Below are 115,343 nucleotides of genomic sequence, written 5' to 3'. Positions count from 1 at the left end.
CTGTCGCGACGTCTGCGCCGCACCGGGCAAAGCGTCCCGCGTATTGGTTCGTCCGTACCGGACTGTTCACTGCCTCGCCTCAATGAAGATCAGACCCTGCAGCAGAGCAGAGTGTGTGTTCGCGCCGCTCGACACAGGTGCTTCAATCATCGGCTGCGGCAAGGAGTTGTGCCGCCCGTTCGGTGGAAATGTCCCATTGCAGGGCGACCGTGATCAGGAATTCCAACTCCTGGTAGTCATCGGCTGGTTGGCCGGTGACACCTTCAGCAAGCGCGACAGCAAGATTGGGGACTCCCAGGTCTCGGATCGCCACATCTTCGTCGATTTCGCTCTGCACCCGGCGAGCCAGGGAGCCGAGGAAGTCCACGATCGTACTGATGACGGGGTCTCCGGGACGGAATTCCGCGATGATGCGGTGTGCCTCATGGAATCGCGTCGCAGCTTCGTCGGCGACGCTCTGGTGCAGAGGAGTGGTATTCCGCAAAGTTGCCAGGTACACCAGGCCGGAGAGGCATTGAAGAGCCTGGTGGGCGTCGATGACCGCGTTGGTGAGCGGGGTCGGGTGTGCCTCGGGAAAGGCCGTAATCCAAGTGTCGAAGAGGTCGACTCCCGGCCACAACGTGGTGGTCTGGAGCTGCCGAGCCAGGAGGCGGACCGGTCTGCCTTCGACGAGTGGCACGAGAAGGACGGGTCCTCGGTAGCCCTGCGATACATGATCGTGGTGCATCAAGGCGCTCAGTTCTTTCACCGCCGCCGACCATCCGATGACGTCGTCGAGGTACACGCCCACCGCCGACTCAACGGCCGGCCATTCCGTCGCGTCGGGGTCGGCGAGAGGGCGGGCGTAGAGCTCAACGGAGAGTCCTGCGGTCTCGGCGTCGACCTGGAGTTGCTGCTGTACGACGGACGCTCGGGCGCTGGCGGCGGCGCGGGCAAGGTCCGCCGCCCGGGCGAGAGCGAAAGCAGATGGTCCCGATCGTGCCGCGGTTCTGATGGCCTTTAGGCCGACGGTGCCCCAGGCAAGCTCCGCGAGAACGGCGTGAAGGTCGGTGAGAGCTTTCGTCATCTGGTCTAGGACAGCTGGTGGTTCCTGGTCGATGAGGTGCCATTGTTCCGCGTCCCGTACGCCCAACGCGCTTTTCCTCAGCGAGTCTCGGGCGTACCCGGCGAGTGATCGGTACTGCTCGGGATCCGCGATCCTTCGTGTCAGATTGTCTGCGATCCCGTGTGCAAGCAGTTGCAAGTGGTCCGCTCCGTCACCCGGGACCGCATCGTCGGCAGGCAGTGAGGACAGGTGGGTACCGTCCATGGGCAGTGTCAGCGAGGTGGCCTGCTTGTACAGGTCAGCCTGCATCGTCTGAAGCATGGCGATGTCCCGGGGCTGACTGCGGCCGGTGAGCCAGACTCGGGTCAAATCAGTCAAGTATTTGTACAGCTTAGGGAGCAGGGCGTTTGCGGCAGCGGCTCTGCTGGTCCGGTCGGTGGTGCCGGCCAGGGTGGTGGCGATCAGGCTCTGCGCGCGAATCCACGCCACCTGGGTCGGCGAGCGATCGTACTGACGCTCCAGACGGCTGATCCCAGCTGTGAAGTCACCGAAGGCCCGGGGAATGCCACCAGGCAGCAGGCTCTGAACGTCCACGCTTTCGCAGTGCGGGAGGCAGCGCAGCAGGATCCGCCCGAAGGCCCGGACCGCTTGTTCCGCCTCCGGCTGAGCCCGATCGGACACGTGCAGGAGACGGGCGTACGCGATCTGTCGTCCTTCCCGCTCTACGACGGCTACCTCGTACAACCACGGAAAGTGGGCTCTCAGTCTCGTCAGGACAGTCTCTTCTCCGCCCACGAGTTCCAGCAGGCCGTTCGCCAGATCCAACGACACAGCTCGCGCCGCTGTGAGAAGGTCCCCCAGCGACTCGATCGATGAACCGGTGAGAAGTCGGCCGAACGCTGAGTCCGCGAGTGTCGGAGGCCAGTTCGTGAGATCCAGATCTGATCCGGTCAGGACGGCCAGGACCCTCTGCGCCTCGGCCGGTTCCGCGCACCGTGCAAGACGGTGGGCCAACTGGGCAGTTCCGAGCCGTTCCACCAGGGTGTCGCGCAGCGGTGAGCGCAGCGGACGGTACGCCCGGATCTCGGCCGTGGCCGCGGCGATCTCGGGTTGCAGGTCGGGCAGTGGATCCCCGTCGAGCAGCGCGAACTGCAGAAGGGTTCGACGGTGTGCGAGCGATACTTGATGCCGGTCGAGGATCCGCTTCCAGTCAGTGGCGTAACGGGTGAAATCGACCAGCCGGAGGGCCTGGAGGACGCCGGTGACCGCGGCTGTTCCGTGCCTTTGCCCGAGTTCGACGACTATCTGGTCCAGTACGACGGAATCGAGGTCGGGGCACTCCGTGAGGACGCCGGCCACGAACGGCTGAAGCTGTTCGTCTGCCAGCATCCGCATGACCGCGATCACGGTCTCGTCCAGTACAGGCGGCGGCACTGCGTGTACGGCATCCGCCAATCTGCCTGAGCGCAGCTGGTGGAGCCCGGACAGATGACCCAACCGCTCCTGGACGAGGTGCTCGTGGAGCAGACGCGAGAGCGCGGCGCGGAGTTCCGCGTCCTGGACTCCGAGTTGCTGCTGGAGCACCCGGACCGGCAGATCAGTGCCCCATCGATGGGCCACCGAAATCCTGGCCAGAATGTCGAGCTCTGTCTGTCGTCCTTCGACCACTCGCCGGTCGACCTGCTCTGAGAGAACATCCGAGAGCCGCCGTCCTTTGGTGAGAAGGTGGGTGAACTCCAGAGTCAGACCGTCGGCTGCCTCGTATGCCTCCCGCCAGTGCGGTGTTGTCGTGGCAGCGGACGCGGTCAGCCCGGTGTGGATCTCCTTCGCGACGTCCTCGTCGAGTGTCACTGTGATCTGCGTACACCTGGTCCGGCTCCGCAGCGGCAACAAGTCCTCACTGCGTACAGAACCCAACAGCAGGACGCCGGGAATCGGGGCGAGTTCATGCTGAAGCGCGTCCCAAGCCTCGGCCGAGCCGATCCCGATACCGTCCACCACGAATCCGACCGGCGAGCGCGTCGAGGGCTTCAACGCTCTTGCCAGCCGTACCAACGAGGCGGTGTCCCCGTCTCGGAGGCGCCTGATCCGATACCAGAGCACATGCCTGGTCACGTAGGCGGCCGTCCACATGACCGTCGACTTGCCCACTCCTGACGGGCCGATGATGAGGATGCTCTCCTCGCGGTCGATCGCCGTTACCACCTGGCCGGTTAGAGCCTGCCTGGGTGCGGGCAGGCCGGCCGCGATATGGCCGGGCTGCACGTCGATGCCTTCGTAGAAGCCGGTCGGTAGAAGCGGTCGGTCGAAGTCCACCGGCTCGCAGGCACCTGACGACAGGGCTTCTTCCAGCGACTCGCGATCGATGGTTTCCACGACCTCCTGGGCGATGCGCTCGATGCCTGTTCGGGTGAGCTCGGCCGCCTCACGCAGACTTGCCTCTGCGTTGACATCGGCGTGGCCTGCCACCTCATCGCGTAGGGCCAGCACAATAGGATCGGCAGCCGCAGGAAGCAGCCCGAAGCGGTGTACCACCGCGGTCCGGGTTTCCTCTGCAGCGGCACCCCATGGCAGTACGTAGAGGCTGACAACCTTGCGCCAGGCGTCGATCTCATCCCTGTTCAGACCGGCTTTTGCAGCCTTCGTGTCGAATTCCCACAGTACAGGATGGTCTGTTGGGAGAGCACTCAACGGACGATCCCAGTCGGTGAACAGTTCTCCTGCCACTGGCCGTTCGAGAATGAGGATCGCACGGTCGGTCACTCCCGCTGCTTTCCGCTTGGCATGCGCCTTGGCCATGGAGACGAGATGCCCGGCCACCTCGGCAGCAGTGAAATCGCCGACCCGTTCCTGACGGGATTTTACCTGGATATGCCAGGATGTAGGGCCCGCGCAAGAGAGGTCCTCAAAACCTTCGGGGATGATGCGATCGACGACGAGTCGGCCGGATAGGACCCGGCCGCACAGCCATGCTCCGACGGCATCCTGGTAGTGAAATCCGCGACCGGCCCGCGCCCCAGAGCGTGTCTTCGTCCACAGGGATTCCGCGGGTTCCCTATTCGGATCGCCTTGTCGCACTGGTGCGACGGGTCGCTCTCGGCGCCCCCTATTCTTACTGGCCATCCTGGAAGCATGGCAGTTTGGTCGGACAGCCGAGGCGACTTGTCCAGACATGCTCATGGTCACCCGCAAGGGGGGCCGCCATTGCAAGCTGCCGCCGGACCGTCAATGACATGCGAGGCAGTCTGCTGGTCACGCCTCGTGTGGCGGCTGGGGCTGCGCTCCGTTCGGAGTGATGAACACCGCGAGGCAGCGGAACTCGCTATTTGGGCCCTCCAGCTGGGTGTATGGACGCCAGGTGAGCATGTAGGCGCCCCGCAGCACTCGGTTGTTGTCCGGGAAGGAACCGCCGGCCCACAGCAAGGTGCCGCTCAGTTCGCGGCCGTGGTGGATCCGGAACTCCTCGTCCCTGGTGGGCATCCTGCGTTGCCTGGGGCGCCACAAGCCGGCCTCGTTTGTGATGAGCAGGGCGAGCCCGTTCTGGTCCTCGCGGTCGCAGAAGCGTTCCAGCCTTCCGTGGTTCGGCGAAACGCGGCGGACGCCGTACGGCGAGCGCTGAGCAGCGGGCCGCAGGCCGCCTCCGTTCGCGACGTCGTGCAGGACTGGTGGCGCGATCAGGCCCCGGCCACCGGTGTCACGGTCCGCGACGACATGCGTCAGGAGGTCTTCCGTCCGCTCCCCATCCACCTCGGCGCGCTGGACGAGACCCTGAAGTGGGGCGGCGAAGCCGCCGAGGCGGCCGATACCCGCATCGATGTCGAGCTGACGGTTCAGGACGGCACGCTGCACGTCTGGCTCGGCCTCGACAGGGTGGACGTCCGGGCGGCTTGCGACGATTTCGCCCGCCTGCTGTCGCACACCCTTCCGTACACCGACTGCCTGGTCGGTGACGACCATGTACTGCTGCGCCTGCACGACGATCTCGAGACAGATCCCCTTCATCCCTTGGCCGCCGTAGGCATGGATGCCTACGACTCCGGGCCGAAGGACCGGCGACGGCTCATTGAGCAAGTCGCCGACGGGCCTGCGGAAGCACCGGACAAGCAGCCGTATTCGTGAGCCCGTAACGCGAGCCGGGCCACGTTCTTCGCTCCGCTTCAGCGTGGCAAGGGCGTGACAGGAATGGCGCTGCAGAGCCCCCGCTGGCTCTGGAAGGAAACGGCTGCCCCTGGGCGCTCACCGAAGGCCCGGCCGACGCCGGGACGGCGAAAACTTGGTATGCGGAGCCGACGGGACCAGGTAACGTCTTGCTCATGTTCTTCCAGACGCCGATTTACGAGTGAGAGCGTGATGGGCCCCTGCTGACGTCCTTCGACGTCGCCGTGCCCGTCCCCCTCCGATGAATCCGTAGATCACTTCATAACATTCCGGGAGAACCCGTGAGCAAGAACATCAACAACCCCGTTGGCATGGGCGGCGGCCAGCGCAAGAAGCTGTCCCGCGCCGAACGGCAGAACAACGGTCCGCACCGCAACCTCGACCGCCAGGGTGCCGCCGACCAGAAGGCGGAGCTGGTGCGCAAGATGCGCGAGAAGGCAGGCACTGCCGAGGGCGCCGGGCAGACGGGCGACAACACCGCACAGAGCTGACGCACCGCCACCGCAGGGCGGCACCGCACGGGGCAGGGCCCGGACCGCGACACGTGGTCCGGGCCCTGCTGCCGTACCGGGCGCGGCCTGCCCCGCTCAGCTCTCGGCCGAGCGCCCGCGTCTCAGCCGACAAACCGGGGCAGCCGCAGATTCAGCGGCCCCGTCACCGCCACCACCCCGAGCTGCACCAGCAGCGTCATCAACCGCGCGTTCCCCGTGCCCAGCCCGGGCGACACCGCCTCGCTGAGTTGGCCAGCGTCGACGCGCGCCAGCGGGCCTCTTCGAGTCTGAGTCGGGTGCAGTAAGAACTCCTAACGAAATGATCTTCGCGGTGGTTGGATCACCCCGGGAACGTTGATCCGGGGGTGTGGGGTGGCTCGGTCGAAGCCGTGGGAAGTCGATGACGAGTTGTGGGCGGTGATCGAGCCGCTGTTGCCCAGGGTTGAGCGTCGGTCCCGCTGGTGTTCCAGGGCATCCTGTTCGTACTGCACACCGGGATCGCCTGGGAACACCTGCCGCAGGAACTCGGCTTCGGCTCGGGTATGACCTGCTGGCGCCGCCTGGCCGAGTGGACCGAGGTCGGCGTGTGGTCCCGGCTGCCCGAGATCCTCCTCGCCGAACTCCGTGCTGCGAACGCCTTGGACTTCTCTCAGGCGGCGGTCGACGGCTCCCACATCCGGGCGTTAAAGGGGGAGTCAAGACCGGACGCAGCCCTGTCGACCGGGGCAGGACGGGCAGCAAACACCACCTGATCACCGACGCCACCGGCATCCCGCTCGCCGTCACCCTGACCGGCGGCAACCGCAACGACGTCACCCAGCTGATTCCACTACTCCAGGCCGTGCCGCCAGTGCGGGGCAAACGTGGTCGGCCCCGACGCCGACCGGACGCGGTACTCGGTGACCGCGGCTACGATCACGACAAGTACCGCCGACTCGTTTGGGGCCTCGGCGTGAAACCGCTGATCGCCCGCCGGGGCACCGAACACGGCTCCGGACTCGGCGCCCAACGCTGGGTCGTAGAGCGCGCGTTCGCTCACCTGCACTGGTTCCGCCGTCTGCGGATCCGCTGGGAGATCCGCGACGACATCCACGAAGCGTTCCTCACCCTGGGATGCGCACTCATCTGCTGGCGACGCCTGCGTGCCTTGAAAAGTGGGCATGAAATTCAGTTGGGTCCTACGTCATGGGCCACTACGTCAAGACGTTCCATGCCATTGAGATTGGTGACGGCGCAGACGGTCGGTGTGCTGCGCATGTCCGTTCAGCCATGGCGAAGCCGGAGGACTGGCTGACCGATGAGGGCCGGACCCCCGAGGGGGCAGCGCAGGCCCGACAACTCTTCGAAACGCACATGCCCGAGCTGGTCCCCGTGCTCGACCGACTCGCGGAACAACTGAAATCTCCTCAGGCCAAGACGCTTCTCACCATGGCGACCGTGCGGCCGTTCTTTTCTGGCTGTACCCAGATCGGCCACGAGGGCACGCTGCTCAGAAACTACGACTTCGCTCCCGACCACTGCGAAGGCATCATCGTCTCCTCCCGCTTCCTGCGCCCCGTGGTCGGCATGCAGGAGGCGGGGTGGGGCCTGCTGGACGGCATGAATGACGCCGGCCTCGCGGTGTCGCTCACCTTCGGCGGACGGTTCGTCCACGGACCGGGATTCGCCATGCCCCTCGTGCTGCGCTACCTCTTGGAGACCTGCCGGACCGTCGACGAGGCGGTCGGCGGATTACGCACCCTGCCCGTCGCGATCCCGCAGAACGTCACTCTCGTCGACCCGGACCGGAGCGTGACGGTTCACGTGGGCCCCGACATTCCGATGACCGAGGCACCGGACTCCTGCGCCGCCAACCACCAGCACCTGCCGGTGCCGGACGAGCAGGAACGAACCACCCGGACAGGCCCGGCTGGCCGCCGTACGGGCGGCGGGAATCGATGTCTCGGCGATGCTGCGACCACCGTTGTACCAGCGCGCGTACGACCACTGGCTGGGCACCGTGTACACGGCCCACTACCGCCCTGCCGAAGGCCGGTGACGTACCACTGGCCCGGCGAGCACTGGGAACACACCATCGCCGGATTCACGCCGGGAGCACGCACCGTCGCCCTGGGGCTGTCCGGCGACAACAACGATCACTGACGCACAACCGACCGTCGCCCCGCACTCATTTCGTTAGGAGTTTGCAGCACGCAAGCCGGGCCCGGTCGAGAACGGGTTGCACGAAGGGCGCCTGACGGGTGAAAACCCAGGTCAGGCGCCTTTTCGCATGCCTCTAGAAGAAGCCCAGCTTCTTCGGCGAGTAGCTCACCAGCAGGTTCTTCGTCTGCTGGTAGTGCTCCAGCATCATCTTGTGCGTCTCGCGGCCGATGCCCGACTGCTTGTAGCCGCCGAAGGCGGCGTGTGCCGGGTACGCGTGGTAACAGTTCGTCCAGACGCGACCCGCCTGGATGGACCGGCCCGCGCGGTACGCCGTGTTGATGTCCCGCGTCCACACGCCGGCCCCGAGGCCGTACGACGTGTCGTTGGCGATCTTGATGGCGTCGTCGAAGTCGTCGAACGAGGCCACCGAGACGACCGGACCGAAGATCTCCTCCTGGAAGATCCGCATACGGTTGTCACCCTCGAAGATCGTCGGCTGGACGTAGTAGCCGCCCTTCAACTCGCCGTCATACTGGGCGCGTTCGCCGCCGGTGAGGATCTTCGCGCCCTCCTTCCGGCCGATGTCGATGTAGGAGAGGATCTTCGCGAGCTGGTCGCCGGACGCCTGCGCGCCGATCATCGTGTCCGTGTCGAGGGGGTGGCCGGGCTTGATGAGCTCGGTGCGGGCGACGGCCGCCTGAAGGAAGTCGCCGTAGTTGCCGCGCTGGATCAGCCCGCGCGACGGACAGGTGCAGACCTCGCCCTGGTTCAGCGCGAACATGGTGAAGCCTTCGAGGGCCTTGTCGCGGAGGTCGTCGTCCTTCTCCCACACGTCGTCGAAGAAGATGTTCGGCGACTTGCCGCCGAGCTCCAGGGTGACGGGCTTGAGGTTCTGTGAGGCGTACTGCATGATCAGCCGCCCCGTTGACGTCTCGCCCGTGAAGGCGATCTTCGCCACCCGAGGGCTGGACGCGAGCGGCTTGCCAGCCTCCTCGCCGAAGCCGTTGACGATGTTCACCACGCCCGGCGGGAGCAGATCCGCGACCAGACTCATCCAGTAGTGCAGCGAGGCCGGGGTCTGTTCGGCGGGCTTGATGACCACCGTGTTGCCCGCGGCGAGTGCCGGCGCGAGCTTCCAGGTGGCCATCAGGATCGGGAAGTTCCACGGGATGATCTGCGCGACGACGCCCAGCGGCTCGTGGAAGTGGTACGCCACCGTGTCGTCGTCGACCTCGCTGAGCGAACCCTCCTGGGCCCGCACCGCGCCGGCGAAGTAGCGGAAGTGGTCGATGGCAAGCGGGATGTCCGCCGCCAGCGTCTCGCGGACGGGTTTGCCGTTCTCCCAGCTCTCCGCGACCGCCAGGGGCTCCAGATGCGCCTCCATCCGGTCGGCGATCTTCAGCAGGATGTCGGAGCGCTCGGTCGCCGAGGTGCGGCCCCACCCCGGCGCGGCCGCGTGCGCCGCGTCGAGTGCCCGCTCCACGTCCTCCTCCGTGCCGCGCGCCACCTCGGTGAACGTCTCGCCGTTCACCGGAGACGGGTTGTCGAAGTACTGCCCCCGCGCCGGGGGCACGTATTCGCCGCCGATGAAGTGGTCGTAACGCGTCTGGTAGGAGACGATCGCGCCCTCGGTGCCGGGCGCCGCGTAACGGGTCATCCTGCTCTGCCTCCCTCAGCAGCGCTGCCCGCCGTTGGGCAGCTCTCCGCGGGAGGCTAGGCAGGCGGACGTTGCATCCACGTTGCGGTGCCCGCCGGCACACCTCGCCTGCCGCACCTCGCGTGCCGACGCCTCGACTACTGAGAGCCGCACCCGGCACCCCTGGGTGAGCCAACCCTACGAATGGCTCGCTCGTCCCGTACAACAACGTAGGGACTACTGACGGCTCGACTGCGGACGCCTGGCCCGGCCTACGGGTGCGGCCGGCCGGACGGTGCCGTCAGCTCCGACTCGAGGGACGCGAGGCGAGCCCGTATCGCGGCCGTCGGGCGGGCCGCCGCGAGCGCCCGCCACACGTCCAGGTCGTCCTCGCCCCATGGCGCGTGCGCCCAGTCCGCCAGCAGATCGGGGTCGCCGCGGGCGATCAGCGCGGCGCGCAGACCCTCGGCGAGGCGGCGTCTGAGCCGTGACACCGCCGGAGCCTGCGAGGACGGCAGCGGCGGCCCGGCGTAGGCCGTCGCGGCCGCCGTGACCGCACCGGCCGCCAGCCTTCGTTCGACGACGGCGACGTCCGACTCGCACGCGACGGTGAGCCGGTAGGGGCGCGAGGCCAGCAGCCCGGGGCCGAGCACCCCGCGCAGCCGGGCGAGTTCGGCCCGCAGCGTCACCGGGGGGACCGACTCGTCCTCGTACAGCGCGCACAGCAGCTCGTCGCCCGTCAGGCCCTCGGGACGGCGGGCCAGCAGCACCAGGATCTCGCTGTGCCGACGGCTCAGCCTGAGGTCACGGCCGCCGGTGACCAGACGCGCCTCGTCCCGGCCGAGCACGGTCAGCCGTGGTGCGTCGCTTGCGGGCCGCTCCGGGGCGAGCAGCGCCAGGTGGGCCTCCGCGGCCCGCGCGACCGCCTGCACGAAGCCGAGGCTGTGCGGATGCGCCAGGCCGTCCCCGCCCGTGATGTCCACGGCGCCCAGCACCCGCCCGGTCCGCGGATCGTGCACCGGCGCGGCGGCGCACGTCCATGGCTGCACCCGCCGGATGAAGTGCTCGGCCGCGAACACCTGCACCGGCCGGTCCAGGGCGACCGCGGTGCCCGGCGCGTTCGTCCCGACCGCGCTCTCCGCCCATCGCGCACCCGGCACGAAGTTCATCCGCCCCGCCTGCCGCCGGGTCGCCGCGTGCCCCTCGACCCACAGCAGCCTGCCGTGTGCGTCGCACACCGCCAGCAGATGCTCGCCGTCGGCCGCGAACGTGCCCATCAGCTCACGGAACAGCGGCATCACCCGCGCCAGCGGATGCTCGGACCGGTAGGTGCCGAGATCGCCGTCGGTCAGCTCGACGCTCGCCGTGCCGTCGGGACCGACGCCGGCCCGCGCGGAGCGCCGCCAGGAGTCGGCCACGACGGAGCGCACCGGCCGCGGCACGGTGCCCGCCTCGGTGAACGTCTCGTGCGCCCGGCGCAGGACCCGCACCCGTTCGGCGGGGTCGGCGCCCGATTCGAGGGCCACCCAGGGATCGGTCAACTCGTCCTCCCGGAAGGCGATAGGGCTGGGGACATCGTCACGCCGGGTACGCGGACCGACAACCGTTTGGACGACGTCACTCCGAAGAAGACGATCCGCTCGCGATCCGGTCTGAGGTCCGGTCTGCGGTTCGGCTTGTGGTCCGGTTCGGGTCAGGCGCGGCCGACGAGTCCGAGGTAGCGGCCCCAGTCCCAGTTCGGACCGGGATCGGTGTGATCGGTGCCCGGCACCTCGTAGTGGCCGATGATGTGCGCGCGGTCCTTCGGGATGCCGTACCGGTCGCAGACCGACGCCGTCAGCCGGGCGGACCCCTCGTAGAGGGCGTCGGTGAAGTAGGCGGGTCTGTCGACCCACCCTTCGTGCTCGATACCGATGCTGCGGGTGTTGTAGCCCCAGTTCCCCGCGTGCCAGGCGATGTCCGACTCGCTCACGCACTGCGCCACACGACCGTCCACGGAGCGCACGACGTAGTGGGCGGACACCTTCTTGCGCGGGTTCTGAAAGACGGTCAGGGTTTTGGCGTAGACGGTCTGCGTGACATGGATGACGACGCGGTCGACGGAATGGGTGAGGGGGCGGTTCGCCGCCGTCCGGTTGGCGTCGCTCGCGGGCTGCCACTCGGCGGACGGGTAGTCGACGGTCCGAGGCCGGGCGCCCGCCCGTGCGTCGGGCAGCAGAACGTACGCAACGGCGGCGAGGGCGGCGCCCTTCAGGATCCGTCGTCGTCCGGGGAGGGATTTCGCTCGTTCCACAGAGGTGTCGCCTTTCTGGTTCTCGGACGTCCGGCGGGCGGCACCGGAGCGCGTACGGGGTGCGGTCGATCCGGTACGCGTCCCACTCGCCGAACCCGTGATCCCGTACCGGCCGGACACTGCCGTCACCACTCGGCGGCCGTGTCCCGCACGAATTACGCTACGGCGCAGGCGGGCGGGGCAGGAGGACACGCCGGGGTTCGGTGGACGAGCGCGCGCCTGTGGACAACTCGCTCACCCGAACGGGAAGTTCCGGGCCCGATCCGATCGGCGCCCTGGCCGCTGTGAGCGCGGATGCCGGCCTGTGACGCGACCGGCGAGCCCGGCGGCGGTGCCGGATCCGAGGCCTGCGAGGCTCACGCCTCCCGGTCCCGGGTCGGCGGCCAGGCCCACGACTGGTCAGCTCAGGCCCGCTCCGCCACCGCCGCGGGGTCGTCCAGCACGGCCCGCACGACCGAGTGCGCGGCCCCCAGCAACGGGCCCTCGGGACCCAGCCGGGAGACGGATACCGGACGGGCGGGGCCCGCCGTACGCCGGGAGAGCTCGGCCTCGAGCGACGGCAGCAGCCACGGCGCGAGCCCGGCCAGGGCGCCACCGAGCACGACACCCTCCGGGTCCAGGAGATTGAGCGCCCCGGTGAGCGCGATGCCGAGGGCCGTTCCCGCCTCGCGCAGCGCCCGCCGGACGTCCGGGTCGCCGTCCGCGGCGCGTCCCGCGAGGAGTCCGACGCGGTCCTCGCCCGGTTCCAGCCCGGCCGCCCGCAGCACCGCCTCCTCGCCGGCGTACTGCTCCAGACAGCCGCGCCCGCCGCACCCGCACTCCGGTCCGTCGGGGTGCACCGGCACATGGCCCAGCTCGCCGGCGAAGCCGCGGGTGCCGCGCAGCAGGCTGCCGTCCACGACCAGCGCGGCGCCGATGCCGATCTCCGCCGACACGTGCAGGAAGTTTCCCGGAGTGTCCGCGCCGAGCCAGAGTTCGGCCAGACCGCCGAAGTTTGCCTCGTTGTCCACGGTCAGCGCGAACTCCCCGGGCAGCAACGCGCCGAGGTCGACGTCCTGCCAGTCGAGGTTGGGCGCGCGGACGACCGTACGGGCATCGCGGGCGACCAGGCCGGGGACGGCCACGGCGAGTCCGGCCGGCCACAGTCCCGCGCGTTCGGCCTCGGCGACCACCCGGCGCACGAGGCCGGTCAGTTCCGCGACCACCGGCTCGGGGGAGCGGCCCCGGTTCGTGCCGTGCCGCACGGCGCGTGCCCGCACCTCGCCGCGCAGGTCGACGGCGCAGGCCGCGAGGTGGTCGACGCCGATCTCGGCGCCTATGCCCGCCGGACCGTGCCCGCTGACCGCCAGCGCCGAACCGGGGCGGCCCACCCGGCCCGGCCGCTCGGGGCCCAGCTCCTCGAGCAGTCCGGTGCGTATGAGTTCGTCGACGAGGGTCGAGACCGCTGCCCGGGTCAGGCCGATGCGTGAGGCGACCGCAGCGCGCGAGAGCGGTCCCTCGGCGCTGACGGCGTGCATCACCCGGGCCAGGTTGCGGCGACGCATGCCCTGCTGGGTGTCGGGCAGTGCGCGCCCCGGGCCGGTCGGCCGGGCCTCGTGCAGCGGTGCGGTCATGCCTCCGTCGATTCGTCGATGCTCAGTGGGCGTCCGTGCTCCGGTCCAGCAGCGGGGCCGCGTCGGAGAGTACCCCGGCGATCCTGGCGAGCGTCGTCTCGTCCCGCTCGACGGCCTCGAGCACCGGACCCCGGGTGGTGTTCCAGCGGCGGGCGACGGCGGCCGGGTCCTCGCCGGTCAGCAGGCCCGCCGCCTGGGCCGCGGCTCCCAGCGCGACGAGTTCCTTGGCCTCGGGCACCTGGACCGGCCGCCCGGACAGCCGGCGCACGGTCTCCTGCCAGGCCGTGCCCCGGGCGCCGCCGCCGATCAGCAGCAGGGGAGCCGAGCGGTCCGCGTCCTCGTCGAGGACCAGGTCGAGCGCGCCGAGCAGGGAGTGCACGGCGCCGTCGTAGGCGGCCTGGAGCAGCTGGCCCGCGGTCGTGTCGTGGCGCAGGCCGTGCAGGAGGCCCGAGGCGTTCGGCAGGTTCGGGGTGCGTTCGCCGTCCAGGTAGGGCAGCAGCGTGAGGTCCGCGGCGGGCTCCACGGCCTCGCGGTCCAGGCCCAGCAGGGCGGCGACGCGGTCGACGGCGAGGGTGCAGTTCAGGGTGCAGGCCAGGGGCAGCCAGTCGCCGTGCGCGTCGGCGAAACCGGCCACGGTGCCGGTGGGGTCGGCGGGGCGGCGCTTGGCCACCGCGTACACCGTGCCCGAGGTGCCGAGGCTCAGCACGGGAGTGCCGGGGAGCAGCCCGAGGCCCAGCGCCGCCGCGGCGTTGTCGCCGGTGCCCGGGGCGACCAGGGTTCCCTTGGCGAAGGGCAGGTCGTGACTGTCGCGTACGGTTCCCGCCACTTCCCCGGGCCGCACCACGCGGGGCAGCAGCGCCGGGTCGAGTCCCACGTGGGCGAGGATCTCCGCGTCGTACGACTCGGTCGCGGAGGCCCACCAGCCGGTGCCGGAGGCGTCACCGCGGTCCGTGGTGCCCTCACCCGTGAGGCGCTCGGTGAGGTAGTCGTGCGGCAGGCGTACGGCCTTCGTGGCGCGCAGGGCCTGCGGCTCGTGCTCGGCAAGCCAGGCCCACTTCGTGACCGTGAAGGACGCGGCCGGGACGGACCCGGTGCGTTCCGCCCAGAACTTCGCTCCGCCCAGTTCCTCGGTCAGCCGACGGGCCTGCGGGGCCGAGCGGACGTCGTTCCACAGCAGCGCCGGACGCACCGGCTCACCGCGCTCGTCCAGCGTGACGAGCCCGTGCTGCTGCCCGCCGACCGACACCGCGGCGGCCTCGCGGGCCGCGTCACCGCACTGGTGCAGGGCCTCGCGCAGGGCGTCCCACCACTGACGGGGGTCGCTCTCGCGGCCGGCGCCGGAGGTCACCGTGTGCGGCGCCTGGCCGCTCGCGACGACCTGGCCGGTCGCCGCGTCGACGACCAGCGCCTTGGTGGACTGGGTGGACGTGTCCACGCCGACGACGAGCGGACCCTCGGCTGCTGACATCGGGTTCTCCCTCAAGTTTTTCCGCGGCTCTGCGGGATCTGTCTTCCCAGAGATGCGTCCGCATACTAATTTGTAAACTGCCATGACGAAATAGGCAGCGACACAGTCTTCAAGCAAGGAGCCGCAGCATGAGCTACCAGCCCACCCCCGATGACAGGTTCACCTTCGGCCTGTGGACCGTCGGCTGGCAGGGAAGGGACCCGTTCGGTGACGCCACGCGGCGTGCCCTGGACCCGGTCGAGTCGGTGCAGCGCCTGGCCGAGCTGGGCGCCTACGGCGTCACCTTCCACGACGACGACCTGATCCCCTTCGGGTCCTCCGAGAGCGAGCGCGAGGAGCACATCAAGCGCTTCCGCCAGGCCCTGGACACCACCGGCATGACCGTGCCGATGGCCACCACCAACCTCTTCACGCACCCCGTCTTCAAGGACGGCGCGTTCACGGCGAACGACCGTGACGTGCGTCGCTACGCCCTGCGCAAGACGATCCGCAACATCGACCTGGCCGTAGAGCTCGGCGCGAAGATCTACGTCGCCTGGGGCGGCCGTGAGGGCGCGGAGTCCGGTGCCGCCAAGGACGTACGGGTGGCCCTCGACCGCATGAAGGAGGCGTTCGACCTCCTCGGCGAGTACGTGACCTCCCAGGGCTACGACCTGAAGTTCGCCATCGAGCCCAAGCCGAACGAGCCGCGCGGCGACATCCTGCTCCCGACCGTCGGCCACGCCCTGGCCTTCATCGAGCGCCTGGAGCGCCCGGAGCTGTACGGCGTGAACCCCGAGGTCGGCCACGAGCAGATGGCCGGACTGAACTTCCCGCACGGCATCGCCCAGGCGCTGTGGGCGGACAAGCTCTTCCACATCGACCTCAACGGCCAGTCCGGCATCAAGTACGACCAGGACCTGCGCTTCGGCGCCGGCGATCTGCGCTCCGCGTTCTGGCTGGTCGACCTGCTGGAGAGCGCCGGTTACGCGGGCCCGAAGCACTTCGACTTCAAGCCGCCGCGCACCGAGGACCTCGACGGTGTGTGGGCCTCGGCCGCGGGCTGCATGCGCAACTACCTGATCCTCAAGGAGCGTGCGGCCGCGTTCCGCAGCGACCCGGAGGTCCAGGAGGCCCTGCGCGCCTCCCGCCTGGACGAGCTCGCCCAGGCCACCGCCGCCGACGGCCTGGAGAGCCTGCTCGCCGACCGCACCGCCTTCGAGGACTTCGACGCCGAGACGGCCGCCGCCCGCGGCATGGCCTTCGAGCACCTCGACCAGCTCGCCATGGACCACCTTCTGGGTGCCCGCGGCTGAATCGGCACGCACGCGTGTGTGCAGCCGGTGAGCGTGCACACACGCGTGCCGTCGAACGATCGGATTTCGCTCGGTCCGCTCGGTCCGCTCGGTCGCTCGGTCTTCCTTCGTGCGGCTTCGAGCGGTCTCCGCGCGGAGTACGCCGGAATCATGCGGTCCATGGCATGAGTCGGTATCAACTTCCGTGCGGGGCTCGCGCCGCGAGCGGTTCCCCGCGACGCTGGACGGTATGGCCATGCCGCCCGTACCGCCTCGACCGCCCGGACCGCCGGGCGACATGCCGCCTCCGGGCGGCTTCGGACCGCCCCGCTCCGGCTACGGACCCGACGACGGGACCGGCGGGGGCGGCTGGTCGCCGCCACCATCGGGTCCGCCGGGCGGGTCCGGAAGGCGGCGGAACCCCCTCTTCGTCGTCCTCGCGCTGCTCGTCACCGCCGGGGCCGTGATCGCCGTCGTGCTGATGAGAGGCGACGATTCGCCGGCCGAAGAGCCGAACGTCGGCAACAGCACCGGCAGCGGCCCCACTCCCGCCCCGTCCTTCAGTCTTCCGGTCGAGCTGCCCAGCGGCTTGCCGACCGAACTGCCGTCGCAGCTCCCCACCCGACTGCCGAGCCAACTGCCGACCGCGTTGCCGAGCGATCTGCCGAGCGATCTCGAGTCTCTGCTGCCGTCCCTGGAGGAGCTCCTGCCCTAGCGGTCACGCGCGCGGGGCAGCCGCACAGCGCCACGCGCGCGGGCCGAGGCGCCGTCGCTCACACGCCGCGCGGCAGCCGCACGTAGGTGACCGTCGTCTCGATGCCGCTGTCGACGAGCCTGCCCTGCGCGTCGAACGCGCCGGCGCCGTCCGTCATCCCGAAGTCGTTGTCGTTGATGAGGGCCAGCGTGGAGTGGTCCACCAGCGCGACGCCCTCGATCTTCCCGGGCACCCCGGCGACCGTGCCGAGATCGACGGCCAGCCGCTTCGCCAGCACCGGGACTCCCGAGGCCGCGGGGTCGTCCAGCTGCTCCAGCGAGGGGGACGTCGTGTCGTCGTCCCAGTGGTCGCCCAGGATGTTCGCCGCCCGGCTCAGTCGTACCAGGTGCAGCCGCGCGGCCTTGTCGGTGCGCTCCTCCACGAGCAGCCGGTCGCCGCCCACGGCGACCAGCGAGGAGATCTTGAGCTCGGAGGTGTCGTCCTCGCTCGGGTCGACCACCTCGACCGGGTCGAAGCGGTACGCGTACTCGGCGGTGACGGCCTTCTTCTTCGGTGAGAAACGCAGCAGACGCGTGGTCCGCGATCCTTCTCCCGCGTCCGTGTCCGGAAGCGAGAGCGGGCTCTGCACCGCCAGGACGAGGTCACCGCCCGGGAGTCGGGCCAGCCCCTCGAAGCCACGGTTGATCTTCCGGTGCAGCAGGACGGCCGGCAGCGCCTCCACCACCGGGTAGTCCTTGCCCGTGAGCTTCAGCCCCTGTGGCACGTAACGCGTCAGCACCTTCCCGCGCGCGGAGACGTGCACCAGCGAGGGTCCGTACTCGTCGACGAGCCAGAAACTCCCGTCCGCCGCGCGCACGATGCCCTCGGTGTCCAGACCGTCCGGGTTGTACGACACAGGCGTTCGGGCGTCGTAGGAGTACGGCGCCTCGTCGCGCCCGGCCTGGTTCGGCAGGCCCGTCACGGGCTTCCCCGACTGCGTGGTGACCGGGATCGCCTGGAGCACCTTCACCGTGTCCCCGGACACCCGGATCCGCACGATCGCCGGGTCGAACCCGGGCACGGGGAATGTCCGCCGCTTGGTGCCGCCGACCTTGATCTGTCCGTTGGGCCCCCGGTCGGTGACCGTCCAGAACTCGCCCTTGCGGCCCGCAGGAAAGATGTCGCTGCCCATGCCGCCGAGGTTAACGCCCCGGTCGTCGGTCACCGTGCCGGGCAGCAGCGCGTTGCTGAACGTCCCGAGCGGGATGTCGCCGAGCGTCGCGGTCCGCGTGACGTGTGCCTCCTGGGCCGGAGTGCCCGCGGCGGCCGGTCCGGCGGTGGCGAGCGCGGCCAGCACGGCGAGCGGTACGCCTGCCGCGACGCAACGATGGACGCGGCGCCGACCGGTGGCATGCGGGGACATCAGGCCTCCTGAGGAGAAGATGCGACAAGTTCGCTGACAGCGGCCAGGTTTGGGGCACGCGCCGAACGCCGTACGACCTCCGGATGAACAGGGGGCGTCGGCCGCCCGTCGGACCGACGCCCCGCGTGTCGTCGTAGGGAGCCCGGCCTAGGAAAGCGCTTCCTCGCTGCCGGGGCGGGCCACGGCCAGAGCCGTCGCCGGGTCGTGGGCCGCGTCCCCGGCCGGCATCCAGCGGCCGTCCTCCTCGCGGTACGGCCACCATCTGCCGTCCCGCCCCAGCCGCAGTTGGCAGGTCGTCCCGACGACCGTCCACCGGTTGCCCTGGGCCCGCAGCACCGGCCGCTCGTCGTCCTCCCAGGCCGAGTCCAGCGCGGCACGCGCGCGTGCGAACGCCTCGCTTTCCACGACCCACTCCTCCTCGAGCACGGACAGGGCGGCCGCCCCGCCGTGTCGCCAGGCCAGGACGGCTGCGGCCAGTTCCGCCCGGTCCCGCCCCGACCCGGAGGCGAGACGGCCCAGAAGGGCCTCGTCGGGTCGATCCACCGTCCCGGATACGTCGAGGACGCCCTCCGCCAGCCGTACGGCGTCCTGGCCCACGGTCAACCGGGCCGTCGGCGCACGCCGTTGCGCTCCCTCGCGGAGTGCCTCCGCGAGCAGCAGGTGTGCCGCGGCGGCCGTCCGGACGGCCAGGATCTCCAGCGCCGCCGGTTCGACCCCGGCCGGGGGCGGGGCATCCGTGTCCCAGGAGGGCGGCACACCCGGCTCCGGCGGGAGCAGGGGCACAGCGGGCAGCGGGGGCAGGATGTTCCCGGCCGCGTACGCCTCCGCCGCGTCCACGCCTTCGGCCCGCAGCGGCTCGGCGTCGGGCCGAGTGGCCGAGCCACGCGCCTGGAGGTCGTCCAGAAGGCTCTGTTCCGCACGTCCCCGAAGCAGCAGGAGGACGAAGGGATCCTGGTCGAGCAGCCTCGCCACCTGGTAGCAGACGGCCGCCGTGTGGCCGCAGTGGTCCCAGGCGCCGCAGTCGCACTGCGCCTCGAGGTCGCCCAGCCCAGGAAGCAGGTCGACGCCGGCCGACTCGGCGTCCTCGACCAGATCGGGGGGCATCTCCCGGTCGAGCAGCGCGGCGACGTGCCCCGCGCGCCCCACCGCCAGATCCAGCAGGCGGTCCCAGTGGTCGTCCGGGAGCCGGTCGAGCAGCACGTCGGCCCTGTACCGCGTGTGATCGCGGTCCTGGACGACGGCCGTGATCCGCCCCGGTCGCACCGACACCGCGCCCACGGCGCCCGCGCGCGCGAGCCGACGGCCCGTCCTCACCTGCTCCCGGTCCAGCGCGCCGTCCTCGAGCGCGGTCAGCCACGCGCGTCCCCACCACGTCTGGGCGAAGCCCCTCCCGTGTGCGGGAGGCAATGCGGCGAAGATCCGTTCCTCGACGCTGTCGTGCCGGTTCATCGCGCATCCCTTCGCAGTTTCACCAGATCGGCCAGCTCGGCGTCCGTCAGTTCCGTGAGCGCCGCCTCGCCGGACCCGAGAACGGCGTCCGCGAGATCCTGCTTACGGCGCAGCATGGCGGCGATGCGGTCCTCGATCGTGCCTTCGGCGATCAGCCGGTGCACCTGGACGGGCCGGGTCTGGCCGATGCGGTACGCCCGGTCCGTGGCCTGTGCCTCGACGGCCGGGTTCCACCAGCGGTCGTAGTGCACGACGTGCTCCGCGCGCGTGAGGTTGAGGCCCGTGCCCGCGGCCCTGAGCGACAACAGGAACACGGGGGCCTCACCGTCCTGGAAACGCCGGACCATGTGCTCGCGCTCGGTGACGGGGGTACCGCCGTGCAGGAACTGCGTGGGTACGCCCCGCGCCGCCAAGTGCTGTTCGAGGAGCCGCGCCAGCCGCACGTACTGCGTGAAGACCAGCACGCTCGCCCCCTCGGCGAGGAGGGTGTCGAGCAGCTCGTCCAGGAGCTCGAGTTTCCCGGAGCGTCCGGCTGTCCTCGGCCGTTCCTCCTTGAGGTACTGCGCCGGGTGGTTGCAGATCTGCTTGAGACCGGTCAGGAGCTTCACGATCAGCCCCCGGCGCGCCATGTCGTCCGCTTCGGCGATCGCGGCGAGCGTCTCGCGCACCACGGCCTCGTACAGGCCGGTCTGCTCCGGTGTGAGGGCCACGGGCCGATCGGTCTCCGTCTTGGGCGGCAGCTCGGGGGCGATCCCCGGGTCCGACTTGCGGCGGCGCAGCAGGAACGGTCCCACGAGCCGGCCGAGCCGCTCCGCCGCGGCCGGGTCCCCTCCGCTCTCCACGGCTCGCGCGTATCGCGTACGGAAGGCGCCGAGCCGGCCCAGCAGGCCGGGTGTCGTCCAGTCCAGGATGGCCCACAGCTCCGACAGGTTGTTCTCCACCGGTGTGCCCGTGAGCGCCACCCGCGCGCGTGCGTCGATGGTGCGCAGCGCCCGCGCGGTCGCCGAGTACGGGTTCTTCACGTGCTGGGCCTCGTCGGCCACGACCAGGCCCCACGGCACCTCGCCGAGCCGTCCCGCGTCCAGGCGCAGCGTGCCGTAGGTGGTCAGGACGAACTCCCCGTCGGCCAGGGACGCCAGATCACGCTGCGGACCGTGGAAGCGGCGCACCGGCGTGCCCGGCGCGAATTTCTCGATCTCCCGCTGCCAGTTGCCCATCAGGGACGTCGGACAGACCACGAGGGTGGGACCCGCCGCCGAGGCGTCACTCCGGCGGTGCAGGTGCAGGGCGATCAGCGTGACGGTCTTGCCGAGCCCCATGTCGTCCGCCAGACAGCACCCCAGTCCCAGCGCCGTGGTCCGGGCCAGCCATTCCAGGCCGCGCCGCTGGTAGTCGCGCAGCGTGGCGTCCAGGGCCGCGGGCTGTGCCACGGGCTCCTGCGCCTCGGGCTGCGTCAGCCGCTCTCGCAGGGCCGCCAGCCACCCGGTGGGCCGCACGTCGACCCGGCGGCCGTCCACCTCCGTCGAGCCCGTCAGAGCCGCGCCCAGCGCATCCACGGGCGTCATCCTGCGGTCCTCTTGCGCGCGGGCCCGGCGCAGTTCCCGTGGGTCGATCAGGACCCATTGGTCGCGCAGTCGCACCAGAGGCCGATCGGCCTCGGCCAGCCGGTCCAGCTCCTCGCGGGTCAGCTGCTGGCCGCCCAGTCCGAACCACCAGGTGAACGTCAGGAGCGAGTCCGCCGACAGGAAGGACGGTGTGTCCGCGCCGAGCCGGTCGCGCCCTGCTTCCTGCTCGGGCGGCCCCACGACCGCTCGGGCGGTGAGGGTGCGGGCGAACTCCCTCGGCCAGTGCACTTCGATCCCCGCGCCCGCCAGTGCCCGCGAGCCCTCGCCCAGCAGCTCGGACAGCTCCTCGTCGAGGAGCTCGACGGCGTCCGGCACGGTGGCCGACAGCAGGGGGATCAGCGGCGGCCAGGCACGGGCCGCACGGCGCAGGGCGAGCAAGGCGTCCATCCGCGCGCGGGGGCCGAACGCCCCGCGAGTGACGCCGGTGTCCGCCCAGACGTCGGTGGCGTCCGCGACGAGCGCGGGGTCGCGCACGCTGTGCACCTGCGGCACGGCCCGGAAACTGGGCGCGTCGATCCCGGGCATGTCGAGCCCGCAGACCTCGATCCGCAGCGAGATGCGTACGCCGGCGTCGTGGCCCGCGGCGACGTCGGCCGCCCACGAGGACAGTTCCGGCAGGTGCCGGGGCTGCGGGGCCGCGTAGGCCGGCCCTCCCGTCAGGAGCGGCGCGGCGGGAGTGCGGGGGAGCGCGTCCGCCACGGCGTCCAGGAAGGCGCGCAGCAGTCGCTCGGGGTCGGGAAGGCGCAGGGGCGGGGCCTCGTCCACGGGGACGGCGTGTGCCTCGGGCGGCATCGAGGCGGCCAGTCGGCGTACCTGATCGATGTCCTCCGGAGCCAGCGGGCCGATCCGCCAGGCGTCGTGGTCCTCCGGCGACAGACCGGGCAGCAGGAGACCGCGAGCCACACACCGCAGGGCCAGCAGTGCGGCCGCACCCCAGAAGGCGGCGGCCCGGTGTCCGTCCGGCACGGCACGCGCGCGCGTGAGGAGAGGCAAGGCCTCTTCCAGCGGCAGGAGGAGGACGGGCACGCGCGCGAGGGCCACACCGGAGCCGGTGGGTCGAACGAGGGACAGTTGCTGCCCCCATCGGTCGGCTGCGGAAGGAAGGGCGCCGTCGTCGGGTCGCCAGAAGGCGACACCGCCGGTCCGGGCCGGCGTGCCGGGCATGAACACGGCGGAGCAACGTGCCAGTTCGGAGATCTCGAACGGTGTCTCCAGGGGAACCCTCTGTACGGTGATGAAACTACTCTTCAAACTTGACTACCAGGGGACGGGGTCGCCGAGGGTACAGCACTGCGGCGACAAGCGCGCACCGTGTGAGGATCCGGTCCGGTCCGCCATCCTGGGACGGGAACTCTCAGGGGCGTCTCGGGGCTGTACCTCAGGGACGTCTCAGGGTCGAGTCCGGAACCGTGGGCCGCGTGGAGCCGTTTTCATGGCAGAGAGCGGCAGTGGCCGCGAAGGAGGCGACGCACATGTCGAAGAACGCGAAGATCGCCGCAGGGGGTGTGGCGGTCGGACTGCTGTTGTTGATCTGGCTGCCCTGGTGGGCCGCCCTGCTGATCGTGCTGGGGGTTCCGGCGGCGGCCTACCTCACCTTGGATCCCTCTCAGCGGCGCAGGCTGCGCCGTGCCACGCGCAAGGAGCTGGGCCGCTGAAGCGACGGGGACCGCGTCGCGGTCCCCGTCCTGCGCACATCCGCGCCGTCAGGCCCATGGAGTGGGCGCCGAACGGCCACAGAGCGAGCGCCGCGACCTCAGAGCGGCCGTACGGCCATCTTGTCGAGCGCTTCGAGGAGCCCGGGCAGTTCGGGTCCACGGCCGACCGGCAGCACCTCGCCGGGCTCTTCGTCGAGCAGGACGAAGGCGATGTCGTCGGTCCTGGCGACCAGCGACCAGCCGGGGCCGTCGGCGCGCAGCGTACGCGCGTCACCGGGAGCGAACGACGACCGGACGCGGCCGAGCGGGGGCGGGGCGTCCACGTAGGCGCGTACCTCGGCGAGGACGCGTCGGATGCCGCTGTGGCCGCTCGCCGCGCCCTTCTCGGCCCCGTTGCCCCCGCTGACCCCGTTCGCCGCGTCGGCGCGGTCCGCGCTGTCGGACCCGCTGGTCTCTTCGTCCCGGGCCCTCTGGTCGGCGCCTGCGCCGGCGTCCGCGGTGGTGCTCTCCTGGGGGCGGGCGAAGTCCGCGTCGTCGATCTGCTCGCGCCACAGGGCCCACTGGAGCGCGATCTCGTCGGCCCCCAGCCGTCGCTGGGCCGGACCCCAGGTGGTCGTGTCCGGAGGTGCCAGCGCGGGACCCTCCGCGACCTCGGCGGCGGGATCGTGCGGCGCGGGCACGCCGGGAGCCGCGACGGCGACCGCCAGCGGCCAGCCGGGCAGGGCGGCGACGACCGTCCGCTCGCCGGGCGACAGGTCGTACTCCATGCCGCAGTCCCACGACGCGATGGCGACGGCCACCAGCGACACGTCGTCGATGACGACGGTCCACCGCGCGCCCTCGCCGTCCTGGCCCAGCACCAATCCGTACCCGTCGGCGAGCGGCGGGAGGCCGAGCGCCGCACAGGCCTCCGGGTAGTCGTCGCCCAGCGCGCTCGGGAACTTCGCCGGCGTCAGCAGCACCGCCGTGAGCACATAGAGCGCATCGTCCGCGGCGGCGACGGCGTCCTCGTCCGTCCCAGCCATCCCAGCCTCCCCATAGGTTTGTCCAACGGCGCGCACCCTAGTGCGGCGGGAAGGCGCTTGTCACGACTCCCCGGCACACCCGAGCTGCGGCTTTCCGGTCGGACGGGGCGAATCGACCACCCCCGGCCGTTGCGCGCGTCACGCCGACGGCAGTCCGAGGAGCTCACGAGCCACGGTACGGGGCGATTCGTCGCGCTCCCGGGCGAGCGCGATGACCGCGCGACAGGCCAGCTCGTTGACCCCGAAGGACAGCGCCTCCGGCGACACCCAGCCCGCCGCCTCGTCGATGCTCTCCTGATCGTCCTCGGCGCACGCCGAGACGTACGCGGCGGCCGCCTCGAACAGGTTGTGGGTGCGTTTCCCGCCACCACGCGACTCCTTCTCGGGACGCCCCCCGCCCGGACGAGACCGCGCGCGCATCGTGTCGCGGAATCTCCCGTAGGCCTTGCGGATCCTGTCGTACATGCCGACCGCCTTCCCCCTGCGTGGTTGCCTGACTGATCCTTCATCTCCTTCTGTTCAAACTAGAGTTGGAGTTCCGGCGACAGAAGGGGGACCGTGCGGTGAAGCGCTTCGAACGGCTCAGGCAGATCCGGCGGATGGACCCGTACGAGGACGCGTCCGAGATCTACCGACTCACCGCGGCGTACGAGTTCCCCTGGGACGTCACCCGCGCCCTGGAACTGGCGCTGTACCGCACCTATGCGGTGCCGAGCATCGGGCGTCTGCTCGCCGCGACGGCGGAACTCACTGACCGCGCCCAGAAGCGCTACGACGACACCTCGCTCCTGCTCGACGCCGTCATCGAGCACGGCTTCGACAGCGAGCAGGGCCGGACGGCCGTCCGCCGCATCAACCAGATGCACCGCTCCTACGACATCAGCAACGACGACATGCGGTACGTGCTCTGCACCTTCGTCGTGATGCCGAAGCGATGGATCGACGCCTACGGATGGCGCAGGCTGTCGCGCCACGAGGTCGTCGCCTGCACGGTGCACTACCGGACCCTGGGCCAGCACATGGGCATCCAGGACATCCCCGAGACCTACGAGGAGTTCGAGGCCTGTCTCGACGCCTACGAAGAGGCTCATTTCGCCTGGGACGAGGGCGCGCGCCGGGTTTCGGACGCCACGCTCACCCTGATGGCCTCCTGGTATCCGAGGCCGCTGGCACCCGTCCTGCGCAACGCCACACTCGCGCTGCTCGACGAGCACCTGTTGACGGCGTTTCGCTACACCCCTCCGAGCCCCGGGACCCGCGGGTCGGTGCGGGCTGCGCTACGCGCGCGTGGACGCCTGGTGCGGCTGCTGCCGCCGCGTCGCGCACCCCACCACGCGCGGCAGAACCGGGAGATCAAGGGGTACCCGAACGGCTTCCGGCTGGGCGAGCTCGGCACCCGCCCGGTGCCCGGCGTCCGAGGCTGCCCCGTCCGGCAGCCGGGCGGGGCAGCCGCCCAGTGAGGCGAGTGGGTCGCGCAGCCAGGTGAACTCGGCCCGGGACGTGGCACGCGCGATGGTCAGCACACCGCGCCGGAACGGGTCCTCCAGCTCCTCGGCCCGCAGCGGCCGGTCGCCTTCGTGGAAGGAACTCGCGGGCTCCTCCAGGAAGGCCAGTCGGCGGCGTGGCACGGCCGCCTGGGCGGCCGTGTCGTCGAGGTGCAGGAGGAAGGCGAGCCGTGAACCAGTGGTTCTCGTCGGTGATGTCGCCTGGGGCGGGTACGGCGAGCTCGCGGCGCAGTGCGCTTCACTCTCGTCGGTGAGCGGACGCCCTGGAGGCGGCGGGGTGCGCGTGGTGACGGTCCCGGGCGCCGGTCACAACGTCATGTTCGACAACCCCGACGCATTCGTGCGGGCGGCCGCCGGGGAGGCGTGAGCCCTCAGGCCTCGCGCACGGCCAGGGCCAGGAAGCGGGCGTCCTCGTCGGAGTACGACGTCATGCGCCAGCCCGAACCGGCGAGCAGCGGGCGGAGGTTGGGTTCCGCACGCAGGTCCTCCGGTGTGAGCTGCCTTCCCTGACGAGCCGCGAGCGCCGCCCTGCCGATCGGGTGGAACAGTGCCAGCGTGCCGCCGGGGCGCACCACCCGCGCCAGTTCCCGCAGGTTCTCCTCCGGCCGGGGGAGGTGGGCGACGAGGCCGGCCGCGAACACGGCGTCCAGCGACCCGGAGCGCAAGGGGAGCGCGGTCACGTCGGTGAGCATCAGCCGCCCGGCACGGTCGCGCCCGGCCCGTACGGCGGCCGTCAGCATGGCCGGGGTCAGATCCGCCCCGACGACCACTCCCGACGGTCCCACGGCCGCCCGCAGCGGCGTCAGGGCCCTCCCGGTGCCGCAGCCCGCGTCCAGCACGCGGTCTCCCGCGCGCAGGCCGAGTTCGCCGACCGCGGCGGCGTAGGCGGGACCGTCGTCCGGGAAGCGGCTGTCCCAGTCCGCGGCCCGCGCGCCGAAGAACCCCTGAACGTGTGTGTGGTCGTCGCTCATGCTCCGCATGATCCCTCACCGACACGAACGACGCCTCGGTGCACACGTTCGAGCCTGACCCGGTCGTTCCGGCGCACCGCTGCGCCACATTTCAACACCTTTCGAAATGCGCCCCCTTTGTGCTCCCGTGCTCCCACTAGCGTCCCGTGGCCATGGGACACCTGGACCACGCCGCCTTCGGCTGGCTGACCCCCGTGCTGTCGTACGCGATGGCCTGCGTGGGCGCCGCCCTCGGACTGCGCTGCACCGTGCGGGCGCTCGGCGCCACCGGACGCTCGCGCCGCAACTGGCTGATCACCGCCGCCTCGGCGATCGGCACCGGAATCTGGACCATGCATTTCGTGGCCATGCTCGGCTTCGCCGTAAGCGGCACCGACATCCGCTACGACGTTCCGCTGACCGTGCTCAGCCTTCTCGTCGCCATGGTCGTCGTCTGCGCCGGCGTCTTCGCCGTCGGCTACAGCCGTGACCGCACGCGCGCGTTGCTGATCGGCGGCCTCACCACCGGCCTGGGGGTGGCCAGCATGCACTACCTGGGCATGGCCGCCGTCCGGCTGCACGCCGACGTGACCTACGACCCCGTGCGCGTCGGACTGTCCGTCCTGATCGCCGTCGTCGCGGCGACCGCGGCCCTCTGGGCGGCCCTCAACATCAGGTCGCCGACCGCGGTCACCCTCGCCTCCCTCGTCATGGGCGCGGCGGTGAGCAGCATGCACTACACCGCGATGTTCGCCGTGAGCGTCCATGTCACGCCCTCCGGCGAGCCGCTGCCGGGGGCCTCGGCGATGCAGTTCATCTTCCCGCTCGCCGTCGGCCTCGGCTCCTATCTCTTCCTGACCTCGGCCTTCGTCGCGCTGTCGCCCACCACGGGGGAGCGCGAGGCGTCCGCCTCGGCCCAGCAGCCCGTGGACAGCCTCACCGTCCGACAGCAGGCCCGGCCCGTCTGACGCGACCGGCCGCCCGTCCCTGACCCCTTCCGAGCGAGGAGGCCATGCGTACACCCCGTAGGACCCCCACGGCAGGCGCCGAGGCGCCGCCCCCCACACGCGGGCGCCGCGCCCACGCCGGACCGCCCGCCGACGAGGGCGCGGACGAGCACATCGACACGCCCGCGGACGCGATATCCCCGCGCGCGGAGCGCTGGTGCATCAGGCCGCGCACCGTACGCGCCAAGATCGTCTGCCTGCTGATGGTGCCGGTCGTCTCCCTGCTCGCCCTGTGGGCGTACGCCACCGTCAGCACCGCCCAGGACGTGTCCGGGCTGCGCCAGTTGCAGCGCGTGGACTCCCAGGTCCGCGCCCCGGTGGCAGCCGCGGTGGCCGCCCTCCAGACCGAGCGGGCGGCCGCCGTACGCTACGCGACGAAGCCCGCCCCCGGGCAGGGCGGCGACCTGAAGGCGCTCGCGGAACGCACGGACCGCGCGGTGGGCCGGCTGCGGCTCGGCGACGACAGCACCGTTGCCGACGGCCAGGACCTGCCCGCGGGAGTGGCGCAGCGGCTCGAGACGTTCGTCTCCGGGGCCGAGGGCCTGACTTCGCTGCGGACCGCGGTCCTGGACGGCAGCGCCGGCTGGACGCAGACGTACGGCCGGTACACGAACACGATCTCGGCGGCCTTCTCGGTCGGCGGCGCCCTCTCCGGCGTCCAGGACGCCGAACTCGGCTCGGACGCGCGCGTGCTGCTCGAGTTCTCCCGCGCGGGGGAGGCGCTGGCCCAGGAGGGCGCCGTCCTCGCCGGCGCGCGCCTCGCCGGACGCCTCGACGGCGAGCGCCTGCGGCTCTTCACCGGCGCCGTCGACACCCGCCGCACCCTGACCGAATCGGCCGTCGCGGACCTGCGCGGGCCCGAACGCACCGCCTGGCAGCGGCTCGCCACCGGCACCACCTACGCGGCCCTGTACGCCGCCGAGGACAGGGCCCTCGCGCACGGGCCCGGCGCGAAGGCCCTCGCAGCCGCCCCCGCGAGCGTCTGGGACAGTGCTCACGCGCGCGTGCAGAACGGGATGCGGACGATCGAGGCGGACGCCGGACGCGGTGTCGCCGACCGCGCCGACCCGTTCACCCGGGGTCTGCTCACCTCGGCCGGCGCCGCCGTGCTGCTCGGCCTCGCCGCCGTCGTCGCCTCGCTCGTCATCTCCGTGCGCATCGGCCGCGGACTCGTCGTCGAGCTGGTCAGCCTGCGCAACAGCGCCCTGGAGATCGCCCGGCGCAAACTCCCGGAGGCCATGCGGAAGCTGCGCGCCGGGGAGGAGATCGACGTCCGCGCCGAAGCGCCGTCCGGGCCTCCCTCCGAGGACGAGACCGGGCAGGTCGCCCAGGCCCTGGGCACCGTGCACCGCGCAGCACTGCGGGCCGCCGTGGAACGCGCCGAACTGGCCGGCGGCATCTCCGGGGTGTTCGTCAACCTCGCCCGCCGCAGCCAGGTCCTCGTCCATCGTCAGCTGAGCCTTCTGGACAGCATGGAGCGCCGCTCCGACGATCCCGACGAGCTGAGCGACCTCTTCCGGCTCGACCATCTCACCACCCGCATGCGGCGCCACGCGGAGAGCCTGATCATCCTCTCCGGGGCGGCGCCCGGCCGTGCCTGGCGCATGCCGGTGTCCCTCACCAACGTGGTCCGTGCCGCCGTCTCCGAGGTCGAGGACTACGCGCGCGTGGAGGTGCGGCAGCTACCGGAGGCAGCCGTCATCGGCACCGCCGTAGCCGACCTCACCCACCTGCTCGCCGAACTCGTCGAGAACGCCGCCCAGTTCTCGCCCCCGCACACGCGGGTGCGGGTCACCGGCGAACCCGTGGGCAACGGCTACGCCCTCGAGGTCGAGGACCGTGGCCTGGGGATGGGCAAGGAGACCTTCACCGAGGCCAACCGGCGCATCGCGCAGTCGGAGGCGCTCGACCTGTTCGACAGCGACCGGCTCGGCCTGTTCGTGGTCAGCAGGCTCGCCGCCCGGCACGGCATCAAGGTCCATCTGCGGACCTCGCCCTACGGCGGCACCACCGCGGTGGTCCTGTTGCCGACGGCGCTGCTGCACAGCGGCAAGCCGGAACGTTCCGCCCGTGAGGTCACGGAGACCGAGCCGCGGCCCGTGGAACGCGTGCACGCGCGCGTGTCCACCGCGGACCGGCACACGGCCGACCGACGTCAGGAAGCCGTCCCCGCCTCCGCCGACCGCCCCGCGCTGGTGGCCCCCGTAGGAGCCGCTTCCGTACGGGCCGCCGCCGAACCAGAGGCGGCCGAACCGGTGGCCGCCGACCCCCCGCCTCCCGGAGTCACCGCCTTGCGGCCGCACCGTCCCCCGGAGGACACCGAAGGATCGGACGACCTCCCGCGCCGGGTACGGCAGGCCAACCTCGCCCCCCAACTGCGCAGGACACTCGCCGAGGAACCGCCCCGGCCGCACGGCCCGCGCGGCGACGAAGGGCGCACCCCCGAGCTCGTACGGGACCGGATGTCCGCGTACCGGGCGGGCTGGGTACGCGGCGGCGGCAGACAGCCAGGCCACGGAGCCGCCCCGGAACCCGAACCGGGCAGCGACAGCAGCGAAGGAGACCCCAGATGATCCAGGACCCGACCACGAGGTCGGCCCAGCGGTCCGGCGAACTCGACTGGCTGCTGGACGACTTGGTGATGCGCGTGAGCGAGGTACGGCACTCGGTGGTGCTGTCCAACGACGGACTCGCCGTCGGTGCCTCGACCGACCTCAGGAGGGAGGACGCCGAACACCTCGCCGCCGTCGCCTCCGGCTTCCACAGCCTCGCCAAGGGCGCGGGCCGCCACTTCGGCGCCGGAGGAGTGCGCCAGACGATGGTGGAGATGGACGACGGCTTCCTGTTCGTTGCCGCCGCGGGCGACGGCTCCTGCCTGGCCGTCCTCACCGCCGTGACCGCCGACATCGGCCTCGTCGCGTACGAGATGGCGCGGTTGGTCAAGCGGGTCGGAGAGCACCTCCGCACGGCGCCACGGCTCGCCGGGCGGCCGACCGCGGCCGGATGAGGCCAGAGAGCGACCCACGCAGATGACCGAGGACATGACCGGCACCCCGTGCGAGCTGGGCAGCCAGTGGTACGACAACGAGGCCGGCCCGCTCGTCCGCCCGTACGCCATGACCGGCGGGCGCACGAAGCCGGGACCCACCGGAGTGCGCTTCGACCTGATCGCCCTGGTCACCCTGGATCCGGGTGCGCCGAGCACGGACGGCATGGCGCTCGGACCGGAACACCGCGCCCTCATCGGACTCTGCCGCACCGAGACCCAGTCCGTCGCCGAACTCTCGGCGGGCGCGGACCTTCCCGTGGGCGTGGTCCGGGTGCTCCTCGGAGACCTGCTCGAACTCGGCTGCGTCACCGTCAGCCGCCCGGTCCCGCCCGCGCAGCTGCCCGACGAACGGATTCTGCGCGAGGTGATCGAGGGGTTGCGAGCGCTGTAGAAGAACCTCAGACGGACCCGGACGCGTACGGACCCACCGCACAAGGACTCGTGCGCGCCTTCGGACACCGAACACGCAAGAGTCGGTCACATCGGGCAGATAGCGGTCGAACCCCTCGGAAAGGGTCTGTGGTTGTCATGATGCTGACTTCGCGCTCCGGCGCCGAAGCCCCGCGCGACCGCCGCGCCGAGCCACGGCACCTCCTTACCGACCTCGACCGTTGCCGACACTCCCGAGAGAAGTGATCCATGGTCTCCGAACACTCCGACACCACGGGCGTCGACACGGCTCCCCTGGCGTTGAAGATACTGGTCGCCGGCGGGTTCGGCGTCGGCAAGACCACCATGGTGGGCGCGGTCAGCGAGATCAAGCCGCTGCGCACCGAGGAACTGCTCAGCGAGGCCGGACAGGCGGTGGACGACACCGACGGCGTGGACCAGAAGGTCACGACGACCGTCGCCATGGACTTCGGCCGGATCACCATCCGTTCCGGCCTCTCCCTCTACCTGTTCGGCACCCCCGGCCAGGATCGCTTCTGGTTCCTGTGGGACGAGTTGTCGCGGGGGGCCCTGGGTGCGGTGGTCCTCGCCGACACCCGGCGCCTGGAGGACTGCTTCCCCGCGGTCGACTACTTCGAGCACCGGCACATCCCGTTCGTGGTGGCCGTCAACTGCTTCGTGGGCACGCGGACATACGGTGCCCAGGACGTCTCGCGCGCCCTCGACCTCGACGGCGGCACCCCCGTCGTCCTGTGCGACGCCCGGGACCGCGACTCGGGGAAGGAGGTGCTGATCCGGCTGGTCGAGTACGCCGGGCGGGTGCACACCGCCCGGCTGCTCGACTCCGTGAGCTGATCCGGCCCGCGTAGGCCAGGTCAGTCAGCGATGTTCTTCTGCGCCAGAACCTTGTCGACGGCGACCCGGACGAGCAGTTCGCCCGGCACCCCGTTGCGCGCACCGAACTCCTCGGCGCGCTCCTCGCCCATGTACCGCGCCGCGATCCGCGTCGCCCACTGCCGGACCTCGGCGAGGTCCTGCGAGATACGGGCCCGGCCCCGCAGCACCACGTAGTCGAAGGGCGGCCGGTCGTCGTCCATGCACAGGGCGACCCGGCCGTCCCGCGCCAGATTGCGCCCCTTCACCGTTTCCCCGCCGGTGTTGAACACCACCTCGTCCCCGTCGAGCAGGAACCAGATCGGCACCACATGCGGACTCCCGTCGGCCCGTACCGTGGACAGCTTCGCCGTGCGGGTTCCGTACGTGACGAACGCCCGCCATTCCTCATCGGTCATCTTCTGTGCCATGCCGCCATCCTCCTTGCTCCCGCGGCCGCTCCTGGGGAAGGCTGGCGAGCAGATTCTCCAGCGAGGCGGAGGGTCACACGGGGAATGTCACACGGGGAGCGGGACATGGCGCAGAACCAGGGACTGGGCTGGCTGTTGGACGACCTGACGGAGCGCGTCGACCACGTACGGCACGCACTCGTCCTGTCCAACGACGGGCTGGTGGCGGGCGCGAGTGCGGGACTGCCCCGGGAGGACGCGGAGCACCTCGCCGCCGTTTCGTCCGGACTGCACAGCCTGGCGAAGGGATCGGGGCGTCACTTCAGCGCGGGCCGAGTGCGCCAGACGATGATCGAGTTCGACGACGCCGTGCTGTTCGTCACCGCCGCTGGCACCGGCAGCTGTCTGTGCGTGCTCAGCGGGGCGGAGGCCGACATGGGCCAGATCGCCTACGAGATGACCCTGCTCGTCAACCGGGTCGGAGAGCACCTCACCGTGGACGCCCGGCAGCCCGACCGCGCACCACTCGAAGACCTCTGAACTGTACCTTCGCCTTCCTCCGTGGAGTTATCCACAGGCTCGCCTCGCTGTCGGCGATTCCGGCTACGGTTTTTTCCGAGGCCACCGCCGACCGTGCGGGCCTGCTTCACTCCACTTCACTCCACGGGGGAGACGACCATGTCCGGCAACACCGTCACGCAACCACTTTCCGCTTCCTGCACGCCGAGCCGGGCAGCGCGGGAGCTGGATCTGAAGCGGAGCGAGTTCGACCTCGCCGTGCACCTCGGGCGCATCAGGACCATGCCCGACGAGGGCGGAGGGGGCCGTCGGGTGGCCCGGGCGGAGATCGAACGTCTGCGCTCGGACCCCAATTTCCCCGAGGCACTGCGCGCGAGCGTGCTGGCCGTGGGCACCGGCGAAGGCGCCGCCGTCATGGGCGTGCCCCCGGCCCGGTTCACCCGTCTCGCGCGGCTGGGACTCGTGGTTCCGGTCAGGTTCTATCTGAACCGCTATCGGGCCGTCGTCTGGCTCTATCTCGCCGACGAACTCAAGCAGTTCGCCACTGACGGGACCAACGCCTTCCTGCTGACCGGTCGCACACCCGAAGTGCTGCGGAGCCAGCTGGATGCGGGTGTCGACCTGCGGCCCCGTAACTGGCGGGGACGCCACCTCGGCTTCTTGCACCGACAGGCCGAGGGCCCCTGGCAACGCGCCGGAGTCCTGGCCGGGTTCCTCGACCCCCTCCAGGTCGCGGCGGTCGTCGAGGACCCCTACGAACGCTCCCACCTGAACAGGTTCCGGCCCCGGCCGCCCGCCCACGGCACCCCCGGCACACCGGCCGCGCACCTCGTGGAGAAGATCATGACGGCCGACGACCCCGACGAGATCGACTGGCTGAGGTACGACCTGGAACGAACCCTGGCCGAGGCACGGACCGAGCAACCCGCGCCACGGCCTGCCTGGAAACCGGCCCCGGCGCCCCCGGCCGGGCCACCGGACCGGCCCGAGGAAACCGACCCGCCCGACCGGCCGACCCGCGGACTGCTGACCTGGCTACGCCGCCGAAGCGGCTGAAGCACCGGATCTACAGCGCCCTGAACAACCCTTCCTGGACGACGGACACCAGCAGGCGTCCCTCCAGGTCGTAGATCCGGCCACGGGCCAGCCCGCGTCCGCCGGTGGCGATCGGCGACTCCTGGTCGTACAGGAACCACTCGTCCGCGCGGAACGGTCGATGGAACCACATGGCGTGGTCCAGCGACGCCATGTCGAAGTTCCGCGGACCCCACAAGGGCTCGACCGGTAGACGGACGGCGTCCAGGAGGGTCATGTCACTCGCGTACGTGAGCGCGCAGGTGTGGACGAGAGGGTCGTCGCCCAGCGGCCCGACGGCACGCATCCACACCGCGCTGCGCGGCTCCGCGTCCCTGACGTCCTCGGCGCTCCAGCGCAACCGGTCCGCGTACCGGATGTCGAAGGGCTGACGGCGCGCCATCCGCTCCAACTGCTCGGGCAACTCGCCCAGATGCTTGCGGATCTCTTCGACGACCGTCGGCAGGGACTCCGGATCCGGGACCTCGCGAGCCGGCGGCAGCTGGTGCTCGAAAGGACCTTCCTCAGGCTTGTGAAAGGAGGCGGTGAGATTGAAGATCGTGCGCCCCTGCTGCACGGCGGTGACCCGGCGGGTCGTGAAGGACCGCCCGTCCCGCACCCGTTCGACCTGGTACACGATCGGCACACCCGGTCGGCCCGGACGCAGGAAGTACGCGTGCAGCGAGTGCACCGGCCGGTCTCCCTCGGTGGTACGGCCGGCCGCGACCAGCGCCTGGCCCGCCACCTGGCCGCCGAAGACCCGCTGCAGGGACTCCTGCGGGCTGCGGCCGCGGAAGATGTTGACCTCGATCTGCTCGAGGTCGAGCAGGTCTACGAGCCTCTCGGCCGGATTCGTCATCGGTGCGCTTCTCCTGTGCCCTCTTCGGTACTCACAACTGGCCGACGGCGGTGACCCGGACGACCGCGCGGCCCTCGGCGTCGGAGGCCGTGAGGTCGACCTCCGCGCTGATGCCCCAGTCGTGGTCGTCGTTCGGGTCGTCGAAGATCTGCCGGACCCGCCACAGGGCGTTCTGCGGCTCCTCCTGGATGACGAGCAGCTTGGGGCCTCGCGCGTCCGGGCCGGTGCCGAGGTCGTCGTACTCGTCCCAGTACTTGTCCATCGCCTCGCCCCAGGCGTCGGCGTCCCAACCGGACTCGCCGTCCATCTCACCGAGTTCGGCTACACGGTCGAGAGCGGCGAGCTCGACACGGCGGAACATCGCGTTGCGGACCAGGACCCGGAAGGCACGCGCGTTGGCCGTGACCGGCTTGACCTCGTCGGCCTTCTCCTGGGCCTCCTCGGCGGTCATCTCCGCCGGGTTGGCGAGCTGCTCCCACTCGTCCAGCAGACTCGAGTCGACCTGGCGCACCATCTCGCCCAGCCACTCCACCAGGTCCTGGAGATCCTCCGACTTGAGGTCGTCCGGGACGGTGTGGTCGAGGGCCTTGTAGGCGCCGGCCAGGTAACGCAGCACGATGCCCTCGGTGCGGGCCAGCTCGTAGTGGGACACCAGCTCGGTGAAGGACATCGCCCGCTCGTACATGTCACGGATGACGGACTTCGGCGACAACGGATGGTCGCCGACCCACGGGTGGCTCTTGCGGTAGGTGTCGTACGCGTGGAAGAGCAGCTCCTCCAGCGGCTTCGGGTACGTGATGTCCTGGAGGCGCTCCATCCGCTCCTCGTACTCGACGCCGTCCGCCTTCATCGCGGCAACCGCCTCACCACGCGCCTTGTTCTGCTGAGCGGCGAGGATCTGACGCGGGTCGTCCAACGTGGACTCCACGACGGAGACCATGTCGAGTGCGTAGGAAGGCGACTCCGGGTCGAGGAGTTCGAACGCGGCCAGCGCGAAGGTGGACAGCGGCTGGTTCAGAGCGAAGTCCTGCTGAAGGTCCACGGTGAGGCGGACGACGCGGCCGGAGGCGTCCGGTTCGTCGAGCTTCTCCACGACCCCGCCGTCCAGCAGGGAGCGGTAGATCGCGATCGCGCGCCGGATGTGCCGAAGCTGCTGCTTGCGCGGCTCGTGGTTGTCCTCGAGCAGATGCCGCATCGCCTCGAAGGCGTTGCCGGGCCGGGCGATCACCGACAGCAGCATCGTGTGCGTGACCCGGAAGCGGGACGTCAGCGGCTCCGGCTCGGACTCGATGAGCTTGTCGAAGGTGTTCTCCGCCCAGCCCACGAATCCTTCGGGCGCCTTCTTGCGCACCACCTTGCGACGCTTCTTCGGGTCGTCACCGGCCTTGTTGAGGGCCTTCTCGTTCTCGATGACGTGCTCGGGAGCCTGCGCCACCACCAGACCCGCCGTGTCGAAGCCGGCCCGGCCGGCCCGGCCCGCGATCTGGTGGAACTCACGGGCCCGCAGGGTACGCACCCGGTTGCCGTCGTACTTGGTCAGCGCCGTGAACAGCACCGTCCGGATGGGCACGTTGACGCCGACGCCGAGGGTGTCCGTACCGCAGATCACCTTCAGCAGGCCGGCCTGGGCGAGCTTCTCCACCAGACGCCGGTACTTGGGCAGCATGCCTGCGTGGTGGACGCCGATGCCGTGCCGCACGTACCGCGAGAGGTTACGGCCGAACTTCGTGGTGAAGCGGAAGTTGCCGATCAGGTCGGCGATCCGTTCCTTCTCCTCGCGCGAGCACATGTTGATGCTCATCAGCGCCTGCGCCCGCTCCACCGCCTGCGCCTGCGTGAAGTGCACGATGTAGACGGGCGCCTGCTTCGTGACCAGCAGGTCGCTGAGCGTCTCCGTCATCGGGGTGTACCGGTACTCGTAGGACAGCGGCACCGGCCGGGTCGCCGAGCGGACCACCGACGTGGGGCGGCCGGTGCGCCGGGCGAGGTCCTGCTCGAAGAACGACACGTCGCCGAGCGTGGCCGACATCAGCACGAACTGCGCCTGGGGCAGCTCCAGGATGGGGATCTGCCACGCCCAGCCGCGGTCGCCCTCCGCGTAGAAGTGGAACTCGTCCATGACGACCTGACCGACATCGGCGTTCTTGCCGTCGCGCAACGCGATCGAGGCGAGCACCTCGGCGGTGCAGCAGATGACCGGGGCGTCGGAGTTCACCGACGCGTCGCCGGTCAGCATGCCGACGTTCTCCGTGCCGAAGATCTTGCACAGCTCGAAGAACTTCTCCGACACCAGCGCCTTGATCGGAGCCGTGTAGAAGGTGACCTCGTCACGGGCGAGAGCCGCGAAGTGCGCGGCCGCCGCGATCATGCTCTTGCCGGAGCCGGTGGGCGTCGACACGATCACGTTCGCCCCGGAGACCACCTCGATCAGCGCCTCCTCCTGGTGGGGGTAGAGCGTCAGACCACGCTCCTGCGCCCAGGACTCGAAGGCTTCGTACAGGGCGTCGGGGTCTGCGGTCGGCGGCAACTGATCGATGAGGGTCACGCCCCCATCTTGCCTGTCCTCCTCCCTGATGGGGGAATCGGATGCCGGCCCGAAGATCACGACCGCTACGCTGTGTCGCCGACGGAGCGTCAACGCACCCGGTCAACTGGACAGCGGCATTCGAGGAATAGGGCGGGCACCGGCCATGATGGGACCAGCACACTCACTGTCGGGCGCGGCCGCCTGGCTCGGCGTCGGTGCGGCCGCCGCCGCGGCCGGGCACACGATGCCCTGGCCGGTCCTGCTCGCGGGTGCGCTGATCTGCGCCGGAGCCGCGCTCGCCCCGGACCTCGACCACAAGGCGGCCACCATCTCGCGGGCCTTCGGACCCGTCTCGCGCTGGCTGTGCGAGATCGTCGACAAGCTCTCCTACGCCGTCTACAAGGGCACCAGGAAGCAGGGCGACCCGCGCCGCTCCGGAGGCCACCGAACCCTGACGCACACCTGGCTGTGGGCCGTCATGATCGGCGCGGGCGCCTCGGCGCTGGCGATCACCGGTGGCCGCTGGGCGGTCCTGGCGCTTCTCTTCGTGCACATGGTGCTGGCGATCGAGGGGCTGCTGTGGCGGGCGGCGCGGGGATCCAGCAGCGATGTGCTGGTGTGGCTGCTTGCCGCCACCAGCGCCTGGATCCTCGCCGGCGTCCTGGACAAGCCCGGCAACGGCTCGGACTGGCTGTTCACGGACCCGGGCCAGCAGTACCTGTGGCTGGGGCTGCCGATCGTGCTGGGCGCCCTGGTGCACGACATCGGCGACGCCCTGACCGTCTCGGGCTGCCCGGTCCTGTGGCCCATCCCGATCGGGCGCAAGCGCTGGTACCCGATCGGTCCGCCCAAGGTGATGCGGTTCCGGGCCGGCAGCTGGGTCGAGCTGAAGGTGCTGATGCCGGTGTTCATGCTGCTCGGGGGAGTGGGCGGCGCGGCCGCCCTCAACTACATCTGACGAGCGACCCGACGGCAGCCGTCGGCGGTGGCGACGGCAGCGGTTCAGGTCATCGCCCCGCCGTCGCCGTAGCGCCGCTCGAACCGCGCGACCCGGCCCTCCGTGTCCACGGTGCGCGCCTTGCCGGTGTAGAAGGGGTGGCTCTCGGAGGAGATCTCCACGTCCACGACCGGGTACGTCTCGCCGTCGTCCCACTCGATGGTCTGGTCGCTGTGGGCGGTGGACCGGGTCAGGAAGGCGTAGCCGGCGGTCCGGTCGCGGAACACGACCGCGTGGTAGTCGGGCTGCTTGTCCTGCTGCATGAGGGCTCCTCGTGCGATGGCGATGGCGCTGCCGCCGGAGGGGGAGACGGCGGCGACGGGTCGGGGACGGCCGGGGCCGCCGAGGACGGGTCAGCCGGACAGGGCGTCCTCGTCGACGATGTGCATGGCGGCCTCCTCGGCGGAGGCCGCCGCGCCGTCGATGCCCACGTCCGTGGCGATCAGTGCGCTCTCCTCGTCCTCGTGGGCTCCCTCGTCCGGCGCCACGAGCCTGCCGGAGCGAGCGGAGCCGACCTCGTTGTCGAGGAGTTCCCCGTCGGTGCCGTCACAATCGCCGAGGCCGTCGCCGTCCGGCGCATCGGGCTCCGGAACCTCCTCCGCGAGCCGCTGATCAAGGCTCTCGCCCTGTCGGCGCTCCGCGGCGGTCACACCGTCGTGTTCCACCGCCCAGGGGCGGTCCGGCGGGGACCAACCGCGATCGAGAGGGTCTTCGACGCCGTCGTTCTCCAGCGTGTCCTCGGCATCGAGCAGTCCCGAGTCTTCCTGGATGTCGGACGCGTCGGGCTGGTAGACGTCGTCCCCCCATCCGTCGGCACTGTTCACGGGTACCTCCAGGGGGTGACGGCCCCGTACTCTTCGCGGTCGGCGGCGGGGTGCCGCCGCACGGGGCACCGGTCGAGCGCGGTGTGTTCCGGAGGGATCCCGACTGTCTTCCGCGCGGGTGCCGCTTTCCAGCGTTCCACCCCGCTTCGGGACCGCGCAACGCCAGAGGACGTACGAAGGCCGCGCCGGGCCGCCTTTGCCCGGGCGCGGGGGCCGCGACCCGAGGCCGCTCCCGTCCCCGGGGCACGCAGCCCGCAGCCCCGCGAGGGGGCAGCCGAGGGCACCGGCGGCGGCACCGGGCCGTACGTCGCCCCCGCCCCCGACACCTACACCGGCACTGTTACCGGCCCGGACACTCGCGCCGGCGCCAGCACCGTCACCGGCGCAGACACCAGCGCGAGCATGGACACCGGCACCGGCACCGGCACTGACCCGGGCACCGGGACTGACCCAGGCACCAGCACTGGCCCGGGCACCGGCTCCGACCGAGACACCGGCACCGGCTCGGGTGCCGGTTCAGCCACCGACACTCGCCCATGCACGCGCGCAGGCACCGCCGCGGGCACTCTCGTGCCTCGCGTCGGTGCCTGCCTGCCGCTCCCGCCGCCTCGCTTCTCAGTCGTGCCACGACCGCCAGAGGGCCGCGTACGCGCCGTCCGCCGCGACCAGATCCGTGTGGCTGCCCAGCTCGCTGATGCGGCCGTTCTCGACGACGGCGATGACGTCGGCGTCGTGGGCGGTGTGCAGACGGTGGGCGATGGCGACGACGGTGCGCCCGTCCAGGACCCGGGCGAGGGACCGCTCCAGATGGCGGGCGGCACGCGGGTCGAGCAGCGAGGTCGCCTCGTCCAGGACCAGCGTATGGGGATCGGCCAGGACCAGCCGGGCCAGGGCGATCTGCTGGGCCTGCGCCGGGGTGAGCGCGACACCGCCGGAGCCGACCTCGGTGTCGAGGCCGTCGTCCAGGGCCCGGGCCCAGCCGTCCGCGTCGACCGCGCCCAGAGCCGCCCACAGCTCGGCGTCCTCGGCACTCTTGGCCGTTTCGGCGCCCTCTGCGGCCGTCGCGGCTTCCTCGCTCGGGTGGAGTCGCGTGTGGGGGAGGGCGAGCCGGAGGTTGTCGCGCAGGGAGCCCACGAAGACGTGGTGCTCCTGGTTGACGAGCGCCACATGGGAGCGGACCCGCTCCGCCGTCATCCGCGACAGCTCGGCGCCGCCGAGAGTGATCCGGCCGTCGCGCGGCGCGTAGATCCCGGCGAGCAGCCGCCCCAGTGTGGACTTCCCCGCACCCGACGGCCCGACCAGGGCCAGCCGGGTGCCGGGGGAGACCTCCAGGGTCACCTTGCGCAGCACGTCGACGCCCTCCCGGTAGCCGAAGTGGACCTGGTCGGCGTGCACGTCGCGCCCGTCCGGCACGAGCCCGGAGTCTCCGCCGTCCGGCTCGATGTCGCGCACTCCGACGAGGCGGGCGAGCGACACCTGGGCCACCTGGAGCTCGTCGTACCAGCGCAGGATGAGGTTCACCGGGTCGACGAGCATCTGCGCCAGCAGTGCGCCCGTAGTCAGCTGGCCGACCCCGATCCAGCCCTTCAGCACGAACGCTCCGCCGAGCATGAGGACCGAGCTGAGCACGGTGACGTGCACCATGTTGATGACCGGGAAGAGCACCGAGCGCAGCCACAGCGTGTAGCGCTCCCACGCGGTCCACTGCTGGATGCGCTGCTCGGAGAGCGCGATGCGGCGGTCGCCCAGCCGGTGGGCCTCCACGGTGCGGCCGGCGTCCACGGTCTCGGCGAGGGCGGCGGACACGGAGGCGTAGCCGGCGGCCTCCGAGCGGTAGCCGGCGGGCGCCCGCTTGAAGTACCAGCGGCACCCGGCCACGAGCAGCGGTACCGCGACCAGGACGGCCGGCGCCAACGGCGGCGCCGTGACGACGAGCCCGCCGAGCAGCAGCAGGGCCCACATCACGCCGATCGTCAGCTGGGGCACGGCCTCGCGCATCGCGTTGGCCAGCCGGTCGATGTCCGTGGTGATGCGGGACAGCAGATCGCCGGTCCCGGCCCGCTCCAGCACGCCCGGCGGCAGCCGCACCGAGCGTACGAGGAAGTCCTCACGCAGGTCGGCCAGCATCCGCTCGCCGAGCATCGCGCCGCGCAGCCGCACCTGCCGTACGAAGGCGGCCTGGACGACCAGGGCGAGCACGAACAGGGTGGCGACGAGCCCGAGATGGAGCTCGCGCGCGCCGTCCGACAGCCGCTCCACGAGGTCACCGAGCAGCCAGGGACCCACCATCGAGGCGATCGTGGCGATCGTGTTCACGAGCAGGAGGAGCAGAAGGGCGCGGCGGTGCCGGCGCAGGAGTTCGGCCACGTAGGCGCGGACGGTCGCGGGGGCGCCGACGGGCAGCGTGTTCGCCGTCGTCGGTGCCGCCGGGTCGTACGCGGGCGGCGCCACGCCGATCATGCGGTCTCCTCGATCTCTTCGCGTTCGATCTCTTCGAGTCCGTTGTCTGCCAGACCCTTCAACACACCGCTCAGTGAGGGCTCTTCGGCCTCGAGGGCCTTGCCCAGCGCGGCTTCCTCCTCGGTCTCCCTGGTCACCACGGCCCGGTACCGGGGCTCGGAGCGCAGCAGTTCGCGGTGCACGCCCACCGCGACGGCCTCGCCCTCGTGCACGAGCACCACCCGGTCGGCGCGGTCCAGCAGCAGGGGGGACGAGGTGAACACCACCGTCGTGCGCCCCGCCCGCAGTTCGCGCAGCCCCTCGGCGATCCGTGCCTCGGTGTGCGAGTCGACGGCGGAGGTGGGCTCGTCCAGGACGAGGACCTCGGGGTCCGTGTACAGGGAGCGGGCCAGCGCGAGCCGTTGCCGCTGGCCGCCGGAGAGGGACCGGCCGCGTTCGGTGATGCGGGCGTCCATCGGGTCGTCGGCGTCCAGCGAACCCTGCACGAGTGCGTTGAGGACGTCCCCGCACTGCGCGGCGGCCAGCGCCGCACCCGCGTCGACCGCACCCGAGGCGGGCACGTCGAGCAGATCGCGCAGGGAACCGGACAGCAGCACCGGGTCCTTGTCCTGGACGAGGACCGAGGTGCGCGCGGAGTCCAGCGGCAGCTCGTTCAGCGGGACCCCGCCGAGCAGTACCGAAGGGCTGTCCTCCGGGGGATGCCCGCCCAGCCGCTCCGCCAGCTGTCCGGCCGCGTCCGGGTCGCCGCACACCACCGCGGTGAGCCGGGCGGAAGGGGCGAGCAGCCCGGTGGCGGGGTCGTACAGGTCGCCCGAGGGAGCGTCGGCCGCGCGTGAGCCGCCGATGTCGGTGACCCGTTCCAGGGACAGCACCCGGGCGGCACGTCTGGCCGAGGGGCGGGAGAAGGAGTAGGCCATCGCGATCTCCTCGAAGTGCCTGAGGGGATAGGCCAGGACCATGACGGAGCTGTAGACCGTGACCAGTTCGCCGACGGTGATGCGGCCCTGGCGGGCCAGGTGGACGCCGTAGCAGACGACCGTGATCAGCAGCAGGCCGGGCAGCAGCACCTGGATGGCGCTGATCAACGACCACATGCGGGCACTGCGCACGGCCGCGTGCCGGACCTCCTGCGAGGCGCTGCGGTAGCGGTCGAGGAACAGTTCCTCGCCGCCGATCCCGCGCAGCACCCGCAGGCCGGCCACCGTGTCGGAGGCGAGTTCGGTGGCGCGTCCGGCCTTCTCACGCTGGACGTCGGCCCGTCGCGTCGCCGGGGGCAGCAGGGGCAGCACCGCGAGCGCGAGAACGGGCAGACCCACGGCGACCACCAGGCCGAGCGCCGGCTGGTAGACGACCAGGCCGACGCAGACCAGCAGGACCGTGAGGGCCGCGGCGGTGAAGCGGGACACGGCCTCCACGAGCCAGCCGATCTTCTCGACGTCGCCCGTGGAGACGGCCACGACCTCACCGGCCGCGACCCGCCGGGTCAGCGCGGAGCCGAGCTGCGAGGCCTTACGGGCGAGCAGTTGCTGCACCCGGGCGGCGGCGGTGATCCAGTTGGTGACGGCGGTGCGGTGCAGGAAGGTGTCCCCGACCGCGGTGGCGGCACCGCACAGGGCCATCGCGCCGCCGGTGAGGGCGAGCCGGGTACCCGAACGGTCCACGACGGCCTCGATGGCGAATCCGACGCAGAACGGCTGTGCCGAGACGGCGACGAAGTGCAGCAGCCCCCAGGCCAGGGACTTGAGCTGGCCGCCCAGCTGGTTACGGCCGAGCCACCACAGGAAGCGCGGTCCCGAGCGTGCGTCCGGCACACCCGGGTCGGGGTACGGAAGGTCTTGGATCTGCATGACGTCCCAGTGGCTCGAGTCAGGGGTAGGGGGAGAAGAAGACGGAGAGGGAGGAGGAGGGCGACGGGAACATGGGAAGGCGGGAGACGGGAGACGGGTAGGGGGAGGCGCGGACGGACGAGCGGAAGGTCCGCGGGGAGCGGCAACAAACCGTGCAAGGTTCGCGTCGCAGCGTGGTCAAAATCAACCGGTTTTCCTTGGCGGCGGCCGGATCCGGCAGCTGTCCGACACGGCCCGGATGTCCGGAACCTGCCGCTGGCGCCCGGAAGGTGGTGCGAGCATGGGCCGATGCGACCTGGCTGTGTGCGACGCGCGGGAGCCGCGCCGGTGATCTGTGGCCTGCTGCTCGCGGCCTTGTCCGCGTGCGGTGGCGCGGCCGTGCGACACGTGAGTGACGGCACGTCGGGAGTGGCCGGCGGGAGAGGCGGGACCTCGGCGAGCGGCGCCGCGACGACCGGCGTCCCGGGGGTCGGTGACCGGCTGCGACGGCTGATCCCCGCTGTTTCCCGCCAGGTTGTGGCGGTGTACGGCGACGGGAAGGACTCCGCGGACGCCACCGTCGTGCTCTACGCCAGACGGGGACCGTCCTGGGAGCGCGTCCGGAGCTGGCGGGGGCACAACGGCAAGAAGGGCTGGACCGCCGAGCACCACGCAGGTGACAACCGCAGTCCGGTCGGCGTGTTCACGCTCACCGACGCGGGCGGTGTCCTGGCCGATCCCGGCACCCGGCTGCCGTACACGCGGTCGGCCTCCTTCGCGGCGCCGCGCTGGTGGGCGCGGTCGCACTGGCACGACTTCGACTACGTCATCGCCATCGACTACAACCGCGTCAAGGGCGCCCCGCCCGACGACCCGACGCGGCCCGAGGGTGAGGAGAAGGGCGGGGGGATCTGGCTGCACATGGACCACGGCAGCGGTACGTCGGCCTGCGTCAGCCTGTCCCGCGTGGCGATGGAACACCTGCTGCGCACCCTCGACCCGGATCGGCATCCCGTGGTGGTCATGGGGGACAGGGACGCGCTGAAGGCCCAGGTGTATTGATCACGAGCGTTGTTGACACTCGGTGCTCGGGTTGCTGAACGGCGACGACCACCGGTGTGGTGGAGCTGTCCAGGACTGCACCGCACGGAGGTCTTCGTGTCCCACCGTCATGCCGGCCGACCGTTCATGGCAGGCGGCTGCTCGTCGAGCGGGTCCGCTAGGGCCGCCCGGTCACCCATGTGGCCGCCGGGATGGGCATCTCGCGAGCCACGGCCCACAAGTGGATCCGCCGCTGGCGTCGTGAAGGCGAGGCCGGGCTTCTCGACCGTTCCGGCAGGCCGCACCGGACGCCGCACCGCACCCCGGCGACGGTGCAGGACCGGGTGTGCCGGCTGCGGCGGGACCGCAAGCTCGGCCCGGCCCGCATCGGCCCCGTTGTGGGCCTGCCGGCCTCCACCGTGCACCGCGTCCTGACCCGCCACGGCCTCAAGGCCCCGGGACCGGCGCCATGCCGGCGCCACGACGAGCGAGCGCTGCCGGCTGTACGGCTCGGGCGGCTGCTACGACCGGCGACTCACCACGAGGCAGGGGGTGCTGACCGAGGATCACGCGGGCTGCTGAGCCGGAACGCGTGCGACGCGTCCCTCGGGGCGGGATTTACACAGCGGAAACGCGCAGGTCTCGTGCGCGATCAACGGCACCTTCACAGTGATCGCTACGGAAGCCGCTTTCCGCATCGCAGAAGTTCCGTCCGTCCCCGTCAGGGCTTCAGCGTGCCGTCATCCCCCCAAGGAGTGCCCGTGCCGCCGTCCGTCCCGTCCCTGCCGCGACGCGTCGCACGCATACTGCGTACCTCACTCTTCGCGCAGGTCGCCTGCGCGCTCGTCCTCGGAATCGTCGTCGGAAAGCTGTGGCCCGACGTGGCGACGGCTCTCCAACCGCTCGGCGACGGTTTCACCCGGCTCATCAAGACGATCATCTCGCCCCTGGTGTTCTGTGTGGTCGTCGTCGGCATCGCCAAGGCCGGTGACCTGAAGGCCTTCGGCCGGATCGGGCTCAAGGCCCTGATCTGGTTCGAGGTCGCGAGCACGCTCGCGCTGGTCATCGGGCTGCTCGCCGCCAACGTCGTCCAGCCCGGCTCGGGAATGAACGTCGACCCGTCCACCCTGGACAGCTCGGCGGTCGACGCGAAGACGGGCGGCGGTTCGCTGCCCTCGACGACCGAGTTCGTCGTGAACGCGCTGCCCACCAGCTTCATCGGCGCCTTCGCGGAGAACTCCCTGCTCCAAGTGCTCATCCTGGCCTGTCTGGTGGGCGCCGCGCTGCTGCACCTCGGCCACACCAAGGTGCCGAAGGTCCTGCCGGCCGTCGAGCAGGCGCAGGAGATCATCTTCGCGATCGTCGGCTTCGTCATGCGGCTGGCGCCGATCGCCGTGTTCGGTGCGATGGCCGTCCTGATCGGCAACTACGGCCTGGGCGTCATCGAGACCTACGGCAAGCTGATCGTGCTGTGCTACGTGGCCGCCGCCCTGTTCATCACGCTGCTCGCCGTCGCCCTGCGGCTGGTCACCGGTCTGAGTCTGTGGAAGTTCCTGCGCTACATCCGCGAGGAGATGCTCCTCGCGCTCGGCACCGCCTCCACCGAGTCGGTCATGCCGCGCGTGATGCAGAAGCTGCGCAAGGCCGGCGCGCGCGACGACGCCGTGGGCCTGGTGCTGCCCACCGGCTACTCCTTCAACCTCGACGGTGCCTCGCTCTACCTGTCCATCGGCACCCTGTTCATCGCCCAGGCGGTGGGCGTGGACCTCAGCCTGGGCCAGCAGATCACCGTGGTCCTGGTGCTCATGCTCACCAGCAAGGGCATGGCCGGCATTCCCGGCTCGGCCTTCCTCGCCCTCTCCGCGACCGCCTCCTCACTGGGGGCCATCCCCGCCGGCGCCGTCGCCCTGCTGCTGGGCGTGGACCGCATCATGGACTCGATGCGCGTCGTCACCAACCTCCTCGGCAACTGCGTGGCGGTCTTCGCCGTCTCCCGCTGGGAGGGCGCGCTGGACCTGGAGCGGGCCAGGAAGGTCCTGGACGGCGAGACCGTCGCCACGCCGGACGAGGAGCCGAACGGCCCCGCGAAGCCGGAAGGCTCCGGGCGTCCGGAAGGCTCCGAGCGGTCGGCCGGTTCGGCCGGTTCGGCCAGTTCGGAGAGTTCGGAAGTGGTGGTGGCCGGGGTTCCGGTGGCCGTCTCCGCCGGGTCCGGGCCTGGGTCCGGACCCGGCAAGGAGGCCACCCCCGAGACCCGTTGACCGGACGGCGCTGACGCGTCAACGGGCCGTGGCCGCCCCTCCAGCAATACGGAGGGGCGGCCACGGCCCGTTCTCACGGGGTTCAGCAGTTGCGTTCCTGCCCCTGCCCCTGCCCCTGCCCCTGACCCTGCCCATGGTCAGGGGCAGGGGCAGGTCCGTGCCCGTGCCCGTGCCCGTGCCCGTGCCCGTGTCCGTGTCCGTGTTCATGCTTCGGTCCCCGTTCCGGGTTTCCGTCCACCAGTGCGTCCAGCAACCCGCTCAGGACCTGGCGTTCGAGGTCCGTCAGCGGATCGAGGATCTCCTCCGCGGCGGACATCCGTGCCCCCCGCAGTTGCCGCAGGGCCTTGCGGCCGTCCTCCGTGAGCTCGATCCGGATCACCCGCCGGTTGGTGGGGTCCGGTACTCGCCGCACCTTGCCGCTTCCCTCCAGCCCGTCGACCAGGGTCGTGATGGCCCGGGGCACCACCTCGAGCCGCTCGGCGAGGTCGGCCATGCGAGGCGGCGAGTCGCAGTGCGCCAGTGTGCGCAACAGCCGGGCCTGGGCCGGGGTGACGCCGAGCCCGCTCCGCTCCAGATGGTGCTTCTGGATGCGGTGCACCCGGCGTGTGAGCCGCAGCAGTTGCTCCGCGAGCAGGCTGTCGGAATCGGGGGTGGTCATACGGGAACAATATCAGGACGCCGTTCATTGTGAGTATAGGTAACAATGAGCTATGCTCCGTCAGTCCTCATCGTCTCACCCTCCGTAGGAGCCATGCCCCGCGACCACATCGACTGGACCCCCTCGCCCGGCACCTCGGCCGAACAGCCCCGGCAGGTGCGCCGCATCCTCACCCTCTTCAAGCCCTACCGTGCCCGTCTCGCGGTCGTCGGCCTGCTGGTCGCCGCCGCCTCGCTGGTCACCGTGGCGACCCCGTTCCTGCTGAAGGAGACGCTGGACGTCGCCATTCCCGAGGGGCGCACCGGCCTGCTGAGCCTCCTCGCCCTCGGCATGATCCTCAGCGCCGTCCTGGGCGGTGTCTTCGGCGTCCTGCAGACCCTGATCTCCACGACCGTCGGTCAGCGCGTCATGCACGACCTGCGGACGGCCGTCTACGACCGCCTCCAGCGGATGTCCCTCGCCTTCTTCACGCGCACGCGTACCGGTGAGGTCCAGTCCCGCATCGCCAACGACATCGGCGGCATGCAGGCCACCGTCACCTCCACCGCCACCTCCCTGGTCTCCAACTTCACCAGCGTGGTCGCCACCATCATCGCGATGGTCGCGCTCGACTGGCGGCTGACCGTCGTCTCGCTGCTCCTGCTGCCGGTGTTCGTGTGGATCAGCCGTCGCGTCGGCAACGAACGCAAGAAGATCACCACCCAGCGGCAGAAGCAGATGGCCGCGATGGCGGCCACGGTCACCGAGTCGCTGTCGGTCAGTGGCATCCTGCTCGGCCGCACCATGGGCCGCTCCGACTCCCTCACGCGGTCCTTCGCCGACGAGTCCGAGCAACTCGTCGACCTCGAGGTGCGGTCGAACATGGCCGGGCGCTGGCGCATGGCCGTGATCGGGATCGTCATGTCCGCCATGCCCGCGTTCATCTACTGGACCGCGGGCCTGGCCCTCCGGGCCGGCGGCCCCGATGTCTCCCTCGGTACGATCGTCGCCTTCGTCTCGCTCCAGCAGGGCCTGTTCCGCCCGGCCGTCAGCCTCCTGTCGACCGGCGTGCAGATCCAGACCTCGCTCGCGCTCTTCCAGCGCATCTTCGAGTACCTCGACCTGCCCATCGACATCACCGAGCAGGACGATCCGGTCCGTCTCGGCCAGATCAAGGGCGAGGTCCGCTTCGAGGACGTCTCCTTCCGGTACGACGACAAGGGCGGGCCCGTTCTCGACGGCATCGACATCGACGTCCCCGCCGGCGGCAGCCTCGCGGTGGTCGGCCCGACCGGCGCCGGCAAGTCCACGCTGGGCTATCTGGTGCCGCGCCTGTACGACGTGACGGGCGGCCGGGTCACTCTCGACGGCGTCGACGTCCGCGACCTCGACTTCGACACCCTCGCACGCGCGGTCGGCGTCGTCTCGCAGGAGACGTACCTCTTCCACGCCACGGTGGCCGACAACCTTCGCTTCGCCAAGCCGGACGCCACCGACGAGGAACTGCACGCGGCTGCCCGGGCGGCGCAGATCCACGACCACATCGCCGCCCTGCCCGACGGCTACGACACGGTCGTCGGTGAGCGCGGTCACCGGTTCTCCGGTGGCGAGAAGCAACGGCTGGCCATCGCCCGCACCATCCTGCGCGACCCGCCGGTGCTGATCCTCGACGAGGCGACCAGCGCCCTCGACACCCGTACGGAACGGGCCGTCCAGGACGCCATCGACGCGCTCTCGGCCAACCGCACCACGCTCACCATCGCCCATCGGCTGTCCACCATTCGGGGTGCCGACCAGATCGTGGTCCTCGACTCCGGTCAGGTGGCCGAACGGGGCACGCACGAGGAGTTGTTGGAGCGGAACGGGCGGTACGCGGCCCTGGTGCGACGGGACGCCCGTCTGGAGCCGACAAGATGAAAGTATGGCAATTCATGCCGGGTTTGTGACGATATGGGGGTTACCGTGCCCGCATGCAGATGAACACTCCGCCACGGAGCACGATTCGACTGACGCGCCGGGGCCGTCTCGTCCTCATCGCGACCGGAGCCGTCGTGGCCGGCACCGCCGTGGCGGTGCCGCTGCTGAGCCTGGAGAGTCCGAAGGAGAAGCCGAAGCCGAAGCCGGCGACCCTGGTCATCCCGGAGGGCTGGCGCGCGAGCCAGGTCTACGAGGCCGTCGACAAGGCACTCGCCCTGCCGGCCGGCACCACCAGGAACGTGCTGCCGAAGGCCGGGCTGAAGCTGCCGAACGACGCCGAGGGCAACCCGGAGGGCTACCTCTTCCCGGCGACGTATCAGCTGGACAGGAAGGCGACGCCGCAGACGCTGCTCTCCTACATGGTCGACACCGCCAACAAGAAGTTCAACGCGGCGCCGACGGCGGCCGGCGCCCAGCGCAACGCCATGAACGTCTATCAGACGGTCACCATCGCCAGCCTCGTGCAGGCCGAGGCCGCCACCAAGGCGGACATGGGCAAGGTGGCCCGGGTCGTGTTCAACCGGCTGGAGCGCGGGATGCCCCTGCAGATGGACTCCACCATCAACTACGCGCTGAACCGCTTCACGCTGAAGACGACGGAGACCGACACCCGTGTCGAGAGCCCCTACAACTCCTACCAGCGCATGGGCCTGCCGCCGACGCCGATCGACAACCCCGGCGAGGAGGCGATGCGCGCGGTCGTCAGCCCCACCCCGGGCGACTGGCTGTACTTCGTCACGGTCAAGCCGGGCGACACGCGCTTCACTGCGAGCTACGCGGAACACCAGCGCAACGTCGCCGAGTTCAACCGGAACCAGCAGAGCCCGGTCGGCCCGCATCCGCGAGGGCAGAGCCCGAAGAGCCGGTCGGCGGCGGCCGGGTGACCTGGCGGGGTGTCAGACGGCCACCGGGTCCTCCGCGAGCAGCCGCCGGATGTCCCGTACGGCCGCGCGGCCGGCCCGGTTGGCGCCGATGGTGCTGGCCGACGGCCCGTAGCCGACGAGATGGACGCGGGGATCGGCGAGCGCACGCGTGCCCTCGACCCGGATCCCGCCGCCCGGCTCACGCAGCCGCAGCGGCGCGAGATGGTCGATGGCGGCCCGGAAGCCGGTCGCCCACAGGATGACATCGGCGGCGACCCGCCGCCCGTCGTCCCACTCCACGCCGTCCGGAGTGATCCGGTCGAACATGGGCTGCCGGTCCAGCACCCCGTCGGCGAGCCCCTGCCGGATCGCGTCGTTGAGCGGCAGTCCCGTCACGGACACCACGCTCTTCGGCGGCAGCCCCTGCCGCACGCGCTCCTCCACGAGCGCGACGGCGGCGCGCCCCGCGCCCTCGTCGAAGGGCCCCTCGCGAAAGACGGGGGGCCGCCGCGTCACCCACGTGGTCTCCGCCGCGTACGGCGCGATCTCCAGCAGGTGCTGGGTGCCGGACGCGCCACCGCCCACCACGACCACCCGCAGTCCGGCGAACGCCTCGGGCCCCGGATACCGCGCGGTGTGCAACTGTCGGCTGCGGAAGGTCTCCTGGCCGGGGTAGCGCGGCCAGAACGGCCGGTCCCAGGTGCCGGTGGCGTTGATCAGGGCCCGCGTGGACCACGTACCGTCCGAGGTCTCGACGAGCAGCCGCCCGCCGGTGCCCTCACGCACCGCGCGCACGTCGACCGGGCGCCGTACGCGCAGGTCGAAGGCGCGCTCGTAGGCGCCGAAGTATTCGGCGACGACCTCGGACGACGGTCGGGCGGGATCCGCGCCGGTCAGTTCCATGCCGGGCAGCGCGTGCATCCCGTGCACCTTGCCGTACGTCAGCGAGGGCCACCTGAACTGCCAGGCACCGCCGGCGGCGGGGGCGTGGTCGAGCACCACGAAGTCGCGCTCCGGCTCGAAACCGGTGCGCCTCAGGTGGTAGGCGGCGGCCAGACCCGCTTGGCCGGCGCCTACGACGACCACCTCGACGTCACGCAAACTGTTCACGCCTCAACCAACAGAGGGGTCGGCGTGGATCTTCCCGGTTCGGCTGTGAGATCGGACGCGGTACCCGGCGTATGGGTCAGGATGGGGGCATGTCAGATGCGTTCACCACCCGAGTTCTGCACATCTCCTCAGGCTCCCGGGAGAGGGTCGTCGACCTGACCGGGGACTGCGAGGCGTTCCTGCGCGAGGTGGCCGCCGGACGCGGCGGCCTGCTGAACGTCTTCGTCCCGCACGCCACGGCCGGGATCGCGATCATCGAGACGGGCGCCGGAAGCGACGACGACCTCCTGGCCGCGCTGCACACCCTCCTCCCCGCCGACGACCGCTGGCAGCACCGGCACGGCAGCCCCGGCCACGGCCGCGACCACGTCCTCCCGGCCTTCGTCCCGCCCCACGCGACCCTGCCGGTCGTGGACGGACGGCTGGAGCTGGGCACCTGGCAGTCGGTGTGCCTGGTGGACACCAACAAGGACAACCCCGACCGTCAGGTGCGGCTGAGTTTCCTGGGGTGATATGTCCTGGTCCGGAGAGATGCTCTGCCGGAGCGGTCGGTGGCCGAGCCGGTGGCCGCACTCGGGGGTCGGGTTCCGGGCCGGGGGAGTGAAGGACCGTCGTCTCCGTGGGAGGAGTTCGATTCGCACCGGGCATCGAGGGCGGCGGCCTCCGCTGGGCTAGAGTCTCGCCTCATCCTCGGTCGGATGTTCTGCCCGGGACGGTGCGCTGGGGGTACGGCACGTGGGGCTCGAACGAATGGAACTGCCCGGGTACGAGATCCAGGAGGTCCTGGGTCAGGGTGGGTTCGCCACGGTGTACCGGGCCAGGCAGTTGGCCGTGGGCAGGGAGGTCGCACTGAAGGTGGACAGCAGGACGCTGTCCACACCGCGCGACCGTCAGCGTTTCCTGCGCGAGGTCACCGCGGCCGGGCAGCTGTCCGGGCACCCGCATGTGGTGCCGGTGTACGACGCCGGGGTGCTTGCCGACAACCGCCCTTACATGGTCCTGGAGTTGTGCCCCGGTGGCTCGCTCGGCGACCGGCTGCACCGGCAGGGACCCCTGCCGCTCAAGGAGGCGCGCGAGATCGGCGTGGGTCTCGCGGACGCGGTGGCGGCGGCTCACGCGGCCGGGGTGCTGCACCGCGACATCAAGCCCGGCAACGTCATGGTCAACCGGTACGGCGGTGTGGCCCTCACCGACTTCGGGCTGGCCGCCATGCCCCGGCCGGGGCGTGAACTGTCCGTGACGCGGGAGGCGCTGACCCCCGCGTACGCGCCGCCCGAGGCCTTCCACATGGCGGAACCCACCCCGGCCGGTGACGTGTACTCACTGGCCGCCACCGTCTACGCCCTGCTGCGGGGCTGTCCGCCGCACTATCCGGACGACGGGACCCAGCTCAGCCTCGCCGAACTGATCGTGCGGCACACCTGGCCGTACCCCGCCCTGCCCGGGGTGCCCGCGGCCCTCAACTCGGTTCTTCGGCAGGCCGTGGCCTCGGACCCGGCCCGGCGACTGTCCGACGCGGGCGCGTTCCGGGACGCTCTCGCCGCCGTCGATCTCGACGATCCGGACACCGTCGACGCGGGAGGCGCCGGTGGCTTCGGACCGGTACTCGGCACCACCACCACCGCTCCGTCGTACCGGGATGCGTCGCCCTCTTCGTACGCGCAGCCGCGGGACGCGGGTCTTCCGTACGGGGGCGCTCCTCCGCCGCCGTCCGTCCGTGACGCGGGCCGGACGACCGCGGCCGTCGGGCCGGGCGGTGACGGAGGCGGCGACAGCGACGCTGGGCGCAAGGGGTCGCGGCGCCCCCGGCTGATCGCCGTACTGGCCGCGGTGGCCGTCTCGGTGAGCGTGTCGGTCACCGTGGTGACGTATCAGAACGGTCGGCAGGACCGCGGGGGCGAGGGCTCTCCCTCGACGGCCTCCTCCTCCGCTGCCACGGCCGAGGGCAAGGGCGCGTCCGGCTTCGGAGGGGTGGCGACCGCGACGGCGAACTGCCCCGCGACGGGCGTCGACGGCGTGGGCGGCCGATGTGTCGCGACCCCCGAGTGCTGGAGCGGCATCACGGATGTCTCGGGCATCATCACCGTCAGCCGCGCTGACTGCCGGACCAGGCATGTGTGGGAGACCTTCGCCATCGCCCCGCTGCCGGAGGACGGCATGACGAACAACGCGCGGGATCTGATCAGGCATCCCGACGTGAAGGCGCTGTGTTCGCAGCAGGTCATGGCCGAGTCCATGGTCAAGGGGGGCCGCGAGGTCGCGGACGGGTGGAACGTCGACATCCTCCCGCCGACAGCGGCCGAATGGGACAAGGGGCTGCGTGTCTTCCGCTGCGTGGCCGCCGCTGTCACGCAGGACGGTGAGAAGACCGGGAGCCAGTTCGCCGTGCAGGGGTGAGCCGAGGCGCAGGTGCGGCGGATGTGCGGGGGTGCCGCTGGGTCCGGCCGACCGCGGCGCCCGGAACCGCCTGGCCGCGGATCCTGTGCGGGCGGGCCGCGGCCCGCCGGGGCATCACAGCCGTGAGGGACCTCGTGAATCGTGACTAGTGCCCCTGATGCCCGTATCCTCGCCGATATCGGATTGTTTTGTTGAAATGAGACTATTCGGGCGCAGGTGAGGCGAAGCGTGGTTCGGTCCGGCGGGGAACCGAGGTCGGCGGGACGTGCCGCAGACGGCACGGGGCCCGCCCGTTCCCGTGAGCGGTTTCTGCAGGGTGAGCCGGTGGAGCAGGGCGTGCGAACGTCGATCCTGGACTCGTGGCAGCGCTGCCGGACCCTGGGCCTCTCGCCGGACCGGTCCGATCTGCCCTTCCTCGACGATTTCGATCCGGACGGCCGGATCGTCCGAGCCGCCGTGCCGGTGCTCGACCGGCTGCAGGCCAGGTTCTCCGGCAGCGAGATCAACATCTCCGTCGCCGACGCGCACGGGACGGTCCTTCTGCGCCGCTTCGGCGAGGCTTCGCTGGCCAGGAAACTCCCGGCGATCCAGAGAGTTCCGGGCTTCGTGTTCGCCGAGCGGGTAGCCGGTACCAACGGCATCGGTCTCGCCCTGGCCGAGCGGCACCTCATCCGGGTCTATGGGGCCGAGCACTTCGCGGAGCGCTCCCAGGCGAGCGCCTGCGTCGCGCTTCCCGTTCGCGACCCCCTCAGCGGGGGCATCGAGGGGGTCCTGTGCTTCGGCTATCCGCGCGGCGCCGAGAACCCGGCGCTGCGCGCCGTGATACGCAAAGCGGCGCGAGCCATGGAACGGCGGCTGCTGGGGCAGAGTTCCGAGCGTGAGCGCGCTCTGCTGCGGGCGTACCTGACCACCGGAGCCGAAGCCGCCTTCGGCCTCCACCGCGGTATCGCGGTGGACGAGCTGGCCCCCGAGCTGGGTTCCCGTGACCGGGCGGCCCTCATGGAGAAGGCCGCCGAGCTGATCTCCCGCGCGCAGCGGGCCGCCGTCGTCGTGCCTCTGCCCGACGGCCGGCGGATCACGCTCGTGAGCCGGCCCATGACGAGTGCCTCCGGGGTGGAGGGCATCGCGGTCGAGGCCCTCCTCCCGTACTCCTCTCCGCAAGAGCCCCTGGTCATCCCGCGCCAGGTGGACGAGGTGCCGGGTTTCCCCGCCGAGCTCGCCGTCGTCTCCGCCGGTCCACCGGCCGCGCGGCTCTCCGCCGCCCCGCCGTCCGGACATCGTCCCGACGCGGCGCCCGGCAGACTCACCGTGGGTGCCAAGGGTGCCAAGGGTGCCAAGGGTGCCAAGGGTGCCAAGGGTGCCAAGGGTGCCAAGGGCGCCAAGGGCGCCAAGGGCGTCACGGCCGCTGGAGCCGCTGGAGCCGCTGGAGCCGCTGGAGTCGACGGCGCCGACGGTGACACGGGCGATCGCCCCGTACCGTCGTCCTCGGCCAGGCGGCTCGTGCTGGTGGGGGAGCCGTTCGTGGGGGCGTACGCCCTTGCCGCGCGCCGTCGCCTGGAGCTGCTCTCCGAGGCCAGCGGCCGCATAGGAGCGACCCTGGATGTGGGCCGCACCGCCGAGGAACTCGCCGAGACGGCGGTCCCGCGACTGGCCGACTTCGTCACCGTCGACCTGTCCGAGGCCGTACTGCGTGGCGAGGAAGCCACCGACCCCCTCGACGACCTGCGCCGTACGGTGGTCCACGGGATCCGCGACGATCTTCCCTTCACCCCGGTCGGCAAGCGGACGGACTTCGGGCCGGGCACGTCCCAGCGGCGGTGTCTGGCCGGCGGACAGGCAGTGCTGGAACCGGACCTGAAGGCCGCGGCGGGCTGGCTCGCCCAGGACCCCGAGCACGCCGAACGGCTGCCGGCGGACGTGCACTCCCTCATCGTCGTGCCTCTCGTCGCCCGCGGTGTCGTCCTGGGCATCGCCGGCTTCTACCGCGCGCAGGATCCCGCCCCCTTCGGGGACGACGACCGCTCGCTGGCCCAGGAACTCGCCACCCGCGCCGCCCTGTCCATCGACAACGCGCGGCGCTACACCCACGAACGCGCCATGGTCCTGGCCCTGCAGCGCAGGCTGCTCCCGCACGGTCTGCCCGATCAGGACGCCGTCGAGGTCGCCCATCGCTACCTGCCCGCCGAATCCGACGTGAGCGGGGACTGGTACGACGTCATCCCTCTCTCCGGCACCCGGGTCGGCCTCATCGTCGGCGACGTCGTCGGCCACGGCATGCTGTCCGCCGCCACGATGGGCCGGCTGCGCACCGCCGCACGCAGTTTCGCCGAACTCGACCTCCCCCCGGACGAGGTCCTCACCCACCTCGACAACCTCGTGGGACGCCTGGACCGGGAGGACCCGGACGGCGAGGGGGTCGGCATCATCGGCGCGACCTGTCTGTACGCCATCTACGACCCGACCTCGCAGCAGTGCGTGCTGGCGCGGGCCGGTCACCCGCCGCCCGCGCTGGTCCGCCCCGACGGTGAGGTGTCGTACCCCGACCTGCCGGCCGGGCCCCCGCTCGGCCTCGGGGGGCTGCCCTTCGACGCGGTCGAGATCGACCTGCCCGAGGGCAGTCAGCTGGTCCTCTACACCGACGGGCTCATCGAGGACCGGCACCGCGACGTCGACGTCGTCCTCGACGAGCTGCGCGGGACCCTCGCCCACGCGGAGCGCACCCCCGAGGAGACCTGCCAGGCGATCCTGGACACCGTGGCGCCCGCCCACCCGTGCGACGACATCGCCCTGCTCGTCGCACGCACCCACGCCCTGGACCCTGGTCGGATCGCCACCTGGGAGCTGCCCGCCGACCCGGCCTTCGTCGGTGAGGTGCGTGCGTCCGCCCTCGGGCGACTGGCCGACTGGGGGCTCGACGAGGCGGCGTTCGCCGCGGAACTGATACTGAGCGAGCTGGTCACCAACGCCATCCGCCACGGTTGCGGGCCCATCAGGGTGCGGCTGCTGCACGACCGCACCCTGATCTGTGAGGTCTCCGACGCCAGCAACACCGCCCCGCACCTGCGTCGGGCGGCCAGCACCGACGAGGGCGGGCGTGGCCTGTTCCTCGTCGCACAGCTGTCACGGGCCTGGGGTACGCGCTACCTCCCTGAGGGCAAGGTCATCTGGGCCGAATGCGGGCTCGACGCGGCGTGAGCACGAAGCCCGGCGCTCCGGCAGCGGCTCGCTGATCCGTTGGGGTCACGGCGAGCCGAATTGTCTGAAATGATCCTATTTCCTTGGATAGTATGCCGATGAACGTCGGGAAGAAATCGCCAGGCCGACCCCCGGAGATGTCCGTGCACGACGCTCCCGACACGTCCGCCGAGGCGGCTGCGCCCTCCGACGCGGACCCCCTGGTCCGGATCCGCGGGCTCCGCAAGCGGTTCGGCGGGACCCTCGCGCTGGCCGGGGTCGACCTCGACGTCCACGCCGGCAGCGTCCTTGCCCTCCTCGGGCCCAACGGTGCCGGAAAGTCCACGCTCATCAAGGTGCTCGCCGGCGTCCACCACGCCGACGCGGGGCAGATCACGGTGGACGGCCACCCGCTCGGGAGCCGGGCCGCCTCCCGCGGCATGTCGTTCATCCACCAGGACCTGGGTCTCGTGGAGTGGATGACGGTCGCCGAGAACATCGCCCTGAGCACCGGGTATCCGCGCCGTGCCGGACTGATCTCCTGGCGGCGGACCCGCGAGCGCTGCGTGGACGCCCTGCGTCTCGTCGCCGGACATCTCGACCCCGACGCACCGGCCGCCCGGCTCTCCCCGGCCGAGCGTTCGCTGGTCGCGATCGCCAGGGCCCTGGCGGCACGCGCGAAGCTCATCGTCCTCGACGAGCCGACCGCCCGCCTCCCCGCCGCGGACTGTGCCCGGCTGTTCCGCGTCCTGCACACCCTGCGCGACCGCGGGCACGCCATCCTCTACGTCAGCCACCGCCTGGACGAGGTGTACGAAGTCGCCGACACCTTCGCCGTACTGCGTGACGGCCGCCTCGTCAGCCACGGCTCGCTGGCGGGCCACAGCCCCGCCCGTCTGGTGCACGACATCGTCGGCGAGGAGCTGACGGACCACCACCCCTCCAAGGCGCCGGCCGACGGGGCGGCCGTCCTGACCCTCGACGGCGTGAGGACCGCCGGCACCGGAGCGGTCAGCCTGGAACTGAGGGCCGGGGAAGCCCTGGGCCTGGTCGGCCTCTCGGGCGCCGGTCACCTGGACCTCGGCCGGGCCCTCGCGGGCTCCCGGCCCCTGCTCGGCGGGCGGGCCCGTCTCGACGGTCGCACGTACCGACCCCGCACGGTGGCCGACGCCGTCGGAAAGGGGGTCGGCTTCGTGCCCGGCGACAGACTGCGGGAGAGCTGCCTCGCCGAGCTGACCGTACGGGAGAACCTCCTGGCCAATCCCCGCGCGGGAGGCCTGTCGGCGCCGCGCTGGATCAACCCCCGGCGCGAACGCGCCGAGGCCGTGACCCTGATCGAACGGTTCTCGGTACGCCCCCGCGACAGCGAGGCCCCCATCGCCACCCTGTCCGGCGGAAACCAGCAGAAAGTCATGATCGGCCGGTGGCTGCGGGTGGGCCTGCGCCTGCTGATCCTCGAGGAGCCGACCGCGAGCGTGGACGTCGGCGCCAAGGCCGCGCTCCACCACCTGCTCGACGAAGCGCTGGCCGACGGCCTCGCGGTCCTGCTCATCTCCACCGACTTCGAGGAGGTGGCGGGCGTGTGCCGGCGCACCCTGGTCTTCGTCCGCGGGGCCGTGACGGCCGAGCTGAGCGGTGCGGCCCTCACCGTCGCCGGGCTCACCCGGGCGGCCTCGGCCGTGCCCTCCCCAGGAGCCGGGACGAACCCGTGAGCGCCCCGCCCTCCCCCTCCTCGCCCCGGCCCCGACCGCGCCGACTGCACGGCCCCGGGCACCTCATCGGCGCGTACGGCCTCCTGGCCCTCACCGCCCTGCTCGTCCTGATCTTCTCCCTCGCCCTGCCGCGCACCTTCCCCACGCTGGACACCGTCGACTCGATCCTGTCCAACCAGTCGATCCCCGCCCTCCTCGCGCTCGCGGCCATGGTCCCCATCGTGACCGGCGCGTTCGACCTCTCCCTCGGCTACGGCCTCGGCCTGGCGCACGTCACCGTGCTGCAACTCGTCGTCCACGAGCGGTGGCCCTGGCCGCTCGCCTGCCTCGCGGTGATCGTCGCGGGGGCGGTCGTGGGCGTCCTCAACGGGGTCATCGTCGTGTTCGGCCGGATCGACTCCTTCATCGCCACCCTCGGGACCGGCAGCATGATGTACGCCGTGACCGGCTGGATCACCGACGGCGGCCGGATCGTCCCCGGGCCACAAGGCCTCCCGGCCGCCTTCACGGACCTCTACGACTCCACGTTCCTCGGCCTTCCCGTCCCCGCCTTCTACGTACTCGCCCTCACGGTCGTCCTGTGGACGGTGCTGGAGCGACTGCCGCTCGGCCGCTACCTGTACGTCGTCGGCTCGAACCCGCGCGCGGCCGACCTCGTCGGCATCCCGACCCGCAGGTACACCGTCTACGCGTTCACCGCGTCGGGGCTGATCGTCGGTTTCGCCGGTGTGCTGCTCGCGGCCCAGCAGCAGATCGGCAATCCGAGCGTCGGCCTCGACTACCTGCTGCCCGCCTTCGTCGGCGCCCTCCTCGGCTCCACCGCGATCAGACCCGGCCGACCCAACGCCATCGGCACCGTGGTCGCCGTCGCCGTCCTCGCCGTCGGCCTCACCGGCATCGGCCAGCTGGGCGCCGACTTCTGGACGGTCCCGCTGTTCTACGGCGGCACCCTGCTCCTCGCCGTCGGCCTGGCCGGCTACGCGGCCCGCCGCCGCATGCGCACCGGCGCCTTCGCGGGCCGCGATTCGCCCGCCCTGCCGCCTCGGCCGCCGCCGGCTTCGACGTCCGACGACGGCACGGCGGGCACCGCTTCCTGACCACGCCGCGGGCACCACCTCCGTGCCCCCAGCCGCATCCTCCCGCTCGTTCCCACGTGAGGAGCTCCCGTGTACGGCAGCCGCGAAGCGATCCCTGGCGCCTTCGAGGCCCGGCTCGCCGCCTGCGCCCTGCTGGTGACGGCGACCCTGCTGACCGGCTGCGAACGCGGCTCGTCGGGCGGCCCGCAGCAGTCCACCGACGGCCCGAGCGGCTGCCCTGCTGTCCAGGCCAGGGCCCAGGCGGCCGTGGCGCGGGCGGAGAAAACCCACATCGCCTGGAACGGGCCGACCAGCGGCCCCGCGGCCGTGGCCGGCAAGACCCTCGTCTACGTCGCCCAGACCATGACCAATCCCGGAGTCGCCGGCGCCGCGAACGGGGTGAGGCAGGCCGCGCAGGTCATCGGGTGGGAGGTCCGGGTGATCGACGGCGGAGGCACCCCGACCGGTATCCAGGCGGCCATGAGCGAGGCCGTTGCCCTCAAACCCTCGGGCATCGTCATCGGCGGGTTCGACCCCGAATCGACGTCGCGACAGGCCGCGCGGGCCGACGCGGCGGGCATCCCGCTCGTCGGCTGGCACGCGGTCGCCGCTCCCGGCCCCAGTCGGCGGCCCGAGCTCTTCACCAACGTCACCACCGACGTCGAGGAGGTGGCGGGAATCAGCGCACGGTGGATCATCTCGACCTCCAACGGCCGCGCGGGGGTCGTGCTCATCACCGATGCCTCGATCCCCTTCGCCAGGAACAAGTCCGACCTGATCAGGAAGGAGCTCGCCACCTGCCCGGGGGTGCGGCTGCTCGCGTCCGAGAACATCCCGATCCCGGACGCGAGCAGTCGCACCCCGCGCGAGATCGCCTCTCTCCTCTCCCGCTTCCGGAGCAGGTGGACCCACTCCGTCGCTATCAACGACCTGTACTTCGCCGACGCCGCCCCCGCCTTCCGGGCGGCCGGGGAACAAGGCTCCGGCCCGCCCTTCAACATCGGCGCCGGCGACGGCGACCCCTCCGCCTTCCAGCGCATCAACAGCGGGCAGTACCAGGCCGCCACCGTGCCCGAGCCGCTGTCCCTGCAGGGCTGGCAGATCGTCGACGAGTTCAACCGCGCCTTCTCCGGCCGTCCGGCCAGCGGGTACACGGCCCCCGTGCACATCGCCACGGCCGACAACAGCGCCGGTGACACGACCTGGGACCCGTCGGGGTACCGGGAGGCGTACCGGAGGATCTGGGGCAGGTGACACCCGGCTCCGGAACTCGGCCGGCCCGGGGTGACGGTGGGCGCGGCGGCCTATTGCTCGGTAGGGACGCAGAGCACCGGGATGCTCGACAGGTGCAGGAGTTTGTGCGGGGTCGAGCCCAACAGGGCCCCGCGCATCGGACTCTCGCCCCAGCTGCCCACCACGATGAACCTCGCCCCATGGCGTGACGCGGCGTCGAGCAACGCCTGCGCCGGTTTCTGGTCGATGATCTCGACCGTCGCGGGTACGCCCGCCGCCTCGGCCGCCGCGACGGCGTGCTCGAGGGCGATGCGTCCGGCCTCGCGCACGGCCTCGTGGTGGGCCCGGTACTCCTCGCCCCTCGCCCCCGGGGCCGCGGCGCCGTAGACCAGCACGAGGGGCTCACGGAAGGCGGCCGCCGTCTGGATCGCGATGCTCAGGGCACGAACCGCGCCGGGAGAGTCGTCGTATCCGAGGACGATCGTCATCTCAGGACTCCTTGCCGGGGACGCCGTGGACAAGATCGGGGTCGGCCACGCCCGCGCGTTCCGACCAGAAGGCGGGTGACTTGAGCCGCCACAGCACCATGAGCACCACGCCCGCGACGGCGATGCCGACGCCGATGACGAGCGGCGGGCCGACCCCGAGCCACGAGGCGCCTGTATAGGAGTTCGCGGGGTCGGACATGTCGGAGACCGATTCCACGAGGAGCCAGGTCAGCAGTCCGGCGCCGACGAGCGGGCCGAGACCGATGAGCACGAAGTAGCGGACGCTCTCGGTCAGATGGCGGCGATAGTAGACGGCGCAGGCCACACCGGTGAGGGCGTAGTAGAACGCGATCAGCAACGACAGCGCGGTGAGCGAGTCGAAGAGCGCGTTGGTGCTGATCTGGTTGAGGACGAGGTACCAGGCGATGGCGATGCCGGCGACCCACCAGGTGCTCACGTCGGGCGTGCGGAACCGCGGGTGGATGCGGGCGAAGTGCGCGGGCAGCGCCTGACGGCGTGCCATGGACAGCGCCGTACGGGACGCCGGGATGATCGTCGTCTGCGTCGACGCCAGCGCGGAGGTGGAGACCGCCAGCAGCACGACCCAGTCCCAGCCGCCCATCACCTGGCCGGCCAGCAGGGCGAAGATGAACTCCTCCTCGTCGGCGTTCTCGGCCAGGAAGGCCGGTCCGGCGTAGGCCACGACGGCGAAACCGACCGAGACGTAGGTCACCAGAAGGATGACCGTCGACCAGACGCCCGCCTTGCCGGGCGCGGTGGCGGAGTCCTCCACCTCCTCGGTGAGATTGACCGCGGACTCCCAGCCCCAGTAGATGAACACGCCCAGCAGCAGGGCCCCGGTCAGTGTCGAGCCGCCGGCGCCGAAGGGGTTGAGCCAGTCGATCGACGGTTCGACGGAATCGAAGGTGCTGGTGCGCGCGTAGACGCGGTAGAGCGCGACGACGACGAAGGCGAGCAGACAGACGACCTGGGCGAGGATGAGGACGTTCTGCACCTTGGCGGACACCTCGGTGCCGATGACGCACACGGCGGTCATCACCAGGATCAGCAGCACCGCGAGCAGTTGGCGCACGAAGTCGTTGTCGACCCAGCTGTCGAGGCCGAAGGCGAGCAGCGCGAAGCTCACGGCGACGTCCGCCAGTGACCCGACGACCAGCACCCCGGTCATGGTGATGGCCCAACCGCCCAGCCAGCCGGCCCACGGCCCCATGGCCCGGGTGACCCACGAGAAGGTGGTGCCGCAGTCCTGGTCGACCTTGTTGAGGTAGTAGAACGCCGACGCGATCAGAAGCATCGGCACGAACGAGGCGACCAGCACGCCGGGGGCGTAGATGCCCACCAGCGCCACGATCGGACCGATGACCGCCGCCAGTGAATACGCCGGTGAGGTGGCGTTGAGCCCGATGACGAGCGCGTCGACGAACCCGATCGCATTGGCCTTCAACCCGTCGGGTGGACGTGCGTCGGTGGTGTCGTTGGCCATGTTCCCTCGCTCCGGTCGTACGTGAAGCCATACGGCAGCCATACAACAGGGAGCTTTGCGACTTCAGGTGCCATTGAGGGCTTTTCGGCCGCGGGTGTCACCGGCGGAACACCGGCGGAACACCGGAGGCATCCGAAGGCGCGGCCGGTGCCGCTCCACGGCCTTTTGCGGAGCGGCACCCGCAGGCAGGACCGCGGGGGTCAGCGGCGCGGACGTTCCAGCGTGAGGAGCAGGCCCTCGACCGCACCGGGCCCGATCCGGCCCTTGACGTCGGCGGACGTGATCGCCTTGAGGGCCCAGCCGTCCTCGGCGTGCTTGTTGAGGACCTTCTCCAGCTTGTCGCTGTCCAGCGCGTCGCCGATCAGTGACTCGCGGAAGGTGACGACCTTGTACTCGAGTGCGTAGGAACTGCTCATGACGGGGCCTCCTGGGGATGGACTGGCTGCCGGAAACGGGGACAGCCAATCACCGATCCACGTCGCCGTACGCGTCGGGGGAGTTCGTCCTGGAAGATGGCGTGTCAGGTCGGCTTGCGCCACACGGAGACGTGCTTCGTGGAGTCCTGGGTGAACGGTGCGCCGTCCCGGTCCGCGACGCGCCGCTCCAGTCCGAGTCCCGCGATCCGTGCCATCGGGTCGAGCTCCGCGGGCCACGCGTACCGGTGCCGGGAGTGCGACGCGCCGTCGAGGAGACTTCCCGCCGTCGGCGGCTCAGATCAGCCCGGCCCGGATGGCGTGGGAGACGGCGTGGGCGCGGTTGCGCGTCCGCAGCCGCTTCATCGCGCCGTAGAGGATGTATCGCACCGTGCGTTCGGAGTAGGAGAGTTCGATCGCGATCTCGTCGCACTGCTTTCCCTCGGCGATGAGGCGCAGCACGTCCACCTCGCGCGCGTTCAGTCGGGGCTCGGCCCGGCTGCGGGAGGCGACGACGTGGTGCTCCGCCCGCTCGGGTTCGCGTGCCGGACGCCCGGGAGCGAGTCGGGAAGGGATCGCGCTCTCCTCGCCGCCGGCCACCGCGCGCACCGATCGGGCGAAGACGTCCGGGCTGCAGAAGTCCCACCACACCACGGCGCGGACGCCCCGCCTCTGCGCAGCCGACAGGTCGGCCCGCCACCTCTTGCCCACCACCACGAGGAAACGTGCGCCGGGCTTGTCGCACAGCCGGTGGAGCAGGTCCAGGGCGGAGGCGTCCGCCACGTCCACGGCGACCACGATGGCGTCGGCCTCCCCGATCCTGTCCCGCGGCAGTTCGTGCAGACGCGGGTCCAGTGCGACGAAGCCGGCCAGTCCGGCACGGACCAGGGGAGCGGGCGCGTGGATCGCCACGCGCACGGTCTCGCCGACTGCTTGCCGAGGCATGCGCCCCCCAAATCACACAGGTTTTCCACGAGTTCAGGAGGGCGATGCTGCCACCCGGGAAGACCGGACCTCCCTGCCAGGAGCCCCACGCCCGTCGACCGAGGGAAACCTGGCGCGAGCGGCCGGGCCGTTCTCCCTGTACGGACCGGCAAGGTTCGCGGTCGCGCCTTCCACCGGAAGGGGAGAAAGCACCACGATGGCGGGGGAAACGCGTTTCGACGTCTCCCACGGCTGCCGGTCGATCGGCGGCGGCATTTCCCCCGGGTGCCACCGGGCCCCTGGCGACGCGCCCGCGGAGTACCGCGGACGGCGTCGCCGCAGAGCCGGTGACCAGTTCTGGCAACTTCTAGTAACAAAGGTGGCCGCATGATCGCGTCCATTGTCCCGTCCGTGGTGCTCGTCCTGGTGTTGCTCGGGGCCGCCGCATGGATCCTGCGCAGACGCGACTCCTTGCCCGGACAGGTCCGTACCGCGAGACCGGGCGTCCACCGCAAGGAACTCGAGACGGTCGCCCTGGGGCTGAGGGCCGTGGCCGAGGGGCGGGCGCACAGCGCACGCGCGCTGCCCGAGGTGCATGCGGTGATCCACTCGGGTCAGCGGCTGACGTTGCTGCTCGCCGGTGCCGACACACCCGCGCCCGCGCCATGGACCGCCGACCTCTCGGGCAAGGAGTGGTGGGTGGAGCCCAAGGACCTGACGAGTCCGGCGAACGGGGGCGCCGAGCCGGCGCATCCCTACTCCCTGACCGTCACCCTCGGCCGTCATCGAGGCGACAGGGTGCTGGTCGACCTCTCGCTGCTGTCGGGGGCGATAGCCCTGACAGGTGAGGACAACGATGTCCTGTCCCTGGCGCAGGCCCTCATCACCGAACTGATCGCGGGACCGGTCGGGTCGCTCGCCACGGTCGTCCTGGTGGGCTCGGCGGCCACCGCGTCGGTCACCGACGGGCTGGGCGCGAGGTCGCCCCGGCTGCGCACCGCGGCCACCCGGGACGAGGCCCTGGCCTTCCGGGACAGCGTGCCGACGGGTTCCGACCGACGACCGTCGGCCCTTCAGACCTCGCAGCCGGACAGCACCGCCCTGGTGACCGCCCGGGCACACGCCCGCCGCCTCTTCGTGGTGACCGCCGCCCAGTTCCGCGACGAGAACTGGCGGGACGCCGCGCTGCGCGGCACCGACGCGCTCCTGGTGCTCGGCTATATCGGCGACGACGCCGACTGGAACTTCCAGGTGAACGCCGACGGCTCCCTGGACACCGGGCGACTCGGCTTGCCCATCGACACCCACGCCGTCCGCCTCGTCTGACCCGCCGGCCGAGGAGCGGCCGTGCCCGGCGCGCGGTGTCCGCGACGTCGGGCGTCCGGCCGCAGACACCGGCCGGTGTGCCGCGGCCTGCGCACCGCACGTCAGCGCCGGCTCGACGGCGTCCCGGGGCCGGGCGCGGGGAACGAACCTCCGGCCGCGCCGCGCGTGCCGTCCGGTACCAGGTCACGGCGGGCGAGGCTGCCGTCCAGCCAGGCCGCCGCCAGCTCCACCCGGGAGCGGCAGCCGGTGCGCTGGAACAGCCGCGTCAGCCGCCGCTCCACGGTCTTCTCGCTCCACACGAGCCGCGCCGCGATCTGCCGGTTGGTCGCCCCCCGGCTGACCATCGTGGTCAGCTCGACGTCCTGCTCGCTCAACTCGTCCCTGGCCGGACGCACCCGCGGCAGGACGAGGGTCCGGCGCCGCGTCATATGACCGAGCGAGGTACGGGTGGCGCGCCCGATGCCCAGCGCCTGCGCTCCGCGGGTGGCCTCGGCCAGCCATCGTTCGCAGTCGTCGCCGATCTCCACCAGGCCCAGGTGGCAGAGCAGTTCCAGGTACGCGTCGCCCCGTCGGCGCACCGCCCGCAGAGCGGCCAGCGCGCTGTCCACGTCGCGGCGCACCACGCCTCGGCCCAGGAGCACCGCCTCGCGCGTCATGGAGGAGCCCACCTCCTCGTCCAGCGCCTCCAGTTCGTCCAGCGCCCGCTGCATGGCCTGCGGCACGCCCTCCAGCAGAGCGAACGACAGATACCGCACCAGCACCTTCTCGATGCCCGAGAGCAGACCACTTTGCCGAGCCCGTCGCACCTCGCCGAGCGCCCCCTCCATCGCCTCCTCCACCTGGCCCGACCAGTACCGCACCCCCAGCCTCGCCCAGGCGACGAGCGGGTGGGTCACGGTGCCCGGGACCAGCTCCAGCCACGCCCGTGCGTACCCCAACTCCCCGCGCGCGCAGTGGATGTCGGCCGCGAGCGCCCGGGCGGCCTGCGCGGGGCCGGCCGCGATGCCACGGGTCCGGCTGCGCGCCTCGATCCGGCGGGCGGACGCCAGCGCCCGGTCCCAGTCGCCTCGCAGATACGCGCGCACCATGGCGTGGTACAGCGCGGCGGTGCTGTTCCCCGCCCCCGGGTAGCGGTCCCCGAGCACGGCGGCCAGGGCGCCGGCCAGGTCCGCGTGTGCGGTCGCGGTCCGAAGCCGGTCCAGGGTCCGGACGCCGTCCGCGCCGGGCGGCAGGACGTCCGGCAGCCCGGCGCGGCTGCCCGCGGCCCCGGCCAGCAGCCGGAGTTCCGCCGCCGAGGGCAGGGGCCCGGAACCGGGCCGGGGGTCGGCGGCGGCAGGCCCGCGGGGGGCCTGCGCACCCGGACGGGGCGTCACCGGACCGAGCCCGTAAGGACCGACGAGCGCCGCGAAGCCGGCCACGGCGGGCGCGTGCTCCACCGCGGCACAGCCGCGGGGACCCGCGTCGGCGTCGGCGTCGGCGTCGACGCCGCACGGCGGTAACCGGTGCTCGTGCAACGCCGCCAGCGCCCACACTCCGGCGACGAGCTCCAGCCCTTCCCGGTCCGGCGCCTCGGCGATGTGCTCCGGCTTTTCCCGGTCCTGTTCGGCGCAGGGCGCGGCCAGGCAGGCGGACAGCGGTTCGCCCAGGGCCAGCGCGCCGGGGTGATCGGCGTGGCGCAGGCTCAGCTCGGCGGACTCGCGCAGCACGCCGGGGGTGCGGCGGTCGTGCGGCGGCAGGCGGCGGAGCGCCGAGGAGTAGGCGCGGACCGATCGCGACCAGTCGGACCTGGCGTCCGCACGGGCCGCCGCCAGCAGTACGTCCACCGCGAGGGCGTCGTCCAGCTCGGCCCCGGCGGCGGCCACGTGGTCGGCCAGCCGGGGACAGCCGCCCCCCGCCGTCTTTGCGCCCAGCCGGTCGGTCAGTGACCGGGTGATCAGGGCGTGCAGCGAGGACACGGCATGACGCGTGGGCAGCGCGCGCAGCGCCGCCGCGAGGGCCGGAACGGCGAACGCGATGCGGCGGTCCTCGTCCACGGTGAGAATCCCGTCCGCGACCAGTGGCGTCAGCGTGCGGTCGACGAGACCGGCCCGGCGTGGCCCGCCCGGCTTCAGCCGGAGCAGATCGTCGAGCCGTATCTCGGCGTGCTCGAGGTTGCGGGCCACCGCTGCCGCCGCGTCCAGGGCCCCCGCGTCCAGGGCCGCGGCGTCCGGGGCCCCCGCGTCCAGGGCCGCGGCGTCCGGGGCCCCCGCGTCCAGGGCCGCGGCGTCCGGGGCCCCCGCGTCCAGGGCCGCGGCGTCCGGGGCCGCGGCGTCCGGGGGACCGGTCGGCCGGCAGAGCCGGCTCAGTCGCGCCACATCCGTGGTGAGTCGCAGCTCCTCTTCCGGCTCGGTCAGGCACACATGACCGTCGAGCTCCAGGAAGTCGCCGCGCTCCGCCATCGAGTCGAGCACCGACAGCACGGCCTCGGGGGTGCCCGCCATCGGACCCAACGCCCGCGCCACCGCCGTCACCAGGGCCGGTTCGACCGGGCGGCCGAGGTGCCGCACCACGAGGGCCTCCACGTCGGCGGGGCGCAGCGGCGGCAGTTCGAGGAGCCGGTCGGCCGCCGCGGTGAGCTGCCGGACACCGTCGTCCCCCGGGTGTGCGGGCCGGCCGGCCAGCACCATCGGCACGCCGGCCGGGCGGAAGACGCGCAGCAGCAGGGCGAGGGCGGACGCGGTCGGCGACGGCATCCGCTCGACGTCGTCGATCACCAGCGCGAACGGGAGGTGACCGGCCGCGTCCGCGATCACCTCGCCGAGCGTGGACAGCAGGGCCAACTCGCCGCCGCGGCCGCTGTTGCGCAGCCGGGTCCGGCGGACGGCACCGGTGCGGGCCGGGCTCCAGCGGTCGTGGACCTTGGTCAGCACCTGGTGGACGCCGTCGGCGAGGGCGGCTGCGCCGGTCGCGTTCGCACCGTCGTGACAGCGCAGGCGCAGGACCCTGGCGCCTTGCCCGACCACCGTTCGGCGGGCCTGTTCCAGCACGGCGGTCTTGCCCGTGCCGGCTCCGCCGACGAGCAGCAGGGTGCGCGCCGAGGCACCGGTGGCCAGCAGGGTGTCGGTGACTTCCCGGAGCTCGTTGTCCCTGCCGACGACAGGCCCGCACTTCGGCACGCCCACTCCTCCTGGTCCGGTACTGCGCGTGTGAACGGCCGACCGGAGCAGGAACGTTCGCGGCGCGGTGCTTTCGGAGCCCGCTGCCCGAGAGGAAATGATCATACGGAAATGGCCATAATGGTGCGCAGTGTTGACGGCCCGACCGCGGGGCCGCCGCAGACGCGTCACACGGTCGGGTCCGGTGCCACCCGCCTCGCACATGACGTCGAAGAGAACCCGGTGGACCATGACTGCTCCCTCCGAAAGCCCCTGGCTGGTCCACGGGGGCACGGCCGCGAGCCTCGACCGCTCGACCGGCTGCCCGGTCGGCCGCGAGCGGGAGTCGGACGAGGTCCAAGGCCGTCTCGGGGATCCGGCCGGACCTCGCCTGGTGCTCGTGCGGGGCGAACGGGGAGCCGGGCGCAGCGCGTTCCTGCGCGCGCTCGCCGAACGGCTGCGCGCGGAAGGCACGCCCGTGCTCGCGGTGGGCTGCGTTCCCGGCGACGACGCCCGGCCGCTGCTGCTCGCGCTGCGGCTGGTGATGGCGCTGGAGGAGCACCTTTCCGGCACGTCACACCGGCGCGCGGCGAAGCCGGTCACCGAGGCGCTGTACGCGGCCGAGCGGCGCGACGGGACCGCGATGGCCGCACTGCTGCGCGCCGCTCTGGAGCGGTCCACGCCCGTGGTGGTGGAGTTGGACGACCTCCACCTCGCCGACGCGGATTCGCTGGCCGTGCTCCGCGGGACCGACTTCGCGCGCGTGCCGTCCGCGGTCCGGCTGCTGGCCTCCGCGGTGGGGCGCGGTGAGCGGAGCGCCCGATGCCGGAACGGGCACCGGGCGGCACCCGACGACCGCGGCGCCGCGGACGACCAGGGCCGGACGCCACCGCACCAGGGTGCGGCCGGCCCCCTGGAACAGCAGGCGGACGTGCCGTGGGCGCACACGGTCGTGCTGTCCCGTCTCGGGCCGGACGAGACGACGGCGGCGGTGGCACGGCGGTTGCGGGCGACACCCGACAGTGGTCTGTCCCGGCGGGTGAGGGAGTTGACGCACGGGGTTCCCGGCGCCATCGACGCCCTGCTCACCGGGTGGACGCGGGAAGGGGCGATCCGGGTCGCCGACGGTCACGCCTTCATCGGGGTGCGGACACCGACGCCGGTGCTGCCGGACGGCGACCGGTTCGTCGCAGCGCTCGACGCGCTGAGTGAGCCGTGCCGCGTGGTGGCCGGGGCACTGAGCATCCTGTGGCCGCTGGGCCGGCGGGCCGCGGAGCTGATCGCCGTGGCGACCGGACTGTCCGCCGAGACGGTCGGCGACGCGATCCGTGAACTGATCGACGCGGAGATCGTCGACGTCGGGCCCGGGGCCGACGGCGCCGCGGCAGACGGATGGACGTTCGCCGTCGCGCTGACGGCACACGCCGTCCGCGAGCGGCTTGGGCCGCTGGAACGCAGTCGGCTGTCCGCCACGGCGGTGGAGGCGGTGTGGGCGGAGCGGGACGCGGCGGGCGCCGCGTACGAGGCGGGGCCACCGGCGGTGGCGCTGTCCGACGAGCCGGACGCGGTGGCCTACCTGGCGGACCGGGTCGCCGAAGCCGGGCACCTGGTCGACCGCGACCGTGCGGTACGGGAGTTGACGACCGCCGCGAAGCGGCTGCACCCCGACTCCGAGGGCAGGGGAGTGCTCCGGTGGTGCAGGGCGGTCGGCAACCTCGTCGAGCGGCCCGAGGACCGCGTCCCGGCCCTTCAGAGGTACGCCAAGGCCGCCTACCAGGCGGGGGACTACCGGACCGCGCGGACCATCGCCGAGTCGATCCTGCGCAACAGGGTGGACGTGCTGGGCCCCCATGCGCTGCAGGACACCGCGAACCTCCTCACGGCGGCGACCGCCAACGACTCGGACTGGCGGGCGCTGTCCCGGCTGGCCACGGCGCAGTGGTGGGACGAACTGCGGCTGCCGGGCCTGGTTTCGGTGACCGGACGGGCGCTGGCCCTGTGCGGGCTGGCGCGATGGCAGGAGGCGCTGGACCTGCTGGCCCGGACGGAAGAGGTGTGGGCCACCGACGTCCGCGGCCGGGTGAAGCCCGGCTACTTCCGGGCCGTGGCGGAGATGGTGCTGGGCCGGCCGGAGCGGTTCCGGCGCGCGCTGGCTCTCCCCGAGGCCCCGAACCTCGGTGCCGAGCACGTGTACGCGCTGGCCACCACGATGTTCGACGAACTGCTCAGCGGCCGGGACCTCAACGCGGCGGAAGACCTGCTGGCCGCACAGGGCCTGACCCCCGACCGGCTGTACCCGAGCAGCGTGTTCCTCCGGCGCCACCTCCAGGGCCGCTGGGACGAGGCGCTGGAGCCGGCCCGCTGGATGCTGGCGAACAACAGGATCCACACGCCCGCGGCGGACGGCTGTCTGATTCCCGCCCGCACCGCGGAGATTCTCCTGGCCCGGGGCCGCACCACCAGCGCCCGCCGCCTCCTCGACAGCGTGCGCGACCGGGGCGAGGGCCGTCCGGAGTACTCGCTGGACGCTGTCGAGGCCGAGGTGCAGCGGGCCCTCGGCGATCCGAACGGCGCCGAGAAGACACTGCGGCGCGGCCTGGACGCGGCGGACGCCCACGGACATGTCGCGGGCGTCGACGAACTGTGGGCCGCCCTCGCCGAGGTGTACGCGGAGACGGGACACACCGGCGAGGCGCTGACCTGTCTGGAACGCCTGGAGCGGATCTCCGACCGGACGGGCAGCGGACGGACGAGGCTGAGATTCCTGCTCGCGTCGGCCCGCGTGCCGGGGCAGGACTCTCCCGGCACCGCCCGGGACGGCCTGCGGGAGGCGGTGGATCTGGCACGCTCGCGCAGCCAGCCGTTCGAGACGGCCGTCACCCTCGTCGCCGCGGCCGATGCCGGCGCGGGGCCGCCCACGCTGCTGCACGAGGCGTACGAACTGTTCGGGCTGACCGGTTCCGCGCTGGCCCGCTTCCGCACCAGGGCCGCCATGCGGGAGGCCGGCGTCACCGTCCCGGGACGCGCCCGGGCCACCGCCGAGAACGAGCGCCTGCTCGCGACCCTGATCGCCGAAGGGCTCACCAACCGCCAGATCGCCGCGGTGCTGCGGCTCAGTGAGGACGCGGTGGCCAACCGGCTGTCCCGGCTGTTCGCCCGCACCGGACTGCGCTCCCGCACCGAGGTGGTGACGGCCGTGCTCACCGGCCGGTCCGACCGCCGGCTCGCGCCCGAGCCCTGGTCGAGTTCGCCTGCGGCGCACCTTGTGTAATCTGAAAATTAACCTTTCGCGTGTATTTGACTTCGTACAGGCTTGCGCGCCCGATCCGGTGCCGCGTGGGCGAAAGGTAGTGCGGTTGTATGTACCGTGCTAGGCTTCAAGCTAGTTGCAGTTGTGGTTCCCGAAACTTCAAGTGCCTCGGCGACTGTCTGTCGCCGGGCATTTTTGTATCTCCGGTGCTTATCCGGACGGGGTTCATTGTGGCAACGCATGGGTCCACACGGTGTGGACCTCTGGGCACTGCCCCGAAGGAGATGTGACATGGCTACTGGCACCGTCAAGTGGTTCAACTCGGAAAAGGGATTCGGTTTCATCGAGCAGGACGGCGGCGGCCCCGACGTTTTCGCTCACTACTCGAACATCGCCACCCAGGGCTTCCGTGAGCTTCAGGAAGGCCAGAAGGTGAACTTCGACGTCACGCAGGGCCAGAAGGGCCCGCAGGCGGAGAACATCACGCCTGCCTGACGCGAAAGCGTATGAGGCAGCTGGGGCCCGCACCACGTGGTGCGGGCCCCAGCTTGCTGCTTTTAGGGGATTCCGCAGATTCACCTGGAATTCTTTCAGTCTCATTTTCGGCTCGTGCTTGCAATTCATCCGGCTCATTGCCTCACCCGCCGGGAATTCCTCGATGCGTGCCCCTCGAGGAAGGTTCTCCGTTGAACCGTTCAGCTCGCACGAATGACCGCTCCGAGTTCGCGCTCCCGGTCACCGTCACCCCCGCACTTCCCGCCGCCGCGACCTTCGGCGAACTGGACATGCCCGCCGAGTTGCTGGAGCTGCTCGCCGGGCACGGCCTGACCGAGCCGTTCCCGATCCAGGCCGCCACGCTGCCGAACTCGCTCGCGGGCCGGGACGTCCTGGGGCGAGGCCGCACCGGCTCGGGCAAAACGCTCGCCTTCGGTCTGGCCCTCCTGGTGCGCACGGCCGGCCGACGTGCCGAGCCGCGGAAGCCGCTGGCCCTGGTCCTCGTCCCCACTCGCGAGCTGGCCCAGCAGGTCAGCGACGCGCTCACCCCGTACGCCCGGCTGCTGAAGCTGCGGCTGGCCACCGTGGTCGGCGGCATGTCGATCGGCAGGCAGGCCGGCGCGCTGCGGGCCGGGGCCGAGGTGGTCGTCGCCACGCCGGGCCGCCTCACGGATCTCGTCGAACGCAAGGACTGCCGCCTGGACCGGGTGGACATCACCGTCCTCGACGAGGCCGACCAGATGGCCGACATGGGCTTCATGCCGCAGGTCACCGAGCTGCTCGACCAGGTACGCCCCGACGGCCAGCGCATGCTGTTCTCGGCCACGCTCGACAGCAACATCGACCTCCTGGTCCGTCGCTACCTCCACGACCCGGTGGTCCACTCGGTCGACCCGTCGGCGGGCGCGGTCACCACGATGGAGCACCACGTCCTCCAGGTGCACGGCGCCGACAAGTACGCCACCGCCACCGAGATCGCCGCCCGCGAAGGGCGCGTGCTCATGTTCCTGGACACCAAGCACGCCGTCGACCAGTTCACCCGGCACCTGCTGGGCAGTGGTGTCAGGGCCGCCGCACTGCACGGCGGCAAGTCGCAGCCCCAGCGCAACCACACCCTGGCCCAGTTCAAGGACGGCCGTGTCACGGTGCTGGTGGCGACCAACGTGGCGGCCCGCGGCATCCACATCGACAACCTCGACCTCGTCGTCAACGTCGACCCGCCCGCCGACCACAAGGACTACCTGCACCGCGGCGGCCGTACGGCACGGGCCGGCGAGTCCGGCAGCGTCGTCACGCTGGTCACACACAGCCAGCGCCGGGACATGGCCCGACTGCTGTCCGACGCGGGCATCAGGGCGCAGATCACACCGATCCGCTCCGGCGAGGCCGAGCTGAGCCGCATCACCGGCGCCCAGGCGCCCTCCGGCGTCCCCATCGGCGGCAACGGGCCGGCCGCCGCGGAGCGTCCGGCGCGCGGCGGCGCACCCTTCCGCGGTATGGGCACCCGCCCGGGGCGGCCCGGCCGCGGTGGCGAGTCCCGCAAGGCCGCCGATGCCCGCCGGGCCGCCGAGGCCCGCGCGGCCGCCCGGGTACGCCGGGGCGCCTAGGTAGGGCGCTTCTTTTGGATCAGCCCGGGTCCGCGGCGCCCGGCACGGCATCTCGCGGCGTGGTCGCCCGACCCGCGTACACCCGGTACGCGGATCATGCTCCGCCTTGCGATGCACCGCACCGGACACCGCGGCCTGATCCGACCCGATCCAAAAGAAACGCCCCAGCCGACACCGGGCCGGGGCCGGGCCGTCGCCCCCTCGGGCCCGCCCTGCCGTTTCCGCGTCGTCGTCCACCTGTGCGAGCGGCCTACCGCCGACGCCGTGCCGCCCGGCCACCTGCACCATGCAGTGGCAGCGCTCGTGGAACGTCCCCCTTGCCGCCCGGCGGGGCGAGCCGGTGGCCGGGACGGGGTTCTGCCCGTGTGGCGTGCCGGTGGCGCGGCACTAGTGTCATCGGCATGAGCGAAGACTCCCAGCGCCTCGTCACCATCGAGCGGACCGGCGCCGGCCGGTTCACCGCGACGAACGTCCGCGGTGGCACGATCGGCTTCGGTACCCGCTCCGATGCCGACGGCGGCACCGACTTCACCCCGGTCGAACTCCTGCTCGCGGCGATCGGCGGCTGCACCGCCGCCGACGTCGACGCGGCCACCGGCCGGCACGTCGAGCCCGCCGAGTTCACCGTCACCGTGACCGGCGAGAAGGTCGGCGACGAGTTCGGCAACCGGATGACCGACCTCGCGGTCACCTTCACCGTCAGCTTTCCCGAAGGCGCCTCCGGCGACCGGGCCCGCGCGATCCTGCCCCGGGCGGTCGCGGTCTCCCACGACCGGCAGTGCACCGTCAGCCGCACCGTCGAGATCGGCACTCCCGTCACCGCGACCGTCACGGACGCCTGACCGCTTCGCGACACCGCCGACCCGTTCCCTGCGGGCCGGTGACAAGCGTGCCGTCGCCCGCTGTGTTCTTGTGAGCACTTCCCGAGCACCCGCGTTCCACGGCCCTGCCGTCCGGCTGTGAGGACGAGCCGTAGCGGAGGAAGGTCGTGGCGCGGCGCGGTACTTGCGGGGTGGCGCCGCACTCGGGGCGGCGGTCCCGGGATCGCGCGGGTCGCGCTGCCCCCGTCGTTCACCTGGGGCGGGTCCTGGGATAGGGTCCGACCGGTTCCGGCTACCGAATGACGACGCGCCGGTACGGGGAGTGCCGGAGGGCGGCGGAGCGATGGAATCGCAGGTGGGTGACGGCGGATCCGTGGACCTGGACGGCGCGCGGCTGGAGACGATGACTCCGCAGCCGCTGCTGACCCGGGACTACGAGACGCGCCCCTCGCTCGTGTACGAGCGGCTCAGGCAGCAGCACGGCCCGGTCGCGCCGGTCGACCTGCTGGGAGTGCCCGCCTGGCTGGTCCTGGGCTACCGCGAGTCGCTCGAGGTGCTCCAGGACGACGCCGCGTGGCCCAAGGGACTGGAGAAGTGGCGGGCCCGCTCGGAGGGCAGGGTGCCGGCCGACTGGCCGCTCGGACCTTCCCTCGAGGTCAACCATGTGCTGATCCAGGGCGGCCCCGGCTACCGGCCGCTGCGCACGGCGTGGGACGCGGCCCTCAAGCCGTTCCAGGACCCGCGCCATCCGCAGGCCAAGCGGCTGAAGACGGCCGTCGGCGCCTACGCCGACGAACTGATCAGCCTGGTGGGGCAGGCCGGCGGCACGGGCTGGGCGGACCTGTCCGCCCAGTTCTCCCGGCCGCTGCCGCTGATGGTGGCCAGCCGGCTGCTCGGCTTCCCCGGTTCGCAGGGCGACGACGCGCTGATGGACATGTGGCGGGTACTGGACGCGGGTCCGGACGCGGAACCCGCCCTGGAGCGGCTGCTGGCGGCGCTCGCCGAACTGGCGGCGGGCAAGCTGGAGAAGCCGGGGGAGGACTTCCCCTCGTACCTGCTGGCCGCGCATCCCGACCTCTCGCTCGACCAGCTCGCCCGCGAGTTGTTCATGCTGCTGGGCATGACCTCCGACCATGTCGGCATCCTCATCTCCAACACCGTGGTCGAGGTCGTCTCGGGCGAGGGCGGCGTGCGGGCCAGCCTGTCCGCCGGGATGGTCAGGGAGAGCATGAACCGGGTGGTGATGCGCAAGCCGCCGCTGGTGAACTTCGTGCCGCGCTTCGCGGCCGCGGACACCCGGCTCGGGAACTACACGATCCGGGCCGGCGACCCGGTGTGGGTCTCCTCCGCGGCGGCGCACGCCGACCCGCTCTTCGCCGACCACGTGGAGTCGGGCACCACGGTCAGCACCCGGGCGCACCTGGCCTGGGGCGCCGGCCCTCGCCAGTGCCCGGCGCGTGAGCTCGCGTCGACGGTCGCGGCGGTCGGCGTGGCCCGGCTGTTCGAGCGGTTCACCCATCTGGACCTCGCCCTCCCCGCCGATCAACTCCCCTGGCGTTCCTCGCCCTTCATGCGCGGCCTGCGCTCGCTGCCCGTGCGCTACGAACTGGCCACGATGCCGGAGCCGCCGTCCTCGCAGGCCCCGGCCGAGGAACCGGCCGGGATCGGACTGCCCGATCCGGCCGTCCGGCAGCGCTCGTCGCTGTGGCGCTATCTCACGGGCCTGATCGGCGTGGGCCGCTGACCCCGCGGCAGCGGCGCGCGTCGGCCTACGACCGGCTGACCACCCGGCCCAGTTCGATGCGGCCGATGCGCGGGGCCCGGCCCGTCGCGTTGCGGAAGGTCACGCTCTCGGCGCCCTTGCGCAGGTCGACGGGGAGACCCAGGGTCCAGTAGTCCTCCCGGCTCCAGGTGTTCTTGAAGGTGAGCCTTCGTGGTGCTCCGGCGCCGACGGTGACATCCGCCGTACGGGACAGGATGTCGGTGTTGTAGGCGTGGCCGTTGTCGCGGCGGTCGTCGTGCGCGTAGTGGACGACCAGCATGTAGCGGCCGGATTCGGGTGCGTGCACCGTGAACTCGGCAGTGCTGGAAGGGCTGTTGCCGAGCTCGTCGATGCAGGAGCCGCCGAAGGCGTGGGCGGAGTCGACGAGCTTCGCCCCTCCGGTGAGGGTGGCGCAGGCGGCGGCGTAGGAGAGGGTGCCGTCGGTGGAGCCCGCCCCCGAGACGTCGAGGGACCGGACGGCCGCGTGCCGCGCGGTCAGTGCGACGCGGTTGTTGCCCGCCACCAGGTAGAGCCGCAGGGGCCGGTCCGGCGCCGCCGTCACCCGCTCGCCGTGCAACGTGAGGCGCACCGCCGCCGAGGCCCGCGGCACGACCGTGCAGTAGCCGTCGCGAGGGGCGTAGACGTCGAAGACGGCCCGGTCGCCCTCCCGCAGGACCAGGGCGCCCGTGCCCACTCCGGCCGACGAGGAGTAGTCGTACGACGGGCTGCCGTCGATGTCGGCGAGGGTCGCCTCGTACGACGCCGACGGCGCGCCGGCGCGCGCGGTGAGGTCGAGGCGGTCGAGGGTGACCTCGGCGTCGCCCTTGGCGAGGGTCAGCACATGGGTGCCGGCCGACAGCTCGACACCGAGGTCCTTCCTGGCGCGGTAGGCCCGGTTCTGCGTGGAGGGGTAGGTCACCGTGACCGGGTCCGCGCCGTCGACGAGCAGCCTCTGGGTGGCGGGGGCGCCGGACTGGTTGCCGTAGAGGATCGCCAGGTCGTACCGCCCGTCCGCCGGGACCGTCACCGTGAAGTCGACCCTGCTGGATGCGCTGTCGAGGGAGCCGACGTCCTTCGTGCCGGAGGCCGCGTAGCCGCCTGGGTCGGCGACCGTCCCCAGGGTCCGCACCCGGCCGCCGGTGATCGCCGCGTCCTCGGCCTCGTACGACGCCGACCAGGGCACGGCCGGGGCGGACGGGGTGCCGGCGCCGCCCGGGGTGAGGACGATGCGGTACGCGGACATCCGGTGCCCGCCGCGCAGCGGCACCGTCACCGAACCGTCGGCCGCCACCTCGAGCGCGGTGCGGGCGAGGACCCGCGGAGCGGCGTGCTGTCCCTCGTAGCCCGACCAGGCGGCCTCGGCGACGGTCGCGACGACCGCGCGGCCGAAGACGGCCCGGTGGACGCCGCGCACCACGACGTCCACGTCGCCGTCGGAGCCGCCGAGCAGCACCTGGGCCTGACGGCGCGAGGTGTCGAGCGAGGCGAGGCCCTGGAGGGTGTCGACGGTGTGCGGCCGCGGCGGGGTGACCCGCACGGTGTCGCCGGTCAGCCCGGCGTACCAGCGGAAGAACCACCAGCCACCGTTGGGGATGTTCGTGCGCACCACGTTGCCGTCCAGGTTGCCGGCGGCGTCCCAGTAGGCCTGGTTGGCGTACACCTTGTTCCGCTCGAACATCGACACCCACTGCACGAGCTGTCCCGGCACGGACAGATCACGGCGGTTGGCGTACTCGTCGATGCTGATCCTCAGCGGTGCGATGCCCAACCGGCGCTCGATCGCCCGGTAGTCGTCGTGGTGACCTTGGAAGTCCCGCAGCGAGTCCGGGCCCAACTCGTGCCAGGTGACCACCTGGGGCAGCACGTTCTCCCGCTGGGCGAAGGCGAGGAAGTCGGTCATCAGGCGGGTGTGGTAGCCGGTCTCATTGGGCCCGGCGATCCTCGCGCCGGGGGCGAGGGCGCGGATGCGCCGGTACACCGTCGTCCAGTCCTGGAAGAACCGGTCGCGGTTGGCCTCGTACCGCGCGCGGTCGGGGACGCCGAGGTCGTACCAGATGCGGTCGGGCTCGTTGAAGGGGATGTGGACGAAGCGGTCGCCGTGCGGGTGCGCCGACACCTCCTCGACGATCTTGTCGACCTTGGTGAGGTAGTCGTCGATGCCCAGGTTCTCGTAGGGCCACTCGGCGTAGACGTCCTGCATCATCACGTTGATCTCGCCGCCGCCGTTGCGGAAGAACGACCCGGAGACGGAGAGCGCGTCCCCGTTGGGGTGCTGGGCGCCGCCCTCCGGCTTCTGCGTGATGCTGGTGATCTTCAGCGGTGCGAGCACGGCGTCGCCGGGCACGCCGTCGTCGCCGAGCCCGTACAGCGCGCCGTTGGCGCCGAGCAGCACCGGACCTTCGGAGTCGGCGAGGTCGACGGTGAGGCGCTGCGCGGCGGTCTCTGACGGGCGTGATATGTGACCGGTCACATCCATGGGGGGATTGTGACCGGCCCTACGGAGACCGTCAAGGGAACGAGAACCGCGACGAGCCACTGACCGGGCGTGAGCACCGCCTGACCGACCTGACCTCACAGACGTACGACCGGGACGGCGGCGAACTGACCGACGCCGGGCTGTTCGTGGCCCTGGCGGCCTGGCATACGCATGTCCTCGAGGTCGGGTGACGGTCCTCCGCGAGGGGCCTCAGCCCATGCTCTTCGCGCCGTCCAGGGACTCGCGGATGATGTCCGCGTGCCCCGCGTGCTGGGCGGTCTCCGCGACGATGTGCAGCAGCACGCGGCGGGCCGACCACCGCGCGTTCCCCTCGAACCAGGGGGCCGCCGGCAGCGCGTGGTCAGCGTCCAGATCGGGCAGGGACGCGATCAGTTCGTCGGTGCGGTGAGCCACCGCGTCGTAGTCCTTCAGTACCCCCGCCAGCGTCTCCCCGGGCAGCATCCGGAACTCGTCGGCACGCCTGGCGAAGTCCTCCTCGGTCATCTTGGTGAAGTCGGGCATCGCCGACGCGCCCTCCAGGATGAACGCCGCCCAGCCCCGCTCGACCGAGGCGACGTGCTTGATCAGGCCGCCCAGACACAGCTCGCCCGCGGTGGTCCGCTGCCCGGCCTGCTCGTCGGTGAGGTCGCGGGTGGTGAAGCGCAGGAAGTGCCGCTGCTTGGCGAGCGCCTCCAGCAGGTCGGCGCGCTCGCGGCTGACGGCCGGTGCCGAGGCGCTCTCGTCGAGGGGGGTGGGCTGCTGGTTCATGGACGCCTTCTTCCGTGAGTCCTCTTCCGTGTGCGAGCACCACGTTAGGAGGGAAAGAGGTCAGATCCTGTCCTAATGGTGCCGGGTTCACCGTGATGTCTCCACGAACGCCGCACGGGACTCCGCCCCCATCTCCGCACCCACCTGCGCATCCGCTCCCCAGGCCGCCGCGCACAGCGCCCGCTCGACCTCGCCGGTGTAGACGGCCGCGGCCAGCCAGGCGCGGGCGAAGCGGCCCGTGTCCGCCGGGAGCAGCCGGCCGAAGGCGTCGCGGGAGCGGTCCGCCGCCGCGGACCGGAGTTCACCGAGCAGCTCGCCCGCGGTGGCGAGACCGACGCGGCGCAGCCGTCCGCCGTCCCCCGCCCCGCTGTCCGGGAAGCCCAGCACCCGGCGGCCCCCCGACACGGCCTGGTGCACCCGGCGGCGCAGAACGTGCAAGGGCGCCTCGTCCACCGGGGGAGCGGGGGCGGGCGGGGCCGTCGTCGCCGTGGGCAGGTCCGCGTGCTGGAGACGGTCCAGGCCCAGATCCACCCGCTCGCCGGGGCGGGCCGGGTGCTCGGCGGCGAGCAGCAGGGCGCGCGGGAGCGGCCCCGGGGCGAGACGCGCGACGACCCGCAGCCGGCTGCCCCGGGCGGCGGCAAGGAGGCGGAGGTTGTCGCGGTAGGGGAGCGCGGGATCGTCGTGGGCGACGGCGAGCCGGACCGTGCGGCCTTCGCAGTCGGCCAGCAGACGGTCCCCCGTCGCCTCCCGGACCGTGCCCGCCAGGGTGACGTCGAGGAAGAGCAGGCCGTGGCCGCCGGCCAGGGCGCGTGCGACCTGCTCGGCGACCGGCACCGCCCACAGCCGGTCGAGCGGCTCGGCGCTCCAGGCCGTACCCGACGCGCGCACCGCCCGCACCCCGGCCCCGGCGCCGAGCCGGCCCGTCGGGGAGACGGTGGCGCCGGACACCGCGAGGCCCGCGCGCGACAGTTCACGGTGGGTCAGGGCGGTGTCGCCGATCCTGACGGTCCGGTCGGCGGCGCCGGTCGCCCGGCCGGGGCCGCCCGGAGCCACGTCGGAGACCGTGTAGAGGCGGCCCTCGGCGTCGGCGGTCCAGGTCACGGCGCCCGCGTAGCCGGTGGTCGTCAGGACGGGCTCCGAGAAGAGCCCGTACAGCCGCAGCGAGCCGTCCGGGGTGTACGGCTGACGTACGCTGCCACGCAGCTCGGCCAGGTCCCGCCCGGTCGCGAACGGCAGGCGGTGCGCCATGCCGAGAACGGTGCGCAGCGCGTCGGCGAGGTCGGGCAGCCGGTGCGCGGGGTCGGCGGAACGGGCCGCGCGTACCCCGTTCACCACGGAGACCGCGGCGGCGGCGACCCGCGGGAGACCCGCGAGCCGCGCGGTGTGCGCGGCGCGCAGCAGCTCCGCCTGGAGCACCGCGCCGCAGCCGTCCGCACCGGCTTCGAGCACGGCGGCCGCCGCGTCGTACACGGTCCGCGCGGCGGCGAGTTGGGCCGGGGCGGCCGTCTCTTCGTCGGGCGGCTGCGATGCCTCTTCGGCTGTCGGCGCTGCGGGTGTGCTGTCGGGAGTGTCCTCGGCCACCGGCGCGGCCGAGGCCGCCGCCGCGCGGTGCAGACAGTCGGGGGCGAGCAGGCAGCCGCAGCGGATCGCGTCCGCGCTGGTCACCGCGCCCTCGGGCGCGTGGAGTTCGAGGTCGGTGTCGTCGTCGACGGCGATCCGCACGGTGTCGCCGTCGCGGACGACCGGACGCGCCGTCAGCTTGGCGATGCCCGCGTCCAGTCGCTTGCGCAGCCGGGGAGAGAGCGCCTCGACGAGTTCGGCGGTGACGGACGGCGCGACCGGCGGCAACAGGTCCTGGCTCATGCGATCTTCTCCCCTACCCAGCGGGCGAGTTCGAGCGGACTGAGAGCGGCGACGGGCATGCCCGCGGCGACGAGCTGCCCCGCGACGCCCGTGGAGTAGCGCGGCCGGCCGGTGTCGTCGAGGCTCGCGCAGCCCAGCACGTGGCAGCCCGCGCCGACCAGCGCACGCACCTCGGCGAGCAGCCCGCCGAGCGGATAGCCCTCCTCGAAGTCGCTGACGACGACGACCAGCGTCCGCGACGGCACGGTGACCAGCTCACGGGCGTGCCGCAGCCCCGCCGCGATGTGCGTGCCGCCGCCCACACTGACCTCAAGCAACAGCGACAGCGGGTCCTCGACATGGCCGGTGAGGTCCATGACCTCCGTGGAGAAGGCCAGGAAGTGCGTGGACAGCGTCGGCACCCCGGCCAGCACCGATGCCGTCAGCGCCGCCCACACCGTGGACGCCTCCATGGACCCCGACACGTCCGTGACCAGGATCAGCCGCCAGTCGGCGGCCCGCCGCGCCCGGGTACGGAACACCGGGCGCTCCGGGATGACCCGGACCGTGCCGTCCGGGCCGCGCCGCGCGGTCGCCAGATTGGCACGCAGCGTGCGCGGCAGGTCGAGGCCGCCGCCCGGACGCCGGCTGGGGCGCGGCAGTGCCGTGCCGTGCAGCGCGGGGCGCAGCCGGGTGGCCAACTGCCGGGTCAGCGCTTCGACCAGCCGCCGTACCAGCGGGCGCAGCGCCGCCAGCCGGGCCTCGGGCAGCCCGCCCGCGTGCCGCAGCACGGTGCGCAGCAGATCCACGGAGGGGCGCACGCTGTCCGCGTCCAGCTCCGTGAGCACGTCCCTGCGGCCCGACGCGGCGGCCGCCGCCAGCACCTCCTCCCGGATGCCGGGCCCGAACAGCGCGGCCAGCTCCTGCGACCACTCCCGCACCCCTGGATACGGCGCGTCCCGGCCACCGCCGGTACCCGGGCCCGTCAGGTCCCCGCGGCTGCCCTCGCCGCGCCCGCTGCCGTACAGCTCGTCCAGAGCCGTCGCCAACGCGCGTGCGGAAGAAGGGAGCTGGTCACTGCGACGGCCCAGGAGGAGCCGCCACCGGTCGGCGGGGGCGAGCCGACGGTCGAGACCGTCCTCCCCGGGGGATCCGGCCTTGTCGGTCGCGGTCGCGGTCGCGCTCGCGGTCGTTACGCTCACCGTCTTTTCGGTGGCCGCCTGTTCGTCGCCGCCCGGGGCGGGCAGCAGCCCCAGCGACCGCAGGGCGGCGCGGGCCGAGAGGTCCGCCCCGGCCCAGGCGGCGAGGGCGGCCGGGTCCAGCCCGTCGGTGTCGGCGACGCGCCCGGTGCCGAGGCGTTCCTCGACGGCCGAGAGGAGACGGTCGCGGGCCGCGGGGCTCAGGGTCTCGAAGCCGCCCCGCAGCGCGGGCAGCCGGTCGAGGAAGTCCCGGTCGGGCAACTCCGACACCCGGCCCAGCAGCGGCTCCAGCGCGGGCGCCGCCGCTTCCAGCAGCGGACCGGCGGCGGCCAGCAGCCCGCTCAGCCGGGCCGTCAGCGCCGACCGCGAGTCGGCGTCGACGGCGCCGTCCACCCAGGACGCGACCCGGTCGCCGAAGGTCCGGGCGCTCTCCTGCCCGAGCAGCACCCGGACCGCTCCGGCGGCACCGCGCATCAGCGGGGACCCGTCGGCGGCCAGCCGGGCGAGGGCGTCGGTGAGCCGGATGCCGCCCAACAGATCTGCACGGTGCGCGAGTTCGAGCAGGGCGTGGGCGTCGGCCGGGTCCTCGGAACCGGCCAGTCCGTCCACCTGCCGCACCGCCGCCGCGGTGAGCAGCTCGGCCACCGCGGCCGCCCGCGCCGTACGCTCCCCGTCGGCGCCGAGCCCCGCCACATGACCGGAGCGCAGCCGGTCCGACAGGGCAAGCCCGGCCAGGAGCTCGGGCAGCGTACCGGCCAGGGGCAGCACCTCGGCGACGTCTTCGAGCCGCTCGTCCGCCAGCGTCGGCAGGCCGCATTCCGCGGCTTCCGCGAGCCCCTGGAGCACCTGTGCGGCCGTCGACCCGCCCGCGTCCCGCTCCGCGCGCCGACGTTCCCGCAGCACACCCTCGGCGGCCTGCGCCGCGGTGACCCCGCGCACGCCGGCCGCGGTCAGCATGGCAGCCGTCGCCGGCGTCCAGCGCACCTCCCAGCGCGAGGTGAGGGCCTCGGCCCCGCCCGCGCCGACCACCTCCCTCGCCTCTCCGTACGGCACACCGCACACCGTCAGCCGGCGCAGCAGCAGCTCACGGCGCCGGTCGAGGTCCGACCGCAGCGGGTCGAGCCGCAGATCCCGCGCCGGACCGGAGGCGTTCTCCGGTCCGGGCAGGCCCAGCCCCGCCACCTCGGCCTCGACCGCCGGGACGAGGCCGCTGCGCGGCGCGCCGGGCGCCGGCCGGCCGGTGCGGGTGCCGACCAGCACCCGCTCCATCGCCCGCGCCACGGCCCGCCCACGTCCGTACGGCTCACCCTGCGCGAGGACCGTCTGCACCGCCTCGACCAACTCGCCCCTGCCCGCCGCCGGCAGCCCGCGCAGCCGGGCCAGATCCGAGGCCAGCCGGGTGATCTCGCGCGCGTCGGCCGGCCCGGACGGATGCCCGAGGTCCCGCAACGCGGCACACACCCGCACGGCCGCCCCCGTCAGCGCCTCCTCCAACGCCTGCGGATCGCCCGCCGCCCGCAGCACCATGTCCTGCCACTCCGGGTCCCGGATACCGGCCGGATAACCGGACCGCTCGTCCAGCAGGGCATAGGCATACGGAATCAGCGAGGTGATCCACCCCGCCCGACTCCCCACGGCCCCTTCCTTCGGCTCGCCGGCCCCCGGGACGGCCTCTGCGCCCTGTTTGCCGCCGGCCGGTACGGCGTCTGCGCCGCGCCTGCCGATGGCCGGGGCGATGGCACCGGCCTGCCCGCCGCCGGCCGGGGCGGCGCCGTGGTCCTGCCGGCCGTCGGCCGGGACGGTGTCACCGGCTCGTCCGCCGAGGGCCGACCCGGTCAGCGCCGGTGCGTGGAAGGCGCCTACGAGCACGGCGGCCCGCTCGCCCCGCGAGGTGGCCTCGGTGATCCGGGACCGCATCCACCGCTCGCGCCGCAGGTCCAGTTCGGGCACCCCGCCGGAGGCGGTCGCGTCCTCGCGCAGCGCCCACCCCGTCAGCAGGGCCGCCCGGCGCAGCGCCTCGGGCGGTGAACCCGGGGCGGTGGCCTCGACGAGCCGGTCCCACAGGTCGTCGCCGGGACGGCCCGTGAGCCGGGCCCGCAGCGCGCCGGCGAGTCCGGGTGCCTCGGCCCGCGCGGTGCCGTCGCGCCCCTCGCCCCACGCCCGGTCCGCCAGGGGCAGGTCGCAGGCGAGCACCGGGACGCGGTGCCGGGCGGCCCAGCGCACGGCGGCCAGCTCGGGCGAGAAGTCGGCGAACGGATAGAACGCCGGGCCCCCGCCGCTCCCGCCGTCACCGGGCGCGGCGGCGAGCGCGACCGGGGCCCGGGTCTCCTCGTGCCCGAGCCAGGGCAGCCACTCCTGCATCTCGGCCGGCAGCTCGACCAGCAGCACGTCGGGCTTCGCCTCGTCCAGCAGTGCGGGCACGGCGGCGGCCAGCGAGGGCGCGTGGTGCCGCACCCCGATGAGGTAGGGCCCTTCCGGGTCGGTGAGGGCGGCGAGAGCCTCGTCCGGGGAGTCCGGGGAGTCCGGGGAGTCCGGGGAGTCCGGGGAGTCCGGGGAGTCCGGGGAGTCCGGGGAGTCCGGGGAAGCCTGTGCGCCGGGGGAGTCCGGCGCGGTGGTGGGGTGCGGGGACACGGCCGTCAGCCCTCCAGGACCGTGCGCAGGTCCCACAGGGTGCGCCAGGTGGCGGAACCCTGCTCGGCCCGGCGGCGGACCGGCCCGTCCCAGTAGCCGCGCAGCCGAGCCGCGTCGGCCGGATCGTCCTTGCGGACCACGCCCAGCAGATGGCCCGGCAGCAGCCCGAGCACATCACGGTCGCCCGGGAAGTACGCCGCCGCGAGCGCCAGCGCACCCGCGACGGACACGGCCTCCGCGGTGCTCATCACCGTGGACGGCCGCTCCACCTCCCAGCCCTCCGCCGAGCGGCCCTCACGCAGATCACGGAAGGCGGTCACCAGCGCCTCCAGCACGGCGTCGTCGACCTGGAAGGGCGCGCCGGCCCGCTCCACCGAGGCCCGTGCCTGGCTGCGCACCAGCGCGGTCTCCGCGTCGAGGTCCGGAATCGGCCCGACCGTCTCGAAGTTGAAGCGGCGCTTGAGGGCCGCGGACATCTCCGAGACGCCCTTGTCCCGCAGGTTGGCCGTGGCGATGAGGTTGAAGCCGGGCGCGGCATGCGCCAACGCGTCGTCCGAGCCCGCGAGTTCGGGCACGGCGATGCGCCGCTCCGACAGCAGCGAGACCAGCGCGTCCTGCACCTCGGGCAGACAGCGGGTGACCTCCTCGACCCGGGCGATGGCGCCCCGCGACATGGCGGTCAGCACCGGCGAGGGCACCAGCGCCTGCCGGCTCGGCCCCTGCGCCAGCAGCAGGGCGTAGTTCCAGCCGTACTTGAGCTGGTCCTCCGTCGTGCCCGCGGTGCCCTGCACGACCAGTCCGCTGGTGCCGCACACGGCGGTGGACAGCAGCTCGGACAGCATCGACTTCGCGGTACCGGGCTCGCCGACGAGCAGCAGCCCGCGCTCGCCGGCGAGCGTGACCACACACCGCTCCACCAGCGCCCGGTCGCCGACGAACTTGCCCTCCACCACCAGCCGGCGCGGCACCCCGGCCGCCGCCTCGGCGTCCTCGGGCAGCTTCAGGGCACGGCCGTCGCTGCCCATGACGAACGTGACGACGGCACGCGGGGTGAGCCGCCAGGCGGGCGGGCGCGGCCCGTCGTCGTACGCGGCCAGGAAGGCCAGCTCGCCGGCGTACCGGTCCTCGGGCGGGACGATCTGGCGAACCGGGCCGGGGGAGCCTGCGGAGTCGGAATCGGAGTCAAGGGACAGGGCGGTAGTGGTCATCGGCGCGCGTTCTTCCAGAGGGGGCGGGAGGGTGGTCATCGGCGGCGGCCCTTACGGGTGGCGCGGGTGGTGAGCTGCTCGTAGGCCGGCGCGTCGCCGGAGCGGACGCGCTCCCACGCGCGCGTGAACAGTTCGGGCACGGGCATCAGCGGCAGCACACGACCGTAGGCGCGGACCGGATAGAGGCCCTCCTTCCAGATCTCCACCGGCAGCGCGGGCGACGACAGGTCCAGCCAGCCGCACGGCAGGAACAGGGTGCGTCCGGCGCGCGCCCGCCTGGCCTCGACGACCAGCTCGCTCGCCGCGAGTTCGGCGCGGGCCTTCTTCGTCCGGGCGGGCTTCCAGCCGGTCCAGCGGGCGCAGTTGCGGTCCGTGGGGTCCGGGAGCGCCAGCAACTGGAGGTAGAGCGCCGCCGCGTCCTCGCCGAGGCCGTGCCGCGCGGCGACCTCGGTGACCAGATCTGGCACGCTGAAGGTCGGGTCCTGGGCGTGTCCGGAGGGTCCCTCGGGATCGCCCCCGACCGCGACCGCGCGGGCCAGTTCGTCGTCGAGAAGGGTCCGCAGGGCCCGCATGCCCTCGCCCCGTCCCGGTCCGACCAGCCCCTCGACGAGCCCGAACACGGGGTCGTCCGGAGCGCCGAGCGCGCCCGGCCGGACCAGGACGGTCTCCTGGTCGCCGTACCAGGGGCGCAGCGCCAGCGCCTCGCCCACCGGTGTCAGACCGTGGGCGTCGGCGCCCCCGGTGGCGGGCAGCCCGTACGCCTTGCGCAGTTCGACGGCGGACGAGGAGCCCTTCTCCGTCCACGCGACGTCCAGGTCGAGCAGCAGGCCCTGGTCGGCGAAGCGGCGGCGCAGGGCGGCGAGGCTCTCCGGCAGGACGGCCCGCAGCGGGTGCCCGTACGGCAGCGAGTAGGCGAGTCCGGCCAGGGCGGTCACGGCACCCGTCAGATGGTTGCGGCCGGGCAGCGCCGCCGGGTCCGCAGCGACCAGGTTGCCGTCCTTGTCCGGCCGCTGGACGGTGGTGCGGCTGATCCAGGGGGTCAGCCGCGGGTTGAGGACGTCCTCCGCGGAGCCGGTGGGCAGGCCGCCGAGGGAGAGCTCCCCGGCGAGGTCCTCGGGCAGCCGGACGACCTCGCCGAGCCGCTCGGCCCACACCCGGCCGGCCGCCTCCGTGTCCGGCCCGGCCGTCCACAGGTCACCGGGGTTCCCGGGCAGCAGGGCACCGACGAGGGCCGCCCGGTCACCACTTCCCACCGAGGACAGCAGGGCGTCGGCGAGTTCCTTCTGGCGCGGCTTCAGCCCGGTCGCGGCGATCACCTCGGCGGTGAGCTGCTTCGGCTTGCCGGCCAGCAGCACCGCCGCCTGCATGGGCCCCAGCCTGCCGTGGGTCGCGGCGGCGAGGGCGGCGGGCGCCTCCGGCTGCCAGGGCGCCGGGCCCTTGTCCCGGACGAGCCCGGTGACGGCGCTCAGCGCGTCGGCGGGGAACACCGCCGGGTGCGCGGTCTCCCGCTCCAGCGTGAAGTGGGCGATCGCGCCGAAGGAGCCGGCCGGATCGTGGTCCAGGGCGAGCCAGTGCACCCGCCCCGCCTGCCGGTCCAGGTTCCGGCAGCCGAGGACGACGACGGTACGGCCGTCCCGGCGCAGCACCTGGCCGACGCGCTCCTGCTGCTCGTGCGGCTCGCTCAGCACGACCTCGCGCAGGGCGGCCCCGGGAGCGGCCAGCGGACCGTCCGTGATCGCCTCGAACAGCAGCAGCAGCGCCTCGCGGTGCGCCTCGGTCACCGTGGCGGAGGCGGCGCGGTACGCGAGCGGGCGCAGCATGTCGAGCACCGGCGTCCACACCAGCCCGATGCCCGGCAGGGTGAACTCGTCGCTGCGCCATCCGTCGGCGGTTCCGGTGGACCGGGCGGCCTCGGCCAGGGGCTTGCCGTCGGCCGGCTTCCCGGACAGCACGTGGTTCACGGCGCGGACCTGGCGCAGAGTGCTCCAGCGGACCTCGCTGCCCCACCACCCGTGCACCTCGGTGAGCCCGGTGGTGGCCTCGCGCAGCGTCGCGTCGTCGCCGTGCTCGGGCTTGAGGTCGGCGAACATGCCGTCGATCCGACGGCGTTCCGCCTTCGGCCGCTCGACCGGCGGCGCCACGAACGCGGCGGTCGACTCCGCGAGCCGCAGCACCGCGCGCACCAGTGAGGCGACACCCGCGACGAGGCTCCCGCCGCCCAGCGAGGGCAGGGAGCGGGACACGACCTCCTGGACGACCTCGTCCGCGGGCGGCACGACGGCAGCGCTGTCCGGGGTCCCGTCCACCAACTTGGCCGCCGCCAGCTTCGCCTGCCGCTGCGCCAGCGCCTCCTTCGCGGCCCGCAGCAGCTCGGCCGCCTGCTCGTCGGTCAGGGCCCGCAGCACCGCCGACGCGCGCTCGTCGCGCGGGCGAAGGGCGTGCCAGAAGCCGACCGGCGGGACGAACCGGGTGCCGGCGGCGAACTCGCCGCCGCGCTCCATCGGTGTCACCCGGCCCAGCTCCCCGGCGGCCGACGGGTCGTCGCCCGCGTAGAGGGCGATCTGCCGGTGCAGCGCGACGGCCACGGGCTCGGCCCCGCCCGGCAGCCGCAGCGCGCCGAGCAGGACGCCGGGCGCCCGCCCGCCGGCCCACGGCAGCGTGACGGTGCGGCCGTCCGGGGCACCGGCGACGGTGCGGGCCTCGGCACCCTCGCCCTCGACGCGCACCCAGCGGCCGAGCACCGTGCCGTCCGTGCCGAACGGGCTCCGCTCCAGGCCGGGTTGGAGCGGCAGCACCTCGCAGTGCTGCTGAAGCAGGGGCGCGTCCTCCCGGATGCCGGACGACAGGAACGCGGGCAGCGAGGCGCGCCCGTGGGTGCCGGAGACCGGGTCGTACTCGAGCCACACCTGCTGCCGGCCCTGCCTGCCCTGGCGCCAGTAGGAGGTGCCGTCGCCGAGGATGCGGCGGCTCGGCGGTACGGCGGTGTCACCGGCGTGCAGCGTGCGCCCGCCGGTGGCGCGGCCGCCTCCGGGGACCGGGATCGACGGTTCGCCCGCGTCGTTGCCGCCGTACCAGTGCGGGAGCTGCTCACCGCCGAGCGGGAAGACGTCGGCGGGGCGGGCCGACCAGTAGCCGAACTGCTTGCCGTCCTGCCGCCACATGACGAGCAGTTCGCCGTCGGTGTAGCGGTAGCTCGGGCGCTGCCAGCGGTCCAGCGTCACGGGCAGTCGAAGGTCGTGCTCGAGCAGGATCTCCTCGGGGCCGACGACGATCACCTTGTGGGCGCGGGCGAGGATCAGCGCGGGCCAGGCCTCGCTGACGCCGAGCGTGTCGTCGCGGTCGCGCCTGGTCTCGGCGTCGAGCCGGCGCAGCGCCTCGTCCAGCGCGGGCCAGCCCAGCTCGTCCAGCAGGCCGGCCCGCAGGGTGTGCCCGAGCAGCGGCGCGACCGCGCGCGCGGAGACCACGGCGACGGCCGCCGGGCTGACCCGGGCGGCGACCGTACGGAAGGGGCGGAGCCGTTCCAGCGCCGTCCGCGCGGCGGGCAGGCCGACCGCCGAGGCCAGTTCCCCGGCCGCGTCGTCCAGCCACTCGCGCAGCACCTCGGCGAGCACGGGGTGGGCGGCCAGTTCCTCCAGCACCGTCGGCGCGGGGCGCAGGCCGCCGAGGGTGCTGATGTCGGCGTACAGCAGGCGGCGCAGGCGGGGGTCCGCCGCGGTCGCGGTGAGGTCGCGCCGGCCGGGATCGCCTTCGCGCAGCCAGCGGTCGATGGAGAGGTACACGACCTGGTCGGGGCCGGGCAGCGTCAGCGACACGCCCTGGGCCGCGCACAGGTCGAGCAGGTCGAGATCGGCGCCGGCGTGCCAGCGGCCCGAGCACAGATCGACGGGGCGGCCCAGGTCACGCAGCCGGGGCCCCATCCGCTCCACCAGGGCGAGGGTGGCCGGGGAACGGCCGCTGACGTTGCCTCCGTGCTTGCGGTGCAGGGCCCACCGGCCGAGCCAGTCCGCCGGGTCCACGCCGGACGCCGTCTCACCGGTGAGGAGCAGATCAGCCCCGCACTCCGCGAGCAGGGCCAGCCAGAACTCGTCGTCCTCGACGGAACGCCCCAGGCCGGCCGGCATGATCTCCAGCAGTCGCTCACGCACCTCCGGCCGCCGCTCGGCGAGGACGGCGAGCGTCGACCGGTAGGCGTTCCAGAAGGAGGCGGGGGCCCGGACCGCGGCCGGCGAGGCGAGCAGGTCGGCGACCAGGGCGCACTCCTCGGTGACCCGGTCGAGGCCGGCGGCCTTGATCAGCCCGCGTGCGTCCTGCGGCAGGGACGCGTACGGCGGCATCCCGGCCGCACAGCGCTCCACGGTCAACTGCCGGAACTGCGCCCAGGCCTCGGCCGCGTGGAGTCGCGCCGCGAGGGCCTTGACGTGCTCCTTGAGCGCCTTGACGGTGAGCGCCCCGGCGAACGCGAACTCCAGGAACACGGCCCGCTGCCGCTCCTCGTCCACCTTCAGCGCGTGCACCCGCTCGGCCTCCCGGGCCTTGCCGAAGAAGGCGGAGGCGTACGTCGTGTTCTCGTGCTGGAGGAAGACGCGGGCGGCCTGCTCGTAGAAGGTGGGCAGGAAGTGCGGCACGGCCCGGCCGAGCCGGGTGCCGAGCGCCTCGAAGCCGTCCTTGGCGTTGCCGGGGCGGGACTTGGCCTGCCGCGCGAGCCGCTCGACGTCCTTGACCAGCGCCAGCGCGTGGTGGCCGTTCGCCGGGTCGTTGACCAGCGCCCAGGCGGGGAAGCCGAGGGTCTCCCGGCGTACCTGACCTACCTCGGGGGTCTCCGGGTCGCGGGCCAGCCCGAGGAAGTCCAGCGCCAGGTCCTCGGCCTCGCCCAGGGTGCCCGGTACGAGCCGCACGATCTGCCGGTCGTCCAGCGCGGGGTGGGTGTACCTGCGGACGGTGAGCGTGTCGGCGTCCTCGCGGGCGGTGCTCCCCGGGGGCAGCACCGCGCCCGCGTCGAGCAGTGCGCCGGCGGTGGTCTCGTCGTAGGTCGTCATGCCGCCCGCTCCTCGTCCTCGATGTCCCGCCCGGCGTACAGTGCGGCCGCCATGCGCATGCCCTCGGACCAGGCCACCGGCCCGATCAGACCGAGCTTCAGCACCCGGCCGGCGGAGTCCGTGAACACCAGAGGTCCGGTCTCCGCCTCCTCGTAGCCCTCGTAGTCGCCGACCCACACCCGGGCCTCGACGGTGCGGTTCTCCTCCAGGACGGAGGTGACGGCGTGGCCGCCGCGCACGCGGTAGCCGAGCTGGGTGACCCGGCCGTGCAGGAACCGCTGTTCCTTGAACGAGCCGCCCGCGTACTCCTCGACCGCGGTGCCCTCCGCGTCGAGCGTCGCGGGACGCCGCCACACCTCGCGGAACAACTGCTGGGCGCGCTGCTCGACGCCGAGTTCCACGGCGAACTCCCGGAGCTCCTCCAGGTCGTCGAGGAGCACGGGGTGCGGGAGGTGGACCAGTTCGGGCGTGATGCGGACGGTGTCGCCGTCGAGGTCGACCAGACCGAGTCCGCGCTCGGGGTCGGCGTCCCGCAGGAACCCGGCCACCTCGCCGTCGGCCCCGGTGACGACGAGGTCGCGCAGGGCGGCCTGCCAGGCGGGGTCGGGCCACACCTGGGCGACGACGGCGAACGGCACCGGCAGCGAGCGCACCATCCACCGCTCCACGTCGGCCAGGCACTGGCGTTCGTGCCGTTCCAGCCACTCGGTGAGCTGACGCAGGCCCACCACCGCCGGCTCGTCGGCGATCTTGAGCGGCACGGACTTCAACCGCCGCCCGGCCGCGTTGCGGCACACCACCTTGCCGTCATCGAGGGCGACTTCGTAGTCGCCGGCCGACACCCACCCCATGTGTGCCTCCCGCACCCGCAGTGATCAAGTGACGGGAAGACTAGAACAGGCCACTGACAACGGGATCCGGAAGGCGCCGCAACGGGCGGCGCCCCGGGGCCCGGCCGGGCGGGACCCCAGGTCAGCGCCGTGCGGCGGGCCTCGCCCGGGGCATCGGGCGAGGCCCGCCGGCCGGAGGCGTCAGCCCTCGACCCAGCCGTGGTTCTTCGCGAACTGCGCCAGGCCGGCCCGCACCTGGACGATCTGCTCGCCGGTGAGCGAGGGCGCCGCCGTCAGCAGCGCCTCGGTGACGTCCCGGGTGAACTCCTCGGTGCTCAGCACATCGCACAGGACGTCGTCGTCGGCGGCCAGGGGCTTGCCGTCCGCACCCCGCGCGAGCCGTACGCCGGACGCCTTCGGACCGCGTTCGCCGTCCTCGATCTCGAACTCCACCACGATGCCCCGGCGCACCTGCGACTCGGGCATCAACATGTCGTTGACGTGCAGGAAGACATCTTCCCCGCCGTCGTCGGGCGTGATGAAGCCGTAGCCCCGCTGACTGTCGAAGCGCACCACACGACCAGCAACCATCCCAACCCCCAGCAACCTCGAAACACCCACATCGGTGAACCTGTCCAGATCGTAGTCAAGGCGACCGGCCCCGGGCGACTCAGGGCGTTCACTGTGCGCGATACAGCGTGGTGAGCAGCTCGACCACGGCCTGCGTCGCGGGGTGCGGGTCGTCGCGCCACCACACCAGCCGGACCGCGACGGGCTCGGCGTCACGCACCGGCCGGTAGACGACGCCGGGCCGGGGGTACTGGTTGGCGGTCGCCTCGGCCGTCATCCCGACGCTGCGGCCGGTGGCGATCACCGTCAGCCAGTCGTCGACGTCGTGGATCTCCTCCGTGGCGGGGCGCGCGCCGGGCGGCCACAGTTCGGGGGTGGTGGTGCCGGTGCGGCGGTCGACCAGGAGGGTCCGACCGCCGAGATCGGCCAGCCGCACCGAGCGGCGCCGGGCCAGGGGATCGTCGGCGGCCAGCGCGCACAGACGCCGTTCCAGGCCGACGATCGCCGCGTCGAACCGCCGGTCCTCCAGGGGCCTGCGCACCACCGCCATGGCGCAGGCGCCCTCCGCCAGACCGGCGCTCGCGGAGTTCACGCGCACCAGCTGGAGCTCCGTCTCCGGGCGCTGCGCCGTCCACTGGCGCTGGAAGGCGAGGGTGTGGCGGCCGAGTGCCGACCAGGCGTAGCCGATGCGCAGCCTGGTGTGTCCGCAGGCCGCGTCCTGTACCAGGACGTCCACCTCGCCGAGCACCCGTCGCGCGTGCGCCGCCACCCGCAGCCCGGTCGAGGTCGGCGTCACCACCCGGGAGGTACGTCTCAACAGCCTTACGCCCAGCGCCTGTTCGAGCGAGGCCAGGGTCCGGGACACCGCCGCCTGGGAGACCCCGAGCGCGGCGGCGGCGTCGGTGAAACCGCAGTTCCTCGGGCCGCTGACCATCGCGCTGGCCGCCGCGCGCCGCCGGGTGGACGCCTGCTGCGCGGTGATCGCGGCGGCGGGCGCGGTCACCCTGATGCGCCCGCAGCCCTCCACGGACTATCCGGGGATGGCGCTCGGGCTGCTGGCCGCCGCCTGCTGGGCGTCGTACATCCTGCTCGACCGCACGGTCGGACGTCGTGTCCCCGGCGCCCAGGGCGCGGCGGCCGCCGCGACCGTCTCCGCCGTGCTGTTCCTGCCCGTCGGCGTGGTTCTGGTCCTGCGCCACCCGCCGACGGCGCAGTCCGTCGGCTTCGCCGTGGCCGCCGGGGTTCTCTCCTCCGCGGTGTCCTACCTCGCCGATCTGTTCACGCTGCGGCATGTGCCCGCCGCCGCGTTCGGCCTGTTCATGAGTGTCAACCCGGTGCTCGCCGCGCTGGTGGGCCGGTTCGGCCTGGGGCAGGACCTCGGCCTCGTCGACTGGTCGGCGATCGCCGTCGTCTGTGCCAACGCCCTCGGCATCCTCGTGCCGCGCCGCTGACCGGGATCAGGACTCGGATCGCTCCGCGTTGCGCTTCTTGATGCGGACGGTCTCCCTGCGCACCTCGGCCTGGGTGGCGCGCTCCTTCTCCAGCCACTCGGGCCCCGCGTCCTTGACGGCCTCGATCTGCTCGGTGGTGAGCGCCTCGGTCACTCCGGCGCGGGCCAGGCCGGCGATGGAGACGCCCAGCTTGGCCGCGACGACCGGACGGGGGTGCGGGCCGGTCTCGCGCAGCTTGAGCAGCCACTCGGGCGGGTTCGCCTGGAGCTCGTTCAGCTCGGCGCGCGAGACGACGCCCTCCTGGAACTCGGCGGGCGTGGCGGGGAGGTGCACACCCAGCTTCTTCGCCGCCGTGGCGGGCTTCATCGTCTGGGTGTTCTGCTGCGACTTCATACAGTCCAGGGTATCGGCCGCGGCGAAGACCTCCGACCACAGCCGGTAGCCTGGCGGGATGACCGACTCGGCGGACTCCCCCTCGTTCCGGCTCGCGTACGTCCCCGGAGTGACGCCCGCCAAGTGGGTGCGGATCTGGGCGGAGCGCCTGCCCGACACCCCCCTCACCCTCCTTCAGGTGACCCCCGCGGAGGCCTCCGACGTCTTGCGCGAGGGGGCCGCGGACGCTGCCTTCGTGCGGCTTCCGGTCGACCGTACGGTGTTCAGCGCGATCCCTCTGTACACGGAGACCACCGTCGTCGTGGTCCCACGGGACCATGTGATCACCGCGGCCGAGGAGGTCACGGTGGCCGACCTCGCCGACGAGGTGGTCCTCCATCCGCTGGACGACGTCCTCGGCTGGGAGCGGCTGCCCGGCGAGGCCGCCTTCGAGCGCCCGGCGACCACCGAGGACGCGATCGAGCTCGTCGCGGCGAACATCGGCGTGCTGGCCGTGCCCCAGTCCCTGGCCCGCCTGCACCACCGCAAGGACCTCACCTACCGGACGATCGTCGACGCCCCCCGGTCGGACATCGCCCTCGCCTGGCCCGAGGACGCGACCACCGAGCTGGTCGAGGACTTCATCGGCATCGTCCGCGGCCGCACCGTCAACAGCACGCGGGGCCGTGCCCAGCAGGCTCCGGCGGCGGAGCGCAAGGGCGAGCGCGAGCGTCGAAAGCCGCAGGCCGGCGGCGGTGCGGGCAAGAGCACCGCCGGAGGAGCCCGCGGCCGCGGCGGTGGCGCCAAGGGCGGTGCCACCAAGGGCGGCGGCGGCCGGCGCGGTACCGGCGGAGGCAAGCCCCGCCGCCGTTCGTAGCGGCCTCCCGCGCTCTCGCGCGGTCCGGGCACGTAGGTCGCCTGTCGTACGCACAGCAGGTCTCGGCGGTGGCCGCGCCGGTCGTCCCCGCGACGACGTCCCTCGCCTTCCAGAGCTCCGCCGTGCTGGTGCCGCCGCCGAACTCCCCGCTGGAGAAGATCCCCCACATGCGCTGGAGCGCCGCTTGCGAGGGCGGACGCTACTTCGAGGCCGTTCGCCCGATCGACTCCACCAGCGGCAGCAGCCGGTACGGCACACGCTCACGCAGTGCGACCTCGCTGCGGGTGCGGACCACCCCGGGCAGACTGATCAGCTTCTGGATCACGTCCTCCAGGTGCGCGTTGTCGCGCGCCACGACCCGGGTGATCAGGTCGCCGCCGCCGGTGATGGAGAACGCCTCGACGATCTCCGGTACGGCGGCCAGCGCGTCGCCCACGTCGTCGAGGTGCCCCTGGGTGACCTCGACGTGCACGAACGCGAGTACCGGGTGACCCAGGGCGGCGGGGGAGAGCGACGGCGCCGCCCCGGTGATCACGCCGTCCCGTTCCAGCCGGTCGAGGCGGGCCTGAAGGGTGCCTCGCGCGACGCCGAGGAGCCGGGCGTACTCCCGCACGCTCGTCCGCGGCTGCTCGAGCAGCAGGCGCAGGATGCGGGTGTCCAGCTCGTCCACGGCCATCCGGCGGGCCTCCTCGCACGTTCGTGATCAGCCGACTGTACCAATGGTCCAGCGTGACACGCGGGGCCCGAGCCATCGGCTGGTTGGGCGCCGCCGCCGAAGCCGCCGCCGCAGCCGTCGGCGAGAGTGTGCCGATGGCAGGCTGTCGGCGAGGGGATTACGGCCTGTACTGAGCCATTGGCTCAGTCGAACCTACCCCTGTTGAACCACCAGTCCTCCGGATGCTCAAATGGCGGAGTCGATGGCGCTGCGGATCCCCGCGGCGCCTTTCTCATGTCGCGGTACCCCCGCGGCGCATCAGGGTGGGGAAAGGGGCGGGGCAGCTTGCTGAAGAGGGCGTTCGTGGCACCGGATCCCGGACGGGTGCGACTGCGGTTCGCCTCCCGGGCCGTGCTCGGCATCGGGCTGGCCGTCGCGCTGTGCGGGCCGGCCGGGCTTTCGCTGGTGGCGGCCATCACCGGTGGCCTGGCCGCGCTGCTCGCGCTGTTCACGGTGACGGACCCGACGGTGCGCGGACAGGCCGTGACCACCGCCCTGCTCCCGGTTGTCGGGCTGCCGGTGCTGGCGCTCGCGGCCGTCCTGCACGACGTGCCCGTCGCCCGTGACGCGGCCTTCCTCGCCGTGGTCGGGGCCGGGGTGTACGCGCGGCGCTGGGGGCCGCGCGGGCACTCGCTCGGGGTGTTCGCGTTCATGACCTTCTTCGCCGCCCAGTTCCTGCACACCGTCCCCGGTCAGCTGCCCGAGCTGTGCGCGGCCGTCCTGCTGTCGATCGCCGCGTCGTCCGCGGTGCGCTTCGGGGTGTGGCCCTACGAACGGCGGCTCCCGGCGCCCGCGGCCGTCGCCCCGCCGGCCGGCGGGACCGGGCTGGCGCGGATCACCACGCGGCAGGCGACGCAGGCGACCGTGGGCGCCGGGATCGCCCTCGTCGTCGGGCAGGCCCTGTCGGACCAGCGGTGGTACTGGGCCGTGGGCGCCACCTGGTGGGTGTTCGTGAACACCACCTCGCGCGGCGAGACCCTCGTACGGGGGTTCCGGCGCTTCCTCGGGACCGTCCTCGGGATCGTGCTGGGTCTGGTCGTGGCCCTGCCCCTGCACGGCGAACCGGTGGCGACCGCCGTGGTCGTCGCGGTCGGCGTCTTCGGGATCTTCTACTCGGCCGCGGTGTCGTACACCTGGATGATGCTCGCCGTCACCGTCATGGCGAGCGCGCTGTACGGGCTGCTCGGCCTGCTCGACCCGGCGCTGCTCGCCCTGCGGGTGACCGAGACGGCCGTCGGGGCGCTGGGGGCCGCACTGGCGGTGCTGCTGGTGCTCCCGGTGACCACGCACTCCGTCACCGACGCCTGGGTGGAGCGCGCGCTGCGCTGTGTGCACCTGTGCACCGCGGAGGCCGCCGCCCGGCTCGCGGGTTCCGAGGCGGCGGACCCGGCCCGGCGGGTGGTCGAACTGGAGCAGATCCTCGCCCGGGTCCGGCTGTCGCTGGCGCCGCTGGTGCATCCGCTCAGCCCGCTGCGGGCGCGCAAGGGCCGGGCCCGGCACGTGCTGGAGCTGCTCGACGACTGTGCCCGCGAGGTGCGCGGGCTGGCCTCGGTCGCCGCGGACCCCGAGGCCTCGCACGACGCCCGCCTCGTCGCCGCCTGCTGGCGGGTGGAGTCCGCGGTCGAGGCCCTCACCGCCGCACCGGCCGCCGGACGGCCGCACCCCGCCGACTCCGTCGCCGTACCGCTCGGTGCGGGGTCCGAGCCGGTGCTGGCCCATCTGCATGCCCTGGAGCGGGCTCTTCTCGAGCTCGCGGTGCCCCTGCGCGGCGCGACCCGCGTCCCGGCCGGCGCCTGAGGCGGACGCGGCCTGCTGCGTGCGGCGGTCCGGTGTCCGGGCGGGCTCGGCCGGATCGGCCGCCGGACGGGCGCACCCCGCTCGTTCCGTCGCGGTACCGCTCGGCGCGGGGTCCGAGCCGGTGCCGGCCCACCTGCACGCCCTGGGGCGGGCCCTTCTCGAACTCGGCCGCACCCACCGCAACCGTCGCCGTACCGTTCGGCGCCGAGCGGGCGCGGCTCCCGGGCGCGGTGACCCCGCGACCGGGACGCGGTGGACCGTCGTCCGGGCGCGGTCGGCCGCACCCACCGCAACCGTCGCCGCACCGCTCGGAACCCGAGCGGACGCGGCACCGCGCCGGGGCGCCGCTGCCCGCCGGTCGGGGGCCGTCGGTCGGCCGCGCGAGCGCGCCTGGTCTAGACCGCTGGTGATCGACTGCTACGGTCACCCCGAGCGGCAGCGTCAGCAGCGGCAGCGGCGACCCGGGAGGGGACAGCGGTGGCAGACCTCGGCGGAAGGCGACGGCGGGCGTTCATCGGCTCGTTCACAGCGGCCGGAGGGCCTGGGATCGTGGCCGCCGCCGTCGACCCGGACAGCGGTGCGCTGACCGTCCTGAGCAGCGTGAACGGCGTCCCCGACCCCTCGTATCTGGCCCTGTCGGCCACCGGGGACACGCTGTACGCGGTCAGTGAGACGGCGGACGGCGCGGTGGCCGCGTACCGGGTGACGGGCGACGCGCCGGAACAGACCGGGCCTCCGGTGCCGGTCGGCGGCAGCGGCCCCACTCACCTCAGCGTGTTCGACGGGCACGTCCTCACCGCCAACTACGGTTCCGGCAGCATCACCGCTGTCCCGGTCCGCGCCGACGGGACCCTCGCCCGCGTCGCCTCCGGCGTCCTGCGGCACGCCGGCTCGGGCCCGCACACGCGACGTCAGCAGGGCCCGCACGCCCACCAGGTGCAGCCCGACCCGAGCGGCCGCTGGGTGGTCAGCGTGGACCTCGGGACGGATTCCGTACGGGTGTGCGCCCTGCGCGACGGCACCCCCGTCCTGCACCGCGAGCACGCACTGCGCCCCGGCTCGGGGCCTCGCCACCTGGTCTTCCATCCGGAGGGCGGCTACGCCTACGTGGTCAACGAGCTCACCCCGACCGTCACCGTCTGCCGCTGGGACGCCTCGGACGGCTCGCTGAAGCCGCTGGCCGAGGCCGCCGTACTGCCCGGCGCCCCGGCCGGGGACGCCTACCCCTCGGGCCTCGTCGTCTCGCCCGACGGCCGGTTCGTCTGGACCGCCACCCGGGGTGAGGACGTGCTCTCCGTGTTCGCCGTGGAGGGCGCGGGGGAGATGCTGCGGCTGGTCGGGACCGTGCCCTGCGCCGGAAACTGGCCGCGGGCCGTCGCCGAGTCCGGCGGTTTCCTGTACGTGGCGAACGAACGCTCGGGCGACGTCACCTGGTTCTCCCTCGACCCGGCGACCGGCCTGCCCCGGCGGGTCGGCTCGATCGCGGTGCCCGCCGCCTCCTGCGTGGTCCTCGGCTGACCCGCACCGCTGTTCGCCCCGCCGACCGGCCTCGCGCCGGCCCGGGCGACGCGAAGGGCCCGCTCCACACCCGGAGCGGGCCCTTCGTTCGTACGGCGTCCCGCGTTCGGCTCAGCGGACCGGCGCGCCCTGGGGCTGCGGCGGGGCGATACCGAGGGCGGTCGTGTACTTGGCCAGCGCGAGCTTGCCGATGGCCGGGTAGGGGCCGAGCGCCTCGGCGGCGGCACAGCCTGCTTCCCTGGCCGCCTCCTCGATCAGCGTGGCGTCGATCTCCGGGCCGATCAGGTAGGGCGCCAGCGCCAGCTGCTGGGAGCCGGAGGAGCGCAGCTGCTCGGCGACGGAGGCGATCGAGCCCTCCTGGTCGAGAGCCGCGGCCATCACCGGCACGGCGAGGCGCGCGGCGAGCAGCATGCCGGTGATCCCGGCGGCCTGCACGGCCTCCTCGCCGCCCACGGAGGCGAGGATGATGCCGTCCGCGGCCGTCGCCACGGTGAACAGCCGGGCGCGGTCGGCGCGGGCCAGACCGGCCTCGGACAGCCGCACGTGCAGGGCCTCGGCGAGCAGCGGGTGCGGGCCGAGCACATCGGTCAGCTCGGCCGCGATCCGGCTCTCCATGACGGCCTGGCGGACCTGGCGCAGCATCGCCCCGTCGGGACCGGCGAGCAGCGGCACGACGACGCCCACCGGGCCGTCGGGCTCCTTGACGTCCAGTCCGGCGGCACGGGCCTGCTCGAAGCGGGCGGTGCGTTCGTCGGCGGCGTGCGCGAGAACGGACTGGAGGGTGGGGAAACCGTTGTCGTCCCCGTCCAGGTAGCCGATGCGTGCGTCGAGGCCGGGCAGCTCGGAGCGGGCGATGCTCACGATCTCCTCGGCGAGGCCGCGCGTGGCGGCACTCGGCGGACCAGGCACCGCGAGGACGAGCGCGGGCGCGCCCTCGGGAGCCGCCACCGGCTCGGGTCGGCGGTGCCGCCCAGGCTGGCGAGGCCGCGGCATTCGTACTGGCAGGCCGGACGCGGGCCCAGTGGGGGAGCTCATGGCGAGGCATGTTACTGGCTTCCTGGGCTCCCCTGTTCGGGGAGGGTGCACGTGAGCGGTATCCGTCCGGTTTTGTCTGATGAGTTACGTACGGATCAGAAGTGATCAGCGTGTTTTCCAGGCGACTTGCCCTCGGAGGCGGTAATCCCCCTTTTGGGGCATGACGTACGTTCCCTACGTACGATGCATCAGAGGGGGTTCACCAGGCTCTCCACCGAGAACAGGCTCTCCTCGCGTGGCAGCGTGAGCGTGCCCGTCGCCAGTGCGGTGGCGATGCGCACGGCGCCGTCCAGCGGATCGCCCTCGGCGGGCACCCGCAGGGCGTGCGGCAGCAGCCGCGCGAGTTCCTCCTCCAGGGGGACGAGGAGCGGGTCGCCCATCCTGAACAGACCCCCGGTGAGAGCGATCCGGGGTTCTCCGCCGGCCGGACAGACGGTGGCGGCCGACTCGGCCATGTGCCGGGCCGCGGTGCGCAGGACGCCGTCGGCGACCGGGTCGTCGTGGGCGCAGGCGGCCACCTGCGGCGCGAAGGAGGCGAGGACGGCCGGTCGGTCCGGACGCGGGTACAGCAGACCGGGGAGCCCGGTCATCGGCCCGAACCGCTCCTCGGCCCGGGCCAGCAGTGAGGCCGACCCGCCGGGCCGCCCGTCGTAGGCGCGCAGGGCGGCTTCCAGACCGGCCCGCCCGATCCACGCGCCGCCGCCGCAGTCGCCCAGCAGATGGCCCCAGCCGTCCGCCCGCTGCCATGCCGTCAGGTCCGTACCGATCGCGATCAGGCCCGTACCCGCGGCGACCACGGCGCCCGGCCGTGGTCCGAGCGCGCCGACGTAGGCGATGACGGCGTCGGCGACGAGCGCGGTGGTCCGGACGCCGAACTCCCGCGCCAGGGCGCCCGGGAGCTCCGCGCGCAGCGCGTCGCCCAGGGTGCCGAGCCCCGCCGCGCCCACGACCGCCGTAGCGGGCCGGGGGACGCCGGCCTCGGCCGACAACGCCCTTACCAGAGGTGTCAGTTGTGACATCAGGTGGTCCGGGTCGATGCCCCGCGCGCCGGTGCGCACGGGGACCGGGGACGAGCGCCGGCCGAGGGCGCCGTGCTCGGCGGTCCCCAGGACGACCCGGAGACCGGAACCGCCCGAGTCCACGGCGAGGATGCCGCTGCCGGAGCCGACCGCCGTGCCGGTCCCGGCCCCGTCGCCCGGACCGGCACCGCCGGTCACGGCAGGCGCCAGTCCACCGGCTGACCTCCCTGCCGGACCAGCAGGTCGTTCGCCCTGCTGAACGGCCGCGAGCCGAAGAAGCCGCGGTCCGCCGACATGGGGGAGGGGTGCGCGGACTCCACCGAGGGCAGGTCCCCGAGCAGCGGACGCAGGTTGCGGGCGTCGCGGCCCCACAGAACGGACACCAGGGGCTTGCCGCGCGCCGCCAGCGCCCGGATGGCCTGTTCGGTGACCTCCTCCCAGCCCTTCCCGCGATGTGCCGCAGGCTTGCGCGGAGCCGTGGTGAGCGCCCTGTTGAGGAGCAGCACCCCCTGCTGCGTCCACGGTGTCAGGTCGCCGTTGGACGGCTGGGGCAGGCCCAGATCGGTGTTCAGCTCCCGGTATATGTTGATCAGGCTGCCGGGCAGCGGGCGGACCTCCGGAGCGACCGAGAACGACAGACCCACCGCGTGCCCGGGCGTCGGATACGGGTCCTGTCCGACGATCAGGACGCGGACGTCGTCGAAGGGCTGCTGGAAGGCCCGCAGGACGTTCTGTCCGGCAGGGAGATAGGTGCGTCCCGCGGCGATCTCCGCGCGCAGGAAGTCGCCCATCTCGGCGATCTTCCCGGCGACGGGTCCAAGGGCCTCGGCCCAGCCCGGTTCGACGATTTCATGCAAGGGTCGTGGTGCCACGGCGTCACCCTACTGCCGTACACAGGTCGCTGATCAACCGGTGGCCAAGGCCGGACGGCCGCCCCTCGCGCGCGGGTCGGCTCATCCGACCACCGCCGCCCGTACGCACAGGACGTCCGGCAGGTGCGAGGCCAACTGCCGCCAGCTGTCGCCGTCGTCGGCCGAGGCGAACACCTCGCCGTTGCGGTTGCCGAAGTAGACGCCGGCCGGGTCCCCGTCGTCCGTGCAGAGCGCGTCGCGCAGCACCGTGCCGTAGTGGTCCTCCTGCGGCAGGCCCGCCGTGAGCGGTTCCCAGGTCTTGCCCGCGTCCGAGGTACGGAAGACCCGGCACCGGTGGTCGGCGGGCACCCGGTCCGCGTCGGCGTTGATCGGGAACACGTACGCGGTGTCCCCGCGCGTCGGGTGCGCGGCGACGGCGAAGCCGAAGGTGGAGGGCAGGCCCGCGCCGATGTCGGTCCACTGCCCGCCCCCGTCGTCGCTCCGGTAGACCCCCCAGTGGTTCTGGAGGTAGAGACGGTCCGGGTTCGCCGCGTCCCTCGCGACCTTGTGCACGCACTGGCCGAACTCCGGGTTCGGATCCGGCAGGAACACCGCGGAGACGCCGGAGTTGGCGGGCGTCCAGTTCGCACCGCCGTCGCTCGTGCGGAACACCCCGGCGGTGGACACGGCCACGGTCACCGACCGCGGATCGCGCGTGTCGGTGAGAACCGTGTGCAGGCCCTCCCCGCCACCGCCCGGCACCCACTTCGAGCGCGTCGGGTGTTCCCACAGCGGGCGGACCAGCTCGAAGCTCTCGCCGCGGTCCTCCGAGCGGTACAGGGCGGCCGGTTCCGTGCCCGCGTACACCACGTCGGGCTCGGCGGCCGCCGGGTGCAACTGCCACACCCGCTCCAGCGAGGCATCCGTGTCCGGCGGGAACTTGACGGCGGGGGCGGCCGGTTCGGTCCAGGTCCGGCCCAGGTCGTCGGAGTGGAACACCGACGGGCCCCAGTGGGCGCTGTCGCCGCCGGCCAGCAGCCGCGGCCGGTCGCCGCGGGTGTCGATGGCGACCGAGTAGATCGCCTGTGCGTTGAAGTAGGGGGATTCGTCGAACTCCCATGTGCCACCGCGCCGACGCCCCATGAACAGGCCCTTGCGCGTGCCCACGGCAAGCAGTGTCTCGGTCATGCCCGATCACCTCCGCTGTGTCTTTGACGTCCTTGTCCCAGACATCGGCCAGTCTGCACCCCGCCACTGACAGTCACCTCTGGAAACGCCGTCGCCGCAGGTCACAGCGGCGACGGCGGTCCGGGAGCGCAGGACATCGGCCACTTTCGCCGGGACGCCTGCGCGGGCGCCGGGCCCGTGGCGCCGTCGGGACGACGGATTCGCCCTGAGCATCAGGCCCGCCCGCCCCGTATGGGAGGGCGGCCGGGATGTTCATGTGCTCGTGAGGAGGAAGCCTTCGATGGCGTTCCGTGGTCCGAAGGTGTGGCTGTGGCGCTGGCGGCGCAACCCGCTCAAGCGCCGCGCCGACACGGTGGAGGCCTGGGTCGTGCTCGGCGTGTGGGTGCTGACCGTCCTCGCCGGGGTGCTGGCGGGGTGGGCGACCGCGGGGGCCGTCGAACACGGTCTGGCGCGGGAACGCGTGGAGTGGCGGCCCCTCCAGGGGCGGCTGACCGAGCAGGCCCCGGGCGAGGCCGCCGTGAACGGTTCCGCCGCCGGTGATCAGGTGTGGGCGAAGGTCGGCTGGACGGGACCGGACGGCTCCGCGCACCAGGGGCAGGTCCGGGTCGGCCCCGGCAGCGCCGCGGGCACCCCCGTCACGGTCTGGACGGACCGCCAGGGCCGCCTGGTGACGAAGCCGGCCACCGCCGCCCAGGCCAGACTGCGCGCCTCCCTCGTCGGCGGCCTGGCGGGAGTCGCCGCGGCCGTCCTCCCCTTCGCGGGCGGCCGCGTCCTGCGGGGCCGGATGGAACGGCGGCGTGTGGAGCAGTGGGACACCGACTGGGCCCGCTTCGACGCGCTCTGGGGCCGCCCGACGGGCTGACCCGACGGCCCGGTCGCGCTCCTGTCCGGAAGGAGACCCGACGACCGGACGGGGGCGCAGGTGGCGAGGGGGCCCGGCGGCGGCTCACACCTGGCAGGCGTCAGTCGGTGCCGGGAAGGCTCCGTTCCAGGATCCCGTCGAGGTCGGCGCCGTCCGGGAGCGTGCCGAAGGCGTACCCCCAGTCGCCGCCCAGCCGGGTCGCGCAGAACGCGTCGGCGACGGCGGGCGGGGCGTGCCGGACCAGGAGCGAGGCCTGGAGGGTGAGGGCCATCTGCTCCACCAGACGGCGGGCGCCGGCCGGTGTCGCCTCGCCCAGCCGGGTCCGCAGCCGCACGACGGCGGCGTCGAGGCGGGCGTCCGCGCCCCGCGCCAGGGCGAGTTCGCCGAACAGGGCGTCCACCGTCGCCGGTTCACGGGTCAACGCCCGCAGCACGTCGAGGGCGTTGACGTTGCCCGAGCCCTCCCAGATGGACAGCAGGGGCGCCTCGCGGTAGTGGCGGGGCATTCCGGAGTCCTCCACGTAGCCGTTGCCGCCGAGGCACTCCAGGGCCTCCGCGGTGAACGCCGGACCCCGTTTGGTCACCCAGTACTTGCCGACCGCCGTGGCGATCCGCCGGAAGGCCCGCTCGGCGCCCTGACCGTCGTCTCCGCGCACCGCCCGGTCGGCCGCGCCGGCCAGCCGCAGGGTGAGCGTGGTGGCGGCCTCCGACTCCAGCGCCAGGTCGGCCAGCACGTTGCGCATCAGCGGCTGGTCCAGCAGCCGCGCCCCGAACGCGCCGCGGTGCCGTACGTGGTGCCCCGCCTCCACGAGCGTCTTGCGCATCAGCGTCGCCGACATCATCACGCAGTCCAGGCGCGTGCAGTTGACCATCTCGAGGATGGTCTTGACGCCCTGTCCCTCCGGCCCCACCAGCCAGGCCACGGTCCCGTCGAACTCTGGCTCGGAGGACGCGTTGGAGCGGTTGCCCAGCTTGTCCTTCAGCCGCTGGACGCGGAACGTGTTGCGGGTGCCGTCGGGCAGCACACGCGGCACCAGGAAGCACGAGAGCCCGTCCGGCGCCTGCGCCAGCACCAGGAAGAGGTCGCACATCGGAGCCGACGTGAACCACTTGTGCCCGCGCAGGGTGTACACCCCGGGCTCCGCCGTGGGCAGGGCCGTCGTCGTGTTCGTCCGGACGTCGGAGCCGCCCTGCTTCTCGGTCATCCCCATGCCCGCGAGCAGCCCGCGCTTCTGCGTCGGCACCCGCAGCCCCGGGTCGTACACCCGGCCGGTCAGCAGCGGCTCGTAGACGGCGGCGAGTTCCGGCTGGCGACGCAGCGCGGGGACGGCCGCGTAGGTCATCGAGGTGGGGCAGCCGTGCCCGGCGTCCGTGTGCCCCCAGGCGAGACCGCCCGCCGTGCGCGCCACATGGGCGCCCGGCCGGTCGTCCGCCCAGGGCGCGCCGGCCAGCCCCTCCGCGACCGCGACCCGCATCAGCTCGTGCCAGCCGGGGTGGAAGTCGACCTCGTCGACACGGTGCCCGTAGCGGTCGTGCGTGCGCAGGACGGGTTCGTGCCGGTTGGCCAGCTCGCCCCACTCCTGCGCCTCGACGCCGCCCGCGAGCAGACCGATCCGGCGGACGTCCGGCTCCGCCCATCCGGCGCCCTCCCGGCGCAGCCCCTCCAGCAGGGCCACGTCGTCGGAGGCGTCGTACGGGGCCAGGGGCGGGGGCTGGTTGGTGACGTCGTGCGTGACGTACGACGGGACGGGCGGCGCAGGCCGGGCCTGCGGCTGGGTGAGTATGTGGGCCATGCGGATCATGTTGCACTTTCTCTACGGGTGCAGCAACAGTGCAACATCGAGGCCGCGCGTAAAGTACGGCCTCATGCGGATGAACGTGACGGCGCGGCCGGGCGAGGTCGACCTGCCCCCGCTGTCCGCGCGTTCGGTGGTCCTGAGTCTGCTGCTGGGGACGCATCCGCCCGAGATGGCGGCGAAGGACCTGGTGCGCGGGGTGGAGCCGTTCGGGGTCGGCGGCTCGACGGTGCGGGCGGCGCTCAGCCGGATGGTGGCGGCGGGAGACCTGCGGCGGACGGACGGCGTCTACCGGCTCAGCGACCGGCTGCTGGAGCGCCAGCGCCGCCAGGACGACGCCGTGCACCCGGACACGCGTGCGTGGGACGGCGCGTGGGAGATGGCCGTCATCACCGCGACCGGCCGCGGCCCCGCCGAGCGCGCCGAACTGCGCGGCCGGTTGAGCGTCCTCCGGCTCGCCGAGCTCCGTGAGGGGGTCTGGCTGCGGCCCGCCAATCTGGGCCGGCCCTGGCCCGCGGATCTCGGGGACGTGCTCCAGCACTTCACCGCCCGCCCCGACCTGCCCGCCCCCGGGCTGGCCGCCGGACTGTGGCCGCTCGACGCGTGGGCGCGGACGGCCCGGGTCCTGCTGGCCCACGTCGAGTCGACCCGGCGGCCCGCCGAGCGCTTCACGGCCCTCGCGGCGGTCGTGCGGCATCTTCTCGCCGACCCGGTGCTGCCGGCCGGACTCCTCCCGGCCGACTGGCCGGGACCGGCCCTGCGTACCGCCTACGGTCACCACCAGCGGGAACTCGTCGCCACCGTGTCGGGGCCGGGCGCATAGGTACGGGCGCATCGGTGCGGGCGCACAGGTACGGCGGCCGTGCGAAGCGCCGTGCGGGGACGCTTCGTACGGCCGCCTTCTTACCGTGGGGGGACCGGTGGGGAGGGGGCTACTTGTAGGTGATGTCGGACGACGCGTACTTGCAGTAAGTACCGTCCGCGCTGGTGCCGTTGGTGGTCGGCTCGGCCCCTGTGTTGTTGCCGATGTACTTCTGGCACGGGATGATCTTCTTGCTGCTGTCCCCGACGATCGTGATCTTCTTCAGGGTCGCGCTGTCGCCGTAGTTGGTGTTGATGCCGACGAGCTTGCTGCCCGAGTAGGTCGCCTCGATCGTGTTGAGGTTGATCGTCCGCTTGTACTGCGTCGAGCAGTTGCCGCAGGAGCGGATGAAGGTGCCGAAGGTCTGCACCGCGAAGTTGGAGACGTTCAGCGTGCCGGCGCCGTTGAACTGGAACACCTTGTCGCTGGCCGACCGCGCGCCACCGCCCGAGACGGTGTACACGTTGGACGACGAGGAGCCGCGGAAGGTCGCCGCGTCCTCGCCGACGTCCTCCCACCAGACGTTCTGAAGGGTGCAGGCGCCCTTGCAGTGGATGCCGTCGGCGGCGGGGGCGCCGATGATGACGTTCTTGAGCACCGCGCCGGCGGCCAGTTCCAGGATCGGCCCCTGGTCCTCGTCCTGGTTGCCGCTGCCCAGGTCGCCGGTGCCGTAGAGGCGGATCATCCCGTAGTCCTTGGTGCCGGACACCGCGATGGTCGAGGAGACCGCCTGGCTGCCGGTCGCGCTGGGCCACGTGGCGGCGTTCGCCGGAGTCAGCGCCCCGGTAGTCATGATCATGCCAACCGAGAGCGCGAGAGCGGCGAGGGCGCCCGTCAGAGTGCGCCGTCGGCGCGGCAGTGCTGGTGAAGTCATGTCCCGATGCCTTCTTCCAGGTGGGGGATGGTGGGGGTGCTCCGGACGGCCGGAGTGTTCCGGGCGGCCTCGGCGGTGCGGCCGTATGCGACGGGGGCGGACCTTTGCGCCTGTGTACGTGGGGGCCCTGTGCGCATGCGGGGTGCGTCCCTTCGGGGGAGGGGGGTGGTCAGGTATGTGAATGTCACGTGCGGTGTTGAACGAACTGCGCGGGCAGTGCGGCCCTTTGTCGGAATGCGTGAGCGGCTCGGTCACACTGCTGAACGGAACGTAGAGGGCAAGCGCTTTCTAGTCAACGCTTTGCGCAGAACACATTCGGCCACTCGGCCAGGCCTCGGCCAACCAGTAAGGGCTTGCCGGGAGTTGCCGTGGGAGCGCTTCCATGGCAAGCGTGTGCATGCCACCATGCGGTGCGGACGTCCCCCTCGCGAGTGTCGAGGAGGGGGACGTGTCCCGGTCTGTCCCCGCAGACCGGCGTCACCTGCCGAGCCGCCGATTCCCTCTCGCGCACCCCACGTACGACGTCCCCCGAGCCGCTACCAGAAAGGGACAAGCGCGTGTCGAACTCCCTCGGGAGAGCCTTGCGTTCGCTATGCGGGGCATTGCTGCTCCTGCTCACCGCCGCTCTCCTCACCGCTCCCGCCGCCTCCGCCAGCCCGCAGGCCGCCGCGCCGGTCCCGGCGGCCACCCTCACCGAGGTCACCGGCTTCGGTGCCAACCCCAGCAATCTCCAGATGTACGTCTACGCACCGGTCAACGTCACCGCTCACCCGCCGGTGCTCGTCGCGGTGCACTGGTGCGGCGGTTCCGGGCCCGCGATGTACTCCGGCACCGAGTACTCCCAACTCGCCGACCAGTACGGGTTCGTGGTGGTCTATCCGTCCGTCACCCGGAGCAGCAAGTGCTTCGACGTGTCCTCGCCCCAGGCGCTCCGGCGCGGCGGCGGCAGCGACCCGGTCGGCGTCAAGTCGATGATCGACTGGGTGACCGCCGCCTACGCGGCCGACACGGGCCGCGTCTACGCCACCGGTATCTCCTCCGGGGCGATGATGACCAACGTCCTGCTCGGCGACTACCCCGACGTGTTCGCCGCCGGTTCAGCCTTCTCCGGGGTGCCCTTCGGCTGCTTCGCCACCGCCGACGGCTCCGAGTGGAACAGCGCCTGCTCCGGCGGCACCGTGATCCACACGGCGCGGGAGTGGGGCGACCTCGTACGCGCGGCCTACCCCGGCTACACCGGGCCCCGGCCGCGTATGCAGGTATGGCACGGCACCGAGGACGACGTGCTGCGCTACCCCAACTTCGGGGAGGAGATCAAGCAGTGGACCGACGTGCGGGGCGTGAGTCAGACCCCGGCCGCCACCGACTCGCCCGTCTCGGGCTGGACCCGCACCCGGTACGGCGCCACCGGTGACCAGGCTCCCGTGGAGGCCGTCAGTCTCCAGGGCGTCGGCCACAACCTGTACGCCTGGGGCATGGCTGCCCGCGTGATCACCTTCTTCGGCCTGGACGCCGCCGGTCCCACCCCCCAGCCCCAGCCCGGCGGCTGCCGGGTGACCGCGACGACCAACGCCTGGAACACCGGTCTGACCGCCTCCGTGACCCTGACCAACACCGGTACCACCACGGTCGACGGCTGGCGGCTCGGCTTCACCCTGCCCGCCGGCCAGACGATCACCAACGGCTGGGGCGCCACCTACGCACCGGCCTCGGGAGCGGTGACGGCGACCAACGCCACGTACAACGGCACGCTCGGCCCCAACGCGAGCGTCACCATCGGCTACCAGGCGACCCACACCGGCAACAGCGCGGCGCCCGGCGCCTTCACGCTCGACGGAACTGCCTGCGGCGCGAGTTGATGTCCCGTGGGCGGCCGGTGAGCCCGGCCGCCCACGGCCGTCCTAGACGGCCTCTTCCCTGGACTTCTCCGGCACGTCCCCGACGGGCTCCTCGCCGCCGGCGGTCGGCAGGGCGACCGTCTCCCGCGCGGCCTTCGAGGGCAGGTGGTTGAAGAGCAGGTTCAGGACGATCGCGGTCAGGCAGCCCGCGCTGATACCGCTGTTCATCACCGTCCGGAACCAGTCGGGGAACTGCTCGTAGATCGTCGGCACGCCGACCGGCAGCACGCCCATCGCGACCGACACGGCCACCACCGTCAGGTTGTGGTTCCCCTTGAAGTCGACCTCGGCCAGCGTCCGCAGACCGCTCGCGGCGACCGTCCCGAACATCACCAGGCCCGCCCCGCCGAGGACCGGCGCCGGAACGGCGGCCACCACCGCGCCCAGCTTGGGCAGCAGACCCAGCAGTACGAGGATGCCGCCCGCGGTGGCGACGACCCAGCGGCTGCGCACCCGGGTCATGCCCACCAGGCCGACGTTCTGCGCGTAGGCGGTGTAGGGGAAGGTGTTGAAGACACCGCCGAGGACGGTCGACAGACCGTCGGCGCGCAGCCCGTCCGAGAGGCTGCGCGGCTCGACCTTGCGGCCGGTCATCTCGCCGACCGCGATGAGGTCACCGGTGGTCTCGGTCATCGTGACCAGAGCCACGACCAGCATCGAGATGATCGCCGACGCCTCGAAGGCGGGCGCGCCGAAGTGGAACGGCGTACTGATCCCGACCCAGTCGGCGTCCCCGACGCCGTCGAAGTCGGTGAACCCGAACGGTATGGAGACCGCGAGCCCCACCTCGATGCCGATCAGCACAGCGATCCGGCTCAGGAACGCCGGCGCGAACCGCTGCACGACGAGCACCACGGCGAGGACGAACCCGGCGAGTCCGATGTTCTTCGGCTCCCCGAAGTCCGCCGAACCGGTGCCGCCCGCGACCCAGTTGCCCGCGACCGGCAGCAGCGAGATGCCGATGATCAGGATGACGGTGCCGGTGACCAGCGGCGGGAAGAAGCGCAGCAGCCTGCCGAACAGGGGCGCCAGCAGCATGATCGCGAGCCCCGCCACGATCACCGACCCGTAGATCGCGGGCAGTCCGCCGCCCGTCGTCCCGATCAGCACCATGGGGGAGACCGCCGCGAACGTACAGCCCTGCATGATCGGCAGCCGTACGCCGAACCGCCAGAAGCCGACGCACTGGATCAGCGTGGCGATGCCGCACACCAGCAGGTCGGCGGTGATCAGATACGCCAGGTCGGCGGGCGACAGCTTCATCGCACCGCCCACGATCAGGGGCACGGCCACCGCGCCCGCGTACATGGCGAGCACGTGTTGGAGGCCGAACGCGGCCAACTGCCGTGCGGGTGGCACCTCGTCGACGGGATGAACGGGGGCGGTCAGGGGCATGGGCGCTCCAGGGCGGTGGCGGGGGCATCCGAACAGGGCGGGACGGGCCGGTCAGGTCCGAACGGACAGGACGGACCGGCCGGACAGGACGGACAGGACAAACCGAACGGCCCGGTCGGCCCGGCCCGGTCAGGCCCGACCGGGCCGGACAGGTCGAACAGCACGAGAACGTACGGGACTTAAACAGTTTGTTGATTTCACTGATGTTGCTGCTGTGTGTCCTGTACACCGATCCTGGCGGGACCCGCCGCCGTCCACAGCGCCGCCCAGTCCGGCAGCTTCACGACACCCCGCCCCAGCGAGGCGCCCAGCGCCGCCTCCGCCCGCTCGATCGCCAGCCACCCCGCCCACTCGACGGGTTCGGCCCCGGCGGCCCGCAGCAGCTCGAGCGGATCGCCCGGCAGCTCCCGCCGTACGAGGACGGGGCCGTCCTCCAGCAGCGAGGTCGCCGTTTCCTTCGCGCACGGCCGGTTGGTGCCGATCACCCCGGTGGGGCCCCGCTTGATCCAGCCCGCCACGTACTCGCCCGGCGCCACCACGCCCTCGCGCAGGACCCGCCCCGCGAGATGCGGCACCGTGCCCCGCTCCGGATCGAACGGCAGACCCTCCAGCGGCACCCCGCGATATCCCACCGACCGCAACACCAGCTGTGCCTCGATGTCCTCGTACCGCCCGGTGCCCGTCACCCCGCCGTGCGCGTCCGGAAGGGTCCGCTCGAAACGCACCGCCGCCAGCCGGCCGTTGCCGGCGAGCAGTTCGACGGGTCGCAGGAAGAACCGGAGCCGGATCCGTCGCCGGGCGCCGAGCGCCGGCGGGCTCGCCGCCCAGCCGCGCAGCACCTCCACGTTGCGCCGCTGCGCCGCCGGCAGCGCGGAGGGGTCGCCGTACGCCGGGTCCAGCGCCAGCTCGGCCTCGTCCACGACCACCTCGGTGTCCGGCAGGCCGGCCAGCTCGCGCAGCTCCTTGGTGGTGAAGCGGGCCTGCGACGGGCCCCGCCGTCCCACCATGTGGATCTCGCCGACCTCGCTCGCCGCCAGCGCGCTCAGCGCCGCCTGCGGCATGTCGGTCGGGGTGAGCTCGGCCGCCCGCCGTGCCAGGATCCGGGTGACGTCCACGGCCACGTTCCCGACGCCCACCACCACCGCCGAGCGGACGTCCCGCAGGAACCCGTCGGCGACGGTGTCCGGATGCGCGCTGTACCAGGACACGAACTCCGTCGCCGACCAGCTGCCCGACAGCTCCTCGCCGGGCACACCGAGGTGCCGGTCGGTGGCGGCGCCCACGCAGTACACGACCGCGTGGTACAGCTCGCGAAGCCGGGCCGCCGGCACCCCGCCCGTCCCGACCCTGATCCCGCCGAGGAAGCGCACCCGCTCGTGCTCGAGCACCGCGCGCAGATTGTTCTGGAGCGACTTGATCTTCTCGTGGTCCGGGGCGACGCCGTACCGCACCAGCCCGTACGGGCACGGCAGCCGGTCCAGGACGTCGACGAGTACCTCGGGGTCCTGCTGGACCAGGCTCTGGGCGGTGTAGACCCCACTCGGCCCTGAGCCGACGACGGCGACACGCAGCACGCGCAACTCCTTACCCAAGGGGACGGAGGAGATCGCTGGTGTCTCCAGCATCGCATCAGCGCGGCTCCGCTGACAGGGTGCTGTGCGCGTTCGGTGGTGCGTGTCCGCTCGTATGGAATGTGATCATGCGGTTACGTCGAGTGTGTGCTAGAAGCATCGTTTCTTAATCTTTCTGATCGTTCCGCCGAGGACGGCACGGTCTCCGTGTGGCCCGCGTGGGAAGTCCAGGAAGCCGGGGGCGTCACGTCCTGGTTCCATGTGCGGCTGGGATTCGTCGACGGCGCGCGGGTGGAGCTGCTGGCCGTCGTCTGCGAGGGGCGTGTCTGCGTCGAGGACGTCCGCGCCCAGCCGCCCCTGTCGTTGGTGGACCTGACGGTGCTCGCGGACTGGATCGAGGGACCGCTGTTCGAGAGGTGCGACCGAGGCGGGGCCCTCCTGGCTGCGGGCGTGGAGAGTGCCGAGGACCCGGCGGACACGGGGGAGGCGGGGGAGGCGGCGGACACGGGGGAGGGGGCGGTCGAGGCGGAGGCGGCGGACCCGGCGGTCGCGGAGGTCGCGGCTGTCGCGGACGGTGTGCGCGGCGGGTACGGTGCGGCGGGTGCGGCGGGTGCGGCGGGTGCGGAAGGTGCGGAAGGTGCGGAAGGTGCGCGGGAGCCGGCCGTCGTCGGGGATGCCGACGAGGCGTTCGGCCCCCGGCGGGCCCGTCGGGCCTGGCCGCGCGGCATCGAGGGGCGGCGGCTGGTGGCGCGGGAGTACCGCGCGGCCCAGGAGGAGGGGGTGGACCCCGTGCTCGCGGTCATGTGCGCGACGGGGCGCGGCCGCCGCAGATCGCTCAGGCTGATCGCGCAGGCGCGTGACGCGGGATACCTGACCCCACGTCACGCCCGCCGCTGACACGGCTCATCGGCGAGGACCACAGGCGAGACCCGTTGAACGGACGCGTTGAACGGACGCGTTGAACGGACGCGTTGAACGGACGCGTCGAACGGACGCGTCGGACGGACCTTGACCGGCTGCGTCGACAGGCCCCGTCGACCGGTCGCGCTGTCGAGGCCTGTCGGCGAGGTTCCGTGGGCCGGGGTGTCACTGCATGCCGCGCATCCGGGTGATCTCGCTCGTCTGCTGCGCGATCACATCGTCCGCCATCTCCTCGATCCGCACGTTGTTGCCGTGTGCCTTGACCTCCGCGGCCATGGTGAGGGCGCCCCCGTGGTGGGTGATCATCAGGGAGAGGAACAGCGCGTCGAACGCCTTGCCGCGGGCCGCGCGCAGCTGGTTCAACTGCGCCTCGGTGGCCGTCCCGGGCATCGCCGCGTGGTCGTGCTCGCCGCCCGTCTCGGCCTCGCCGTAGGTCGTGAGCCAGCCCTTCATGGCTTCGATCTCCGGCCCCTGCGCGGCGCCGATCCGCGACGCGAGGCCCTTGACGGCCTTCGACTCGGCCTGCTCCGGGGCGAGTTCGGTCATCTCCAGGGCCTGGGCGTGGTGCTGGATCATCATGCGCGCGTACGCCACGTCGGCGGAGTTGGGTGTGTCGTCGTCGGCGCGTTGCTCGGCCGCGTCCTGGGCGGAGAGGGTCCGGTTCGTCTCGCCCGGCTTGCCCGGCGCGATCACCGAAGGGCCGCTCGCCGCACCCGACTTGGTGTCCGGCCCGGAGTCGCACCCCGCGAGGGCGAGGGCGAGCAGCAGTGAGGCTGAGACGAGGGGCGCGTGGCGGACGAGCACAACGACCTCCTGAAGCAGGTGAGTTGAGGACGGGATTGCCGTCCCCGTCTGGATCTTCGCACCATGGGTCGCACTACTGAACCGAAAGATTCATTACGAGTGCGTTGCCAGCCCTTGATATGTGCATGATGAAGACGATACTTCGGAGCACCGCGAACCGTTCCGCGTGAACGGCGACAAGGGAGGACACAGTGACCCTGTTGAACGACCTTCGAACGCGCCGCAGACGGCTGGGGGTGGCCGCCGCGTGTACCGGACTGCTGGCCGCGCTCCTGACGGCCGTCCCGGCAGCCGCGACCCCCGACCCGGGGGACGGTCCCGCCGTGCAGCAGAAGGTGTCCGAGGGCGCCCGGGCCGAGGCGGCGGCGGCGATCGCCGACGGCGAGATACCGGGGCAGGACGAGATCGTCCACTCCGCCAACATCGAGCACCTGACGAACATCCCGAAGGACGCCCTGCCGGGCACCAACTCGGACCTCGCCTTCCAGGGCAAGTACGCCTTCTCCGGCAACTAC

The 115,343-nt window shown here is 72.5% G+C and carries 86 protein-coding genes and 7 pseudogenes (1 of these 93 only partly in view); 44 read left to right on the top strand and 49 right to left on the bottom strand.

Annotated elements, in window-relative coordinates; translation table 11 throughout:
• Positions 1-142: 142 nt before the first annotated feature.
• On the bottom strand, positions 143-3,844 hold the full coding sequence (locus tag QQM72_RS04115) for a hypothetical protein (protein ID WP_314219385.1): 3,702 nt from the start codon (positions 3,842-3,844) through the stop codon (positions 143-145).
• Positions 3,845-3,853: 9 nt separating this feature from the next.
• On the opposite strand from QQM72_RS04115, the gene QQM72_RS04110 reads away from it, so the two are divergent.
• Positions 3,854-3,997: a hypothetical protein gene (locus QQM72_RS04110; protein WP_314219384.1), complete on the top strand. Its 144-nt coding sequence runs from the start codon at positions 3,854-3,856 to the stop codon at positions 3,995-3,997.
• A gap of 300 nt (positions 3,998-4,297) precedes the next feature.
• On the opposite strand, the gene QQM72_RS04105 is transcribed toward QQM72_RS04110, so the two are convergent.
• Positions 4,298-4,525 carry a hypothetical protein gene (locus QQM72_RS04105; protein WP_314219383.1) on the bottom strand — a complete coding sequence of 76 codons (228 nt, stop codon included), beginning with the start codon at positions 4,523-4,525 and terminating at the stop codon, positions 4,298-4,300.
• Between the two features lie 174 nt (positions 4,526-4,699).
• On the opposite strand from QQM72_RS04105, the gene QQM72_RS04100 reads away from it, so the two are divergent.
• The 4 genes and pseudogenes from QQM72_RS04100 (at position 4,700) to QQM72_RS04085 (ending at position 7,836) form a co-directional block, all read left to right on the top strand.
• Positions 4,700-5,164 (top strand): hypothetical protein, encoded by a 465-nt coding sequence (locus QQM72_RS04100; RefSeq protein ID WP_314219382.1) that lies wholly within the window; start codon positions 4,700-4,702, stop codon positions 5,162-5,164.
• A 320-nt stretch (positions 5,165-5,484) separates the two neighbouring features.
• The gene (locus QQM72_RS04095) at positions 5,485-5,694 is read left to right on the top strand and encodes a DUF6243 family protein (RefSeq protein ID WP_093896585.1); all 210 of its coding nucleotides are present in this window, start codon (positions 5,485-5,487) and stop codon (positions 5,692-5,694) included.
• A 372-nt stretch (positions 5,695-6,066) separates the two neighbouring features.
• Positions 6,067-6,838, top strand: a pseudogene (locus QQM72_RS04090) (IS5 family transposase); the annotation flags it as partial.
• Between the two features lie 41 nt (positions 6,839-6,879).
• Complete coding sequence (locus tag QQM72_RS04085; protein WP_314219381.1) at positions 6,880-7,836, top strand: C45 family peptidase; 957 nt, start codon at positions 6,880-6,882, stop codon at positions 7,834-7,836.
• 133 nt (positions 7,837-7,969) lie between these two features.
• Here QQM72_RS04085 and exaC read toward each other — a convergent pair whose 3' ends face one another.
• From exaC to xylB, 5 genes are all read right to left on the bottom strand, one after another.
• Positions 7,970-9,493 carry an acetaldehyde dehydrogenase ExaC gene (gene exaC / locus QQM72_RS04080; RefSeq protein WP_314219380.1) on the bottom strand — a complete coding sequence of 508 codons (1,524 nt, stop codon included), beginning with the start codon at positions 9,491-9,493 and terminating at the stop codon, positions 7,970-7,972.
• A 251-nt stretch (positions 9,494-9,744) separates the two neighbouring features.
• Positions 9,745-11,013 (bottom strand): GAF domain-containing protein, encoded by a 1,269-nt coding sequence (locus tag QQM72_RS04075; protein ID WP_314219379.1) that lies wholly within the window; start codon positions 11,011-11,013, stop codon positions 9,745-9,747.
• Positions 11,014-11,165: 152 nt separating this feature from the next.
• Complete coding sequence (locus QQM72_RS04070) at positions 11,166-11,765, bottom strand: N-acetylmuramoyl-L-alanine amidase (RefSeq protein ID WP_314219378.1); 600 nt, start codon at positions 11,763-11,765, stop codon at positions 11,166-11,168.
• Positions 11,766-12,169: 404 nt separating this feature from the next.
• On the bottom strand, positions 12,170-13,378 hold the full coding sequence (locus tag QQM72_RS04065) for an ROK family transcriptional regulator (protein WP_314219377.1): 1,209 nt from the start codon (positions 13,376-13,378) through the stop codon (positions 12,170-12,172).
• Positions 13,379-13,400: 22 nt separating this feature from the next.
• The gene (gene xylB, locus QQM72_RS04060; RefSeq protein ID WP_314219376.1) at positions 13,401-14,846 is read right to left on the bottom strand and encodes a xylulokinase; all 1,446 of its coding nucleotides are present in this window, start codon (positions 14,844-14,846) and stop codon (positions 13,401-13,403) included.
• 128 nt (positions 14,847-14,974) lie between these two features.
• On the opposite strand from xylB, the gene xylA reads away from it, so the two are divergent.
• Together xylA and QQM72_RS04050 are read left to right on the top strand one after the other, a co-directional pair.
• Positions 14,975-16,141: a xylose isomerase gene (gene xylA / locus QQM72_RS04055; RefSeq protein WP_314219375.1), complete on the top strand. Its 1,167-nt coding sequence runs from the start codon at positions 14,975-14,977 to the stop codon at positions 16,139-16,141.
• A 229-nt stretch (positions 16,142-16,370) separates the two neighbouring features.
• Positions 16,371-16,835 (top strand): hypothetical protein, encoded by a 465-nt coding sequence (locus tag QQM72_RS04050; RefSeq protein WP_314219374.1) that lies wholly within the window; start codon positions 16,371-16,373, stop codon positions 16,833-16,835.
• 58 nt (positions 16,836-16,893) lie between these two features.
• Here QQM72_RS04050 and QQM72_RS04045 read toward each other — a convergent pair whose 3' ends face one another.
• From QQM72_RS04045 to QQM72_RS04035, 3 genes are all read right to left on the bottom strand, one after another.
• Entirely contained in the window at positions 16,894-18,237 is a 1,344-nt protein-coding gene (locus tag QQM72_RS04045; protein WP_314219373.1) for an esterase-like activity of phytase family protein, read from the bottom strand.
• 147 nt (positions 18,238-18,384) lie between these two features.
• On the bottom strand, positions 18,385-19,686 hold the full coding sequence (locus QQM72_RS04040; protein ID WP_314219372.1) for an SWF or SNF family helicase: 1,302 nt from the start codon (positions 19,684-19,686) through the stop codon (positions 18,385-18,387).
• Positions 19,683-22,475, bottom strand: a complete 2,793-nt coding sequence (locus tag QQM72_RS04035) for a DEAD/DEAH box helicase (RefSeq protein ID WP_314219371.1) — start codon at positions 22,473-22,475, stop codon at positions 19,683-19,685. Before QQM72_RS04035 ends, QQM72_RS04040 begins: the two co-directional genes overlap by 4 nt.
• Positions 22,476-22,783: 308 nt before the next feature.
• Here QQM72_RS04035 and QQM72_RS04030 point away from each other — a divergent pair, with 308 nt between their 5' ends.
• On the top strand, positions 22,784-22,966 hold the full coding sequence (locus QQM72_RS04030) for a hypothetical protein (RefSeq protein ID WP_020125819.1): 183 nt from the start codon (positions 22,784-22,786) through the stop codon (positions 22,964-22,966).
• Between the two features lie 98 nt (positions 22,967-23,064).
• Here the strand turns inward: QQM72_RS04030 and QQM72_RS04025 are convergent, their stop codons facing one another.
• Complete coding sequence (locus tag QQM72_RS04025; protein WP_314219370.1) at positions 23,065-23,991, bottom strand: hypothetical protein; 927 nt, start codon at positions 23,989-23,991, stop codon at positions 23,065-23,067.
• A 138-nt stretch (positions 23,992-24,129) separates the two neighbouring features.
• The gene (locus QQM72_RS04020; RefSeq protein WP_314219369.1) at positions 24,130-24,456 is read right to left on the bottom strand and encodes a hypothetical protein; all 327 of its coding nucleotides are present in this window, start codon (positions 24,454-24,456) and stop codon (positions 24,130-24,132) included.
• Between the two features lie 98 nt (positions 24,457-24,554).
• Here QQM72_RS04020 and QQM72_RS04015 point away from each other — a divergent pair, with 98 nt between their 5' ends.
• Positions 24,555-25,451, top strand: coding sequence for an oxygenase MpaB family protein (locus QQM72_RS04015; RefSeq protein WP_314219368.1), 897 nt, complete (start codon positions 24,555-24,557; stop codon positions 25,449-25,451).
• On the opposite strand, the pseudogene QQM72_RS04010 reads toward QQM72_RS04015, so the two are convergent.
• Positions 25,440-25,728, bottom strand: a pseudogene (locus QQM72_RS04010) (PadR family transcriptional regulator); the annotation flags it as partial. The gene QQM72_RS04015 and the pseudogene QQM72_RS04010 sit on opposite strands and share 12 nt — an antisense overlap.
• A gap of 42 nt (positions 25,729-25,770) precedes the next feature.
• On the opposite strand from QQM72_RS04010, the pseudogene QQM72_RS04005 reads away from it, so the two are divergent.
• Positions 25,771-25,863: pseudogene (locus QQM72_RS04005) on the top strand (alpha/beta fold hydrolase); the annotation flags it as partial.
• A 4-nt stretch (positions 25,864-25,867) separates the two neighbouring features.
• On the opposite strand, the gene QQM72_RS04000 reads toward QQM72_RS04005, so the two are convergent.
• Positions 25,868-26,467, bottom strand: a complete 600-nt coding sequence (locus QQM72_RS04000; protein WP_314219367.1) for a class I SAM-dependent methyltransferase — start codon at positions 26,465-26,467, stop codon at positions 25,868-25,870.
• 152 nt (positions 26,468-26,619) lie between these two features.
• Here QQM72_RS04000 and QQM72_RS03995 point away from each other — a divergent pair, with 152 nt between their 5' ends.
• The 5 genes from QQM72_RS03995 to QQM72_RS03975 all read left to right on the top strand — a co-directional run bounded on the left by QQM72_RS03995 (position 26,620) and on the right by QQM72_RS03975 (position 31,747).
• Positions 26,620-27,414: an MHYT domain-containing protein gene (locus tag QQM72_RS03995; protein ID WP_314219366.1), complete on the top strand. Its 795-nt coding sequence runs from the start codon at positions 26,620-26,622 to the stop codon at positions 27,412-27,414.
• A gap of 44 nt (positions 27,415-27,458) precedes the next feature.
• Positions 27,459-30,026, top strand: a complete 2,568-nt coding sequence (locus QQM72_RS03990; protein ID WP_314219365.1) for a sensor histidine kinase — start codon at positions 27,459-27,461, stop codon at positions 30,024-30,026.
• A complete protein-coding gene (locus tag QQM72_RS03985; RefSeq protein WP_314219364.1) occupies positions 30,023-30,460 on the top strand; it encodes a roadblock/LC7 domain-containing protein in 438 nt (145 codons plus the stop codon). The genes QQM72_RS03990 and QQM72_RS03985 overlap by 4 nt, the downstream gene beginning before the upstream one ends.
• Positions 30,461-30,482: 22 nt before the next feature.
• Positions 30,483-30,893, top strand: a complete 411-nt coding sequence (locus QQM72_RS03980; RefSeq protein WP_314219363.1) for a DUF742 domain-containing protein — start codon at positions 30,483-30,485, stop codon at positions 30,891-30,893.
• A 248-nt stretch (positions 30,894-31,141) separates the two neighbouring features.
• A complete protein-coding gene (locus QQM72_RS03975; RefSeq protein ID WP_314219362.1) occupies positions 31,142-31,747 on the top strand; it encodes a GTP-binding protein in 606 nt (201 codons plus the stop codon).
• A gap of 20 nt (positions 31,748-31,767) precedes the next feature.
• Here the strand turns inward: QQM72_RS03975 and QQM72_RS03970 are convergent, their stop codons facing one another.
• Positions 31,768-32,196 carry a PPOX class F420-dependent oxidoreductase gene (locus QQM72_RS03970; RefSeq protein ID WP_314219361.1) on the bottom strand — a complete coding sequence of 143 codons (429 nt, stop codon included), beginning with the start codon at positions 32,194-32,196 and terminating at the stop codon, positions 31,768-31,770.
• 105 nt (positions 32,197-32,301) lie between these two features.
• Between QQM72_RS03970 and QQM72_RS03965 the strand changes: the two genes are divergently transcribed.
• Together QQM72_RS03965 and QQM72_RS03960 are read left to right on the top strand one after the other, a co-directional pair.
• A complete protein-coding gene (locus tag QQM72_RS03965; RefSeq protein WP_314219360.1) occupies positions 32,302-32,715 on the top strand; it encodes a roadblock/LC7 domain-containing protein in 414 nt (137 codons plus the stop codon).
• A 138-nt stretch (positions 32,716-32,853) separates the two neighbouring features.
• On the top strand, positions 32,854-33,750 hold the full coding sequence (locus tag QQM72_RS03960) for a DUF6397 family protein (protein WP_314219359.1): 897 nt from the start codon (positions 32,854-32,856) through the stop codon (positions 33,748-33,750).
• Positions 33,751-33,760: 10 nt separating this feature from the next.
• On the opposite strand, the gene QQM72_RS03955 is transcribed toward QQM72_RS03960, so the two are convergent.
• Both QQM72_RS03955 and QQM72_RS03950 read right to left on the bottom strand, forming a co-directional pair.
• Positions 33,761-34,627: an acyl-CoA thioesterase gene (locus QQM72_RS03955; protein ID WP_314219358.1), complete on the bottom strand. Its 867-nt coding sequence runs from the start codon at positions 34,625-34,627 to the stop codon at positions 33,761-33,763.
• 31 nt (positions 34,628-34,658) lie between these two features.
• Positions 34,659-37,172 (bottom strand): DEAD/DEAH box helicase, encoded by a 2,514-nt coding sequence (locus tag QQM72_RS03950; protein ID WP_314219357.1) that lies wholly within the window; start codon positions 37,170-37,172, stop codon positions 34,659-34,661.
• Between the two features lie 145 nt (positions 37,173-37,317).
• On the opposite strand from QQM72_RS03950, the gene QQM72_RS03945 reads away from it, so the two are divergent.
• The gene (locus tag QQM72_RS03945) at positions 37,318-38,112 is read left to right on the top strand and encodes a metal-dependent hydrolase (RefSeq protein WP_028806162.1); all 795 of its coding nucleotides are present in this window, start codon (positions 37,318-37,320) and stop codon (positions 38,110-38,112) included.
• 44 nt (positions 38,113-38,156) lie between these two features.
• Here the strand turns inward: QQM72_RS03945 and QQM72_RS03940 are convergent, their stop codons facing one another.
• The 4 genes from QQM72_RS03940 to QQM72_RS03925 all read right to left on the bottom strand — a co-directional run bounded on the left by QQM72_RS03940 (position 38,157) and on the right by QQM72_RS03925 (position 43,282).
• The gene (locus tag QQM72_RS03940; RefSeq protein WP_314219355.1) at positions 38,157-38,414 is read right to left on the bottom strand and encodes a type B 50S ribosomal protein L31; all 258 of its coding nucleotides are present in this window, start codon (positions 38,412-38,414) and stop codon (positions 38,157-38,159) included.
• Positions 38,415-38,504: 90 nt separating this feature from the next.
• Positions 38,505-38,975, bottom strand: coding sequence for a DUF5709 domain-containing protein (locus QQM72_RS03935; RefSeq protein ID WP_314219354.1), 471 nt, complete (start codon positions 38,973-38,975; stop codon positions 38,505-38,507).
• Between the two features lie 615 nt (positions 38,976-39,590).
• Entirely contained in the window at positions 39,591-41,435 is a 1,845-nt protein-coding gene (locus QQM72_RS03930; protein WP_314219353.1) for an ABC transporter ATP-binding protein, read from the bottom strand.
• Positions 41,432-43,282: an ABC transporter ATP-binding protein gene (locus tag QQM72_RS03925; protein ID WP_314219352.1), complete on the bottom strand. Its 1,851-nt coding sequence runs from the start codon at positions 43,280-43,282 to the stop codon at positions 41,432-41,434. The genes QQM72_RS03930 and QQM72_RS03925 overlap by 4 nt, the downstream gene beginning before the upstream one ends.
• Before the next feature lie 288 nt (positions 43,283-43,570).
• Between QQM72_RS03925 and QQM72_RS03920 the strand changes: the two genes are divergently transcribed.
• The 3 genes and pseudogenes from QQM72_RS03920 to QQM72_RS03910 all read left to right on the top strand — a co-directional run bounded on the left by QQM72_RS03920 (position 43,571) and on the right by QQM72_RS03910 (position 46,560).
• Positions 43,571-44,323 (top strand): hypothetical protein, encoded by a 753-nt coding sequence (locus QQM72_RS03920; RefSeq protein ID WP_314219351.1) that lies wholly within the window; start codon positions 43,571-43,573, stop codon positions 44,321-44,323.
• 65 nt (positions 44,324-44,388) lie between these two features.
• Positions 44,389-44,751 (top strand): annotated as a pseudogene (locus QQM72_RS03915) (leucine zipper domain-containing protein); the annotation flags it as partial.
• A gap of 312 nt (positions 44,752-45,063) precedes the next feature.
• Entirely contained in the window at positions 45,064-46,560 is a 1,497-nt protein-coding gene (locus tag QQM72_RS03910) for a cation:dicarboxylate symporter family transporter (protein ID WP_314219647.1), read from the top strand.
• A 205-nt stretch (positions 46,561-46,765) separates the two neighbouring features.
• Here QQM72_RS03910 and QQM72_RS03905 read toward each other — a convergent pair.
• Positions 46,766-47,218: pseudogene (locus QQM72_RS03905) on the bottom strand (MarR family winged helix-turn-helix transcriptional regulator); the annotation flags it as partial.
• Positions 47,219-47,311: 93 nt separating this feature from the next.
• Between QQM72_RS03905 and QQM72_RS03900 the strand changes: the two are divergent.
• Positions 47,312-49,114: an ABC transporter ATP-binding protein gene (locus QQM72_RS03900; RefSeq protein ID WP_314219350.1), complete on the top strand. Its 1,803-nt coding sequence runs from the start codon at positions 47,312-47,314 to the stop codon at positions 49,112-49,114.
• Between the two features lie 53 nt (positions 49,115-49,167).
• Positions 49,168-50,058: an endolytic transglycosylase MltG gene (mltG, locus tag QQM72_RS03895; RefSeq protein WP_314219349.1), complete on the top strand. Its 891-nt coding sequence runs from the start codon at positions 49,168-49,170 to the stop codon at positions 50,056-50,058.
• A 12-nt stretch (positions 50,059-50,070) separates the two neighbouring features.
• Here mltG and QQM72_RS03890 read toward each other — a convergent pair whose 3' ends face one another.
• Positions 50,071-51,147 carry an NAD(P)-binding domain-containing protein gene (locus QQM72_RS03890; protein ID WP_314219348.1) on the bottom strand — a complete coding sequence of 359 codons (1,077 nt, stop codon included), beginning with the start codon at positions 51,145-51,147 and terminating at the stop codon, positions 50,071-50,073.
• A gap of 89 nt (positions 51,148-51,236) precedes the next feature.
• On the opposite strand from QQM72_RS03890, the gene QQM72_RS03885 reads away from it, so the two are divergent.
• The 6 genes from QQM72_RS03885 to QQM72_RS03860 all read left to right on the top strand — a co-directional run bounded on the left by QQM72_RS03885 (position 51,237) and on the right by QQM72_RS03860 (position 60,760).
• Positions 51,237-51,659 carry a secondary thiamine-phosphate synthase enzyme YjbQ gene (locus QQM72_RS03885; protein WP_314219347.1) on the top strand — a complete coding sequence of 141 codons (423 nt, stop codon included), beginning with the start codon at positions 51,237-51,239 and terminating at the stop codon, positions 51,657-51,659.
• A 223-nt stretch (positions 51,660-51,882) separates the two neighbouring features.
• The gene (locus tag QQM72_RS03880; RefSeq protein WP_314219346.1) at positions 51,883-53,544 is read left to right on the top strand and encodes a serine/threonine-protein kinase; all 1,662 of its coding nucleotides are present in this window, start codon (positions 51,883-51,885) and stop codon (positions 53,542-53,544) included.
• A gap of 228 nt (positions 53,545-53,772) precedes the next feature.
• Positions 53,773-56,739, top strand: coding sequence for a SpoIIE family protein phosphatase (locus QQM72_RS03875; protein ID WP_314219345.1), 2,967 nt, complete (start codon positions 53,773-53,775; stop codon positions 56,737-56,739).
• 143 nt (positions 56,740-56,882) lie between these two features.
• Positions 56,883-58,430, top strand: coding sequence for an ATP-binding cassette domain-containing protein (locus QQM72_RS03870; RefSeq protein WP_399075859.1), 1,548 nt, complete (start codon positions 56,883-56,885; stop codon positions 58,428-58,430).
• Positions 58,427-59,527 (top strand): ABC transporter permease, encoded by a 1,101-nt coding sequence (locus QQM72_RS03865; protein WP_314219344.1) that lies wholly within the window; start codon positions 58,427-58,429, stop codon positions 59,525-59,527. The genes QQM72_RS03870 and QQM72_RS03865 overlap by 4 nt, the downstream gene beginning before the upstream one ends.
• Before the next feature lie 69 nt (positions 59,528-59,596).
• On the top strand, positions 59,597-60,760 hold the full coding sequence (locus QQM72_RS03860) for a substrate-binding domain-containing protein (protein ID WP_314219343.1): 1,164 nt from the start codon (positions 59,597-59,599) through the stop codon (positions 60,758-60,760).
• A 50-nt stretch (positions 60,761-60,810) separates the two neighbouring features.
• On the opposite strand, the gene QQM72_RS03855 is transcribed toward QQM72_RS03860, so the two are convergent.
• The 5 genes and pseudogenes from QQM72_RS03855 to QQM72_RS03835 all read right to left on the bottom strand — a co-directional run bounded on the left by QQM72_RS03855 (position 60,811) and on the right by QQM72_RS03835 (position 64,089).
• On the bottom strand, positions 60,811-61,227 hold the full coding sequence (locus QQM72_RS03855; protein ID WP_314219342.1) for a universal stress protein: 417 nt from the start codon (positions 61,225-61,227) through the stop codon (positions 60,811-60,813).
• A gap of 1 nt (position 61,228) precedes the next feature.
• Entirely contained in the window at positions 61,229-62,731 is a 1,503-nt protein-coding gene (locus tag QQM72_RS03850; RefSeq protein ID WP_314219341.1) for an APC family permease, read from the bottom strand.
• Between the two features lie 200 nt (positions 62,732-62,931).
• Positions 62,932-63,147, bottom strand: a complete 216-nt coding sequence (locus QQM72_RS03845) for a DUF4177 domain-containing protein (protein WP_054240582.1) — start codon at positions 63,145-63,147, stop codon at positions 62,932-62,934.
• A gap of 104 nt (positions 63,148-63,251) precedes the next feature.
• Positions 63,252-63,404, bottom strand: a pseudogene (locus QQM72_RS03840) (SAM-dependent methyltransferase); the annotation flags it as partial.
• A gap of 37 nt (positions 63,405-63,441) precedes the next feature.
• The gene (locus QQM72_RS03835; protein ID WP_314219340.1) at positions 63,442-64,089 is read right to left on the bottom strand and encodes a helix-turn-helix transcriptional regulator; all 648 of its coding nucleotides are present in this window, start codon (positions 64,087-64,089) and stop codon (positions 63,442-63,444) included.
• A 366-nt stretch (positions 64,090-64,455) separates the two neighbouring features.
• Between QQM72_RS03835 and QQM72_RS03830 the strand changes: the two genes are divergently transcribed.
• Complete coding sequence (locus tag QQM72_RS03830) at positions 64,456-65,394, top strand: hypothetical protein (RefSeq protein WP_314219339.1); 939 nt, start codon at positions 64,456-64,458, stop codon at positions 65,392-65,394.
• A gap of 101 nt (positions 65,395-65,495) precedes the next feature.
• On the opposite strand, the gene QQM72_RS03825 is transcribed toward QQM72_RS03830, so the two are convergent.
• Positions 65,496-68,549, bottom strand: coding sequence for a helix-turn-helix transcriptional regulator (locus tag QQM72_RS03825; protein ID WP_314219338.1), 3,054 nt, complete (start codon positions 68,547-68,549; stop codon positions 65,496-65,498).
• Between the two features lie 229 nt (positions 68,550-68,778).
• Between QQM72_RS03825 and QQM72_RS03820 the strand changes: the two genes are divergently transcribed.
• The 5 genes from QQM72_RS03820 to QQM72_RS03800 all read left to right on the top strand — a co-directional run bounded on the left by QQM72_RS03820 (position 68,779) and on the right by QQM72_RS03800 (position 76,445).
• A complete protein-coding gene (locus QQM72_RS03820; RefSeq protein WP_314219337.1) occupies positions 68,779-71,799 on the top strand; it encodes a helix-turn-helix transcriptional regulator in 3,021 nt (1,006 codons plus the stop codon).
• A gap of 270 nt (positions 71,800-72,069) precedes the next feature.
• A complete protein-coding gene (locus QQM72_RS03815) occupies positions 72,070-72,273 on the top strand; it encodes a cold-shock protein (protein ID WP_020125862.1) in 204 nt (67 codons plus the stop codon).
• Positions 72,274-72,464: 191 nt separating this feature from the next.
• Positions 72,465-73,880, top strand: coding sequence for a DEAD/DEAH box helicase (locus tag QQM72_RS03810; RefSeq protein WP_314219336.1), 1,416 nt, complete (start codon positions 72,465-72,467; stop codon positions 73,878-73,880).
• 401 nt (positions 73,881-74,281) lie between these two features.
• Positions 74,282-74,722, top strand: coding sequence for an OsmC family protein (locus QQM72_RS03805; protein WP_314219335.1), 441 nt, complete (start codon positions 74,282-74,284; stop codon positions 74,720-74,722).
• Positions 74,723-75,044: 322 nt separating this feature from the next.
• A complete protein-coding gene (locus QQM72_RS03800; RefSeq protein ID WP_314219334.1) occupies positions 75,045-76,445 on the top strand; it encodes a cytochrome P450 in 1,401 nt (466 codons plus the stop codon).
• Between the two features lie 25 nt (positions 76,446-76,470).
• Here the strand turns inward: QQM72_RS03800 and QQM72_RS03795 are convergent, their stop codons facing one another.
• From QQM72_RS03795 to QQM72_RS03755, 9 genes are all read right to left on the bottom strand, one after another.
• Positions 76,471-78,939 (bottom strand): CBM35 domain-containing protein, encoded by a 2,469-nt coding sequence (locus QQM72_RS03795; RefSeq protein WP_314219333.1) that lies wholly within the window; start codon positions 78,937-78,939, stop codon positions 76,471-76,473.
• Between the two features lie 210 nt (positions 78,940-79,149).
• A complete protein-coding gene (locus QQM72_RS03790) occupies positions 79,150-79,707 on the bottom strand; it encodes a DinB family protein (RefSeq protein WP_314219332.1) in 558 nt (185 codons plus the stop codon).
• Between the two features lie 87 nt (positions 79,708-79,794).
• Entirely contained in the window at positions 79,795-81,570 is a 1,776-nt protein-coding gene (locus tag QQM72_RS03785) for a hypothetical protein (protein WP_314219331.1), read from the bottom strand.
• Positions 81,567-85,379, bottom strand: a complete 3,813-nt coding sequence (locus QQM72_RS03780) for a vWA domain-containing protein (RefSeq protein ID WP_314219330.1) — start codon at positions 85,377-85,379, stop codon at positions 81,567-81,569. The genes QQM72_RS03785 and QQM72_RS03780 overlap by 4 nt, the downstream gene beginning before the upstream one ends.
• A 5-nt stretch (positions 85,380-85,384) precedes the next feature.
• Positions 85,385-86,587, bottom strand: a complete 1,203-nt coding sequence (locus tag QQM72_RS03775) for an ATP-binding protein (RefSeq protein WP_314219329.1) — start codon at positions 86,585-86,587, stop codon at positions 85,385-85,387.
• Positions 86,588-86,622: 35 nt separating this feature from the next.
• On the bottom strand, positions 86,623-91,623 hold the full coding sequence (locus QQM72_RS03770; protein ID WP_314219328.1) for a hypothetical protein: 5,001 nt from the start codon (positions 91,621-91,623) through the stop codon (positions 86,623-86,625).
• Positions 91,620-92,474 (bottom strand): DUF4132 domain-containing protein, encoded by an 855-nt coding sequence (locus QQM72_RS03765; protein WP_314219327.1) that lies wholly within the window; start codon positions 92,472-92,474, stop codon positions 91,620-91,622. The genes QQM72_RS03770 and QQM72_RS03765 overlap by 4 nt, the downstream gene beginning before the upstream one ends.
• A 180-nt stretch (positions 92,475-92,654) precedes the next feature.
• On the bottom strand, positions 92,655-93,044 hold the full coding sequence (locus tag QQM72_RS03760; protein ID WP_314219326.1) for a cold-shock protein: 390 nt from the start codon (positions 93,042-93,044) through the stop codon (positions 92,655-92,657).
• An 88-nt stretch (positions 93,045-93,132) separates the two neighbouring features.
• Positions 93,133-93,957: a LysR family transcriptional regulator gene (locus QQM72_RS03755; RefSeq protein ID WP_314219325.1), complete on the bottom strand. Its 825-nt coding sequence runs from the start codon at positions 93,955-93,957 to the stop codon at positions 93,133-93,135.
• On the opposite strand from QQM72_RS03755, the pseudogene QQM72_RS03750 reads away from it, so the two are divergent.
• Positions 93,923-94,474: pseudogene (locus QQM72_RS03750) on the top strand (EamA family transporter); the annotation flags it as partial. The gene QQM72_RS03755 and the pseudogene QQM72_RS03750 overlap by 35 nt on opposite strands.
• Positions 94,475-94,480: 6 nt before the next feature.
• Here QQM72_RS03750 and QQM72_RS03745 read toward each other — a convergent pair.
• Entirely contained in the window at positions 94,481-94,867 is a 387-nt protein-coding gene (locus tag QQM72_RS03745; protein WP_314219324.1) for a DUF5997 family protein, read from the bottom strand.
• A gap of 58 nt (positions 94,868-94,925) precedes the next feature.
• Between QQM72_RS03745 and QQM72_RS03740 the strand changes: the two genes are divergently transcribed.
• Entirely contained in the window at positions 94,926-95,723 is a 798-nt protein-coding gene (locus tag QQM72_RS03740) for a LysR family substrate-binding domain-containing protein (RefSeq protein WP_314219323.1), read from the top strand.
• Between the two features lie 199 nt (positions 95,724-95,922).
• Here the strand turns inward: QQM72_RS03740 and QQM72_RS03735 are convergent, their stop codons facing one another.
• The gene (locus tag QQM72_RS03735; protein WP_314219322.1) at positions 95,923-96,399 is read right to left on the bottom strand and encodes an Lrp/AsnC family transcriptional regulator; all 477 of its coding nucleotides are present in this window, start codon (positions 96,397-96,399) and stop codon (positions 95,923-95,925) included.
• A 324-nt stretch (positions 96,400-96,723) separates the two neighbouring features.
• On the opposite strand from QQM72_RS03735, the gene QQM72_RS03730 reads away from it, so the two are divergent.
• Entirely contained in the window at positions 96,724-98,235 is a 1,512-nt protein-coding gene (locus QQM72_RS03730; RefSeq protein WP_314219321.1) for an FUSC family protein, read from the top strand.
• A 477-nt stretch (positions 98,236-98,712) separates the two neighbouring features.
• Complete coding sequence (locus QQM72_RS03725; protein ID WP_314219320.1) at positions 98,713-99,753, top strand: lactonase family protein; 1,041 nt, start codon at positions 98,713-98,715, stop codon at positions 99,751-99,753.
• Between the two features lie 111 nt (positions 99,754-99,864).
• Here QQM72_RS03725 and QQM72_RS03720 read toward each other — a convergent pair whose 3' ends face one another.
• The 4 genes from QQM72_RS03720 to QQM72_RS03705 form a co-directional block, all read right to left on the bottom strand.
• The gene (locus QQM72_RS03720; protein ID WP_314219319.1) at positions 99,865-100,788 is read right to left on the bottom strand and encodes a sirohydrochlorin chelatase; all 924 of its coding nucleotides are present in this window, start codon (positions 100,786-100,788) and stop codon (positions 99,865-99,867) included.
• 188 nt (positions 100,789-100,976) lie between these two features.
• Positions 100,977-102,005, bottom strand: coding sequence for an N-acetylglucosamine kinase (locus QQM72_RS03715; protein ID WP_314219318.1), 1,029 nt, complete (start codon positions 102,003-102,005; stop codon positions 100,977-100,979).
• A complete protein-coding gene (locus tag QQM72_RS03710; protein ID WP_314219317.1) occupies positions 102,002-102,679 on the bottom strand; it encodes a uracil-DNA glycosylase in 678 nt (225 codons plus the stop codon). Before QQM72_RS03710 ends, QQM72_RS03715 begins: the two co-directional genes overlap by 4 nt.
• 81 nt (positions 102,680-102,760) lie before the next feature.
• Positions 102,761-103,846: a WD40/YVTN/BNR-like repeat-containing protein gene (locus QQM72_RS03705; RefSeq protein WP_314219316.1), complete on the bottom strand. Its 1,086-nt coding sequence runs from the start codon at positions 103,844-103,846 to the stop codon at positions 102,761-102,763.
• 280 nt (positions 103,847-104,126) lie between these two features.
• On the opposite strand from QQM72_RS03705, the gene QQM72_RS03700 reads away from it, so the two are divergent.
• Positions 104,127-104,708: an Rv1733c family protein gene (locus tag QQM72_RS03700; RefSeq protein ID WP_314219315.1), complete on the top strand. Its 582-nt coding sequence runs from the start codon at positions 104,127-104,129 to the stop codon at positions 104,706-104,708.
• A 100-nt stretch (positions 104,709-104,808) separates the two neighbouring features.
• Here the strand turns inward: QQM72_RS03700 and QQM72_RS03695 are convergent, their stop codons facing one another.
• Positions 104,809-106,500 carry an acyl-CoA dehydrogenase family protein gene (locus QQM72_RS03695; protein WP_314219314.1) on the bottom strand — a complete coding sequence of 564 codons (1,692 nt, stop codon included), beginning with the start codon at positions 106,498-106,500 and terminating at the stop codon, positions 104,809-104,811.
• A gap of 73 nt (positions 106,501-106,573) precedes the next feature.
• Between QQM72_RS03695 and QQM72_RS03690 the strand changes: the two genes are divergently transcribed.
• Complete coding sequence (locus tag QQM72_RS03690; protein ID WP_314219313.1) at positions 106,574-107,326, top strand: PaaX family transcriptional regulator C-terminal domain-containing protein; 753 nt, start codon at positions 106,574-106,576, stop codon at positions 107,324-107,326.
• A gap of 109 nt (positions 107,327-107,435) precedes the next feature.
• On the opposite strand, the gene QQM72_RS03685 is transcribed toward QQM72_RS03690, so the two are convergent.
• Positions 107,436-108,239 (bottom strand): pectate lyase, encoded by an 804-nt coding sequence (locus tag QQM72_RS03685; protein WP_314219312.1) that lies wholly within the window; start codon positions 108,237-108,239, stop codon positions 107,436-107,438.
• Between the two features lie 557 nt (positions 108,240-108,796).
• Here QQM72_RS03685 and QQM72_RS03680 point away from each other — a divergent pair.
• Positions 108,797-110,098, top strand: coding sequence for an extracellular catalytic domain type 1 short-chain-length polyhydroxyalkanoate depolymerase (locus QQM72_RS03680; protein WP_314219311.1), 1,302 nt, complete (start codon positions 108,797-108,799; stop codon positions 110,096-110,098).
• Between the two features lie 42 nt (positions 110,099-110,140).
• Here QQM72_RS03680 and QQM72_RS03675 read toward each other — a convergent pair whose 3' ends face one another.
• A complete protein-coding gene (locus tag QQM72_RS03675; protein ID WP_314219310.1) occupies positions 110,141-111,532 on the bottom strand; it encodes a nucleobase:cation symporter-2 family protein in 1,392 nt (463 codons plus the stop codon).
• A gap of 197 nt (positions 111,533-111,729) precedes the next feature.
• On the bottom strand, positions 111,730-113,106 hold the full coding sequence (locus QQM72_RS03670) for an FAD-dependent oxidoreductase (RefSeq protein WP_314219309.1): 1,377 nt from the start codon (positions 113,104-113,106) through the stop codon (positions 111,730-111,732).
• 144 nt (positions 113,107-113,250) lie between these two features.
• On the opposite strand from QQM72_RS03670, the gene QQM72_RS03665 reads away from it, so the two are divergent.
• Positions 113,251-114,000 (top strand): DUF6214 family protein, encoded by a 750-nt coding sequence (locus tag QQM72_RS03665; RefSeq protein ID WP_314219308.1) that lies wholly within the window; start codon positions 113,251-113,253, stop codon positions 113,998-114,000.
• Positions 114,001-114,189: 189 nt separating this feature from the next.
• On the opposite strand, the gene QQM72_RS03660 is transcribed toward QQM72_RS03665, so the two are convergent.
• Positions 114,190-114,828, bottom strand: a complete 639-nt coding sequence (locus tag QQM72_RS03660; RefSeq protein ID WP_314219307.1) for a DUF305 domain-containing protein — start codon at positions 114,826-114,828, stop codon at positions 114,190-114,192.
• Between the two features lie 191 nt (positions 114,829-115,019).
• On the opposite strand from QQM72_RS03660, the gene QQM72_RS03655 reads away from it, so the two are divergent.
• Positions 115,020-115,343, top strand: partial view of an LVIVD repeat-containing protein gene (locus QQM72_RS03655; RefSeq protein WP_314219306.1) — the beginning only. 1,179 nt of this gene lie beyond the right edge of the window; 324 of the gene's 1,503 nt are visible here — the first part of the coding sequence; the start codon lies at positions 115,020-115,022; its stop codon lies off the right edge, out of view.

This window comes from Streptomyces zaehneri (assembly GCF_032248645.1).
In the GTDB taxonomy this organism is placed as follows: domain Bacteria; phylum Actinomycetota; class Actinomycetes; order Streptomycetales; family Streptomycetaceae; genus Streptomyces; species Streptomyces coriariae.
The sequence above is the reverse complement of the archived record's forward strand: the minus strand, read 5'-3'. Positions and strand labels throughout refer to the sequence as shown.

Excerpts from the sequence above, each read along its gene's own strand:
- QQM72_RS04115 (WP_314219385.1), bottom strand. The coding sequence starts at position 3,844 with ATGGCCAAGGCGCATGCCAAGCGGAAAGCAGCGGGAGTGACCGACCGT.
- QQM72_RS04110 (WP_314219384.1), top strand. The coding sequence starts at position 3,854 with ATGCCCGGCCACCTCGGCAGCAGTGAAATCGCCGACCCGTTCCTGACG.
- QQM72_RS04105 (WP_314219383.1), bottom strand. The coding sequence starts at position 4,525 with ATGCCCACCAGGGACGAGGAGTTCCGGATCCACCACGGCCGCGAACTG.
- QQM72_RS04085 (WP_314219381.1), top strand. The coding sequence starts at position 6,880 with ATGGGCCACTACGTCAAGACGTTCCATGCCATTGAGATTGGTGACGGC.
- exaC (WP_314219380.1), bottom strand. The coding sequence starts at position 9,493 with ATGACCCGTTACGCGGCGCCCGGCACCGAGGGCGCGATCGTCTCCTAC.
- QQM72_RS04065 (WP_314219377.1), bottom strand. The coding sequence starts at position 13,378 with ATGACCGCACCGCTGCACGAGGCCCGGCCGACCGGCCCGGGGCGCGCA.
- xylB (WP_314219376.1), bottom strand. The coding sequence starts at position 14,846 with ATGTCAGCAGCCGAGGGTCCGCTCGTCGTCGGCGTGGACACGTCCACC.
- xylA (WP_314219375.1), top strand. The coding sequence starts at position 14,975 with ATGAGCTACCAGCCCACCCCCGATGACAGGTTCACCTTCGGCCTGTGG.
- QQM72_RS04050 (WP_314219374.1), top strand. The coding sequence starts at position 16,371 with ATGGCCATGCCGCCCGTACCGCCTCGACCGCCCGGACCGCCGGGCGAC.
- QQM72_RS04045 (WP_314219373.1), bottom strand. The coding sequence starts at position 18,237 with ATGTCCCCGCATGCCACCGGTCGGCGCCGCGTCCATCGTTGCGTCGCG.
- QQM72_RS04040 (WP_314219372.1), bottom strand. The coding sequence starts at position 19,686 with ATGAACCGGCACGACAGCGTCGAGGAACGGATCTTCGCCGCATTGCCT.
- QQM72_RS04035 (WP_314219371.1), bottom strand. The coding sequence starts at position 22,475 with ATGCCCGGCACGCCGGCCCGGACCGGCGGTGTCGCCTTCTGGCGACCC.
- QQM72_RS04030 (WP_020125819.1), top strand. The coding sequence starts at position 22,784 with ATGTCGAAGAACGCGAAGATCGCCGCAGGGGGTGTGGCGGTCGGACTG.
- QQM72_RS04025 (WP_314219370.1), bottom strand. The coding sequence starts at position 23,991 with ATGGCTGGGACGGACGAGGACGCCGTCGCCGCCGCGGACGATGCGCTC.
- QQM72_RS04020 (WP_314219369.1), bottom strand. The coding sequence starts at position 24,456 with ATGTACGACAGGATCCGCAAGGCCTACGGGAGATTCCGCGACACGATG.
- QQM72_RS04000 (WP_314219367.1), bottom strand. The coding sequence starts at position 26,467 with ATGAGCGACGACCACACACACGTTCAGGGGTTCTTCGGCGCGCGGGCC.
- QQM72_RS03995 (WP_314219366.1), top strand. The coding sequence starts at position 26,620 with ATGGGACACCTGGACCACGCCGCCTTCGGCTGGCTGACCCCCGTGCTG.
- QQM72_RS03990 (WP_314219365.1), top strand. The coding sequence starts at position 27,459 with ATGCGTACACCCCGTAGGACCCCCACGGCAGGCGCCGAGGCGCCGCCC.
- QQM72_RS03985 (WP_314219364.1), top strand. The coding sequence starts at position 30,023 with ATGATCCAGGACCCGACCACGAGGTCGGCCCAGCGGTCCGGCGAACTC.
- QQM72_RS03980 (WP_314219363.1), top strand. The coding sequence starts at position 30,483 with ATGACCGAGGACATGACCGGCACCCCGTGCGAGCTGGGCAGCCAGTGG.
- QQM72_RS03975 (WP_314219362.1), top strand. The coding sequence starts at position 31,142 with ATGGTCTCCGAACACTCCGACACCACGGGCGTCGACACGGCTCCCCTG.
- QQM72_RS03970 (WP_314219361.1), bottom strand. The coding sequence starts at position 32,196 with ATGGCACAGAAGATGACCGATGAGGAATGGCGGGCGTTCGTCACGTAC.
- QQM72_RS03965 (WP_314219360.1), top strand. The coding sequence starts at position 32,302 with ATGGCGCAGAACCAGGGACTGGGCTGGCTGTTGGACGACCTGACGGAG.
- QQM72_RS03960 (WP_314219359.1), top strand. The coding sequence starts at position 32,854 with ATGTCCGGCAACACCGTCACGCAACCACTTTCCGCTTCCTGCACGCCG.
- QQM72_RS03955 (WP_314219358.1), bottom strand. The coding sequence starts at position 34,627 with ATGACGAATCCGGCCGAGAGGCTCGTAGACCTGCTCGACCTCGAGCAG.
- QQM72_RS03945 (WP_028806162.1), top strand. The coding sequence starts at position 37,318 with ATGATGGGACCAGCACACTCACTGTCGGGCGCGGCCGCCTGGCTCGGC.
- QQM72_RS03940 (WP_314219355.1), bottom strand. The coding sequence starts at position 38,414 with ATGCAGCAGGACAAGCAGCCCGACTACCACGCGGTCGTGTTCCGCGAC.
- QQM72_RS03930 (WP_314219353.1), bottom strand. The coding sequence starts at position 41,435 with ATGATCGGCGTGGCGCCGCCCGCGTACGACCCGGCGGCACCGACGACG.
- QQM72_RS03925 (WP_314219352.1), bottom strand. The coding sequence starts at position 43,282 with ATGCAGATCCAAGACCTTCCGTACCCCGACCCGGGTGTGCCGGACGCA.
- QQM72_RS03920 (WP_314219351.1), top strand. The coding sequence starts at position 43,571 with ATGCGACCTGGCTGTGTGCGACGCGCGGGAGCCGCGCCGGTGATCTGT.
- QQM72_RS03900 (WP_314219350.1), top strand. The coding sequence starts at position 47,312 with ATGCCCCGCGACCACATCGACTGGACCCCCTCGCCCGGCACCTCGGCC.
- mltG (WP_314219349.1), top strand. The coding sequence starts at position 49,168 with ATGCAGATGAACACTCCGCCACGGAGCACGATTCGACTGACGCGCCGG.
- QQM72_RS03885 (WP_314219347.1), top strand. The coding sequence starts at position 51,237 with ATGTCAGATGCGTTCACCACCCGAGTTCTGCACATCTCCTCAGGCTCC.
- QQM72_RS03855 (WP_314219342.1), bottom strand. The coding sequence starts at position 61,227 with ATGACGATCGTCCTCGGATACGACGACTCTCCCGGCGCGGTTCGTGCC.
- QQM72_RS03850 (WP_314219341.1), bottom strand. The coding sequence starts at position 62,731 with ATGGCCAACGACACCACCGACGCACGTCCACCCGACGGGTTGAAGGCC.
- QQM72_RS03845 (WP_054240582.1), bottom strand. The coding sequence starts at position 63,147 with ATGAGCAGTTCCTACGCACTCGAGTACAAGGTCGTCACCTTCCGCGAG.
- QQM72_RS03835 (WP_314219340.1), bottom strand. The coding sequence starts at position 64,089 with ATGCCTCGGCAAGCAGTCGGCGAGACCGTGCGCGTGGCGATCCACGCG.
- QQM72_RS03830 (WP_314219339.1), top strand. The coding sequence starts at position 64,456 with ATGATCGCGTCCATTGTCCCGTCCGTGGTGCTCGTCCTGGTGTTGCTC.
- QQM72_RS03820 (WP_314219337.1), top strand. The coding sequence starts at position 68,779 with ATGACTGCTCCCTCCGAAAGCCCCTGGCTGGTCCACGGGGGCACGGCC.
- QQM72_RS03815 (WP_020125862.1), top strand. The coding sequence starts at position 72,070 with ATGGCTACTGGCACCGTCAAGTGGTTCAACTCGGAAAAGGGATTCGGT.
- QQM72_RS03805 (WP_314219335.1), top strand. The coding sequence starts at position 74,282 with ATGAGCGAAGACTCCCAGCGCCTCGTCACCATCGAGCGGACCGGCGCC.
- QQM72_RS03800 (WP_314219334.1), top strand. The coding sequence starts at position 75,045 with ATGGAATCGCAGGTGGGTGACGGCGGATCCGTGGACCTGGACGGCGCG.
- QQM72_RS03795 (WP_314219333.1), bottom strand. The coding sequence starts at position 78,939 with ATGGATGTGACCGGTCACATATCACGCCCGTCAGAGACCGCCGCGCAG.
- QQM72_RS03790 (WP_314219332.1), bottom strand. The coding sequence starts at position 79,707 with ATGAACCAGCAGCCCACCCCCCTCGACGAGAGCGCCTCGGCACCGGCC.
- QQM72_RS03785 (WP_314219331.1), bottom strand. The coding sequence starts at position 81,570 with ATGAGCCAGGACCTGTTGCCGCCGGTCGCGCCGTCCGTCACCGCCGAA.
- QQM72_RS03775 (WP_314219329.1), bottom strand. The coding sequence starts at position 86,587 with ATGACCACTACCGCCCTGTCCCTTGACTCCGATTCCGACTCCGCAGGC.
- QQM72_RS03770 (WP_314219328.1), bottom strand. The coding sequence starts at position 91,623 with ATGACGACCTACGACGAGACCACCGCCGGCGCACTGCTCGACGCGGGC.
- QQM72_RS03765 (WP_314219327.1), bottom strand. The coding sequence starts at position 92,474 with ATGGGGTGGGTGTCGGCCGGCGACTACGAAGTCGCCCTCGATGACGGC.
- QQM72_RS03760 (WP_314219326.1), bottom strand. The coding sequence starts at position 93,044 with ATGGTTGCTGGTCGTGTGGTGCGCTTCGACAGTCAGCGGGGCTACGGC.
- QQM72_RS03755 (WP_314219325.1), bottom strand. The coding sequence starts at position 93,957 with ATGGTCAGCGGCCCGAGGAACTGCGGTTTCACCGACGCCGCCGCCGCG.
- QQM72_RS03745 (WP_314219324.1), bottom strand. The coding sequence starts at position 94,867 with ATGAAGTCGCAGCAGAACACCCAGACGATGAAGCCCGCCACGGCGGCG.
- QQM72_RS03740 (WP_314219323.1), top strand. The coding sequence starts at position 94,926 with ATGACCGACTCGGCGGACTCCCCCTCGTTCCGGCTCGCGTACGTCCCC.
- QQM72_RS03735 (WP_314219322.1), bottom strand. The coding sequence starts at position 96,399 with ATGGCCGTGGACGAGCTGGACACCCGCATCCTGCGCCTGCTGCTCGAG.
- QQM72_RS03720 (WP_314219319.1), bottom strand. The coding sequence starts at position 100,788 with ATGAGCTCCCCCACTGGGCCCGCGTCCGGCCTGCCAGTACGAATGCCG.
- QQM72_RS03705 (WP_314219316.1), bottom strand. The coding sequence starts at position 103,846 with ATGACCGAGACACTGCTTGCCGTGGGCACGCGCAAGGGCCTGTTCATG.
- QQM72_RS03700 (WP_314219315.1), top strand. The coding sequence starts at position 104,127 with ATGGCGTTCCGTGGTCCGAAGGTGTGGCTGTGGCGCTGGCGGCGCAAC.
- QQM72_RS03695 (WP_314219314.1), bottom strand. The coding sequence starts at position 106,500 with ATGGCCCACATACTCACCCAGCCGCAGGCCCGGCCTGCGCCGCCCGTC.
- QQM72_RS03690 (WP_314219313.1), top strand. The coding sequence starts at position 106,574 with ATGCGGATGAACGTGACGGCGCGGCCGGGCGAGGTCGACCTGCCCCCG.
- QQM72_RS03685 (WP_314219312.1), bottom strand. The coding sequence starts at position 108,239 with ATGACTTCACCAGCACTGCCGCGCCGACGGCGCACTCTGACGGGCGCC.
- QQM72_RS03675 (WP_314219310.1), bottom strand. The coding sequence starts at position 111,532 with ATGCCCCTGACCGCCCCCGTTCATCCCGTCGACGAGGTGCCACCCGCA.